The organism is Legionella sp. ST3F1, from assembly GCF_048553315.1.
Classification (GTDB): domain Bacteria; phylum Pseudomonadota; class Gammaproteobacteria; order Legionellales; family Legionellaceae; genus Tatlockia; species Tatlockia donaldsonii.
Genome location: NZ_JBLZIO010000008.1, coordinates 1 through 115,343, shown reverse-complemented (window position 1 = coordinate 115,343; position 115,343 = coordinate 1). Strand labels below are relative to the sequence as shown.

Genomic DNA, 115,343 nt, shown 5'->3' with positions numbered 1-115,343 from the left:
TTTGTCCTTTAAAAGAATGGCTAAGTGATGATTTAATGCAGGCGATTGCCAGAGAAAATAATTTATCTGAAACAGCTTTTTTTGTCCGAAATGGTGAGCGCTATCATATTCGCTGGTTTACACCGAACACGGAAGTATCTCTTTGCGGACATGCTACTTTAGCTAGTGCTTATGTGATTTTTAAAATGCTTGGTCATGAGAAAGATCAAATCCTATTCGATAGCCTAAGTGGAGAGTTATGTGTTAATCGACTGGGAGAACAGTTACAGCTTGATTTTCCTATTTTACCCTACACCCAGATTGAGCCATCAACAGAATTGCTTGCGGCAATGAATGTTTCTCCACAGGCTGTTTATAAAAGTACGTTTGATGTACTTTTAATTTTGAAGAACGAATCCGAGGTAGAAAAAGCGAGGCTTGATTTAAATGCGATAAGTCTTTTGCCTCATAGAGGTGTTATTTTGTCTGCGCCGTCTGCAAAAGCAGATGTTTATTCCCGTTGTTTTTACCCAGGTTGTGATGTGCCTGAAGATCCTGTTACAGGTTCAGCTCATTGTGTTATTGCTCCTTATTGGTGCGACTATTTTAAAAAAAATACAATTCATGCGTTGCAGGGCTTAAAGCGACAGGGGGAGTTGATCTGTGAAATTAAAGATAAAAGGGTTTTATTGTCAGGAGCGTGTTGTTTGTATTTACAGGGAGAGATATTTCTGGGGTAGTTGTGTTGGAATGGCTTATAATTAAAAAACAATCAATTGGACGAGTGATTTCATGAAAATCTTACTGGGCAGTTTGTTGTTATTTTTTATGGGGCTGGTTAATGCGGGGGAGGATTCTATGTCAGTTAACATTGATCCAAATCAAACTCAATTTACAATTACCTTGCCTGCCAATCCAACGACAGGATACCAATGGACGGTCAAAAAATACGATAAATCATTTTTACAATTGATAACCAGCCACTATATTTCTCCACAAACAAATCTTATGGGAGCTGGGGGGCAGATGCAATTTAAATTTGAATTGGTGAAAGGGGAAACGTATCCCAAAAACACTATTATGCAGTTTAAATATGCCAGGCCTTGGGAACCTGAGAGCGGCACGCTGAAAAATGTAACAGTTAATTTTCAGAAGGCTGATCTAAATAGGAATCACTAAAACTACCCCATTGTTATAAAACAATGGGGGTAGTTTGATATTTTATAGGCACTTTTAAATATCATGCCCGAAAATAACTGCAGATCTATGATCTGCTTGCCTCTTGCTATTTAAGCGATTTCAACTTCTTCAGCTTGTGGGCCTTTTTGTCCTTGTCCAGCTTTAAATAATACAGCAGCTCCTTCAGGAAGGGTTTTAAAACCACTACCTTGAATTGCGCTGAAGTGAACAAAGTAATCCTTGCCGTTGCTTTCGATAAAACCAAAGCCTTTGCTCTCGTTAAACCATTTTACTTTACCGCGAATTTTCTCTGACATGTTGCTATTCCTAGTTGTTCGAGCCTATATTGTACCATTATTCCATGATCTTGCTAGTAGTCAGATAAAATTGCTTTTATTCAGGAGGGCAGACTAAGCAAAATTTTGTTGTGGTAAGCTCCAGATATTTTGAAATTACTGTCTATCTTTACTTTTTTTCCTCCGGATTATGATAATAAAATTAATACCTTACTGATTTACTGGTTTTCAATGAAGTCGCTAATGGCCGGACGATAACTATCGTACCCGAAAAATTATTTTTCTTATCGGAGGATTCAACAAAATGATGGTTTAACCATTTGGCATCTTCAATAAACATGCGGATACAACCGTGGCTGGCTCGATAGCCCGGTATGTCGTCGGAGCCGTGCAAGGCGAAACCTTTATGGAAGAACATACAATAAGGCATTCTCGCGCCGCCGCGGCCAGCAGGGAATGCATTAGATTTGCAGTGTTCATTTTCCTTACTGAATACCCTAAAGATTCCAGTTAGCGTTCGACAAGAGTTATTGCTGTCAGAACATTTGTCACGCCCTGATGAAATGGGTCCCCATTTTATTAAGTGTCCTTGTCTATTGTACGCAGCCCACGCCAATTTTTCTTGATCAACAATAATTTGTGTGTCTTCAGAAGGAGGAATTTTTAACTCAAAGGGGGATATATCAAAGATAGTGGTAGTGGCAAGTGCGCGTGGAACAGCAATGATTTTCCCTGACCATAAACGATTATAGGTGCGATTTAAACGTTGTACTACGTCTCGTTGTACCGGATCCGGGAACAATTTTTCCCAACTTTGCCCGCTTTGTATTTTAATGCACTGGTATTGAGGGTAATTGCACAGACCAGTACCATAGTAAGTGGGTATAACTTCTGGAGCTGCTTTAGCTGCGCTGGAAAGGTTAGGTGATAGAGCTAGCAACAACAATAGGATACGTTTCATAAGGGAATCCTCCAACTATTTTATTCATTATAAAAACGAACAAAATAATTCCTTTATGATTATAAATTTAGCACTTATTCTTTATCTAGCATAGGCCTTAAGGCGGTCCAGATATTAGCCAGTATTTTGCTTTGCGCTTGTTGATTGGGGTGCAGCCCATCTTTTTGCATAAAAACCGGATTGCCAGCTACACCTTCTAAAAACATGGGTATTAGGGGGATCTTGTATTGTTTGGCTAAATCCCGATAAACCTGCTTAAATTTCTCCAGATAAACAGGTCCATAATTGGGAGGTAACAGGGTGGCAATGAGTAGAACTTTGGCATTTGCTTTCTGACTTATTTCAATGATTTGGGCGAGATTGGATTTCATTTGAGTCAAGGACAAGCCTCTTAAACCATCATTGGCTCCTAATTGTAGAAGTACGAAGGCAGGACGATAGGTCTGTAGAACCTGCGGTAATTTTGCTAAACCATTACTCGTCGTATCACCACTGGTGCTGATATTAACAATCTGATATGGATAATGATTATTTTTTAATTCCTTATTGAGCAGGTTAACCCAGCCTTTTTTTTCATCGATACCATAGCCAGCACTCAAACTGTCACCAAGCACAACAATCGTTTTTGCGTGGATTGGTGCTATGCTAAAAACTAATAGGAATATTGCCAGGATAGCGGATTTCATGAATAGTCAGGATGTTGTCATTAGCTTGGATAAGATCAATTTTATAGTAATGAGTGGCTCTAGTCAGCTGCATATTTTGAAAGATATTAGTTTAGCAATCCAAGCGGGATCTACTATCGCAATTACTGGGGCCTCTGGTTCAGGCAAAACCTCTTTATTGAATATTATGGCCGGTTTAGATGTTCCCACCTCCGGGCAGGTCTATTATGGTTCGCAAGAAATAACGAGATTGAGTGAAGATGAACGAGCTAAATTGCGGGCGAACTACGTCGGATTTATTTTTCAATCTTTTCAATTGCTTACTAATTTAACTGCGTTAGAAAATATTAGGTTGCCACTGGAAATTCACCATCGAAAAGATGGCTTATCTTTAGCGACGTACTGGCTTGATAAAGTGGGTTTAAGAGATCGAGGCGAACATTATCCTCTTCAGTTATCGGGTGGTGAGCAGCAGCGAGTTGCTATTGCCAGAGCGTTTGCTTCGGCTCCAGATGTGCTGTTTGCTGATGAGCCAACTGGTAATTTGGATAAAAAAACAGGGCAAACAATTATAGATCTGTTGTTTGATCTGAACAGGCAACATCAGACAACGCTGGTAATCGTTACGCATGATGAAAGTCTTGCAAAGCGCTGTCAGCTGCATTGGCCTCTTGATGATGGAAAATTGATATGCTGAAGACCCCCTTGACCGTACAATCTGTGTTACGGGATTGGCGAAGTGGTGAGTTGACTCTTTTGTCACTGGCTTTAGTTATTGCTGTGGCTTGTGTGAGTGCGCTAACTATTTTTGCCGGCATGGTGAACCAGCAATTAGTGCAACAGGCTTCACAAATGCTGGGCGCAGATTTGGTTGTTAGCAGTAGTGTGCCGATTTCTTCACAGTGGTTTATCAAGGCAAAAGAGCTGGGGTTAAAGCAAACCACTACGTTAACTTTCTTAAGTATGGTGGCTCATAACGAGAATCTGCAACTGGCTCAAATCAAGTCGATTGAAGCGCCTTATCCTTTGTTAGGGGAATTAAAAATTGCGAATACCGTATCTGGGCAGGCACGCAGCATTCATGAGATACCTGAAAACGGTACAGTTTGGTTAAGTCCCCGCTTATTGCCGTTATTAAATGTTGCGGTAGGTGGTACGTTAACGATTGGAGCCGCGGAGTTTACAGTGGCTGCGTTGTTGATAGAGGAACCTGGACAGACAGGGGATTGGTTTAACATTTCGCCAAGAATCATCATGAATCAAGTCGATATTCCTAAAACCAAGGTAGTTCAGCCGGGTAGTAATTTAGCTTATCGTTGGTTATTAACTGGCGAGAAAAACAACCTTGAACAGTTGAAATACTATTTAAAAGATAAGCTGACGGAACAGCAGGAATTAGCTGATGGAACCACAAATCTTTCTGTCACTCAAACGATTCAACGTACTTTGGATTATCTTAATTTAGGCACTTTGATGAGTCTGGTATTAGCCGGTGTGGCAATTAGTATGGCCAGTCTTCGATATAGCCAGCGTCATACGCAGCAGGTTGCAATCTTGCGCTGCTTTGGCGCCTCTCAACGCCAGATTATTGCTGTTTATTTAAGTAGTATTCTTTTTTTAGGATTTATCTCCTGCTTGTTGGGTGTTTTTCTGGGTTATGTTTTACAGCCTTTATTGAAGCAATGGCTAAGTGGCTTATTACCACAGTTTAAGGCGTCTTTAACCATCAAACCGGCTTTGCTAAGTATAACTACTGGCATGATCGTCTTATTGTGTTTTTCGTTGATGAATATTTTAAAACTGCGTCATGTGACAGCAGTCACTATTTTACGTAAAGAGAAATTGGCCTGGACCACTGAAACCTGGCTGGGTTATGGCCTGGCTTTTTTATTGCTTGCCGGACTCGCTTATTTTTATACGCAATCCTGGCGCCTCACAGTAAGTGTCCTATACGCCTGTCTTGGATTTATTGCGGTAGTTACAGGTAGTTTATGGCTCATTTTTAATTATTTGACCACGATTAAACATTATATCCATCTTAATTGGCGCTTTGGTTTTGCGAATATTGCGAGAAATCTTGCTAATAGTTCTTTGCAGGTTATTGGTATTGGCTTGGCTTTAACAGCAATCCTGAGTTTATATATTCTCCGGAATGATTTAATTCATAATTGGCAGCAGCAATTATCTGATACCGCGGCTAATTACTTTATCGTTAATATTGAACCTAACCAGGTTGAAGCACTAACTCAATTTTTAGCGAAGAAAAATATTAGGACTTCCAATCTCTATCCCATGGTTAGAGGGCGGGTGATCGCTATTAATGGTCAACCAGTGCAACGACTGTTTGGCGAAAAAATGAAAGAGATTAATGCGTTACAACGAGAAATTAACTTGTCATGGACTTCTGCATTACCCCCCGATAATAAAATTGTAGCGGGCAGTTGGTCAGTTGCTGATAAAGCGGAAAATTGGGTATCTATAGAACAGGGAGTGGCCAATCAATTGGGTTTAAAACTGCACGATGTTATGACTTTTCGAATTGGAATAACAACTATCTCTACCAAAGTCACTAGTATTCGTACGGTCGAGTGGGCTGCATTTACACCTAACTTTTTTATGTTATTCAGACCAGGTCTTCTTAACGATTTTCCACAAACATACATTGCCAGTATTTATCTAAAAAGCAGCCAGCAAAAAGTGTTAAATGCTCTCGTTACTCAATTCCCTAATGTGACTATCATCGACATTGCAAATATATTAAATAAAATTCATTCTATCTTCGATAATACTAGCAAGGCCATTAATTTTATGGCTTTTTTTGGCGCTTTAGCAGGTTTAATCATTGTGACCTTAGCTATGTTGTCTTTTAGCGGCTTAAAACAGCAAGAAACACAGATTCTTAAAGTTTTGGGTATAGGGCAGAGACAACTCATTTGGATCCAAAGTAGTGAATCGTTAATCATCGGTTTTTATGCGGGATTATTGGCTGTCACGACCGCAACACTTATCAATCAATACCTGGCGACCTTTATACTGGATATTGCTTTAACTAAGCGCTGGCATTTTTTCATTATCGTACCAATAATGACCGCTTTTTTAACTTTTTTAGTTAACAGTTTGGTGTTGTTGAGCCAATATCAAAAGCAACGATTAACGCGTTTGTATTAAGGCTTGTAAGGCATTACAAAATTGATCGATTTCTTCTTCATTGTTATAATAATGAACAGATGCACGTACTAAAGCGGGTAAATTCCTTGGAGCTAAATCTAAGCGAGCGTATTCTTGCAAGGAAATCGAAACATTAATTTTTTGCTTGCTTAATTCTTGTTGTATGACGGCGGGTGTTATTCCTTTACAGGTGAACGTAACGATGCCGCATTGATGTTGACCAAGATCGTGTAATGCAACTGAGGGTAGAGTGGCTAATTGCTGGCGTAATCGTGTTGCGAGATATTGGATCCTCTGCCAAATAACATCAATACCAAGTTCAAGAGCATACTCAATGGCCACGCCCAAACCGATTTTAGCAGCAATATTTTGCTCCCAGGTTTCAAAACGACGCGCATCAGTGCGCAATTGATAGTCATTATCGCTAATCCAGCGAGCGGCATGCAGATCAATAAAAGGCGGTTCGTATTGGGAAAGGACTGAATTACGAGCGTATAAAAAACCAGTTCCACGCGGGCCACGCAAGTATTTGCGACCAGTAGCACACAGAAAGTCACAACCAATTGCTTCGACATTGATTGGCATTTGACCAATTGATTGAGTTGTATCCACCAAATAGGGGATTCCTTCTTGCTTAGCAATTTTCCCCACTTCGATAATTGGATTAATAAGGCCACCTTGAGTTGGTACATGAGTAATGGCAATTAATTTAATTCGCTTATCAATTTTTTTCTGCAAATCCCCCAAGTCAAGTTGGCCATATTGGTCATTAGCAATGACTTCAATATCGACACCAACCCGTTTTGCCCTATGAAGGAATGCGAGGTAATTACTGGCATACTCACAACATGCGGTAAGAATGCGATCACCCTTTTTAAATTGAAAGCTGTAAAAAGCCATTTCCCATGCCCGGGTGGCATTATCGACAAAGGCGATTTCCTCCGGTTTGCAATGGATTAAACGGGCGGCATTAACATACATTTTTTCGGATTGGGACAAATGAAGTGCGGCTGCTTCATAACCACCAGTGGTCGCTTCTAAATCCAGATGTTCTTTCATAGCGGTTACTACTGCATTGGGAGGTAAAGCTGCTCCTGCATTATTGAAGTGTAGTACCAGTTGGCAACCTGGTGTATCAGCTCGTACTTGATTAATCGCTAAGTCACTCATATTCTTTTATCACGCTTGTTCCTCATGCGAGTAAAATATCATAGCTTTTATTTAAGTGCAGTTTAAAGCAACTTCCTCTATTCAAAATTGTATTCAACGACTTTCTAAATTGCTCCGAAAGAAGGTAAGTTTTTACTTGGGTAATTACGGTAACAGTCTTGTTTAATGAGGGGGGCGCGACGCTTCTCCTGTAGGGTAACTGGAATGAATAGGGTGGAAGAAAGGTCTGTTTTTTAGCGCCAGGAGCTTCCCTCGTTTTGATACCTGAGCAAATGGTGCTTCAAGTCAACTTATCATTCTGAGAGTCCATGAGATATATTTAAACTTTCTAACCTCTAGGTTAAGATGACGATCGTACAACTGCTATTAAAAAAGCGACCCATTTTGGAATATCTATGACTGTTACTGAATCATTAATTGCTTTTGTCCTCGCGGGCGGACTCCTCACTATTGCACCTGGACTGGATACCGCCTTGGTTTTGAGAACGTCTGCTGCTGAAGGGGCTAAAAAAGCAGGGTTTGCTGCAATTGGTGTCAATATTGGTTGTTTAACCTGGGGAGCGGCTGTTGCGTTTGGTTTGGGTGCACTTATTTCAGCTTCGCAACTGGCCTATGAACTACTCAAGTGGGTGGGAGCATTCTACCTTGCCTGGTTAGGTTTGCAGTTGCTGTTACGTCCGCGAACAGATTTTTCCGGTCTAACTGGTGTAGGGCAATCGGGGCAAAAAATAAGTGATTTGAGCTGGCTATGGAAAGGATTTTTAGGAAATCTTTTGAATCCGAAAGTGGGTATTTTTTATGTTTCTTTTCTACCTCAATTCATTCCACAGGATATGCCGATTGCTGGTTATACTTTTTTATTAGCGTTGATTCACTCACTACTTGGCATGCTTTGGTTTGCCTTGTTGATTTTAGCAAGTCAGCCACTGACTCGAGGACTAAAAAATCCTAAAGTTATTCAAACATTGGATCGTTTAACAGGTGGTCTTTTCATTGGTTTCGGTGTGAAAATTGCCTTGTCGAGCCGTTAATTCTGCAATGTTGGCAGTAGAAAAATTATTGGTTTATACAGGCAAGTTAGTTTTTGTTCAGTTATAATGGTTTTCCTTAAAAAATAAAGGTAAATAAAATGAGTCGTGTTTTTTCATGTCTTTTAATTGTATTTCTGACCTTTGGTTTAGTAGTTAATGAAGCTGCTGCCAAGCGGTTTGGTGGCGGGCGGAGTTTTGGGGTACAACGTTCCCACAGTAGTTTATATAATTCCCATTCTGCACAAACAACCAAATCATTCGGGCAACGTGCCCCTAATAATAAAAGTAAGTGGGGTGGGGTGCTAGGGGGCTTATTGGCGGGTGGATTATTAGCCAGCCTGTTTATGGGCAATGGCTTGGGCAGTGGCTTATTATCCTGGCTCATTGTTGGTTCAATTCTCTTCTTTCTCGTTGGGTTTTTGCGCCGCAAAATGCAGCCTGGTTTTCAATCGACTCAATCGAATGCGTTTAGGCAAGCGTCTCCTTTTAATCAAACAGCTGATGCTTTTAGGAACAATTTTCAAGCACGCGGTAGTTCGTCTGCCTATCCAGCAGGATTTGTGGAGGAATCCTTTTTACGTGATGCCAAAGTCAAGTTCATTCGCTTACAGGCTGCTTATGATCAACAAAATCTCGCTGATCTGACTGCTTTTACGGCGCCTGAAGTCTTCGCTGAAATCAAAATGCAACTTGAGGAACGTGGTACTGAACCCAATACCACAGACGTTATTAATCTGGATGCCCACTTGCTGGATGTTTCAAACCAGGTTGATTCAATAATGGCAAGTGTACGTTTTACCGGTACTATTAAGGAAAATGGTGAGCTAACACAGTTAGATGAAATTTGGCATTTCCGTAAATTCAACAATAATCCTGATTGGGTTGTTGGTGGTATACAACAAGAAGTACTGTAAACACTGACTGCTCCCGCAAACAAGTTGCGGGGGCAGCCTGTTGATCAATAAGTCTGAGTAAACACACGAATACGATGGCCATCTGGATCAAGGGCCACGAAATTCAGTCCGAAATCCATTGGAGTTGGTGGTTGTATTAGACATAAGTCCTGTTTTTTCCACTCATCATACAAAGTACGAACTTGCTCATCGTCGTTAACGGCAATAGCAAGTTCACTACTGCCACTTGCGGCTGTTACCGCTGGTTTTACATCATCTTTTGACCATAAGCCTAGTTTAACACCAGAGTTTAATACAAACATTGCGAAAGCGGGTGAAGATTCAACAGGTTGTTTATTGAGTAATTTTGTATAAAAGGCAGTACTGATACTGGGCTTGTTGACATAGAGTATTATAAAATTTGGATCCAACATAGGAGTCTCCCTGTTAAAAAGATAGTTTCCTAAAAAATTTAGGCCTTATTCCCGAAGTCATTCAGGTTTATTGATTTTAAGGGACACTACTGCCAAATTCTGTCAGTAGACTTCTTTCGAAATTCTACTGGATTTGGAGCATTGCTTCGTCGATACGATATTCGAATCCATATGTTTTGGCGTCTACACAGCGATTCCGCGCAGTTTCTTATTGTCGCTGCAGTAGTAAATCGTCTTTTATTTATTGAGTAGGAATATTCTCCAGGCATCGCCATTCTTTCAAAAGGGCTTGCCGGCGACGTTGATAGCGAATTGAAGTGAGGTTAAGACCGGTAATTCTATCGATGCGAAAATGACGAAATTGTTGCCTTAATTCACACCAGGCAATGACTATCCGTGTTTGTTCGAAAAATCCCATTGCAAAAGGCCAGATGGTACGTTCAGTTTCGTTTTCTTGGACATCTTTGTAGCGAATTACAAGTTTACGCTCATTACGTATAGCTTGCCTGATAAGCGCTTGTTCTTGATCCCCTCCCATAATGGCTTGTCCTGGGCCAATAAGCAGAGCAGAGGCATCAAGTTTGTTGCGTAAATCAACAGGTAATACGGCAGCAATTTTTGCGATGGCATCACGGGAAGCAGCTCCCAACCTGGAGTCGGCACGTTTTGCTACCCAGCGCGAGCCAAGAACGAGTGCTTCAATTTCTTCTTCAGAAAACATCAAAGGAGGAAGCATATAGCAAGGGTTTAGAAGATAGCCAAGCCCTGGTTCACCCTCTATTTGGGCTCCTTGCATCTGCAGTGTGGCAATATCACGATAGAGAGTACGAAGGCTGATGCCTAATTCTTCAGCAAGGGTTGCTCCCCGTATTGGATATCGATTACGTCTTAAAATTTGTAAGAGGGCAAGCAGGCGTTCAGTACGAGTCAATTTATAGTTTCCTAAATGGTTGTTAGAACAATGCTGTCATATTTTGGCAGCAATTATCATAGCACGGTAGATAAGGCGTAGAAGCGCTAACCCATAATTTATTGGTTCAGATGAATTTTTCAGGTGGACAACTTGGATAGTACATTTAGTTACTGTTACTTCGTCTCTATAGTAATGACTTCCCTCTGTGCTGGCTTTTGTAGATTAAAGTCACGCTATGTTAAAGTATCAGCCTTCATGAGTGAACAGGAGTATTGAAGGTGATGCAAAAGCTTTTTTCTTATGGGACCCTGCAATTGGAATCCGTTCAAATCGCTACTTTTTCCCGTTTATTAAAAGGGACTAAAGCTAGTTTGCAAGGTTATGTGCTCAAAGATCTGCAAATTACCGATCCTTATGTTATCGAAGTGAGTGGCCAGGCCGTGCATCAAATTCTGTTAGCAACACAAAATGAAGCTGATAGCGTAGAGGGAATGGTGTTTGACTTAACTGAGACTGAATTGCATAAAGCAGATGAATACGAAGTAGATGATTATGTTCGTGTGAAGATTCAATTAACTTCTGGTATAGAAGCGTGGGTTTATGCACATCGCTCGACTCTATAGGCTATTAATATCGAAGGGTTTACCCTTAGGGCCTGGAATTATTTAAATTTTTGGCTTAATTAAGTTAACCCAGTTTCCTGAATGGTAAGTACCTTGGTTCCCAAAATAGCTCTTGAATCAATTTTTCCAAATCAGCCTGCTGATTAATTTGGGCCAATCCTTCCTCTATTGCAGTTTGGGCAACAGCAACGGCGATGTGTTTAGCGACTGTCTGCGCATCATCAAGAGAGGGGAGGAGGGGTAGAAAACTGTCTTTTTTACTTGGCGCGTGTTCGCTTAAAATTTCTGCGGCTGCCCAAATCATGCCTTTGGATAATCTTGATGCCCTTACTGCTAAAATACCAAGGCCGATTCCTGGGAATACCAACGCATTATTACACTGAGCAATTTGTAATAAACGGTTTTGATATTCAATTGCAGGGAAGGCGGTGCCTGTGGCAATTAACGCTTTACCTTGGCTCCAGGTGAGAATATCAGAAGGCTGTGCCTCACATTTTTCATCCGGATTAGAAAGAGGAAAAATGATTGGTCTTTCGCACGTATTAGACATGATCTCGATGATATCTTGTGAAAATGAACCAGGTTGAGCTGAACAACCAATAAGAATTGTTGGTTTAATTTGACGGACTGTATCGGTAAGAGAAAGTTGTTGTTTGCCCTGAATTTCCCAAGAGGCTATTTCGGTTGACTGCCGTGCATAGGGTTTTTGTGCTTCAGTGAGCTCCAGATCACTGTCGATTAAAAGGCCTTGGCGATCAATTAGCCAAAAGCGTCTATACGCTTCCTCTACCTTTAAGCCACGCCTTACCATTGCATCAACAATTTGATCACTTATTCCTGTTCCGGCGGAGCCTGCACCAAAGACAACAATACGATGATCTTCTAGCTTAATGCCGCTAACGTCACAAGCAGCCAGTAAGGCTGCCAAGGTGACTGCTCCTGTACCTTGGATATCATCATTGAAGGTGCATAACTCATCTTGAAATTTATCTAAAATACGTCGGGCATTTCCACGACCAAAATCCTCCCAATGTAAAAAGGCGTGAGGGAAATGTTGGCGGATAGCATTCACAAAGGTAAGAATGAAAGCATCATATTGCTCTGTGTCAATACGAGGATGCTGACAACCTAAATAAAGAGGATCATTAAGTAATTCCTGATTATTTGTTCCTACATCTAGAAAAACAGGCAGTGTTCTGGTGGGATCTATTCCACCGCAAAGACTATAAACCATTAGTTTGGCAACTGGGATATCCATACCGCCAATGCCCTGATCGCCAATACCGAGTACACCTTCTCCATCGGTGACGACGATTAGATCAATTTCTGGATTAGAACGATTGTTGATAATGTCTTCGATCTGGTTTTTATCTGAATGGGCAATGTATAAACCTCGTGGTTGGCGATATTCATGACTGAAGCGTTTAACAGCAGTGCCAACAATCGGTGTATAAATCGTAGGTAGCATTTCCCCCAAATGACGGCTAATTAGCTTATAAAACAGTATCTGGTTTTTATCGTGTAAATTATTAAGATAAATGTTTTGTTGCAAACGTGAGGTATAGCTTGAGTATTGTAAGTAGGCGCGCTTTACTTGTTCATCAAGGGTTTCAACGCGATGCGGTAGTTTTCCTAACAACCCGAAGGCATGTCGTTCTTCCTGGGTAAAGGCGGTACTTTTGTTAAGTTGCGGTATAGTCAGTAAGGGTTTTCCGCAAATGGAAGTTTCGATAAACTGCTCGCCAGTCTGCTCGTCACGTACTATTTTGAAATCTAGCATGGTTGTTATTTTCAGATAAAATTTAGTGCGCATACAATAGCCAATCAAGGGCATTTATTCAATGCAACAATGCGATTTGCCCAAAACTATGATAAAATGTCGCGACTTTATTCATAATTCATCTAAAAATCTGGATGAATAGTGTAGCTGGATAGCTTACTTTTGAGTGCAGGGACGTGCTTACTTCACACATCGGTCATAATGGGGGTAGATCTTCATGGTGAGATGTAGTCTAACCATGAGAGGAAATACCAATGACTTTTGCAAATTTGCAATTAGCTGAACCTTTGCTGCGAGCAATCCGTGAACAAGGCTATGAAGCCCCTTCTCCTATTCAGGCACAAGCAATACCTGCCGTATTGCGTGGTGATGATTTATTAGCTTCAGCGCAAACCGGAACGGGAAAAACGGCTGGTTTTACTTTGCCTATTTTACATCGATTGGCCCAAAAAACACGGGCACGGAATAATTGCGCTCTGGTTTTGATACTTACCCCGACTCGAGAGTTAGCCGCGCAGGTTCATGAAAGTGTGATGCTCTATGGTAAATATGTAGGTTTACGTTCCGCCGTTGTTTTTGGCGGTGTTAAAATTAATCCTCAAATGATGAAATTGCGCTCCGGTGTTGAAATTCTGGTAGCGACTCCCGGACGTTTACTCGATCTTTATAAACAAAATGCTATTCGTTTCGAACAAATTGAAACCTTGGTTTTAGATGAAGCAGATCGAATGCTCGATATGGGCTTCATTCATGATATTAAGAAAATCCTTTCTTATTTGCCGCGTACACGCCAGAATTTATTATTTTCAGCAACCTTTTCTGATGAAATTCGCAAACTGGCTAAAGAGTTATTAATCAATCCGGTTGAAATTGATGTTGCCCCCCGTAACACTGCAGCTTCCAAGGTTGTACAGCTGGTGCATCCTGTAGATAAAGCTCGCAAAACTGCCTTACTCAGTCATCTAATTCGTGATAAAGAATGGCAACAAGCACTTGTTTTTTCTCGTACTAAACATGGTGCCAATAAGCTGGTAAAACTTTTGGCACAGGATAATATTAAAGCGTTGGCCATTCATGGAAATAAAAGCCAATCTCAACGTACGAATGCGTTGAATGAGTTTAAAGCAGGGAAAATACCTATTTTGGTGGCGACAGATATTGCCGCTAGAGGAATAGATATTGATCAATTACCTTTGGTCATTAACTTTGATTTACCCCAGGTTGCTGAGGATTATGTGCATCGTATTGGGCGTACTGGCCGAGCTGGGGCGTCAGGTCAGGCCATTTCATTAGTCTGTGCTGATGAATTCAAGCAGTTACATGATATTGAGAAACTAATTAAAAGACGTATTGAGAGGGTTGAGGTTGATGACTTTGAGCCTAACCATTCTTTACCAGCAACGCCTAATCCGGCGACTGCGGCAATTAAGAAGAAAATAGCTTACCAAGGCAAAGTAGCGAAATCTCAATCGGGGAAAAATGGGACTTTCACCCCTAAACATGGCAACACTGCTGCTCATAAATACAAAAGCAAATCGGTTGCAGCCTCCAAAACAAAGAGCAGGTAACGCCTCACGTTAGCATAGCGTTAGTTATTTACAAATGATAACATCGATAACTTTGTAGAAACATCAAGAGGTTGTAATGAGAAAATTGTGGGTTTTGGTTTGTGCAGCTTCCATCGGCTTGGCTGCTTGCTCAACCCGGGATGAACAGTATTATCGCTTGAATCCGCAAGCATTACAGCAGGCAATTAAAGATTGCCCCAATAAACAACCAGCGCAGATAAGCTGTGAGCAATTAGCTGCTATTAACAGCTCTGTTTATGAATTAGTTTACCAGATCCAAATTAACCCCCAGGAGTTTGGTAAGCAAATATTGTCTATACAGCAAGAGTTGGCAAAACAGCGTATTGTACTCAAGAAAAACCCTAAGCAGCCTGAACTAAGAAAAATGATTGAAGAGAATGAGCAGCGCTTGGCTGAACGCTTGGCAATTGTAAGATGGTTAGAGTCACCAGAGAGTTAATTAATGAGAATTTTAGTAAGTAATGATGACGGTGTGCATTCATCAGGAATTCGTGCTTTAGCTAATGAAATGTCAACTATCGGGGATGTTATCGTTGTAGCTCCCGAGAGAAATCGTAGTGGTGCAAGTAACTCGTTGACTTTGACCAGGCCTTTGCGTGTCAAACAATTGGACAATGGGCATTATAGCGTAGAAGGGACTCCGACTGATTGTGTGCATTTGGCTCTTACTGGTTTTCTAGATCCAAATGCTGACATCGTGGTTTCCGGTATTAATGAGGGTGCTAATCTCGGTGATGATATTCTTTATTCAGGGACTGTGGCTGCAGCAATGGAAGGGAGATATCTTGGTTTACCAGCCATCGCTTTTTCTATGGTCGGCGATAATATTCAGTACTATGATACTGGTGCAGCAATTGCTCGGCAATTGGTGTTAAAAATGCGGGCAAATATGTTGCCGTCTCAAACTATCCTCAACGTTAATATCCCGGATTTACCATTGGATAAAATTAAGGGAATAGAAGTGACTCGTCTGGGGACACGCCATGGTGCTGAACCCATTGTTAAAGAATATGATCCACGCGGCCGCCCCATTTATTGGGTTGGTCCTCCCGGGTTAGAGGCTGATGCAGGTCCAGGTACAGATTTTTATGCGATTAATCAAAATTGCGTATCTATTACACCGTTACATCTTGATATGACGCATTATAAGGTGTTTGAACAATTATCGGCGTTGATTGATGAGATTAGTTGGACTTCATGACTTGCAGTTTTTGTTGTTATGGTAACAAAAAGATTGGGAATATGAGCCAAAATTAGTATTACGAACAAAGCGCATTTCTCTGCGCTAATATTAATAGGGGCTTATGTTTTATAAAATGGTTATTCTGAGAAAATAAATATGTACAAATTGTGCGTATTCTTATCGGCGCTTCTTCTTACTGGTTGTGGATCAAGATCTGATTTAGCACCTGTGGTGGAGTTAAAGTGGCAACCGCAAAATCCGAATCAAACTACTCACAGAGTACTGCGTGGCGAAACGCTCTATGCAGTCGCTTTTCGCTATGACCAAGATTACCGGCAGCTTGCCGCATTAAACCATTTACATAGTCCTTATGCCTTGCGCGTAGGTCAAATTATTCGCTTACAGGGGGCTTCACGAACACCGGCAAGACATTATTATCATGCCAAAACCAAACCAGTGTATACGGCAAGAAATATCCCTTCAGCAAGGCCTGTTAGCCCTTCGTATCAAGCTTCTTGGGCAAGACCAGGTCGTTACCAATCCTGGTTGTGGCCCGTGAACGGCCGAGTTGCCACTCAATTTATTCCGCAACAAGGCAAAAAGGGCATAGATATTGCAGGAATGAAAGGAGAGAAAATTAGAGCTTCATCCGGTGGGGTTGTTGCTTATGCTGGAAGCGGACTTTCAGGTTATGGAAACTTGATTATTATTAAACATAATAACCAATTTCTAACGGCATACGGCAATAATTTACGTAATATGGTTCACGAAGGCCAACAAGTTAAAGCTGGCCAGGTTATTGCCGAAATGGGAGTTGTAGATAGACGGTTTTGGGGTGTGCATTTTGAAATCAGAAGGGCAGGAAAACCTGTTAATCCTTTGAATTATCTGCAAAAAGGTTAACAAGAAATTGGTTCTAATAACCATGCTTAGTGCGAAGATGGTGTTTTTTTCTTAAAAGATATAAACACGATAGGTGATATCATGCAAGCAGATGACGAATCAACAAAAGAAGAGGTAACTCCCGAAGAGGAATGGGATGAATCTCCTGATGACGCGTTGCTCTCTGATGATACGGGTATCGACGTTGAAAACGCCGAAGATATTGAAGAGCATTTACCTGATTTTAGTGATGAAGAAGCGTTTCCCAGCTTTCAGCGCGGTAGACATGCTGCCAAGGTTATGGATGCGACGCAAATTTATTTGGGTGAAATTGGTTTTTCTCCTTTACTTTCTGCGGAAGAAGAAGTTCATTATGCAAAGCTGGCTCTTAAAGGCGATGCAGCCGCTCGTAAAAAGATGATTGAATCTAATTTGCGCCTAGTGGTTAAAATAGCGCGTCGTTACCTGAATCGCGGTTTGCCGCTTCTTGATCTTATCGAGGAGGGAAATCTCGGTTTGATGAAATCAGTTGAGAAGTTTGATCCTGATAGGGGCTTTCGCTTCTCGACCTATGCTACCTGGTGGATTAGGCAAACTATCGAGCGTGCAATAATGAATCAAACTCGCACAATACGTTTACCAATTCATGTGGTTAAAGAACTTAATATTTATTTGCGTGCAGCACGCCAACTGACACAAAAACTTGATCATGAACCATCGGCAGAAGAGATTGCTGAAATGGTTGATAAACCGCTTGAGGATGTTGAAAAATTGCTTGGTTTAAATGATAAAGTTGCATCAGTGGACACGCCGATTGGTTACGATGAAAACAAATCGTTGCTTGATACTATTGCTGACGAAAATAGTATGAATCCGGCAGAGCTTTTAACCGATGAGAATTTACGTAACCATATTGAATCGTTATTAGATAAACTCACGGAAAACCAACAACAAGTGATTGCTAGACGTTTTGGTCTACGTGGTTTTGAAAAGGCAACACTTGAAGATGTCGGTAAGGAAATTGATTTAACTCGAGAGCGGGTCAGACAAATCCAGGTCGAGGCTTTAAAAACCTTGAGAGGGCTTTTAGAGCGCGTAGGTTTGACCCAGGAAGATTTATTTTAAGTCATGTAAAAAGGCGAGCCCAGAGCTAGGGGACATTGGTGGAGGCGGCTCCCAAGCCCTGCCAACAGGCTGTGTAATCTAATTGTCTGCTCGGGTGAGCCAACGCTTTTTTACTAATTAACCAGGGAGCTTTTGTTTCAAACATGAAGGCCAGGGTATTTTGATAACGCGTTGGAACTAGTTCTTCTTGAATAGTCTTTTGATAGGTCTCTGTATCAGGTCCATGTGCTGTCATGCAGTTATGAATACTTATACCGCCCGGTAGAAATCCTTCTGTTTTTGCATCGTACTCGCCGTGAATCAATCCCATGAATTCATTCATAACATTACGATGAAAATAAGGCGGCCTAAAAGTATGTTCTGCTACCATCCATCGCGGTGGGAATATAACAAAATCAAGATTTGCTACACCAACTATTTCGCTTTCTGAGGTTAAAACAGTAAAAATGGAAGGATCAGGGTGATCAAAACTAACGGTATTAATTGTGTTAAACAAAGATAAATCATAAATGTAGGGGGCATAGTTTCCATGCCAGGCAACTACATTGAGTGGAGAATGATTGCTTTTTGCCACCCAAAATTGTTGTTGATACTTACAAATTAAAGTGGTTTCGTCATTATAATTTTCATAAGAGGCTTGTGGATAAAGGAAATGACGTGGATTAGCAAGGCTGTTTGCCCCAAGAGGGCCCAATGGTGGTAAACCCAGTGGCGTGCCAGCATTTTCACAAAGATAGCCACAAGCCAGAGGGCATATGAGTTCAACCTTAAATTTTACTCCGCGCGGTATAACAGCTATTTTTCCAGGAGCAATCGCAAGACGTCCAAACTCTGTATAAAGTATTATCTCGCCTAAGTAAGGTACTAGAAGCATTTCGCCATCATAATTACTAAAATAGCGAGTCTGCATTGATTGACTGCATTGATAGAGGTAGGCATTAGTGGATTGATTACCGGCGATGTGAAATAAGCTATCAACGAAATCTCTATTATCAGTAGGGGCTTCAAACGGTGACCAGCGGAAAGGATTGGGTGCTTGTAGTTTCGCGTAATTGGCTGTTGCGGCATGCTCATAAGGTTGGTAATCCTCATGGACCACAGATGGAATGGTGCGATAAAGCCAACTGTGGGAATTAACATGCCTGGGTCTTGTAAAGGCGGTGCCGCTTAATTGTTCGGCATATAAACCAAATTGACAGTGTTGAGGGGAGTTCTGTTCTTTAGGTAAAGCGCCTGGTATAGCTTCGCTTTGATGGTGGTTACCAAATCCTGCCAAATACACCGTTTATCTCCCTCGTAAATTTAACGCCATTAGCATAGCTTGAAAGAGTGAAAAATGTCGAGACTGATTATCGGGTCTGTGGACATTTCTGTAATCCTGGCCGAAAAGCGTTGATTTCCTGTGCTTCGCTACTCAGTTCCCTCATGTAAATTATGCTGGGATGCTTGTAAATCAACGCTTCTCGACTCAGGCTAGCGAAATGTCAACAGAGCCTGGTCTAATCACCGTTCTTTTTAGGTTACTGACGATGTATAATCCATGTTATTTAATGTAAGCCCGTCTTAGAAATGACATTATTTTTCAGGATGAGCGGGTATTTGATTGAGGTATATTTATGGCTGGACATAGTAAATGGGCTAATATTAAGTTTCGCAAAGGCGCACAAGATGCCAAACGCGGAAAAATTTTCACCAAGCTTATTCGCGAAATTTCGGTTGCTGCACGTGCAGGTGGTGGTGATGAAACGGCTAATCCACGATTACGCGATGCTGTAACAAAAGCACTAAAAGCTAATATGAAGCGCGATACGATCGACAACGCTATTAAGCGTGGTGTAGGTGGTTTAGATGGTGATAATATGATTGAAATGCGCTATGAAGGGTATGGTCCCGGTGGTGTTGCAATCTTGGTGGATTGTTTATCTGACAATAAAAATCGTACTGTCTCTGAAGTAAGACATGCTTTTACCAAACATGGTGGTAATTTGGGAACCGATGGCTCAGTGGCTTATCTGTTTAATAAGCAAGGTGAGATTCTTCTGGCCGCTGGACAAGCGGAAGAAGATGCAATGGAAGTTGCTATAGAATCGGGTGCTGAAGACGTGGTAATCGAAGAAGGCCAGCTTGAAATAATTACTCCTGCAGATAAATATCACACTGTCTTAACCGCGATTCAACAATCAGGTTATGATGTTGAGCAGTCACATTTAACGATGCGGGCTCAAACAATGATTCCTTTGGATAAAGAATCAGCGGAGAGTTTACTCAAATTAATCGATATGTTAGAAGATTTGGACGATGTGCAGGAGGTTCATAGTAATGCTGAGTTTCCTGAATCACTTTTTGAAACTTCGGTCTGATGAGTATTATTTTAGGGATTGATCCTGGTTCACGTATTACTGGATATGGCATCATTCGAGAAGAAAAGCGCAAAATTTTTTATGTGGATAGCGGTTGCATTAGAACTTCAGATGGTGAATTGAGCCAAAAATTGTTGCAAATTTTTAATGGTATTTGCCAATTGATGGACGAGTATGCTCCTGATGAGGTTGCCATAGAGCAGGTTTTTATGCATCAAAATCCCAATTCAGCACTAAAATTGGGACATGCTAGAGGGGTAGCCATGGTTGCTGCTGCCTCCCATCGTGTTAGTGTGAGTGAGTATTCTGCTCGTGAGATTAAACAGGCGGTAGTAGGTTATGGTGCTGCCCAGAAAGAACAAGTAAAACATATGGTCGTAACTTTGCTCATGCTTAATAGCCCACCTCAGAATGATGCTGCTGATGCGTTAGCTACCGCAATTTGTCACAGCCACATGCGGCATGGGCTATCCGGTTTACAACGATCACGGCCGAGCACAAGGAGACGTTTGCGATGATAGGCTGGTTAAGTGGACAGGTTGTTGATAAACATCAACCCGGTAAATTGGTTGTTGATGTCAACGGAGTAGGATACGACGTAGAAACTTCCTTACAAACTTTTTTTCAACTTGAATCACAGCGCGGGTTGATAAATTTACATATTCATACAATCGTTCGAGAAGATGCTTTATTGCTTTTTGGTTTTTTGGATAAAGAGGAGCGAGCATTATTCAGGGCTTTAATTAAAGTGAATGGTGTGGGGCCTAAACTAGCCATGGCTATTCTTTCAAGTATTACGCCCGCTGAATTTATTCAATGTATTACCCAACAGAATACGGTAGTTCTTACTAAATTACCTGGTATTGGTAAAAAAACAGCCGAACGCCTGGTGATTGAAATGAAAGACAGTGTGAAACAGTTTAACAGCATGGATACTAACCAATTATCGCAGAAACTATCGATTAACCGTGAGCAGGATGAAGCAATCAGTGCATTGGAAGCATTGGGATATAAGCAACAAGAGGCTGTTAAAGCGATCAATAAAATTGATGATGGAAATAAAACCTGTGAGCAATTGATTCGTCAGGCGCTGCAGCTATTAGCAAGCCGATAACAGCTTGCTTTATTACTATGAATCGGTAGAATCTGCCCGCAGTCGATTACTTAGATAATCGATGAATATCTGGGCTGAGTTCCTGTTTTTAATTCAATCAAGATTATAAACATTCATTCATGCTTTGTCGTTTCAACACAATTGATTGTTATTTGATATAACTCCGGACGAGTTGTGGTAAGCCAATTTTTTATATTGGTTTTTAAAAACCGGAAATTAATAAATGAAAAATGCTTCTCTTTTTGGGAGTCTAATTGCTGGATTATCAAACACGGTAACCAGCAAAAAGGACGCATTAAAAAATTATGGTAAAAAGACTATTCATCCTACAGCCCAGGTTATTCAGTGCAAGAAACTAAGTTCTCTCTTACAAGAATTAGAACTTGATCAAGATTTAAGAGCAAAGATCATGGAAAAAGCCAAAAACTCCAAGGTAGGAGATGATTTTTCCCGGGCAATAAAGATTTTGTCTTGCTTAAAAGCACATGGTTTAAAGGGTTACAGTGCAAATGAGTTCCTAAAGGGAGGTCATTTTAAAATAAAAGATGGTGGCACTCTATATCGGGAGCTTGCCAAAATTGAGGGAGCTCAAGTCAGATTTTCATCTCATTTTGCAAGCACCAAGGTTGGTAAAGAGATGGGGATTAATTGCGGACGCATACTTCCTGAAGTGTTGTTTTTACAATCTACACAAGTGCAAGGTTCTAATTTTAGTCATTTTCAGGCTGAGGCATCCCCCTGGCGAATGGATAAGAGTAGACCTTGGGCTTTATTACCAAACCGCGAAACATTGCAAACATCTGAACATCTCACTGACTCTGCTTATTATTTTATTAACAAAAAAATTTCTGAATGGTTAAGTAAACCGGTACTAAATTTAGGGCCTTACGGATGGTCTATACATGATGATGCAAATCCTATCACAAGCTATGATTATGCAGGGCCAACTGATATGGAAGATCTTGGTGATCTTGATGAACTGGCCGATGCACTTACTCATCCTGTGGGTGATGTCCTTGATGAAATTGAGGATAATGAATTTAAGCCAACCATGAGCTAAAGAAATATTAGTTTAAGACGGTGATTTTTTGGTGGTGTAGAGTCGTTTTATGCATCAAGAGGTGGACATGGTTTCTAAAGATAAAATAGTGAGCTTAATTGCGGCAATAATTAAGAATCCTCATAAAATACAAAGTTCTGTGGTAAAAGAAAAAGTCTCGGCGTTCGTGAAGGAACTGTATTTTGAATGTACAAAGGGAAAGGCATTACCAATAAATATTTCTTTATCATTACATAATACAAATAGTTTAATACATTATGTATCGCAATTAATAACTTACAGAGCCGCTCTAGGTGAAGTTGGTGCACAACAAAAATTATTTAACGAAATATATGAGCAATTTATTGATCGAAGTGAATTTTTTAAGAAGGGTTTGCAAAAAGGGAATCCCTTTGTTTTACGTGCCTATTTAGTTCACATTCATCATTTAGCAAAAAAAGATGGGTTAAGCGAAAAACAAAAATTAGCGTTGGTTAGCTTACTTGAAAATAGTCAACACTACATTGAAGCGATGGATTCCACCTCTTGCGGCAGATTCAAATTGTTGATTGATGGTTATGCTAAATACCAAACGGCATTTTTACTTAACTCGCTCGCACCCAAGGATAAGACCGGAATATTGGTGGATAATGTAAGCAAACTGTACTTTTCTGCTCTAAAATCATTGGAAATGGTTAGTTTGGGCAGTGATAACTCTATCTCGTTGTATGCTGATGAAGAAATGTATCCAGAATTTCCTTTCGCTGATAGTAGCGAGTTGATTGATACGATCAGGAGTGAAATTCAAGAAATCCCGGTAAATACTCTTCGCTAAAAATCAATTTACACTAGAACAGGGTAGCGAGTTTGTTTTCAAATTAACCTTGTTGGGATGATGCTCCATTGGGAATGGGGAAGTAGACCCGCACGATTAAACCTGTACCTTCTGCAGGAGAGTCTAGTTCTACCCGTCCACCATGCAGGTCGGTGATTTGCCTTACAATAGCTAAGCCCAAACCACTACCAGGGCTTTTATTTCCCAAGACACGGAAGAAGCGCTCAAAGACCCGGTTTTGCAGCTCACTCGGTATTCCCGGGCCATTATCACGTACTTCCAGAACTAATTCCTGCTCTTTGCTATAAACGCGAACAGATACTTTACCATTTTCCTTACAATAACGAATAGCATTGTCAACTAAATTACGGATAAGAATGCTCAGCGCTGTAAGATTTCCTGCAAAAACAGGGGTTTGCTCGTCGTGTTCAAACTCAAGTTCTATTTGTTTCTCTACAGCACTTGGTGCCAACATCGCTAAAACTTCACGGGTTATCTTGACTAAATTGACCTCATCGATATCGTTGATATTGGTTGCTTCAGGAACCAGTTTACTCATAGTTAACAGCTGTTGAACAATATGAGTGCTACGGTTAACACTAGCAATTAGTTTTTGTAAGGCTAAATTCTTTTCATCCATATCACTGGTATTTAAAGCAACCTGAGCTTGCGCTTTAAGAGCAGCAAGCGGTGTGCGCAATTCGTGAGCTGCATCTGCAGCAAAGCGTTTTTCCCGCTCAAACCCTTCCTTGAGGCGATAAAATAATTTATTCAATTCATCAATAACCGGCTTAATCTCTTCGGGAACTTCTTGCAAGTCTACTGGTTCTAAGTGGGTAGGTGCGCGGTTTGCAACTTCTTGTGCTACACGATCAAGGCTGTCCAAACCACGACCGATAATAATCCAGATAAGCAGTCCTGATAAGGGGAAGGTGAGCAACATGATATATAGATCATCTTGTGCAATGCGATGGCCTAACTCATTACGAGTATCATAACGTTCTGCCAGAACAGTACGTACACCAGCTTTTTCGTTATAGGTAGTAAAGACACGCCATTTTTGATCACCTAGCATTTTATCGCTAAAACCATCAATTTCAGCAATTAATGGGATTTTGGGGGCTGTTGATGAGTGGAGCAAGAGTTTGCCTCCATTAGTCCATACTTGAAAATTAAATTTATCGAGATAATTTTTGGGGGGTAAATCATTTAAAAAACGTCGCTGATAATAATTATCGATTTTTTGAGGGATGATCTCTAGTGCATCTTGAATTTTAGTCAGTGGGCGTTGGTGTAAGTCATCACCTAATAAGGCTTGATAGGAGAGTGCTGACATCGCCATTAAGGTATCAAGATGCTCTTGAATATCTTTTTGATCGAGATAGTAGTTACCTATCGCAGTCAGAGTTGTAGTAATTGTGATGGCTAATAATAAATTAATTAGCAAAAACTTACGAATAGAAGATTTCACAATACTTAATTACTCTCGTTTTTCTCGACCATGTAACCAACGCCACGAATGGTTCGAATAAAATTAGCATTGAGTTTCTTACGCAAATTGTGGATGTGAACTTCAAGGGCGTTAGAATCCACATCTTCATCCCAACCATAAATACTCTGCATTAATTGTTCACGTGATAGTACCTGACCACTATTTTCGAGTAATTTTTGCAAGAGAGAAAATTCGCGGCGCGGAACATTGACAATAACATCATCAACATAAACAGAGTGCGCTGCTGGATCCAGGGTAATATTACGATATTGCAAGACCGCATCAGCACGTCCTTGGGAGCGTCGAACCAAGGCTCGAACTCGGGCACTTAATTCATTTAAATCAAAAGGTTTCGTCATATAATCATCGGCACCCGCATCAAGACCTTTTACTCTGTCTTCTACTGATTCTCGGGCTGTCAGGATAATAACAGGTGTTCTGTTATCATCATGACGAATAGCTTGAAGAAAGGCGAGTCCAGACAGCCTGGGTAAACCCAGATCCAGAATAATTAACTCGAAGGATTCAGACTTGACAGCAGCGCGAGCAGCTTCCCCATCTTTTAGCCAATCTACAATATAGCCAAATTGAGTTAAGCCGGCTTTAACTGCATCCCCAAGTAATTCATCGTCTTCAACAAGTAGCAATCTCATTGCCGCTCCTAATGTTAAGGCATGCCCTTAATGGGAATCGCCTGAGGGTTGTTGTTCTATTAAATGCCTGGTTAAGTAAATTGCTTGCAAAAAAACAAAAATCAGAGTGAATCCTGCGCCACCAAATAGTTTAAAGTTAACCCAAACATCTGTACTATAAAAGTAAGCAACATAGAGATTTAAGCCACCCATTACAACAAAAAACGCAGCCCACGCATAATTTAAACGATACCAGATTTTTTGTGGTAAGCTAATATTTCCATCCATCATTTTTTGAATAAGTGGTTTTTTGCCAATAAAGGAGGTGCCGAGAAACACTAAGGAGGTCAGCCAATAAATCCCAGTTGGTTTCCATTTTATAAACCATGGATTATGAAAAAATAAAGTCGCGCCACCTAAAATAAAAATAAGTGCCAGGCTGATTAAGTGCATTTTTTCATAACGCTGATGTTTCAGGCGGTAAAAAGCAACTTGAATAAGCGCCGCCCCCATCGCGATAGCAGTAGCATTATAAATTCCGAATAATTTATAACTAATAAAAAAAATCAAAATCGGGAAAAAATCAAAGAGTAATTTCATAGTGTTTTTGTTAATTTCCAACATTCCAATAAGTATAACACAGGATTTGTAACTCTCATGCACCTCTAAGTTTGTTGTATTTATTTGTAATTAACCTTCTCTGGATAGACAGGGCCTTAGCTTTGCAGATTGACACTCTCCTTTATCACGGCAAAAGTCGAAAAAGAGTTCTCAGTGTTGTACTTGCTGGAACTGACAGGCTATTCGAGTTCTTATTTCCCTGGGGTACTGATTCAGTAGATACAGTAAAAAGAATTAGCCAATCACCAGTTTTTGTCCGGGGCGCAGCAGTCTTTTGTTAATAGAGGGGTTTAATCTGGTTAAGACTGCAACTTTGGTGTTATTACGTTTCGCAATACTACTCAAATTATCGCCTGCTTTAACAATATAAACACCATATTTTACTGTGGTTTTCCACAGTGTTAATTGTGAGCCAGTTTTTAGTGGGGTTTTCCCTTTAATATGGTTCCAAAGCCGAATGTTAGCTGCTGAAACATTGTATTTTTTCTCTAATGATTGATAGGTATCGCCTGCTTGAACAATATGGAGAACTTTATAGCTTTGCGCAGTTGCTGGTTGATCAGTGATAGGGGTCACAGGTTTTTTAGCAGCAGCAACGGTTGTGTTTTTTGTACTCGGTATTAACACGTATTGTCCCAATTTTAATTTATCTGATTTTAGCTGATTAAGTTCTCGAATTAATTTGACAGTAGTGAAATATCTACGGGCAATAGAACCTAAATTATCACCTCCGGACACTTGGTGTCGCGTCCAGCTGACTCGTTTTTCTTCCGGCACATTGGCCAGATTACGATTAAAATGAGCTACTTTATCGGCTGGAATAAGAAGGTTGAACGGCTTGTAAGGTGCTGTGGTCCAACGGTTAAATCCTGGATTTAACTTAATTAAATCCTTGTAGGAAATACCCGCGAGCTTCGCTGCATGATTCAAATCAATTTGGCTACCTATATTAACTTCCTCAAAATAGGGAACATGAGGAATATCAGGCAGGGTTATATGGTAGCGCTGTGGGTATTTAATGATCTCAGCGAGGGCAAGCAAGCGTGGCACATAGGCTTTCGTTTCTTGTGGAACGGGTAAAGTCCAGAAGCTGATATTTCGCGAGTATTGGCGACTGTTTTTGATAGCGCGAGCAACGGTTCCTTCACCGGAATCGTAAGCGGCAATAGCAAGTATCCAATTGCCATTAAAATATTTATTGAGATAGGTCAGGTAATTGAGGGCTGCATCAGTTGAGGGACGAATACTACGGCGACCATCAAACCACCAATCCTGTTTAAGACCAAGATTATTCCCTGTGCCTGGCATTAATTGCCACAGACCTGCAGCTCCAGCTCCGGAGTAAGCAAAGGGATCATAAGCACTCTCAATCATGGGTAATAAAGCAATCTCACCAGGCATTCTTCTTTTTTTAATTTCAGTCACAATATGATAAATATAAGGTTCTGATCGAGCCAGTTTTTGCAGATAGCTTGGATGCGCAACCAGCCAACGTAATTGTGTTTGAACCTCAGGTTGCGTTACTTCATGGTTTAAGGCGAATTGACTACGCAATACATCCCAGACATTGGGTGCTGCATAAACAAGATTAGAAAACAGATAGGAACTGGTTAGTAAAAGGAAACACCTAAAAAGATTAATTGGTCTAAACTTCATTGGTCTAAACTTCAATGTGACAGCCTATTATGAATTAATGGCTGGACAGTGTACTAAATAAAATCCCGGCAAGAAACCCTTTTTGTTCTTACATCAACCTAAAAGGTTTAAATTAACTCTAATTGCTAAGAAAAGTTGTCTTTATCGGCTCTCAATTGTTTAAATACTGACATAGGATCCTTATTTTTATTGCCTTTTAGTGCCACATAATTTTGCATACTCTGCAGGTGAGTACGGAAAAAGGGGTTGATTTCTTTTTCGAGACCAATATTGGAAGGTAAAGAGCGCTGATTTTCTTTTGCCATTAAACGATGTGCATGTTGGCGAATAGCTAAATTGTCGGGTTCTACAGTCGCTGCAAAACGAAGATTGCGGCGTGTATATTCGTGAGCACAATAAATCTGTGTAATATCTGGTAAGGCTTTGAGTTTTTGCAGAGAAGCAAATAAATCCTCTATAGTCCCGTCAAATACTCGACCACAACCGGCGGAAAATAGGGTGTCACCGCAAAATAACAAACCAAATTCTGGCTCATACAGACTAATATGAGTTGCTGTATGGCCGGGCGTACTTAGGACTCGGAAATGATAGGGAGGGAGGGGCAGCACATCACCGTCTTGCAGGATGTGATTCACTTGGGGTATGCGAGAGTCTTTAGGGCCATAGATAGCGATTCCAGGATAGGTATTGATAAGCTCGTTAACACCGTCGGTATGATCATAGTGATGATGAGTTAACAAAATAGCCTTTAGTTGAAGTTCTTCTTGTTCCAGGAAGGCCAGGACTGGGTTAGCGTCACCAGGGTCGACACAAATAGCGGTTTGCTCTTCTTCATTAATTAATAGCCAGATGTAATTATCGTTAAAGGCGGGAATAGGTAGAATTTTCATTGCAAACTCCTTTTCGCTCTATGTTTAGTCTAGAGTAAATAACTCAACTTTCAACGATAAAAGAAGAAATACCCGGATTAAAAAATCCACGTAATTGCTGCAGGATAATTTTCATTTCTTCAGCGAGAACGTAAGGAGGATTAATAACCCATAAACCGCAACCTGTCATACCTGATTGGATAGCACTTGTTAAATAAAACTCAAGATGCAATGAGCTGTTTACTTCGATTGCCTTTAATCCTCGCAACAATTGTTCATGTAAGCGTTTGTCCACTATGGGATACCAAAGGCAAAAGACACCAGTAGAAAAACGACGATAAGCTGATTTTAGAGCCTGAGGTATTAGCTTATAATCTGTTTTAACCTCATAAGAGGGGTCAATAAAAATTAAGCCACGGCGCTCTGTCGGTGGGAGTGAAGCATGAAGGCTTGCTATCCCATCTTCATGGCTGAAAAATACCCGTTTACCGTAATGAGGCAAAGATTCTAAATGTTCGAATTCGCGAGGATGCAATTCGCAACAAAACAATCTATCTTGTGGACGTAAAAGATCAATAGCCAGACAAGGTGAGCCGGGATAGAAGCGTAATTCACCGGATTGATTAATCTTATTAATGGAGTGTAAATAAGGAGTGAACAGTGGCGATAATTGCTTTTTATGCTCCCACAATAAATGAACGCCCTGAAGATATTCACCCGTTTTAGCAGCCTGGTTGTCATGCAAATCATACATTCCTCGGCCAGAATGAGTTTCCAAATAAAAAATCGGTTTTTCTTTATCAATCATGTAATTGAGAAGGCGTGACAAGGTGAGATGTTTGACAACATCGGCAAAATTGCCTGCATGATATCCGTGTTGATAACTCAGCATAAAGGAACTTAACTAAAAGAAGATGCCGAAGTATAGCCTTATGTGATCGCTAATCCAATCCTGTGATGATTTTTTCAGTATTAGCTTTAGGTTTTCCAATAGTAGTCCAACGGTAGGAATCGTTACCTAATGGAGCCAATTTTATAGCCTAAGTCCTCTATTGGTAAAAATTACTCTAACTATTTTGCACTATACTTAGGGTGGAAAGAGGCGAAAATGGAGGCTGTTATGAGTTTGCCAAGAGAATATGATGATGAGAATCACTCTTTTACAGAATATTCTTATGATGAAGAAGAAGTGGAGCAATTAAGCCATAAAAAACGAGTGCGCAAAATGCTGGAAGAAAAGCTGGAGCGCAAACGTTTAAAAGAAGAGCTCGAAGAGGAATGGGATACAGACTTCGACTGGGATGATGTCGAACGTTGAGATCTATACTAACAATCCAATAGCCTAACTCAGAGGATTAAGTTGATTAGCTGCATTGACTGTGTTTTGTAATAACATGGCAATAGTCATAGGACCCACTCCGCCAGGGACAGGCGTTATCCAGGCGACTTTGTCTTTGGCCCGTTGAAAATCCACATCACCGCGGATTGTAGCATCAGCTAAGCGATGAATACCCACATCGATAATTACTTGCTGAGCATTCAACCAGTCCACATTGATGACATCAAGAACACCTGCCGCAACTACTATTAAATCAGCTATTTTTACATACTGTTCCAAATTTTGGGTAAAACGATGACAGATAGTCACAGTAGCACCAGCCAGAAGAAATTCCATTGCCATTGGACGACCTACGATATTCGATGCACCAATGACAACGGTATGTTTGCCGGAAAGAGGTATTTGGTAAAACTTCAGTAAATTAATAATGCCGTAGGGCGTACAAGGTCTTAGCAGGGGATTGCGTTGGGTAAGACGGCCAACGTTATAGGGGTGGAAGCCATCGACATCTTTTTCAGGATTAATGCACTCTATAATATTATTACTATCGATTCTTTCAGGTAAGGGCAATTGCACTAAAATACCATCGACTTCAGGCGATTGATTCAATTCTTCAATTAAATTAAGCAACGTTATTTCAGTAGTATTTTCTGGCAAATCATAGGCATACGAATTGATACCTACTTCCAGGCAGGCCTTGCGCTTATTGGCAACATAAATACTGGATGCAGGGTCATCTCCTACCAGGACTACCGCTAATCCAGGGGCACGTAAGCCTTTAGCTTGCCTGGCCTGCACGATCGATTTAATTTCACTTTTACATTGTGCAGCAACCAATTTGCCGTCTAATAGGGATGCGGTCATGTTATGCGATAAGAATAAATTTGCATGGCATTATGAAATAGCAAGGCCACTTATGCAATCATCCCAGGTTAATGCGATCGTGTTAATTAATTCGCTAAAAATAGAACAATAGCTGCAGGAAATGGCTATCAGCGTTGATTTTTAGTAGAGTTAATTAACACGCTCTGAGACTTACTCATACCCTAGACAAATGTGTTCTGGTGTTATACATTGGCCGTTTTCAGCGGGAAAAGCGAATGCGTATTGCCTTAGGGGTTGAATACGATGGTAGCCAGTATCATGGCTGGCAAGCGCAAACAGGCCTGCGCACGGTGCAATTGGTATTGGAGCAGGCTTTAGCTAAAGTGGCCGATCAAGAAATCGGTATTGTCTGTGCGGGTAGAACTGATACGGGTGTTCATGCTACCAATCAGATTATTCATTTTGATTGTGAAAAAGAGAGAACAATTCGTTCCTGGATTCATGGTGCAAACTCGTTTCTCCCCAAAGATGTATGTGTGAAGTGGGGACGAGAAATGCCTGAGGATTTTCATGCTCGTTATTCTGCTCTATCACGACGGTATCGGTACATCATCTATAATTCACCGATTCGCCCAGCGCTTATGCGTAGTAGTGTGACTTGGCAATATCGCCAACTGGATCACCGTGCGATGCAGGAAGCGGGTCAACATTTGATTGGTGAAAATGATTATACTTCTTTCCGTTCTGTAGAATGCCAATCCAAGACACCAATGCGCAATGTTCATCATTTACAGGTACAGCGCAATGGTGATTTGGTAATGATTGACATTACTGCAAATGCCTTTTTGCATCATATGGTGAGAAATATAGCGGGTGTTTTAATTGCTGTTGGCTCAGGAAAAAGACCAATTCCCTGGGTAAACGAAGTGCTACAGGCAAAAGATCGGCGCCTTGGCGCTGAAACGGCACCGCCTTATGGGTTATATCTGGTTGCGGTTACTTATCCCAAAGAATTCGGGGTAATCGAAGGAAATCCTGGACCTTTATTTCTGTGGGAGCGTTAATTGATTCGGGATAGGGTAAGAATTAAAATCTGCGGGATGACTCAGGAAAGGGATATAGCCCAGGCTATTGCTTTGGGTGTTGATGCCATTGGTTTAATTTTTTATTCTAAAAGTGCACGCTTTATTTCAATTGCGCAAGCAAAGAAGTTGTTAGCCAAGCATCCGGTTTTCGTTGATGTCGTTGCGGTATTGGTAAATCCTACCTTGGCGCAGGTTGATGAAATTATCAGCGAATTACCAATTCAATGGCTGCAGTTTCATGGTGAGGAATCGCCTGAGTTTTGTAGTCAATTCAAAAAACCGTATATTAAGGCTATCCAGGCAACATCTACACAGGCTATTCAGCATTTGGTTGCCCAACATGAGAATGCAGCCGCTATTCTTTTGGATACACCGTCGATACAACATGGTGGTACTGGCGAAGTATTTGATTGGGAGTTAATACCAAAAAATCTGCAGAAGCCGCTTATTTTAGCAGGAGGCCTCAATGCGGCTAATGTTGCGCAAGCTGTAAACTTGTATTCACCTTATGCAGTTGATGTTTGCAGCGGGGTTGAGATATCAGCGGGTGTCAAGGATCACGGCAAAATGAGCCAGTTTGTTAATGCATTATGGGGTAAAAAATGATTGAAAAAGAGCTTCCAGACAATCATGGCCATTTTGGGCCTTATGGCGGAAGGTTTGTAGCAGATACTCTAGTGCATGCTTTAGAACAATTACAAAAAGCGTATGAGCACTATCGATATGATGCTCAATTTTTAGCGGAATTAAGAGCTGAGTTAAAGGATTACGTGGGACGTCCGACACCGCTTTATCACGCCGAGCACCTCAGTTTAAAAATAGGTGGTGCACAAATTTATTTAAAGCGGGAAGATTTGAATCACACTGGTGCGCATAAGATTAACAATACGGTTGGACAAGCTTTGCTTGCCAAGCGGATGGGAAAAACTCGGATTATTGCCGAGACAGGTGCAGGCCAGCATGGAGTGGCGTCAGCAACAGTGGCTGCCAAACTTGGTCTTAGATGCGTTGTTTACATGGGCTCAGAGGATATTAAACGCCAGGCGAGTAATGTCTATAGAATGAAATTGTTGGGAGCCGAGGTTGTGCCGGTAACTGCCGGGTCAAAAACTTTGAAAGATGCTCTTAATGAAGCCATGCGTGATTGGGTCTCTAACATAGATGATACTTTTTATATTATTGGTACAGTAGCAGGTCCCCATCCTTATCCACAGATGGTAAGGGATTTCCAGGCAATAATCGGCGAAGAGGCGAGAGCGCAAATTATAGAAAAAACAGGTCAATTGCCTGATGCTTTGGTTGCTTGTGTTGGCGGGGGCTCTAATGCTATTGGCTTGTTTTATCCCTTCCTGGGCGATCAATCTGTAGCTATTTACGGAGTAGAAGCTGGAGGAAAAGGGCTTGAAACGGGCGAGCATGCTGCTTCTCTCATTGCGGGAAAACCAGGTGTTTTGCATGGCAATCGCACCTATTTACTTTGTGATGAACACGGTCAAATAAAAGACACTCATTCAATATCTGCTGGACTTGATTATCCCGGTGTAGGGCCAGAACATGCCTACCTTAAAGATAGTGGGCGGGCACAATATGTTGCAATTAATGATGATGAAGCTCTGGATGCTTTCCGCACATTAACCAGGGTAGAGGGTATCATTCCCGCTTTAGAATCTAGTCATGCAGTAGCTTATGCGATGAAGCTTGCAAAAACGATGTCTGCGCAACAGAGTATTGTGGTTAATTTATCTGGTCGTGGTGATAAGGATATGCATACAGTTGCCAGTATTGATGGTTTATCAGTGTAAGTCAGCATAAAATTGAAGGTAATCTATGAATCGAATTGACATAACATTAGAGCAATTGCGGGTTAGCGGCAAAAAAATGTTAAGCCCGTATATTACAGCCGGCGACCTTCACCCTGAGCTGACTGTCCCTTTGATGCATGAATTAGTAAAAGCCGGTGCTGACGTTCTTGAAATAGGTATTCCCTTTTCTGATCCTATGGCCGAAGGTCCTGTGATCCAAGCTGCTATGGAGCGCGCTTTGAGCTATGATATTAGCTGTGACGATGTATTGGCGATGGTCGAAAAATTCCGTGAACAGGATAAACAAACGCCAATCGTGTTGATGGGATACGTCAATCCTATCGAGCAATATGGTTACGAGCAATTTGCTCAGCGAGCTAAACAAGTTGGTGTTGATGGAACAATTCTTGTTGATTTACCGCCTGAAGAAAGCGCTGCAATTGCCCCTCTTTGGCAGGCTCAGAATTTACATAGTATTTATTTATGTTCACCAACGACTTCAAATGAGCGTATGGAAATGATTAATCGCTATGGTAGCGGTTATCTTTATTACGTTTCATTAAAAGGGGTTACAGGCTCAAGTAATTTTGATTTGCAATCTGTTCGGGAGCAGTACCAGCAACGCAAGTCACAGACCAGTCTACCCTTAATGGTGGGGTTTGGCATCAAAACGGCTGCAATGGCAGCAGGAGTTGCTCAATTTGCTGACGGCGTTATTGTGGGAGCAGCTTTGATCAGTCAACTGTTGAATGCCTATCAGTCAAACGATAATGTACCTGCTGCCGGTGCTTCTTTGATAAATGCAATGCGGCGCGCGATGGATAATAACGAGTAAGATGATTATGACCGAAAATAGTGAAAAAAGACCTCATTTTATTAGACAGTTGATTTCAGAAGAGCTAGCCAGTGGCAAGCATCAGGATGTTATAACTCGTTTTCCCCCAGAACCTAATGGTTATTTGCATATAGGACATGCCAAATCAATTTGTTTGAATTTTGGCCTGGCTGAAGAATTTGCGGGACGGTGCTATTTGCGTTTTGATGATACGAATCCTATTAAGGAAGAAGAGGAGTTTGTTAATGCAATTATCGATGATGTGAAGTGGTTAGGGTTTAAATGGTGTGAGATGACCCACTCTTCTGACTATTATCAGCAATTGTATGATTACGCAGTTGATTTAATCAAGCAAGGCAAGGCTTATGTTGATAGTTTAAGCATGGAAGAAATCCGAGCCTACCGTGGTACTTTACAAGAGCCTGGCCGTGAAAGTCCCTATCGAAATCGTTCAGTTGCTGAAAATCTTGATTTGTTTGCCCGGATGAAAGCCGGTGAATTTGCCGATGGGGCCCATGTATTACGTGCACGCATCGATATGCAAGCAGGTAATGTTAATATGCGTGATCCGGTTCTTTACCGGATAAGACATGCCCATCATCAGCGCACAGGGGATGAGTGGTGTATCTATCCGATGTATGACTATGCCCATCCACTATCAGATGCTTTGGAAAGAATAACTCATTCCTTATGTACATTGGAATTTCAGGATCACAGGCCACTTTATGATTGGTTCATAAATAATTTGCCAGTTCCGGCAAAACCAGTGCAGACTGAATTTGCCCGACTTAATTTATCGCATACAGTCACCAGTAAACGTAAACTCAGGGAGCTTGTTGAGAAAAAAATTGTTACTGGTTGGGATGACCCGCGTTTACCAACATTGCGTGGTATGCGCAAACGAGGCTATCCTGCGGCAGCGCTTAGGCAATTCTGTGAAATCATCGGTATTTCACGGAGTGATTCAGTCATTGATATGTCTTTGCTCGAAGAGTGTGTACGGGATGAATTAAATAAAACAGCAAAACGTGCCCTCTGTGTAGTTGAGCCACTAAAAGTGATCATTGAAAACTACCCAGAAGGCAAAGTGGAAAAATTAGAAGCGCCATTTCACCCCCAAGATCCACAAGCAGGAAATCGTATTCTGCCTTTTAGTAGAGAGATTTATATTGAACGGAGTGATTTTATGGAAGATCCTCCTAAAAAGTATTTCCGTCTATCTCCGGGAGCAGAAGTTCGTTTAAGACATGCCTATGTGATTCGCTGCACGGAAGTCGTTCATGATGAGCAGGGTAATATTAGCGAATTGCGATGCACTTATGATGAAGATACCTTGGGAAAAAATCCGTCCGATCGAAAAATAAAAGGAGTTATTCATTGGGTATCCTGTGAACAAGCTCATCCAGTCGCTATTTACCAGTTTGATCGCTTGTTTAATGACGCTAATCCTGCGCGGGAAGAGGATTTTCTGCAATTCCTCAATCATGATTCTTTACAGGTTCAACAGGCTTTTTGCGAACCTTCGTTAGCTAAGCAGTCTTTAGAAGAAGTTTTTCAGTTTGAGCGCTTGGGTTATTACAGCGTCAATCAATTGAATAATGACAAGGTTAGTGCGTTTCATCGCGTTGTAGGTCTAAAAGATACTTGGGGAAAAATGGGTTAAGGGGCAGGCATGTTAAATCTTTATAATTCACTTACACGAAAAAAAGAACCATTCAAACCCATGCAACCCGGTAAAATCGGGATGTATGTTTGTGGCATTACAGTTTATGACCGTTGCCATTTAGGCCATGCCCGTTCGATGGTTTGTTTTGATGTGATTGTTCGCTTCTTACGTTCTCAAGGCTATGAAGTGACTTATGTGCGTAATATTACTGATATTGATGACAAAATTATTGTCCGTGCTAATGAGCGCGGCGTATCGATTAATGACCTAACAAGTCAGTACATCAAAGCAATGCATGATGATGCATCCGCCTTAAATATTTTGCCCCCTGATATAGAACCGCGAGCTACAGGACATATTGATTCTATTATTAAATTAATCCAACGATTAATTGATACGGATCATGCCTATGTCAGTGACAATGGCGATGTTTGTTATCAGGTGGATTCTTTCAAAAATTATGGCAAATTATCCCACAAAGATTTGGAGGGTCTAATGGCCGGAGCTCGAATTGAGGTAGTCAAAGAAAAGCGCTCTCCTTTAGATTTCGTTTTGTGGAAAAAAGCAAAACCCGGTGAGCCGAGTTGGCCTTCGCCATGGGGAGATGGACGTCCAGGCTGGCACATTGAATGTTCAGCAATGGCAATGCATGAATTGGGTGAGCAATTTGATATTCACGGTGGTGGATTGGATTTGCAATTTCCTCATCATGAAAATGAAATTGCTCAGAGTGAGGCAGCAAGTGGTAAAAATTTTGCCAATTATTGGCTGCATGTCGGAATGTTGCAGGTGAATAATGAAAAAATGGCGAAATCAGTAGGTAATTTTTTTACTATTGAGGACATATTAGGACAGCATCATCCCGAAGTGATTCGTTATTTTTTGTTAAGTAGTCACTATCGCAGTTCATTAAATTACTCTGAAGAAAATTTGCAGAATGCTCGTAAAGCATTGACAAGACTTTATCAATCTTTAAAAGAGATTGAGTTAAGTGCCAATCATGAAATCGATAATGAATGGCTTGCTCAGTTTAACCAGGCCATGAATGACGATTTTAATACGCCAGTTGCTCTGGCAGTCTTGTTTCAGTTAAGTCATGAACTTAATAAGACTAATTCACCTCGCCTCGCTGCTACGTTAAAACATTTGGCTTCCCTGTTAGGGTTACTTCAAGCTGAGCCAGAATCTTTCTTGCAAGCGGGTCTGCAAGATGATGAGAAAGATATGATTGAAAATCTGATTAAGGAACGATTAGAAGCGCGTACCCAGCGTAACTGGGCGCGTGCTGATGAAATTAGAACCCTCTTGGCAAATAAAGGAATTGAATTGGAAGATGGGGCAAATGGCACAACGTGGAGAAAGCGAGGAGAATAGTCTACTAGTTTTAAAGATAAATCTTGAGGTGGCTAAGGTATTTTTGTTATTGCTGTTATACGAAGTTTGATAATTGCCACAAGTCTTGCGGGTTATTTCTAACTGCTACAAGTGATAACCCATCTTTCTGTATTAAAAAAGTAAATTTTAATCTATATAACTAGCCATTTTCTTTTGAATAGCAACTATCCCTTATTTAATACATTTTGTTTTTTAGGATTATATGTACCAATTTCATTTATTTAACCTTCCCCCCGAAAAAAATAAGTCAGAAGAAGAAAATATACAGTCTTCCTATTGGAATATAGGGTCCGCATTAGACGCGAATGATAGTAATTCTGTGGTGAGTGAAGACATGGACACTCTTTCTGATGTTAGTTTTAGTGATTCAGATGATTCTGATGTGAGCACAGAGTCTTGGGTAAATGAAATAATTTACGTTCGTGGCGAACAATTTATGTTAGCTAGCATTGATACCCATAGCCGAGAACTGGAGGATTTGTTCACGAAGCGTAGATTTTTTCTTTCTACGATTGGCGAACTTCATTACAACAAAATCGGTTGGCACGCAAATTCCTTAAAGACATCAGCCGAGTTGGCAGTTTGTGGGGGTAAATTATTTGCCTTGCTTATGGGAGAGGCACAGCCAATCTATTTTGTTGGGGGAAGAGCTAACAATGAAGATAACTGTTATCTAATAAGTACAAAAATTGACTTTATTGCCCAAGAGAAAGAAATTTTTGGTTTAAATAAACCTATTATTGATTTAATTACTTCTTTGATCATCAGTTATTTTTTAGGAGATTTTGATATCAGTAATATCGGGGTGGTTCAAGGCAAGACGAATGTGTTGCAGGTAGTTAGATTTGACCCTGAGTTTTGTTTTTCTTCTTATTTTATTGGAGAACATAATACTTATGAGATGATCGCGAGGGAATTAAGATTTATCTTCAATCTTGATTTGGGGCCTGTGCCTGAAGAAAGGGCAAACAAACTGCGCCAAATTCTTCAAAGACGAGAAAGTAATTTTTTCGCAAGGTGCTTTGCCCAACAATTACTGTGGGAACCTGGGTTTCTGGATATTCTCAGTTCACCGCGAAGAAAGGAAGAGATTTTTAAGGCTCTGGATAGAATTACAACGACATTATTCATGCAATATCGGTATATAATCGATACGACAATTAGTCATGAAAAAACAAGAGAAGCCCTAAAAAATACATTAACTCGGCGAAGGGAGATTTTTAGCCAAATCAGTGGAGAACTGAAACTTCATCCACAGGTTTTTGTGGCACAAGATATTGAAAAAATGCAAGAAAATGAGATGGATGGTGGTAGTTTTGGTTTTACCGTGGCATAACCAGGGTGAACATTAAAGCAGATTTTATACTTCTTATTTAATTATTGGTTTAAGCCGATCAAATAAAAACATGTTGCCTCTTATTTGGTAAATAATAATTTATGAACTACTTTTAAATTATGAAGCGCAAATAGGAGGGATAATGAGCGATCCACTCGGGGAATTAGAGAACTCATTAGCATATATGTTTGAACTTCAGACAAAAAAAACAGGGAAATGCATCCATCCTGACGTACAAAGATTAAAAAATGCTTTAGATAACTACAAAAAGGGCCCTTCGATTTCATTACAAGAGTTGGTTACGGCTGTAAAGCAAGCATTGCCCGTCATTGTAAATTATGGGGTCGAACTGTATGTCGTGAAAATGAAAATGAATGCTTTGGCAGAAGAAAAGGGCTCATCCATCAACTGGGATCTCCCCGTTACACAGTCTCGCTATAGACCACAATTTCAATTTGCAGCTTCTCTAAGGGTGCCTAATAATGATTTTATCACTTGGCTTTCTTCACGTGCAGATAAGGATTTTTCTGCGCTTGATAGTCATGCTCAGGTGGAAATTCTTATTGCGGAAAGGGGGGAAAGAGAGTTTACCACCAAATTAGCCGAGCACTTACGTAACGAACCTCACTTCTTACTTGATTTAATTATGACTTCACCGGAAATTTTTAATCCTCTAATGGAAACCCGCATAGGGTTTCAGTTGGAAAATCAGCAAATTGCAAAGGCTATTTGTCATCATTACTTGCTGGAGATGGGTGAACAGGACTCTTTTCAGCAGTTGGAGGAAAAACTGTTGTGGCTAGACAATCTTTTAGCGAAAACTGGACGCTCTATGGAAAAATTATTGGCAGATCCTTTGGCGAAGGCTGAATTGGATAAATCACCTGTTTATCAACTTTATATGAATACGGAGCAGGTAGAACAAGATTTCTCCCCAGACGGAATGCGCTTATCTTAAGACTAAAACGGGTCACTTTATAGTAGACTTCTTTCTAAAATTTGCTGCCATGAGAGCAGAGCGAAGGGCGAGGAGATTCGGCGCGCAGAGACGAACAGTGCAGGAGGATTCGAGCGCTGTATTGACGAAGTAATACTCCAATGCAGTAGCGTTTTGAAAGAAGTGTTTTAATGTTGGCTGGTTACACGTAAGATTTCTGCCAGTGAAGTGTCACCGGCCAGTACTCGTTTGAATCCATCTTCTCGTATCGTGGGGGTAGCCGGGCGAAGATAGTTATCAATAATTTGCAGACTTTCATTGCGATGAATCATTCCGCGTAAGACCTCATCGATAGTGATTAATTCATAAATACCTGTCCGGCCACGATAGCCTAATTGATTACAATGATCACAACCCAGTGGCTCGCAAACTTTTGAGGTATCAGTTCCCGCTTGAATGCCCATCAATTCCAGCTCATCATCTCTCAAATTGTGGGGGATTTTGCAATGTTGGCATAGTTTTCTGACTAAACGTTGAGCAATCAAACCCACAATACTTGATGATAATAAAAATGATTCAACACCCATATCATGCAAACGAGTCAAGGCTCCTAAGGCCGAGTTAGTATGCAAGGTAGAGAGAACTAAATGGCCGGTTAAACTTGCCTGAACAGCGATTTCAGCGGTTTCAAGATCACGGATTTCCCCAATCATGACGACATCAGGATCTTGGCGCAAGATGGCACGTAAGCCCTTAGCAAAGGTCATTTGTACCTTGGTATTCACCTGGGTTTGTCCTACACCGGGTAAATCATATTCAATCGGATCTTCAATGGTTAAGATATTGCGGCTTACCTGGTTCAGTTCCGTTAACATCGCATAGAGTGAAGTGGTTTTCCCGGAACCGGTAGGGCCGGTTACCAAGATAATGCCATGCGGTTGTGCGATCATCTTCCGCATGGCAGCCATAGTCGTTTTGGGCATCCCTAAAAGACTTAAATCCAATTGCGCCGTTTGCTTATCTAAAATCCGCAAAACGATGCGTTCACCGTGATTGGAAGGAAGAGTGGATACGCGAACATCAATATTATGGCCTCCAATACGCAGTGCAATACGACCATCCTGCGGAATGCGCTTTTCGGCAATGTCTAACTTTGCCATAACTTTAACCCTTGATATGACCAAGGGAGCAATGGCACGCTGAATTTCTAATACTTCATGCAGTACTCCATCGATGCGATTCCGTACCAGGACACGATTCTCATAGGTTTCAATGTGAATATCAGACGCTTTTTGTTTGATAGCCTGGGTAAATAGAGCGTTGAGTAAACGAATTATAGGGGCGTCATCCTGATTATCAAGCAGGTCTTCACTAATAGGCAATTGACCAGCAAGGAGTGAGAGGTCCATTTCCTCTTCCATTCCTTCCGCTGCATCAAGAATAGAGCCTTGCGATTGATATATATGAGCCAGCTGTTGTTGAAATTCAGACTCATTAACTTCTTTAAGGATCAGTTTGCTCCCTAAAAGTCGCTTAATTTCAGCCAGAATCTGTAAGGACGGAGTGGCTAAATGATAAACCAGAATGTTGCCTCCTTCTTCCTGAGTGGCGATAACGCCCTGATTTTTGGCAAAAAGATAGGGTAGTCGTTTGGGTTTGTCGTTATTTTCCATGACCACTACCCATTACTACGGTTTCTCTAGGTAAAGGAGCAAAGGGGCGCGGCAACGTTGCTGGCTGATTTAGAGGTGGCAATAATATTTGATCATCGGTTTCGTTATAGTCTTCTTTACGTAACCAGTCTAACTGATATTGGCGTATATTATTATACTTGTTACCAGAGATATGTACGGCATCATTTTCGCTTCTTAAAATAATTGGTTTGATGAAGACCATCAATACTCGTTTTTCACGGTTACGGATGTTGTGTTGGAAAAGGCGCCCCAGACCGGGTATATCCCCAATAATAGGAATACGGTTATCATCCTTCCCTAAACTGTCCTGGGTCAATCCCCCAAGAACAACAATGTCACCACTTTCCACATGCACTGAGGTGACGATACTGGAAATTTTAAAAGTAGGGTTATCAGTATTTGTCGTACTGGCTGGATCAAGGGTATCGTTACCCTGATCAATTTGTAATTGAATGCCACTCCCGCGAGTAATCTGTGGTCTGACATACAAATGCAAGGCAACGTTAACTCGATCAAAGGTCACATAAGGACTCGCTGTGGTAGTTCCCCCTGCGTTATTAGGATAAGTGGTGGTTGCCACTGACACCTGCTTACCTACCAGAATTTTAGCTTGCCTGTTATCCAATACGACAACAGATGGCGTTGATAGAATATTTGCCTTGCGTTGTTGTGCCAGTGCATAAATTTGTGCTTGAAAATCATCAATGGATGTTTTTGAATTGATAATGGCAAAACCTGGCCTAAAATCACTTGGTTTACCCGTCTGCTGGTCAGAGCCCCATTCTATACCCAGGTTATTGATATCACTTTCATCAACTTCCGCAACCAGGGCTTCAATTAATAGCTGGGCAGGACGAATATCCAGTTGACTGATAACTGATTTTAAAATCCGAATAAGGCTTGCCGGAGCATTGATAATTATAGAATTGGTATTGGGCTCTGCAATGATTTGCACGGTTGGTTTGGTTGTTCCTTCATTTTGGGTGCTTGCGCCGCTTGTATTAGGAGTCGCAGCTGGATTGCTACTACCGTAGGATGTTTGAGAGCTGGGAGCAGACATGCTGCTTTGATTGCCGCTGGAAGAGTTATTCACCAGATTTGAAGCGGGGTTAGTGCTATCAAGTTCTGGTCTGGTAATTGTCCCGATGGTAGTACCAACATTACCACTAAAATTAGCCTGCGCAATGCCTGCCAAGATAGGGACTAAATCTTCTGCGCGTAAATAATGCAGATATACGACCTGAGTATTACTATTGGTACCATTAGGGCTTTGTCGATCTAATTTGGCAATCAACAGGCGTAGTCGTATGCGTTCAGTTTTAGTACCACTGAGTAAAATGGCATTGGAACGATCGTCGGCTGCTAACATGGTTTGACTATGACCGCTGCCTGGTTGTGTTTTTACAATATCTTTTAAAGTATTGGCCACGTCCATGGCCAGTGCATGTCTTAAAGGCACGATGTCAATGCCATTAGAGGAGGAGCTATCTACCTGCTTGATAATATGGGATAGTTGTTTAATGTTGCTCGCCCGTCCGGATAAAATCAACATATTAGAGGGGGCATAGGCTGATACACTGCTCCACTGTGGCATTAGAGGGCGAAGCACAGGGACAAGCTGTTCAGCAGGAACGTAATGAACTGGTATAACCTCTACCATCATATCATCGCCACGTGGTGGATTACGCATTTGGCTCAGTAAATCCGGTGATTGAGTTTTGGCATCGATATTGGGGATAATTTTGATCACATCTCCGCTGGGTATGGCTGCATATCCAGAAACCTGCAAGATAGACAGAAATACCTGATATAATTCTTTATCAGACATGGGTGTGCTGGAAACAATCGATATTTTGCCTTGCACGCGAGGATCAATCACAAAATTCTTACCTGTAACCCGTGATACTTCAGCAATGACAGCACGAATATCTGCGTTTCGCAGATTCCATAGTTTTTGCTTTGTATTAAGCGCCGATTGAGGTTTTTCTTCCGGTTCAGTTTCTTCAATTTCGGCCGCTTCGCTTTTTTTAGCAGCGACTGGCGTTGCTGCGGGCAATAGGGGTTGTTGTTGAGGAAGGCTGTTAATTGTTGGCAGGGGTGTCTCTGCGAGTATTTGCTTTTGAATAGTTTGTACAAGATCATAATCGGTGAGTGGGCCAACTTTGACAAAGTACAATTTTTTGTCAGGTGATAAATCAATTGTAACGGGCTGCTTCGTTAAGGATGCAAGTTTAAATTTGAGCTGAAGCGCGTTATTTTCATGCGTGAAAGCGCCCACATCAAGCATATAGGCCGGGTTGCCTTCATAGGTAACTTTTCTAATATTGACGTCAGCGGCATGAGCAAGGGTTAAATAGCATAAAACCACCACGTAAAACGCAAATTTTCGCATCAAACAACCATAGAATAATTAGTATTCTCATCATAACTAAATTTAGAAAGATACAATAGCGTTTTCCGCAATTCTGCGGAGTAAATACAGGCTAATATCTAAGGGCTTGTCCTTGAAAATTATCTTTCTTTAATGACCTTTCCGTAAGGAAGAGTACTTCCAAAAAATTGTTTGTAAAAAATTATTTAAAATGCTCTAGTGATAGTCATTTTGTATTTAACAAAAACTGTGATTTTTAAGGAATAGGTAGATTGGACTATGAAAAACATGGCAAAACACGGGTGGTAGAGACAGCACCTCTTCAAGTACTAGAGACGGAAGCGCTTCAGAAGGTTTATTGATTTTGGAATTTAAATGGTGGCTATGGGTGGACTCGAACCACCGACCTCAGCATTATGAGTGCCGCGCTCTAACCGGCTGAGCTACATAGCCACAAGAGGCCGTGATTTTGTCGTTTAACGTGCTTTATGTCAAGACAAAAAATAATAATTTTTATTCGGTAGTTTTAATGAAGCGTAGTTACCCTGTTACGTGAAGGAGCGTCAGCTTTATTCGCCACCTGTGCAGACAGGAAGCTAGTGGCTTTAAGTGATTCTGATATAGTTTGTACAAATAATAATTCTTTAACCTTTTTGTCCGCAAATGATGACTTTCCCGTGAAGGTGAGGAGTTATCTTGCAAAGTAAGTCCGAGTTTAAAGAATAGTTTCCCGCTTTCACGGGAAAACCCTATTTTTATAGTCTTTATGACTAAAAACTACGAACACACCTGATCCGGAAATTGCCAGTTTTATTGGTGAAGGTTTGGCTGCCATTAATGAAGAGTTGAAGCCACGCAACGATGAGTGGGCTTGCAGACGCCTCAGTAGAACTCCAATAGATAGCTGTACCAAACCCTCCTATATTGCCGTTTGTTTTTAGATTGGAATACAGATTTTGTAATAGGGGGGCCCCTCCAGAACCGCAACCACTACCGTCACTTGAGCCATCATAGCCCATTTCACAAATAGCTGGCAGATACCAATCGGAGTAACCTTGGGTTGTTTTGTTTGAACAAGCCTGCGCGGCTGGATATTGCCCTGCGGGTGTCTCCAGCACGGTTGTGTTCGCCAAGCCATTTGAATTGCTATCGGCACCAGTGTCATTGGATACAGTTGCCCATTGTAAAGTTGCCTCGTCTGAAGTGGCTGCAACTTTACCTTTAATACTACTCGTATTTGGGGTGCTGTCATTTACAGAGAACAAGTAGCCTCCTTGATAGATACAACCATAACTCAATACCACCACGTTCGTTGAAATGCTATTTGCATTATTCGCAGTTATCTGGATTTCTCCCGCTATCGGTGCCGTACCATTAGAACATGGATTTGTACCATTAGAGGTGGCTGTGCTACCGGGAGTAATAGTAATAGTACAATCGTTTCCTGCTGTCAGAGTATTGCCGCAGGTCGTTATGCTTGTTGTACCTGTAGGCCAGGTAGGCGGAGTAATATTCAGATTCACTGCTGCAAAGCTCCCTGTGTTCCTTAGAGTAATCACGCGTGCTGTACCGGTTAAAGCCGCGTTGAGTACGGTGTTATTTACAGAGAGTGCCAGGTCCGTAATGCTGGTAGATAAAATGGTATTATTAATACAGTTAACATCAACATTGGTTACATCCATTCCCCCCATTGTTCCGCTGCCATTTGTTATCGTACAGGTTTGCGTAACGGGTTGAGTTAATATGCTGACGTTATAGCCAGCCCCTTGTGCCACTTGTGTGGAAAAGGTATACGAGCCATTGTTATTAATAAACAAATCATCTGTCCCGTTATTTTGTAGCACAACTGTACCCGATAAGCCGGATACAGTACCTCCCACATTAAAAGCATTGTCAGCACAATTGACTTGCACACTGGCGATGTCAGTCGTTCCCACCGAACCACTGCCATTTGTTACCGTGCAGGTTTGCGTGGCTGGTTGGGCTAATACAGTGACGTTATAACCAGCCCCTTGCGCCACTGGAGTTGAAAAGGTAAATGAACCACTATTATTAACAGGCAAATTATCTGTACCATTATTTTGAAGCACAACCGTGCCTGATAAGCCTGATAAAGTTCCTCCTACTGTATGTGTATTAGTGGAACAGTTGACTGTTATGTTGGTCACATCTGTCTTGTTAGTGATACCGCTACCATTACTTACTGTGCAAGTTTGAGTGGCCGGCTGAGTTTGAACTGTAACTAAATAAGGGCTTCCTGGGGGTAAACTATTGGAAAAGTAAAAGGTCCATCCGCATTCATGGTCAATACATCACCACCATTATTTTGTAAGACCAAAGTGCCTAGAAGACCGAAAACAGAGCCACCTATTGTCGAATATACAGTAGTTTCTCTGATAATATTCAGGCTTTCATGCTCACTTGGCTGATAACATAGAGATGAACTAAATTGTTCGCACACTATAGGGCCATGTTTAACATTCCCACTCAAGGCGCCGCCATCGATAGTTAACGTTAGGATACAGGATTCTTGATAGCCTAAAACAAATGGATTAGAGCAATTACCTGCTGTGGTAGCCTGAACAATACCAGGAATTGTTGTCATCACGAGTGTATGTGATTTTTGGGATTGATTCGTGACTTTGTATTTGACAGTTCCTGCGCCAGTAAGTGGTAAAATTACTGTGGTATCTGTTAAGGGTATGAACGTCCATAAGGGTTTTCCTGCGTAAGCTAGAGTAGTAATGAGGATAACGTATATCCCCATAAGCATTTTTTGTATTAAATGCTTTATCTTCATTTGATATCCTTTGGCCAAAAATTGATGTCCTTGCAAAAAGTCGATTCTAACTACTTGATATTTAATAATATAAATAAAAATAACCAACGATTATAGTTACATAATCGGGCTTTTAAGCCAATAATATTCCTTGATAGTCTGAACAGATTTTCTTTTTTTTGAGAGGGACATTACAAATTTGTAGTGTTATATTTTGTTTTCTTAATATTATGTTAATAAATAGTTGTTAAAGTTAGGTCTTATCTCAAATAGATCTTTATAGATATAGATAATGAGTAACTACCAAACTATTACAGCTCTGTTAGGAAAAAAGAACCAGGCGGTCGTGCAGGAAACTGTTGTTGCGCCTTTGGAAACTTTGCTGAACACGACAAATACCATGAGCGAGGCGAGACCCACAGCGTCTAATCAGGTAGCTAAACAGAAATTGGATGGTATGGCGGATATGTTGCGCGCTTGTTTGACACCTGACAATCCCATGCAACTCTTTAAACAAGGTTAACCTTGTAGGCCGTAACTGCTAAACAATCCCCCTGCAGGCATCGAGTATTACGGTACTCCCTCGATAACTCTATTTCAAAAAAATATCAAATATAAATATTTTTCTTTTTAGACCGGACCATTATCGTTTGCCTGGATAGCGGATTAGACAATAAATTTCTGCTGTAATCCACTTAAATTCACTAAGTTTGGTGATTCATTGAATGCTTAATCTGTTTTTTTATTTTACTTAATTGCTTGTTTTTAATCAATTACTGGGATTATTTCTAATTTTTTTCTCTCTATGCCCATCTGTTAATCAAACCATAAGGATAATTATTCTATAATTGAACTATAAATAAACACTTTGGTATTTAGCTATGGCAGATCCAATAACAGATATTGAAAGTCTCAAACAGTATATCGGACAATTATGTTACAGCAGATTGGGGAGTGATGATAAGGCGACTACAGAAATAGTGATTGCTGTTAATCGCGATACCTTCATGAATGCCAAGGAATTGGATAAGTTGTTAGAGGATGCCATTAAAATAGGCTTTGATGGCGATGAGACCGAAGTCGAAGACGAAGTCAGGGCAGAGAAGTTAAAAGCAATCGATGAGAGAATTGCAACGGTTGTGTCGCGTGTTGTGTCTGGCATTGAGCAACAGCGAGCTATTCCCAAGGATAAACGTTCTACGGCAGAACGTCTTGTTAATGACTATTTTTTTCCTGCCTTATACAAGGAAAGAACCGCTGCTGCGGTGTTGCATGATTCAATACTCGGAAAACTAGAAGACGATCCTAAAAATGCCGAATTGGTAGGCTATCAAAGTTTATTAGATGACCACATTTCTTATCTTGATGCGGTTGCTCATCTTCCGTTTGCTGCTGAGAAATTGGTTGGTGCACTGCAACAAAACAGCGGTAGAAATTATACCCCACGACAAAACGCACAAGTTATTAGTGCCTTATTAGATACTGTACAAAAAAGCCAGGAAGGTAGCTGGACCGCAGAAAAGCTGGTTCAAACAGTCAAAATAATAGCAAAAATGACTATCCCTGATTTGCCAGTCGATTCAGTTACTCTGGAAAGTATCCAGGATTTGTTGCCTGTAGTTAATGGTATTTTGGATCAAGGTAAAAAATTAGAAAAACAAAAAACGGAATTTTTCCTGGAAAAAGCAGAGGAAGCCGTAAAAGACGAAACTCCAGAACAGACGATGGCACGAGAAGCTCGGGAAAAGGCACGTATAGAACAGTCCAGTGCACGTAAAGCATTGTTCAGTGCAATGGGTGTTGAATTTCCTTCTTTAACTACTCTTTGTGTCAATTCGTTATACAAACCTATGCAGGAACTCACCCAGGCAGCAGGTAATGCGGGCGCTGCCTTAGGACAATTTTCGACCTGGGATGGCAACGATTGGGTACAATTTCTAAATGGAGTTGAAGAGGCTGGTGTTGCAATAGGAACTATTCCCAAGGAAATCAGAGATCGTCTACCAGGATTTGTTGATTATGTAAAATATGCAGGCGATGCTGTCGCTGTAGGCAGTGCCATAGTATCCGTTACTGGCGAGGTAGTAGGCGGGTTGACCACCGGTTTAGGGTCGCTTATTAAAAATAACTCGTCCGAGTCAGTTAGAAACACCGCTGATGCGATGCTGGATGCAACTGCTTCACTCTATCGCGCAGTGGGTCCTACAGCTGGAAAAGTGGCTTCCTGGGCATTATATCTACTGCCATCTCATTATACTCCCTATGTCGCTAAACAAACTCACACTTCTATGGTGAGTAGACTTTGGGGTGGACTGACTTCCCTGGTCTCTGCGCCTGTGAAGGAAAAATTTAGCGATGAGGGTGAGTTTTGGGCTCGTATACAGCCAAGTACCAGTCCTGGTGTTGCGGAAGATTTCTTTAATATTCACGCGTTAGTAAAAGCCAGTGGTTGCCCGGCATTGGAAAAAGAGTTCTTTGATGCTTATATGGCAAGGCCAGAGGTTCAGGTTAAATCGAGCTATGAGAGCTATGTGGCTTTTAAAGATGGGATTAATCCAGAAACGTTAAATACACGATTAGATACGCAACTCAAGTCATTTGCCGGTGCCAAAGACAGTGAAAAAGGCGATAAAGCAAATTATATGATCCAAAGAGTAAAAAAATTGGAGACTGAGATTAAGCGTTCTGAAAAGAGCATGGCTAATTTTAATGAATTAGCAGCGGCGATGGCCGTTAAATCAGACGATCCTAAAGTGCAAGCTTTCCAAAAATTCTATGTACGTCCTGCACTGGATAGGGCTGCATTGCATAACCAGCAAAAACAACTAATGCCGAAACTTGAAAAAGAGCTTGATAAGCTGTATGACCAGTCAAAAGGGTTAGATGAGCAGGCTAAGAAAGCCTTTTATGAAATCCCAAGCCATGTAAAATTAAGAGACATTTATAGCAAGCTAAAGGGTGGGCAACTTTTAAATTCTGCTGATGTGGTGGAGTTAGAAAAATATAAAGATGAAAACGATAGAAGCCTTAATCTTCTATGGATAGCGGAGCTAGCGGATTCTTTCCCTCCCCCAGAAGCTCCCAAGCCGCCTAAGGCCTTTACGCCTAAAGAGGAAGCACGCCAAAGCTATCAGGCTACATTGGAATCTGTCCACCCTATTTTCGGGAATATTTCTCAGAGCCTGGAAAAACAGTTAGCTGCCTGTAGAGGTCTGCGGGATTTGAGTCCGAATGATCCCCTCAAAAGCTTATGTGATGCAAAAATCAACTATCTAGAGGCCTTAAATAAAGCGGTCACCAAGCTCATGACAGATATTAAAAAGGATGATGATCTGGCAGAGGAAATAAGGAAATTAGCGGGTGGTGAAATTGATATGTCCGATGTGCTCAGTGCCCAGGCCTTATCGAAACAATTGATATCCCTTGCGTGGGAAACAGTCTTGCCAAAAAGTGGCATGCTATCCGCTTCTATGCCTGAAAAAATCCTGGCTTACGCAATGAGTAAGAATGAGCATCTAGATGGCATTGTGCAAGCGAAGGTTAAATACGAGAAAACGTTTAAAGATACACCACCTCCGCCAGAATTAATGACGCAATTGAGCAATCCTTTAACAAGCAATCAATTGGCTAATGAAGAAACCGTAAAAAGGGGAATTGGAGGCGCTTTAAATACGGTAACTGGTTTTATTCCAGGTATGGCTCAATACTACGCATTAAGTATGCCACTGGCTTATGTTATGCCCCAGGCTCTTATTGCGGATGTTGCGATAGGGGTGTTAGCTCGCCCAGAGGTACAAGAGAAACTTTTCCCTAAAGCGTTACAATCTGTTTTTTCCACAGTTGGTGGAGTAGTCGATTCTGCAAAGAATTATTTAACAGGTGTGGCCGCTGAGAAGCTGAAAAACGTTCTCTGTCCCTATTTAAATATCGAAGTGCAAAAAATTCTGGAACAAAAAGCCTTTGACTACATCTCTAAAGATCCCTCTAAGCGGTCAACGCTTAAAGCAAACGAGCGTGAGGCATTTTCAGGGTTTTACTTGCAATATCGGGCTATCAAAAAGAATAACCCTGCATTGGATAGAACTCAATGTGCTAAATATTTATTCAGTGAATCACTGAAAGGTAAACCTGAGTCAGAGCACGAAGACTTTCTTAAGAAAATAAGCGACGAGTTTGAGCGTGTTGATAACACGTTAAAAGCACAAATGCCACCTACTTCACAAGAAGCGGAATTGGAAAGAGAGTTGGAATTTTTAATGCAGAATGTTGATTTTAACTCCCCTGACGAAACTGCTCTGGTCGGCATGTGTGTTTATAACCGACTCATGATGATGCAAATGAATGCTTCAAAAGAAGTAACGGAAGAGCAAGCAAGACAATTACAACAAAAGGCAATGTCTACGCTAGGCTCTGTGCTAGAAAAGTTAGAAGAAGCAGATGCTATTAACCCTTCTACTCCTGAGCAACCGCGCACAAAAGCACGCGCTGCAGAACTTCAGGATGCAACCAAGGTGCTTGCGAAAGCCAAGTTTGAGGAATTAAGCAAGGAATTGACTGCAACCTCACAATTAATTGAGCTCAATATCAAGGACAGGAAAGAGCGATTAATACCGGAAAGCCGAGAAAACGAGCCCAAGCTTGCTGGAAGAACTGCCATAGCAGCTGAACTGGATAAATCGGTTAAAGTTGGCCCTTCAATGAGGATACTTAAAACGATTGGTAATCTGGCAACGCCAATCATTTTTTGGGCCTTTGTGGGTGTTGCTATTACTGCAGGAGGTGTTGGCCTGGGTGCGTTGACTGCTGTAGGCCTTGGTTCACCCATTGGCGCAGCAATCCTTGGGGCTATTGTAGTCGCAAAAGTAGCTTTCAACACAGTCCGGGAAGTCAGGGCTCGTGATAATGAATTTGAGGCTATTAAAGCAAGAACAGATATTTCACCTTTCCAAAAAACACTTTTAACAGGTTTGAATTATCTGAAGTGTTTCGGCATTGGCTTAGTAAAAGCAGTCGTTACAGATACTATCTATAACAAAGTATCCGGTATCTTTACTTCTGGCGTTAAACCGATTGTCGATACTGTGGCAGAAGCGCGTGATTTGGTTCGAAAACATCCAAAGGTAGAAACCGTGGTGGACGAAATGGAACTTCTGTCTACATTAAAGACAGACTTAGACACCTTTCATCAATTGGTTAAGGATCAAATTGCAGCTAAGGAAAAAGTTGGGTTTAGTGCTACTAAGCCTAATCCCAAAGACTACACGAGACAATCCTCTTATGACGCAGATGTCAAAGCTTATGAGGAAATGCAAGCGCGAGCCAATAAAATAAAGGAAATGGGTGAGCAAATTAAAGCACAATTGGAAACTGCCCAACAAGCGCTCGCAACATCCTCTGATGGTGATGTCAGATGGAAAGGAACGGTGAATCCTGTTAATGATGAGTTGGAGGGTTACAAGGCTGCATTTGGCAAGATCAATAAGGCAATGGAAGATGTAGAGCTCATTCATAGGGCAGAGGTTAGAATGCAACCTGAGAAAAGTGAGCATGAAGTAAAAGCCAAAAATTATGCGAAAGAAGCCAATAGACAACTAGAAGTAGTAAAACAAGTTGCGACGGGTATCCAGGTAGAGCGGGAAAAGTTTTCTACGGATGATCTGTTGAAAAATAATAAGAAAGAATTGAAAGAAATGGCTGTCAGAGTGCGTCAAACAATTCGCGAGTTGACTGCCGGTGCAGAAGTAGTGGAAGAGCAATATCGAAGCTCATACGAAGAAGCTGGCAAAGCTGGCGAGGTGGGGCATCTTTCTACTCTGACTGCAATTACAGGGCCTACGCTGACAGCCAGCAATCAAGCCAAGAAAGCGTGGGAATCTGCAAAAGAAGTAGTCACTGAGTCTCAACAATTTTTAAAGACTATAGAGACAGAACTAGCTCGAATTACTCACGAGACTGTTGTGGGTCATACTGCAAAAGTCCATGAACACTTGGAACAAGCCGCACAAGCTTCAAAAGAAGCATTGGGTGAGCGAGGAACATGGGGTGAGCAGAGACTTCTTGCAGAGATCCTTGAAGATCTGGAAGAGAGTGATGACAGAGAAGAGTTTATTAATGGCTTAGACTATGAGGACATACAGGATAGTGCTGATAGTTTGCGTGAGGCGCTTGCTGTGATGGAAAACGCCACGCGCCTGGCAGCACAAGCTTATCAAGAAGCCTTTCAAGCAATCAAAAAGGAAGAGTCTGGTGTCCAACCACAGAAGGCTACTGAGGCCGCTCTTGCTAAAGCTGAGGAGGCCTTGAAGAAGGCTCAAAAAGTAGAAAAGACTGCTCGAGGCGTGCTAAAAGGCATCGATGAAGTCTTAGCAGAGATTGGTTATGTCCAAAAAGCAGAAACTCAACTTGAAAAAGCAAACAGTTCTGTTGAGAGAATAGGGCGCGAGCAAAAGAAATTCGATGAGATGCGTAAAATAGACTATGAAGCCTTGGATCTCATGATTGAAGAAGTGGGCGATGAGGTGGAGAATTACCTGGGTGCAGCCACGCGCAAATTGGTAGCGCTCGATCAAACTGTCAGTGAATTGGCTAAAACGAATCCTGAAATGCAAGAGGAGAGCGAAGCAGTCAAGGAAGCCTTGCAGGAGGCTCAGGCATTAGAACGCGATGCACGAGAATTTTTAGCAACTTTACAAACAGTAAGAGCTCAAAAGGATATTGAGGCTATCTCTGTACATACTGCAAAAATGCAGGAACATCTGGAAAAAGTATCAGGCGCTGTAAAATACGTAGAGAGTTTGCGGGAAAGATTTACAGGATTTATGAATGGGCTGAAGACGGGTGAATATAAAGACGATGAGATAGACTTTGCCTTGGAAGATATTGCCGAGACCTTGACTAAAAAAATCAGGGGGATGGAAGAAGCCACGAGAGCCGCAGCTGAGCACTATGAGCAAGTATCTCAAGCAGTTAAAGCAGTCGAACAGTCTGGCGTCGAAATAGGAGAGCTTACGCTGCTCGCTTTTGATAAAGCTAAAGCAGCGTTAGAGAATGCACAAAAAGAAGAAATTAGGGCTCGGGCACTGTTAACAACCGTTGAACAAGAAATTACTCGAATTAAAGAAACGCCCACCGTGGCTGTTGTAGAGGAGTTTGACGAGGAGGATCAGGACGAATTTTTCTCATTCGAGGACGATGAGGATGAGGAATTTGTTGACGCTGTGGAAACCCATGATTTGGTGGGGAGTAAGAAGGTCGTTGGTGCTGAGGAAAACTCAACAAACGTGGAGGCTCAAAAACTAACTACTTTAAAGGATACCCAATCCATCCTTAAAGAGCATTTACGAGAACATCGAAAACAAGAAGATGAGGAGCAAAATACTCCAGCTTCTCCCGCAGCATAACTATAGAATGAGCTGGTGATTCTAGAATTAACCAGCTCTAATGCTATCAACTTTGATTGGGGAAGGTTGTCTTAATAGGTCAGTAAATAAGTTTCGAAATCTTTTTTAAACTCATTGCTGGCCTGATAGTGGAACAACGCGATATTGATATCACTCAGTAATTTAATATCTTTCCGATTAACGGCAACAGCAACCCCCAAACCTAAATACAAGGGCTCACCAACAAATTGGATTAATCCCGCTGAGTGAAGATGCCAGTGTTCCGCAATATGATGAGGCATCAAGGCGAAGTCTATTTTTTTTCGCAGCAGTGCCTGAACCAGCGTGTCATGTTGCTTAAACAAAATTATTTTTGCATTCAATGTTCCAAGCTGCTCAATCTGTTCTGCTAATGCCTTGTCAGCCATACCAATTTTTTTCTTGGAGAAGGTCGCTATTTCACTTGATTGTTGCCCAACTTTTCTTAGCGAGACAAAACGCACTTTACTGGCCAGATAGGGTGATGAAAAATTGACCTGATTAGCGCGAGAAACCGAAATAAGAATGGAGCTGGCTGCCACATTGGCCTCACCATGTTCTACGGCGTCTAGCAAGTGTCTGTCCAGAATAGGCACAAACTGGCAAGGGCGCTTTAACTCCTTGCAAACATATTGCATCATCGCGATATCAAAACCATGGAAATGTCCCTGGGCTTCCTGAAGGACAAAGGGCGGATCATAAACTGAAACTGCAATTTTTAATGGAGTCCCATATAGGGGCATACTCAGCAAGACAATCAGCACAGTCAGGTAGCGAATTGCTTTCATCAGGCTCATCCTGTTGCCATCATACTTTTGAGTTTATCACAAGATTCGCAAAAGAGATTAAGAAGGGAGGTTATTTCCTTGAGTTAAAGGCTAGAGAGCACCTTTTCATCAATGATCTCGGTTTGGCCTATCAAGCTATAATCAGCAAGAGTTCATGCATTAATTGAAAATTCAGAGCTTGTGCTTTGCTAGGACAATCACTTTGATTATCAGTCAACGCTGACTATCAGCAAAAGATAGGCCTGTATTTTCGACCTACCCACTGCAAATATGGCTTGCTGGTGAAGGCATTCAGGCGATAAGGTAAGATGACGCAACTATACTATAGCTGACGAGAGAGTCCTATACAGCCGCTATTATGGCTCAAACTGGATTACAGGGAAATTGAGTTATTCTGCACGAAAGTGAGAGAGGTTAAGGAGAAGGGTTTGAAGGTTGAGTTTGCACCCAACCTTCGGTTAGAAAGGCTAAATGATCAAGACGTAGAGCGCGCCTGGGCCGCGTAATACTTGAACAAGCAGTTGTTGTTTCTTTTGCTGGGCTATCGTTTGTAACGACCTAACATTGGTAGTTGGCTGTTTATTGGCGGCAATGATGATGTCGCCTGGTCTTAACCCTGCTCGCCATCCGGCACTATTTTCAGAAGCTCCAACCACTTGTATGCCCGTTACATGCCCGTGCAAAGGAGAATCTTGTTCAAAATTCTTAAGAGCGAGGCCATAAAGAAATGGATTACTAGCTTGTAACTTTTGTTCGTGCTTTTTAATGTCGGTGACAACGGCGCTTAAAGTCATTTCCTTACCGTCGCGTTTTACCGTTATTCTGGCTTCACTGCCGACACGTAGCAGTCCAATAGTCGTTTTTACCTGAGTAGCCTGGGTTATATTCGTATCATTAATTTTGATAATGATATCACCAGGTTTTAAACCTGCCTTTTCAGCAGGTGAGTTTTCATTAACCTGTGAAACAATGGCACCCTGGAAGTCTTCTGGGTAACCCATTGCCTGAGCCAGTTCAGGAGTAAGATGTTGTACGAAAATACCCATCAGTCCACGGTGAATTGAACCATATCGAATTAATTGTTGAGCGACATCTTTTGCCATATTGATAGGAATAGCAAAACCAATACCCACATTGCCGCCATAAGGAGAAATAATGGCGGTATTAATACCAATTAACTCGCCTTTAGCATTGACTAATGCACCTCCAGAGTTTCCAGGGTTAATCGCTGCATCAGTCTGAATAAAGTTTTCTACCCCTTCAATGTTCAGATCACTACGCTTGGTGGCACTGATAATACCAAAGGTCGCTGTTTGACTATTGCCAAAGCTGTTCAAACCAAAAGGATTACCGATAGCGACAACAAAATCTCCCACTTCTGCTTTGTCTGAATCACCGATTGGCAAACTTTTGAGGTTTTTGGCTTCGACTTTTAAAACCGCAATATCTGTGTCACTGTCACCACCAATCAATTTCGCTTTTAAACGTCGGCCGTCATGTAAGGTAACCGTAATTAATGTAGCATTTCGAATGACGTGATCATTGGTAATAATGACACCGTGTTTAGGGTCAACAACAACACCTGAGCCAATGCTCTGGAATTTGCGGGGTTTTTCCGGGACTAGCTGCCTGTCCTGAGGCTCATCGCCACCTTCTTCGTCAGACGCTGCGGGATTAATTTGAATAACGCCTTGTACAGCAACGTTGACAATAGCCGGCATTGCATTTTTCAATACGGGGGCAAGGCTCGCCATTGTTTTAGCTTCTTCAGCCGATGCGGTAAAAGCAAGCATAGATAAAAGCAGGGCTTTTACTAGCATACGAATTTTATTACTCATATTCTATTTATCCTGATGTGTTGCGTTAAACCAAATGAGTGTAGCCATTCTACCCGTTTGTTGCTCCCGGCGATAGGAATAGAACTCATTTTTTTGCTCAAATGTGCATTTTTTTGACTGATAAACAGCAAATACACCCATATTATACAGGATCTGCTCCGCCAAATGGGGCAAATTGACCTGCCATTTTTTCTTTTCATTCGGAAGAAACGAGTTTGTCGCAAACGGATAGCGATCTTGGTAAGCCTGTAAAACTTCATCGCCGACTTCATAACAAGACTGGCAGATGCCAGGTCCAATCCAGGCCAGTAACTGAGTTGGTTCACTAAGCATTTTAGTAATGGTATTTTCAACGATGCCATTGACTAAACCTCGCCAGCCTGCGTGGATAGCTGCAATTTCCGTCCCCTCTTGATTACAGAGGAGAATAGGCAGGCAGTCGGCAGTCATGATTGCCAGTGTATGGTGAGGACTACGGGTAATGGCTGCATCTGCAGTACGATTTTCTTCTTCTTCAACTAACACGCAAAGATTGCTATGGACCTGTTCTAGCCATTCCGGTTCGTTGGGTAACTCCAAATGTGCTTTTAGTGCTTGTCGATTAGAAGCAACAACCTGTTTGTCATCTCCGACGTGAAAACCCAGGTTATTCGCATCAAAGGGTGGTTTGCTGAATCCTGGCGTTCGCATTGTAGTGAGGGCCGATACATTCGCCGGTGCCGGCCAATTAGCATAAAGATTAGCCAAAATAATCATCCAAAAAATTGAGAAGTGTTTGAAAATCATCAGGTAAAGGCGCTTCAAATGTCAATTGTTCCTCACTCTCGGGGTGAAAAAATGACAACAAGGAGGCATGTAAGGCTTGCCGTTGAAACTGACATAAAAGTTGTCTTAACTCTGCTGATGCTTGTGCGGGGAAACGCATCCTGCCGCCATAAAGTTGATCACCTACAACGGGGTGATTAAGATGAGCCATATGAACGCGGATTTGATGGGTACGCCCCGTCATTAACTGGACATCGAGTAAAGTAAAATCCTGATAATGTTTGCGGATCGAGTAAAGTGTAATCGCTTCTCTACCTTGTGCACAGACCGCCATCTTTAAACGATTTCTGGGATGGCGGCCGTAAAAGGTAGCAATTTCACCGCCCGAAATTAAATGGCCTTGTACGAGGGTGATATAACGGCGTTGGATTTCACGTGCTTGCATTTGCCGGACGAGATGGGTATGTGCTGTCAGTGTTTTAGCTACCACTAATAATCCTGTTGTATCTTTATCCAGTCGATGAACTATACCTGCCCTGGATAAATGCTGTAGAGCAGGGGCATGATATAAGAGAGCATTCACCAGGGTATGTTCGCGGTTACCTGCTCCCGGATGGACGACTAATCCGGCCGGTTTATTGATTACCAATAATTGCTCATCTTCATAAATAATAGCTAGTGGAATAGCTTCTGGCTGATAGATGTCACTGCTTGTCTGGGTTTCAAAAGCAATCGACAGATTAATTTGTTCGCCACCCAATACTTTGTCTTTAGGTTTGCACTGACGTTGATTCAAGGTGATAGCCCCTTCTTTAAGCCAGGTGCTTAGCTGGGAGCGTGAATAAGTGGGAAAAAGCTGCGCGAGTACCACATCAAGGCGTTGCCCGTGGTATTCACGCGGGATAATAAGCTGTTCACTAATCGAATCAGGCATAATAGTTAACGATTTACTCGCCTTGCACCAGTCTGCCACGAAGTGAATTAGGCAATGCCTCACTAATGTGAACATTGGCAAATTGGCCTATCAATTCGTGAGGACCATCAAAGTTTACAACACGATTGCACTCAGTTCGGCCTGCCAATTGCTGTGAATCTTTCTTGGAAGTACCAGTAACTAAAATGCGCTGTGTATTGCCTACCAGCGCTTGGCTATAACGTGATGCCTGCATGAGAAGACGGTTTTGCAGGATTTGTAAACGCTGCTTTTTCACTTCCATAGGTGTTTCATCCGCTAAATTAGCGGCTGGTGTTCCTGGGCGTGGACTAAAGATAAAGCTAAATGAAGTATCAAAACCAATTTCATGAACCAGATCCATCGTATCCTGAAAATCTTTGTCTGTTTCGCCGGGGAACCCAACAATGATGTCAGTCGATAGACGAATATCCGGTCTGATTTTGCGCAATTTACGGATCTTTGATTTGAATTCCATTGCTGTATAGCCGCGCTTCATCATTGACAAAATCTTATCTGAGCCGCTTTGTATCGGTAAATGGAGATGGTTAGCCAGTTCCGGAACTTCAGCGTAGGCATTAATCAAATTATCGGAAAACGCCAAAGGATGAGACGTTGTAAAGCGGATACGGCCTATGCCATCAATAGCTGCCAGATAATGGATCAACAGGGCTAAATCAGCAATTTCACCGTTATTCATGGGGCCGCGATAATCATTAACATTTTGTCCTAAAAGATTAATCTCGCGTACACCTTGAGTTGCCAAATGGTAGCATTCGGCCAAAACATCATCAAAAGGACGGCTAATTTCTTCCCCTCGAGTATAAGGAACTACGCAATAGCTACAGTATTTGCTGCAGCCCTCCATAATTGACACAAAGGCAACAGGTCCTTCGGCGCGCGGGGCAGGCAAATGGTCAAATTTTTCAATTTCCGGAAAACTAATATCGACCACCGGTTTTTTGCTGCTTAAACGTTCATTAAGTAAAGTCGGCAGGCGATGAAGCGTTTGTGGTCCAAAAACCAAATCCACATAAGGGGCGCGCTTGATAATATCTGCACCTTCCTGGCTGGCAACACAACCGCCAACACCAATCACTACATGGGGATTTTTCTGTTTAAATTCACGCCATTGGCCTAATTGAGAAAATACCTTCTCTTGTGCCTTTTCACGAATGGAACAAGTATTTAAGAGAATAACATCAGCTTCTTCAACCGACTCAGTTTTCTCCAAGCCATGTGATTGCAGCAAAACCTCAGCCATTTTAGATGAATCGTATTCATTCATCTGGCAGCCATTTGTTTTAATAAAAAGTTTTTTTGCCATAATGCTCTACTTTAAAACAATACAAATCTTATCCCTGGACACTTTGACAGTGCGTTTCTTTAATGCGTGGTAAAATGACTAAAGAAACCAAAATGCCAAGCGGTAACAAGGCCAGCGCGATATGATAAGCCTCCAGGGGGTAAACGCGAACCTTATCAACAATTTTACCTTGCCACAACTGGTCAAGAATAAAGCCAATAATAGGTTGAGCTAGTGCAATACCAACCATATTCATCATGTTCATGAAACTGAGGCCTGTAGCGACATAACGTTTGCTACATAGCTCTTTTGCCACAGCAAAGGCGGGTAAAAAGCCTGCTGAGAAAACACCAAAGAGGAAAAGCGATAGTTGTACGGGCCAACCTGCTTGCACAGGAGCATAGATAAAAAACAAACTGGTTGCCAAGGCACCAATACTGCCAATGTACATAGGCGGTTTACGTAAGCCAATACGGTTGGAATAAATGCCCCATAGTGGACTTGCTATAGCCCAACCAATAAATACTAAAGAAATATAGTTGGCAGCAGTTGCTTTGGCAAGATTTAGCTTAAACATTAAAAAGGGTACGCCCCACAATCCACAAAATACTGGTGTGGCCATGTACATCAGACCGCCATAGGCTGCAACTAACCATAATTGGCGATTTTTCACGATTGTCAACAAGCTTGGCCACAAATGTTCTTCTTCAGTGTCATGATGCGTTGTTGGCTGAGGCAATTTGTGGGGTGAATCTTTGGCAATCAGAAGGATTAGCATGGCGAGAAAAAGACCCACTACACCCATAATAATCATACTTTGGCGCCAACCATAAGTGTCGATTAATAAAGCGAGAGGTGCTTCCCCACCTATAGCGCCCAACATACCAATGGTTACCATCATTCCAGTCAAAAGGGCAAACCGTTGTGGGGGAAACCAGTTGGCGGCCAACTTCATTGAACCCACTGCAGCAAAAGCAGAACCAAAACCTATCATCAAGCGTGCGATACAAGCCATAAAAAAGTTATCGGTCAAACCGAAGGCAATTGTACTGATTGCACAAATTGTTGTTGCGATAGTGAGTAATCGCTGGGGGCCAAAATAATCCATTAAAACACCGCCTGGCAGCTGCATCGCGGCGTAGGAGTAAAAATACACCCCCGATAAGATACCTAAAGTCTGACTGGTCACTGCAAAATCCCGCATGAGCTCTGAACTCATCACGCTAGGAGATACCTGCAATAAACATTCATAGAAATAGAAAATACAGCTTAAACCCCAAACAATCCAAGGCATCAGCGATTTTAGGGTGGAATGATTCGGCGTGGCAGGTTGTGTGCTGCTATAATCCATCGACTTTATTACTCCTGATATTATTAGCTTGTTAATGACTGGAATTTATACTAGGTAATATTTTTTTAGGGACAAAATAAAAAGCTTACCAGCTTGACTACTAATTGTCTATTCTGTACGCAGTAACCAGCATAAAAATTATAGGTTTTTAGAGTCAAAGGGAAATGATTGTAAAACAAAACGCTATATAAGCCTATGGGATAAGATAGGATTTTATTAATGCAAGAGTAAAAACTACAAAGAACAGGGAAGACAACATTATCTACCTGTCGGATTGGCAAATGGCTGAGAGGCGTTAATGATTAATTTAAAACCACTTTGCTTCTCACATGAGATATTATTCGATAAATCAGAGATGTTATGCGTAAATTGATTGGGTCTGACTTGATATGTGTTATCCTACCTATCATTTTTTATGGTATATGCCACGAACATTGAGAGTTTTGGTTGGTTTATGTCTTAATTGTTTGAATTATTTACTTATGGGGCAATAAGTCTATGCAAACGGGTGAAGTTTTTTATACCATCTTTTTGATTTTTGCGGGTGCAGCTATTTTTTCGACACTGGTGCTGTATACCAAGCAGTCATTGCTTGTTGCTTATATTCTCTTGGGTGCGGTTTTAGGCCCGTGGGGATTCAAACTTGTTTCAGACGTTAGCGTCGTGCAGCAGGTCGGGGATATAGGTATCGTATTTCTACTTTTTCTATTGGGCTTACATCTACAGCCTCAAAACCTAGTCCATATGCTAAGGAAAATAACCTGGATTGCCGTTATCAGTTCAGTGTTATTTGCTATTATTGCTTACTTGATTGGTCGTTGGTTTGGATTAAGCGTGACTGAGTCATGGATTTTGGGCGCCGCAATGATGTTCTCCAGTACCATTATTGGCCTCAAATTGTTGCCAACAACGATTTTACATCATCAGCACACTGGTGAAGTCATGATAAGCGTACTCCTTATGCAGGACGTTATTGCAATCATTGTATTAATCCTGATTAATGGTGCACAGCAGGGGGCCGGATTCTCTGTAGACGATCTGATTTTGGTGGGGGTTGCGCTACCCGCATTAACTTTACTTGCGTTTGCAGTGGAGCGTTATGTTTTAGTGAAACTGTTAGCGCGCTTTGATAGAACGCAAGAGTATGTTTTTCTTTTATCCATTGGCTGGTGCCTGGGTATGTCGTTTCTGGCGCAACGATTAGGCCTGTCCGAAGATATTGGTGCGTTTGTAGCAGGTGTTGCTTTGGCGTCAAGCCCCATTTCTTTATATATCGCCGAAAGCTTGAAGCCCTTGCGTGATTTTTTCCTCGTTATGTTTTTCTTTTCAATTGGTGCAACGTTTAATTTTGGTTTTGCTGCTCAGGTTGTTATACCAGCCTGTATTTTGTCGTTTTTAATGTTGCTGGTTAAGCCTCTTTTATTTAATGTATTACTTGTTAAAGCAGGAGAGAAAAAAACAGTGGCTAGAGAAGTTGGTTTGCGATTAGGGCAGGCAAGTGAGTTTTCTCTTTTAGTTGCCAGTATTGCCTTAAGCACAAAGCTGATTTCTGAAGTTGCATCGAATTTGATACAAGCCACAACTATTTTGACATTTATCGTTTCGTCCTATTTAGTAGTGTTAAAATACCCAACACCAATTGCCCTATCGGATAAAATGCGTAAGGATTAAAAATGAAATTACTGATCATTGTCCTTTGTTTACTGAGTGAACGTTTTCTAGTGCATTCACTATCACATAATCGGTTTTATTGGTTTTCCTCCTATTATAATGCCCTTAGTCAACGGTTACCAAAAGAGGGAGGCATGGCTCATCCAGGACTGCTTATTGCGGCTATCTTGTTGCCTATACTCTTTATTTGCTGGTTGGTACTCTTTATTTTTGGTCATCTATTCTACGGATTTATTGGATTGCTGCTTAACTTAGCTATTTTTTATTATTGTTTAGGCCCTGAGAATCCTTTTTATCCGGTAAGGCAGGAAAATGAAGGGGATGAGGAGGCTGTAGCGGGAAATTATTTCGTTAAAGCCAATAATGAATTGTTTGGGGTTGTTTTTTGGTATATTGTTGCCGGTCCTTTGGCCATTCTTGTTTATCGTTTGGTATCATTGTGTAAAGGGCAGGAGCAAACAGCGAAATTGGCTCAATGGCTAACTAATCTATTTGATTGGATACCGGCAAGAATTACTGTACTACTCTATTTATTAGTAGGTAATTTTCAGCGCGGATTTCGTTTTTATATCCAAATGTTTTTTTCTGCGCCGGAAAATAATGATTCTCTCTTAAGCCAGGGGGGATTACTTGCTGCTCATAACAGTGAAAATGAGTCTGTACAGCTTCCATATGCAGAAAGTTTGGTAGAGCATGCACTAATTGTCTTTTTGGTCTTTGTTGCCGTTTTCACCTTGGGAGCGTGGTTGTAACAGCGTGAAGATATAGATTTTTTTCTAAACTTGCTGCAGTGAGAGGAGAACGGTGCGCGCAGAAGCGGAGTGTACATAGTACATGAGGATTCGAGCACCGTATCGATGAAGTAATGCTCCAATGCAGTAAAATTTTAAGGAAGTCTAATGATTTTCATAAATTGAGATGGCTAACTATGATAAATTTTATTGTTCGGGCTGTATGGGGTTGTTGTTTTTTATTTTTGACTGCTTGTATGCACCAAACCCTTACTCCACAAGTACAGTGTGGGTTGGCAAAATGCAGTTTTGCCACTTGCCAAAAAAATTGTGAAAGTAGAGCGGTAGTATGTAACAAGACCTGTCGTAATAATTGCCAGCAATGTAATGCTTATGCGAAAGAAAAGACCGCGAAAAGTTATTATCGTTATCAACATGAGCGCTATGTAAAAGGTGAAATGCTTGCTCTTGAGTTGAATTCCTTCCGTGATCCACTACAATGCCGCAAAACAACCTGTAACTGCCGGGCAGATTATCAGGTTTGCATGCAGGCTTGCGGTGGAGTAATTCATAAACGTTTACAGGTTACACCAGCTTGTTGCTAAAAAGCTTAAAGATTGACGAGGAACACATTCATGTCATATGAAAACAGTAATGATATAGATCCAATTGAAACGCGTGAATGGCTGGATGCCTTGCAAGCAGTATTTGCCAATGATGGTAACGAACGGGCTGCATTTCTGCTCCAGGAGCTTATGAATAGAGCAAATGCCGAGGGAGTGAAGCTGAAAAGCTCTATTAATACTCCTTACCGTAATACGATAAAACCGCATGAAGAACAGCCGATGCCACCTGACGAAGGCATCGGCAAGCGAATTAATGCTCTTATTCGCTGGAATGCAGTAGCAATGGTTGTGCGAGCAGGTAAATATGCCGCAGAGCTCGGAGGGCATATTGCTTCTTATGCTTCTTCCTCGACCTTATATGAAACTGGATTTAATTATTTTTTCAAAGGTCCGGATAAAGTGAAAGGCGGGGATTTGCTTTATATACAGGGGCATTCTTCACCAGGGATTTATGCCCGTGCTTTTTTAGAAGGCCGTTTATCAGAACAACAATTAGATAAATTCCGTCAGGAAGTTGAAGTTGATGGCTTGTCTTCTTACCCGCATCCGTGGTTGATGGGGGATTTCTGGCAATTTCCTACAGTATCCATGGGGCTAGGTCCATTGCAAGCTATTTACCAGGCACGTTTTCTAAAATACCTGGAAAATCGAGGATTGATGCATGCTGAAGGACGTAAAGTTTGGGCATTCCTGGGTGATGGTGAAATGGATGAGCCAGAATCTGTTGGTGCTTTATCTATTGCGGCCCGTGAAAAACTGGACAATTTGATTTTTGTGGTGAATTGTAACTTACAGCGTTTAGATGGCCCTGTCCGCGGTAATGGCAAAATTATTCAAGAATTGGAAGGTTTATTCCGTGGTGCTGGCTGGAATGTTATTAAAGTGATCTGGGGTGGACGTTGGGATCCACTTTTTGCACGGGATGATACTGGTATTATGCAAAAACGCATGGAAGAATGCGTCGATGGTGATTATCAAAGCTATAAAGCAAATGATGGTGCCTATGTTCGTGAACATTTTTTTGGCCAATATCCAGAGCTGAAAAAACTGGTAGCCAATATGTCTGATGATGAAATCTGGCGTTTAAACCGTGGTGGCCATGATCCACAGAAAGTATTTGCCGCCTATGCACAAGCAGTCAAGCATAAGGGAAGCCCGACAGTAATATTGGCTAAAACCATCAAAGGTTATGGTATGGGGGCTGCTGGTGAAGGTCAAAACATTACCCATCAGCAAAAGAAAATGACTATTGAACAGCTAAGAGCCTTCAGAGATCGTTTTAGTATTCCTATCAGCGATGAGAAAATTGCTGAAATACCCTTTTATCGTCCTGCCGATGATAGTCCGGAAATTAAGTATTTACGCAAACAGCGTGAAGCCCTCGGAGGTTATTTACCTGCTCGTACCACGGATGTTGAACCGCTAAAAATCCCTGTGTTATCAGCTTTTTCTGCGATTACCGCTAGTACGGGTGAACGGGAAATTTCAACTACCATGGCTTTTGTACGCATTCTATCGGTTTTATTGAAGGATAAAGAATTGAGTGCGCGTATTGTGCCGATTGTTCCGGATGAGTGTCGGACTTTTGGTATGGAGGGTTTGTTCCGTCAAATCGGTATTTATTCTCCAGTTGGACAGCTTTATACTCCTGTGGATCATGAACAGGTGATGTACTACCGTGAAGCAAAAGATGGTCAGATCCTGGAGGAAGGCATTAATGAAGCAGGAGCCTTCTGTTCATGGATCGCTGCCGCAACATCATACAGTACCAACAAACTGGCGATGATACCTTTCTATATTTATTACTCAATGTTTGGTTTTCAACGCATTGGTGATTTGGCTTGGGCAGCAGGCGATATGCAGGCACGTGGATTTCTTTTGGGAGGAACCGCTGGACGTACCACATTGGCTGGAGAAGGTTTGCAACATCAGGATGGTCATAGTCATCTTATGGCGTCAACTATTCCCAATTGTGTGGCTTATGATCCAACTTATGCTTATGAGTTAGCTGTCATCATTCGTGATGGTTTATATCGGATGTATGAGAAACAGGAGAATGTGTTCTACTACATTACCGTAATGAATGAAAATTATACTCACCCTGAAATGCCAGCCGGTGTTGAAGAAGGTATTCTCAAAGGCATGTATTTGCTACAGGAGAGTGAGAAAAAGAGCAAAAAGCATGTGCAACTGCTGGGTAGTGGTACTATTCTGCGGGAAGTCATCAAAGCAGCACAAATGCTTCATGATGATTTTGCAGTGACTGCGGATATTTGGTCTGTCACAAGCTTCAATGAATTAAGACGAGATGGCCTGTCTGCAGAACGGCATAATCGCATGCATCCCAATGCTAAACCACAGCAGAGTTATGTCAGCCAGCAATTAGCTGATCGTAAAGGTCCTGTGATTGCTGCGACAGATTATATGCGCTTATATGCTGATCAGATAAGACCCTACATTGCAGCACCTTACATAGTACTGGGTACTGATGGATATGGACGCAGTGATACGCGAGAGCGTTTACGCCACTTCTTTGAAGTGGATGCTAAATTTGTTGTTTTAGCAGCTTTAGATGCTTTAGTGCAGCAGGGAGAAATGCCTAAATCAACAATTGTTGATGCAATGAAACGGTATGGCATTAATAGTGAAAAAGAGGATCCAGTGACTCACTAGGGGTCCCCTCAATTCTTCTCGGCATAGCCCCGACAATTCTACACTGTTTAGTGGGGTGGAATTAATATAGAAGGGCTATCCGGGGTAAATAGATGCCCAGTTTTAAAGGATGTTCTCGTAACATTAAATTTGGTCAAATAAATTTCAGTTTACCTGTTTGCTGAGGATAACTATGGCAGATGAGATTAAGATTAAGGTCCCTGATATTGGTGGCGCAACAGGTGTTGATGTCATTGAAGTAATGGTTAAACCAGGGGATGAAATAAGCATAGATACACCACTAATTACTTTGGAATCGGATAAGGCGAGTATGGAGATTCCTTCACCCCAGGCCGGTAAAATTGGCCACTTGCAGGTTAAGGTTGGTGATAAGGTTTCTGAAGGGGATGTCATTTTGACTTTGATTGGAGAACAGCTGAAAACAGAGGAAAAATCGTCTGTAGCCGCTCCCCCCACAGCCTTGGAAAAAGAAGAAATAATACCCAAAACAGAAGAGGCAAGCCTAAAATCGCAAACTACCTTGCAACGCCAGGAAGTTAGCGTACCTGATATTGGCGGCGCAACAGATGTTGATGTTATTGAAATTATGGTGAAGCCGGGTCAATCGGTTACCAAGGATCAATCACTTATTACCCTGGAAGGTGATAAGGCAACGATGGATATTCCTTCGCCTACAGCAGGAGTTATTGAGAGTATTGCAGTAAAAGTAGGGGATAAAGTATCACAGGGTACTTTGATTCTTGCGTTAAATGTAGAGCAGATCAGCAGTGAAAAAGAACAATCATCAGGCCAGCCAGGTGAGCCAGTCCCAGAAAAAACAGTGGCACAACCCGCTGCAGTTAGTTCTGAAAAGCCTGAGATAGCTCCTGGTTTAGTAGGTACTGAAAGGGCTGGCGCGGTTGTTTCTGCGGGGCCATCCGTTCGCCGTCTAGCCAGGGAGTTAGGAGTAAACCTTAATGAAATTAAGGGTAGTGGGCGAAAATCGAGAGTTATGAAGGAAGATGTGCAAGCCTATGTAAAAGCACGGTTGAGCGAAAAGCCATCTTCGGGCAGTTTTGCATTTCCTAGCGCGCCTGCGATTGATTTTTCCAAGTTTGGTGAAGTTGAAATTAAGCCTTTGAACAAGATTAAGCGCTTGACCGGAATTAATGTTCATCGCTCATGGGTTACTATCCCTCATGTGACGCAATTCGATGAAGCTGATATTACTGAGCTTGAGGCATTTAGGAAATCGGAAGCGGAAAATGCAAAGCAAAGTGGTTTCAAGTTAACGATGCTTGCTTTTGTGACTAAGGTAGTGAGTAAAGCACTCGCAGTATACCCACAATTTAATGCATCACTGGATGCGAGTGGTGAGAATTTAATTTATAAGCGTTATTGTCATATAGGGATTGCTGTTGAAACTCCGAATGGTTTGGTAGTTCCTGTTATAAAAGATGTTGATCACCTGACTGTCAGCGACATTGCTGCAGAAATGGCACGTTTAAGTGCAAAAGCACGAGATAAAGGATTGATGCCTGCAGATATGAGTGGTGGTTGTTTCACGATTTCAAGTTTGGGAGGGATAGGTGGTACGGCGTTTACACCGATTGTGAATAGTCCCGAGGTGGCGATTCTAGGACTTTCCCGCTCCAGCATGAAACCTGTTTACGACAGAGGAGAATTCAAACCGCGGTTGATGTTACCTTTATCATTATCTTATGATCACCGGGTTATTGATGGTGCAGAGGCTGCACGTTTTACTCGATTCCTCGCTGACTCACTCAGCGATATTCGACGGATTTTATTGTAATAACCCTAAAAAAATATATATAGAAAATAGATTTTAGAACAGTATGAGGCGTGAAATGACTGCAAATATTAAAGCTGATGTAGTGGTATTAGGTAGTGGTCCTGGAGGGTATACAGCAGCCTTCCGTGCTGCCGATCTAGGCAAAAAAGTTGTATTGGTTGAGCGTTTCGATAGCTTGGGCGGTGTTTGTTTAAATGTTGGTTGTATTCCTTCAAAAGCCTTGCTTCATATTGCTAAAGTCATTGATGAAAGCCATGAAATGGCAGATCAGGGAGTCAGTTTTGGTAAACCCAAGCTGGATAGTAAAAAAATTGTTGCTTGGAAAAATTCGGTTGTTGGCAAATTAACAGGTGGCCTGAAAGTATTAGCCAAGCAGCGCAAGGTAGATGTAGTAACTGGTGTTGCGAAATTTTCAGGTACCCACCAGGTCACTGTACAAGGGGAAAATGGTACTACTACGGTTGAATTTGAAAACGCTATTATTGCTGTAGGTAGTGAATCGGTCAATTTACCTTTCATTCCTGAAGATCCACGTATTTTCAGTTCAACAGGTGCTTTGGAATTAGCTGACATTAAAGGGAGTTTACTTGTCTTGGGTGGCGGTATTATTGGCTTGGAAATGGCTACTGTTTATTCCGCTCTGGGTGTTGAGGTGACAGTTGTTGAGTTTATGGATCAATTGATGCCTGGAGCTGACATTGATTTGGTCAATGTTTTACACAAGCGCATGGCGAAAAAAGGCGTTAAGATCCTGCTTAAAACGAAAGTTACCGCGATGGAAGCTAAAAAAGAGGGTATTTATGTTTCTATGGATGGAGAGCACGCTACTGATAAACCGTTGTGCTTCCAGCAAGTCCTGGTATCGGTAGGAAGAAAACCAAATGGTGGTACTATTGATGCTGAAAAAGCGGGTGTAAAAGTTGATGAACGTGGCTTTATTAAAGTTGATAAACAAATGCGAACTAATGTTCCTCATATTTTTGCAATTGGAGATGTGGTAGGGCAACCCATGTTAGCCCATAAGGCAATCCCAGAAGGGCGTGTTGCAGCTGAAGTGATTGGCGGTATGAAACATTATTTTGATCCCAAATGCATTGCTAGTGTTGCCTACACCGATCCAGAGGTTGCCTGGACTGGATTGACTGAAAAAGAAGCTAAGGAGAAAGGAATAAACTACGAGAAAGCAGTTTTCCCGTGGGTTGCCAGCGGACGTGCTTTGAGTATGGGGCGTGAAGAAGGAATGACCAAGTTGTTATTCTGTCCCGAAACTGATCGTATTCTGGGAGCTGGAATTGTAGGGGTAAATGCGGGTGACTTAATTGCTGAAACCTCTTTAGCAATTGAAATGGGTTGCGATGTCGAAGATATCGCTTTAACTATTCATCCTCATCCGACTCTTTCTGAGTCAATTGCCTTGTCTGCAGAAATTTTTGAAGGAACAATTACGGATCTTTATTTACCTAAGAAAAAGAAAAAGTAATTTGCATCTGAGATGCCATAGTCTGAGTTGATTATTTAGACTATGGCTAATTGCTTTGAGCGGAGCATACACGCTAGTATGTGAGTCGTGAAGCGCAGAAAATCAAGGCATAAGCGCCAAGATAGTAGATTCAACAACCCTTAAATACAATCTGATCTTTAGGACTACTATGAGACCTAAAATACGTCCAATGCAGCAGAATGACATTGATAGAGTGTATGAGATTGAGGTGATGTCACACCGAGCTCCGTGGAGCAGGGATATTTTAAGTGACTGTGTGCTAGTTGGTTATGATTGTCGAGTCATAGAGTCTAAAAAACGTATAGAAGGCTATGTAATCTGTCGTTATAGCTTTAATGTCTGCCATATTCTCAACTTATGTGTAGCTGTTTCTGCACAGAGAAAGGGCTATGGACGCTCGCTATTGAGAGCAGTGCTTTCTTCTTTGGTAAATACTAATTTCGATACTGTTATTCTTGAAGTGCGTCCCAGTAACGTGGCTGCACTTGCCTTATACGAGAAATTTGGTTTTCGTAAAGACGCAATTAAAGAAGCCTATTATCAAGATGAAAATGGTTATGAAGATGCTATCTTGCTTAAAAAATTGATTAGCAAAAAATAATTTGCAAAAAACGTAGTTTAGAGTTTGGTGAGGTAATGTTGGCCCTCACCCAGGTTAGAACTCAATTCATTCTTTCTAAAAACTCCTGCAAATGAGGTTTTTCTTTTTCACTTTGTAAGTAAGTACGCAGGTTATCTATAGCCTTGGTATAAGTTTCCTGATTATGTGTGCCCCGCATCAATTCAAAGCGGAGATAAACACAGTAAGTATTTAATACATCGGTTTCACAATAATCACGGATATTCTTTAAATTTCCAGCAAGGAATTGTTCCCATACTTTTGCTCCGCTCATGCCCATTTTACCAGGAAAGCCAAGCATACTAGCTATTTCATCCAGAGGCGCAAACGCTTTATTTTGATAAGCGGCTAGCACATCCATCAGATCCAGATGACGGTAGTGAAAGCGATTTAGATAGTTATTCCAGCGAAAATTTTGTTGATTTTCACCGGTTTCCCAATAAATTGGTGCGGAAATACCGTGCAATAAGGCACGATAATGGAGCACGGGTAAGTCAAAACCGCAGCCATTCCAACTAATCAGCGTCGGTGTGTATTTCTCAATACCCGCAAAAAATCGTTGAATCAAATCTTTTTCATCCGATTGTTCATCACCTAAGGACCAGACCTTTAGCTGTGAACCTTGATTAAGTACTAAAGAAATGGCAACTACCTTTTGGAGATAGTGCGGTAAAAAATCGTTGCCAGTCTTACAGCGACGTAAAGTAAAGAGGGCTGAGGCTGTATCCGCATCAGATAATCCTTCTAATTCATATAATTTTTGTCCTGCTTTAATATCAGGAATGGTTTCTATGTCAAATACCAGAATGCTCATGATGAAGAGTGCTCAGTAAAATAAAGAGGTTCATAGTTTTAGCTTAAAACTAACATAGCTGGGTCAATTTGGGAATGACAACGAAAGGAGAGCGCTGGCTTTTATATTGCCAAATTGACAGACGAAATTGCAAAAAAATTGTCAGTTTAAATAAAAATGTTTAATTTTATCTGCTTTTTTGCTACTAATACGCTCATTCATCCTAGCCCATACCAAATAAGAAAATGAATTTAAAACTGCTAACGCTTATTGCTTTTTCATTGTTACTGATATCCTGCGCTAGCCCACCCCCAAGAGACGTTAATAATATTTGCCATATTTTTAAACAATACCCCAGATGGTATTCGGATGCTCAGGATGTTGAGCGCCGATGGCGAATCCCTATTTCAGTCCAAATGGCAATTATTCATCAGGAATCCAAGTTTGATGCCAACGCAAAACCACCACGGACAAAATTGCTTTGGATTATACCCTGGAAAAGGCCATCCACAGCTTATGGCTATTCTCAGGCCCTGCATTCTACTTGGCGGCTATATAAAAGAGCGGGGGATGGGGGTAGGTATCTCGCCTCACGGGATGTTTTTGCCGATGCAGTTGATTTTATTGGTTGGTATGCTAATCAGGCTAATCGCCGTGCTGGAATACCCAGAAATGACGCGTACCCTTTATATCTGGCTTATCATGAAGGAATAGGTGGTTATCAATCTAGAACTTATTTAAAGAAACCTTGGTTGATTCAGGTCGCACGCAAAGTTAAAGCACGTTCATATTTATATCAAGCGCAATTAAGCCAATGTAAAGCTTCGTTAAATTCCAAACCTTGGTATAGATAGGAGGCACAAGTTTAGGTGGCTATAAAATATTGGTAAGAACAAGTAGTTAAGATTAGTAATGACATCCAAGTTTTGAAAAGGTAGGATGATCGCTAAATTCGAATAGGAGCTGATTAATGCGTTTAATGTTATTAGGGGGGCCGGGTGCGGGAAAGGGAACGCAGGCAATTAAGTTAATTAACTATTTTAAAATACCACAAATTTCGACTGGTGATATGCTTCGTTCGGCAATTGCTGCTGGGACGGAATTGGGGAAAAGTGCTAAAAAGGTAATGGATTCTGGAAAACTGGTTTCTGATGAAATTATTATTGGTTTGGTAAAAGAGCGCTTACAACAAGATGATTGCCGGTCTGGATTTCTATTCGATGGCTTTCCCCGTACTATTCCGCAGGCTGATGCCCTAAAGAGTGCGAAGATTAAGCTGGATCATGTTATTGAAATAGCAGTGCCTGACGAGGAAATTATCAATCGTATAAGTGGTAGACGTGTACATGTAGCTTCTGGTCGCGTTTATCATGTCAAATTTCAACCGCCTAAAACAGATAATGTTGATGATGTTACCGGAGAACCATTAATTCAGCGGGATGATGATAAAGAAGAGACGATTAAGCAGCGTCTCACTGTTTACCATCAACAAACAGAGCCTCTCATCAATTATTACCAGCAGTGGGCGAAAACAAATGATAGTCTGGCACCACAGTTTCATCGTGTGCAGGGCGTTGGCAGCATGGATAATATTTTTTCAGCCATTTTATCCTGTATTAATGCCAGGGAGATGCCATGTCAGTCAACACTATAAAGACAGACCAATTTGAAGGTTTGCTTGCGAATAATGAGATAGTTTTTATTGATTTTTGGGCGGAATGGTGTGCACCTTGCAAACACTTCGCAATGGTTTACGAGAAAGTTGCTGAGCAATATAAGACGATTAAATTTGTTAAGGTCAATATTGAGGAAGAAGCCGAGCTGGCTGAAATTTTTCAAATACGATCAATCCCCCATTTAATGGTTTTTAAGCAGGGCATTGCTATTTACTCAGAGGCAGGTAGTATGCCTGAATCAACACTTAAAGAACTGGTACAGCAGGCTATCAGTGTAGATGTCAGCGAAATCCGAGCCAAAATAGACAAAGGTGAAATTTAGTTATTAAGGCTAAGTCGTTGCTGACAATAATCTTCCAAGGCTTGTTTTTGTTCTAGCTCAAAATTCAAGCCCAGTTTAGTGCGGCGCCATAGGATGTCGTCGCTATCACAAGCCCATTCCTCGTTTCGCAAATAATCAACTTCAATCTGGTATAAATCATTGCCAAAATGAAGGCCCAGATCACTCATTTCTTTACATCCTGATAGCAATAATTCGGTGCGGGTGCCGTAACTCGTCAGGTAACGCTCCAGGATTGATTCGTCCAGCCAATAATATTTCTCCCGTGCATAAGTGGTATATTCTTTATAACTCCAGTTCTCAAAGATAGAACCTGGCAAGGGGATAGACTCTGTACGGGATATACCCAAGGCAGGGAAAAACTCATGTAAACTATTGACTGCTTCCAACGCCAATTGTCGGTAAGTTGTGATTTTTCCGCCATAAACCGTGAGGGCTGGAGCAGGTGAGTTTGTGCAATGATAGGTATAATCGCGACTTAATGCTTTAAGCTCTTCGCCTGATGCAGCCAGTAACGGTCTAACGCCACTCCAGCTGTTAATAATATCTTTTCGCTGCACCCGACATTTAAAATAGTTGTTAACAAGATTGCATAAATAATTAACTTCTTCTGTGGAAATGCAGACTTCATCTAAAGAGCCTTTAAAAGCAACATCTGTGGTTCCTATCATCGTGTAACCGTGATAAGGAACGATAAAGATAATGCGTTTGTCATCATTCTGAAGGAGATAGGCATGATTTCCTTCGTAGAGTTTATGAACAACTAAATGACTACCTTTGACAAGAGACATCTTAAATTTACTGGGAATACCTGATAATTTATTGAACGACTCCACCCAGGGACCAGTGGCATTAACAAGTACTTTGGCAGAGATAGTCTCTTCTTTGCCTGAGTTTTTTTTAGCAGTTAATAGCCATAGATTATTTTGTACGGTGGCATTGGTTACGGCTACCCTTGTTTGAATCGAGGCACCGTATTTTTTGGCTTGTAATGCATTGGCAATTGTCAGCCGAGCATCATCAGTCGCACAGTCATAAAATAAAAAGCCTTTGACAAAATAGTTAGCTAAAGGTGAAAAATAAGGTGAGTGGTGGTTCCGACGTATCAGTTTGCTGTGGGGCAATTTATTTTTACGCTCAAGATTATCATATAGAAATAAGCCCGTTCGTAGCAACCAGGAGGGCCGCATACCTTGTTGATACGGTAAAACAAAAGGAAGAGAATAAACGAGATGAGGAGCCAGGCTCAATAGAAGTTGCCGCTCATGCAAGGCTTTTTTAACCAAGGCGAAATCATAATACTCCAGATATCTTAGGCCTCCATGGATTAATTTAGAACTACTGGACGATGTTTTTGAAGCGAGATCTCCCTTTTCCAAAAGGATCACAGACAATCCGCGCATCGCTGCATCAGCGGCAATACCACAACCATTAATGCCACCGCCGATGATTGCCACGTCAAAAACCTGATCCATGTTTGGTCTCCGCAAAAAAGCGTATAGAATAGTTTTGGTTGCTGTTAATTGAGACTGATATTATCAGTTTTTTTATTTTCCTCCAGGGGTTGCTGACATGTCTACTATCTTGGCTGAAAAGTGTTGATTCTTGCGCTTCGCTGCTCATAAATCAATATTTTTTGAATCAATCTAGCGAAATGTCAACAGCCCCTAATGAAATAATGTTTTAATGGTGATTGAAAATCTAAATAGCATAATCAGGGAAGTAAACGCAATGAATTATCTTCTTGCCATTGATCAAGGAACTAGCAGTACTCGAGCCATGTTGTATAACAGTGCTGGTAAATTACTCACTTCGAGTCAATATTTATTGACCCAATTTTACCCGCAACCAGGCTGGGTGGAACATGATCCCGAGGAAATTTGGCAAAAAACATTAAAGGCTATGCAAGATGTTGTTTCTGAAGTAGATGCGCATCAAGTTATTGCTTGTGGGATTACTAACCAACGTGAAACAACGTTAATTTGGGATAAACAATCAGGCGAGTGTCTTGCACCTGCAATTGTTTGGCAAGATAGGCGGACCCAACTATTTTGCGACAGTTTGTTGGATTGCGGGGAGGCAATCCAACAAAAAACAGGGCTATTGCCTGATCCTTATTTTTCTGCAAGTAAATTAAATTGGCTAATAGCTAATGTACCTAAAGCAAGCGAGTTGGCTGCAAGAGGGCAATTGGCCTTCGGCACGATTGATAGTTTTCTTATCTGGCGTTTAACAAAAGGGAAAGCCCATTTAACAGATATAACCAACGCATCGCGAACCTTGTTATTTAATATTGTGGAGCAGCGCTGGGACGAGGATTTATTGAAACTTTTTGCAGTCCCGCCTGCCATTTTGCCAGAAGTGTGTTCCAGCGATGCTAATTTCGGCAACATAGAGCAAGATTATCTAGGTGCATCGATTCCTATTACCGGTGTAGTTGGAGATCAACAGGCTGCCCTGATTGGACAAAGAGGGTTTTCTCACGGGATGGTAAAAGCAACTTTTGGTACAGGCGGATTTCTACTTATGAATATTGGCCCGCAGCCCGTTTTGTCGAAACATCGGTTGTTAACAACAATAGCCTACCAGATTAAAGGACAAACTGTTTATGGTTTAGAAGGGAGTTTGTACCATGCAGGGACAACTGTTAAATGGTTACGTGATGAAATGAAATTAATTGCAGCCGCTGCTGATACAGAGTGGCTTGCAAAGAGCCTTAGCAGTAATGAAGGCGTTTATTTAATTCCTTCCTTCACCGGTCTTGGTGCCCCCCATTGGATAACGACTGCGGGTGCCGCCATTATTGGTTTGGCACGGACAACTAATCGTGCTCACTTTGCCCGTGCAGCGCTGGAGAGTGTTTGTTATCAAACCCGTGATGTTCTGGATTGTATGCGCGAAGATAGTCAGATAGCCTTATCGTTGTTGCGCGTTGATGGCGGGATGGCTGCTAATCAATGGTTCCTTCAATTTTTATCTTCACAATGCAATTTAACGGTGCAAAAACCTGATGATATAGAAACAACCGCTCAGGGAGCGGCTATATTAGCAGCAATAGGATGTGGTCTTGTGGATTCTTTAGAGGCCTTGGAGAAAAACTGGGTTTGTGAAAAAGAATTTGTGGCAGCGAAAGAGAGAGACAGTGTGGAGAACGATTATTGCGGGTGGCGGAGAGCTTTGCAGATGATCAAAGCAGGTTTGTAGCCTGTGAGGGCCAAAACCAACGGGCTTTAAAGAAGCCACGCATGCGTGGCTTCTTTAAAAGGTTTAGGGTTAAAACCCCGGGTTTCAACGACCGGTTTTCACCTGGCTGGATTAGTTGGTTAGCGAACATCTCGTTGTTTTTCGCCAGTATAAAGCTGTCTTGGGCGACCAATTTTGGATTTGGAGGCAACCATTTCCATCCAATGTGACATCCAGCCTACCGTTCTTGCTAAGGCAAAAATAACAGTGTACATGTTGGTAGGAATGCCAATGGCACTTAAGGTAATACCGGAATAAAAATCCACATTTGGATAAAGCTTTTTCTCTACAAAATAGTCATCTTCAAGGGCAATGCGCTCAAGTTCCATAGCAAGTTTAAACAAGGGCGCCTCATGGGCACCAACCGCATTCAATACTTCATGACAGGTTTTGCGCATCACTTTGGCTCGCGGATCATAACTTTTGTAAACACGATGTCCAAAACCCATCAAGCGGAAAGGATCATTCTTGTCTTTCGCGCGTTTTATATAATGGTTAATATGCTTAATATCACCAATTTCTTTGAGCATATTAAGGCAAGCTTCGTTGGCACCACCATGGGCGGGCCCCCACAAAGCACCTATTCCTGCTGAAATACAGGCAAAGGGATTCGCCCCCGTTGATCCGGCTAATCTCACTGTGGAAGTCGAAGCGTTTTGTTCGTGATCGGCGTGGAGTGTAAAAATAGTATCCATCGCATCAACGATGATGGGATTGGGTTTGATATCCTCAGACGGTACGCCGAACATCATATGCAGAAAATTTTCAGCATAAGACATTTTGTTTTGCGGGTACATGTAAGGTTGTCCAACTGAATATTTATAACTCATTGCAGCAAGGGTCGGCATTTTAGCAATTAAACGAATTGCAGAAATGTAACGATCCTGTTGATTATTTAAGTCCATTGAATCATGGTAAAACGCAGACAAGGCACCGACTATACCAACCATAATGGCCATAGGATGAGCATCGCGGCGAAAACCGTTTAAAAAATTATACATCTGCTGATGTACCATAGTATGGTTGTTAATCAGATTAATAAAATCCTGTTTTTCCTTTGCATCAGGCAATTCGCCATTGAGAAGAAGATAACTGACGTCGAGGAAGTCTTTTTTCTCGGCTAATTGTTCAATGGGGTAGCCTCTATAAAGTAAAATTCCTTTATCCCCATCAATATAGGTAATCTTAGATTCACAAGACGCGGTGGAGACAAAGCCCGGATCATAGGTAAACATGCTTTGCTCACCCAATTTATTGATATCAATTACTTCATTACCTAAAGTCGGACTATAGATTGGTAAGTCAATTGGCTCGTGACCGTCAATACTAAGCCTGGCAATTTTGTTTGTCATCGTGTCTCCTCGTTCATGGCTTGACAGCCTTCTCGCTTACTAAGTGCGCAGACTATATAAAAATGCCTTTCTCCAGTCAATTTATAGAAGCTGTCAAATTTATCTTTCCACTAATGAATAAGTATGATCCAGATTGAAGGTTTTTAACAGAAATAAAATGCTAAAAATAAAATGAAACCATAACGGCCAATGGCTGAGTCATGTTGAAAATATTAAATTAGCTTGGCTGTGGGTAGGTAGATTGAAATGCTTGATATGATTCAATTAAAGCCTGCTCTGTGGTATCCTTCCAGCTTATTTTCATTTCAATCATTGCATGAGGACGCGTCCAAACCATGGTTTATCTTGCCAAAGAAGTTATACCCGTCAATATTGAAGACGAATTAAAGCAGTCCTATCTGGATTATGCTATGAGTGTTATCGTTGGCCGCGCTTTGCCCGATGTCCGTGATGGCCTGAAGCCTGTTCATCGTCGTGTGCTTTTTGCGATGAGTGAATTAGGTAATGATTGGAATAAGCCTTATAAAAAATCAGCGCGTGTGGTAGGGGATGTCATCGGTAAATACCATCCGCATGGTGATACAGCAGTCTACGATACCATTGTAAGGATGGCGCAGCCGTTTTCTATGCGTTATATGTTGATTGACGGGCAAGGTAACTTTGGTTCCGTCGATGGTGATTTCGCAGCGGCTATGCGATATACCGAAGTCAGAATGTCAAAAGTTGCCCACGCTTTATTGGCTGATCTGGACAAGGAAACCGTCGATTTTAGTCCAAACTACGATGAAACAGAATTTGCTCCTGTCGTTTTACCATCACGAGTTCCTAACCTGCTGGTGAATGGTTCCTCTGGTATTGCTGTAGGTATGGCGACCAATATTCCACCGCATAACCTGACCGAAGTTATTAATGCCTGTGTTGCTTTGGTAGAAGATCCTGATTTGACGCTGGATGACATAATGAACTATGTACCCGGCCCTGATTTTCCAACAGCGGCAATTATTAATGGTAAAGCGGGTATTCTGCAGGCATACCGCACCGGGCGCGGCCGGATTTATATTCGCGCGCGCACAGAAATAGAGACAGATAGTCATTCTGGTCGACAAGCCATCATTATTACTGAATTACCTTATCAGGTTAATAAAGCCCGTTTAGTAGAAAAAATCGCTGAATTAGTGCGTGAAAAGCGTATCGAAGGGATTTCTGGTTTGCGGGATGAGTCTGATAAACAAGGCATGAGAGTTGTTATTGAGCTCAAACGGGGTGAAGTAGCTGAAGTAATTTTGAATAATTTGTACGCTCATACCCAGATGCAGAATGTATTTGGCATTAATATGGTCGCTTTGGTTGACGGTCAGCCGCGTACACTCAATCTAAAAGAAATTCTTGAGTATTTTATCAAGCATCGCCGTGAAGTGGTGACTCGCCGTACGATTTTTGAATTGAAGAAAGCTCGTAATCGCGCTCATTTATTAGAAGGTTTGGGAATTGCACTGGCTAATATTGATGAGATGATTGAACTCATTAAGAAATCACCAACCCCTCAAGACGCAAAAGAGGCTTTATTGGCGCGTTTTTGGCAACCAGGTTTGGTTAAGGCTATGCTGGAAAATGCAGGAAGCGATGCTTGCCGACCAGATGATTTATCCAGTGATTATGGTTTAGCTGCAGAAGGTTATCGGTTATCAGAACATCAAGCCCAGGCAATTCTTGAGTTAAGGCTGCACCGTTTAACGGCTCTTGAGCAAGATAAAATCATCAATGAATTTAAAGAGTTGTTAAATGTAATTAAAGAGTTGTTAGATATTCTTGCTTCTCCTGAGCGGCTGATGCAAGTGATTCGAGATGAATTGCTGGAAGTCAAAGCCCAGTTTGGTGACGAGCGTCGTACAGAAATTACCGCATCGCAAGAAGATTTAACTATTGAAGATTTAATTACTGAAGAAGATGTGGTGGTTACCCTCTCTCACCAGGGCTATGTGAAATATCAACCGATTTCTGCTTATCAAGCCCAGCGTCGTGGTGGTAAGGGTAAATCAGCTACCAATGTCAAAGATGAAGATTTTATCGAGCGTCTCATTATCGCCAGTACTCATGATACTTTGCTATGTTTTTCAAATCACGGGAAACTATATTGGCTGAAAGCTTATCAATTGCCTTTGGCAAGCCGCATTTCACGCGGTAAACCGATTATTAATATTCTTCCGTTGGCAGCCGATGAAGCTATCAACGCTATGTTGCCAGTGCGTGAGTATCAAGAGGGTTACTTTGTCTTCATGGCGACCAAGCATGGTACTGTGAAAAAGGTACCCCTTGAAGCGTTTAGTCGACCACGCTCTACGGGAATTATTGCAGTAGATCTGGATGATGAAGATCGCTTGGTCGGTGTAGATATTACCGATGGCAGTAAAGATATTATGCTGTTTACCGATGCTGGGAAGGTGATTCGTTTTGATGAGAACCTTGTTAGACCTATGGGTAGAACCGCACGTGGTGTGCGTGGTATTCGGTTGGGAGAAAATCAATCCGTTATTTCCCTGGTCGTTGCTCAATCGGAAGGTACGATATTAACTGCTACTGAGAATGGCTATGGTAAACGCACGAATATTGAAGAATATCGTGTGTCCGGCCGTGGCGGTCAAGGCGTAATTTCAATCCAAGTCAATGAACGTAATGGTAGAGTAGTCCGTGCTCTGCAAGTCTCCGAGGGGGATGAAGCGATGTTAATCACTGATAAGGGTACCTTAGTTCGCTTTAAAGTGGGTGAACTATCGATCATTGGTCGAAATACTCAAGGTGTACGCCTTATTAATGTCAGTTCAGGTGAGCAGGTTGTGGGTATGCAACGGATAGTAGACATTGGAGAAGACGATACTGAAGAGATGTCAGATTCCGATGAAGAGAATGATGTAGAAGAAACTAATGATGAGTAGGGGCTATAATTTTGGTGCTGGCCCCTCGATGTTGCCTGAATCAATTTTAAGAGAAACACAGGAAGAACTTCTAAATTGGCAAAATCTGGATATGTCGGTCCTGGAGATTGGACACCGCACACCAGAGTTCATGGCCTTGATGGAGCAGACGGAGCAAGCATTCAGGGAGCTTTTAAACGTCCCTGCCAATTATCATGTGCTTTTTTTAGGTGGGGCGGCACGTACGCAATTTAGTATGGTTCCCATGAATTTGCTTGCAGCCGGTGAACAGTCAGGTTATTTAATCACCGGTCTTTGGTCCTCACTGGCTTACCAGGAAGCAGTAAAAATTAAACAGGCTTATTGTGTTGCCAGTGATGAAGAGAATGGTTTTATAAAGATTCCATCACCGGAAAAATGGCAGATTAAAGAAAATACAAAATACCTCTATTTTACGCCCAATGAAACAGTTAATGGTGTTCGCTTTGCCAAAATACCAGCTATTTCAGGAGTCCCTCTTATTGCGGATATGACTTCATGTTTACTGAGCGAGCCTATTACTGTGAGCGATTATGGGCTGATTTTTGCCGGGGCGCAGAAAAATATTGCAAATGCCGGTTTAACACTGGTCATTATCAGTGACGAGCTACTAAACTCTTTGCCCGATAATAGTATTCCGACAATGCTTGATTACCGGACTCATAGCTCAACGCATTCACTTTACGCAACACCACCTACTTTTAATTGCTATCTGGCGGGAAAAATGGCTCAATGGGCCAAAGCCCAAGGCGGTGTTGAGGCGTTGTATGAAATAAATTGTGCAAAAGCCTCTAGATTATATGATTACATTGATTCTTCAGGATTTTACCATTGTAAAGTATCCGAGGAGGCACGTTCTTTAGTAAATATTTGTTTTTCGCTTTCTGATGCGAACCTTGAAGAGTTGTTTTTGGCCGTAGCCAAAACACGGGGTCTATATGCTTTAAAAGGCCATCGCACAGTGGGAGGATTAAGAGCAAGCATATACAACGCCATGCCTATGGAAGGTGTAGAATATCTAATCAAATTTATGCGAGATTTTGCTAAGGAACATAATTAATGAACCTGATAGATTATGTAAGCAGCCCTATAAAGTCGGTGCAAGGTGATGTGACAGTTCCTGGTGATAAATCCATTTCTCATCGTTCAATTATTTTGGGTGCCATTGCCAAGGGTACGACTACTATTAGCGGCTTTTTAGATGGAGAAGATTGCTTGGCAACCTTAAAGGCCTTTCAGTCTATGGGTGTTGCCATTGAAGGGCCTGTAGCACAACGGGTTGTGATTCATGGTGTAGGTAAATATGGATTGCAAAAGCCCAAAGGTGTTGTTGATTGTGGTAATTCAGGAACATCTATGCGCTTACTTGCAGGTCTACTTGCAGCGCAGCCTTTTGACAGTGAATTGAGTGGTGATGCAAGCCTGCAAAAAAGACCAATGGAGCGGGTAAGTAGACCATTAATGCAAATGGGAGCTGAAATAATAACAAAGGAAGGGCGACCTCCGTTGCTTATTCGCGGTGGCCATGTTTTACACGGTATTACTTATGAAATGCCAGAAGCAAGCGCACAGGTTAAATCGTGTCTATTACTCGCAGGCCTTTATGCCCAGGGTGAAACAAAAGTAATTGAGCCGGGGTTTACTCGTGATCATACCGAAAGGATGCTGACAACCTTTTCTTATCCCATTCAAAAAGCGGAAAACACGATTATAATTAATTCGGACAGTGAATGTATTGGTACCGACATTATTATTCCGGGTGATATTTCTTCTGCTGCTTTTTTTATCGTCGCAGCAACAATTGTTCCGGGTTCAGAACTAGTTATACGAAATGTCGGCATTAATCCTACCCGAACAGGGATTATCCAGATTTTAACGGCAATGGGCGCAGATATAAGCTTGAATCACAAACGCCTTTGTGGTGAAGAGCTCGTTGCTGATCTCTATGTGAAGTATGCCCAGCTTGAAGGTATTGATATTCCTTCTGACTTAGTGCCAATTGCTATTGATGAATTTCCTGTAATCTTTATTGCAGCAGCCTGTGCGAAAGGGCAGACCTTGCTACATGGAGCACGTGAATTGCGTTGTAAGGAAAGCGATAGAATCGGGGCAATGGTTGAAGGCTTGCAACATTTGGGAATTGAAGCGCAGGCGTTCGAAGATGGTTTATATATTAATGGTGGAGTGCTGCAAGGCGGAGAGGTCGATAGTTTTCATGATCATCGCATTGCTATGGCCTTTGCTATTGCCGGAGCTGTTGCTAAAGCGCCAGTTACCATAAAAAATTGTGCCAATGTTGCAACGTCATTTCCAACATTTGTAAAAACGGCCAACAAAATAAAATTGGCTATCAAGGAAATACATGATGATGTTAGATAAAAACGTACCAGTGATTACTATTGATGGTCCTAGTGGCACCGGTAAGGGAACCATTTGCCACATGTTAGCAAACCATCTTGGTTGGCATGTACTGGACAGTGGATGTATTTACAGGGTTCTCGCTTATGCAACTAGAAAGAAAAGCATTGATTTTAATAACATTGCGCAAATTGTCGAGCTGGCATATTCACTTGATTTGCGTTTTGAAACGGATCCTCAACAACGAACTCGCGTATTGCTTGAGGGGCATGATGTTTTTGATGAAATAAGAACTGAGCTCTGTGGACAGGATGCCTCTAAAATTGCCGTAGTACCTGAGATCAGAAAGGCTCTGCTTGCTCGCCAGCGTGCTTTCGCCTTGCCTCCAGGGTTAGTAACGGATGGTCGAGATATGGGCACTGTGGTTTTTCCTGATTCAATATTAAAGATCTATTTATATGCCTCAGCAGAAGAAAGAGCCTCGCGTCGCTATTTTCAGTTGAAAGAAAAAGGAATTGATGCTAGCCTCGCCGAAGTTGTTGATGAGTTGGCTAAACGTGATGCAAGAGATACTGCTCGTACGCACGCGCCATTAAAGCCCGCAGAGGATGCGGTAATGATTGATACAACTGGTTTGACGATTGTACAAGTGTTCGATAATGTATTAAAATTGGTCGATGAACGCCTGTTTCTTCGTTAAATTGTGTTTCATAGGGGGGAAGATGAGTGGACCTCATGCTTCTATTTTTTTACTAAAGAGTTTATTAACATGTCTGAAAGTTTCAAAGAATTATTTGAGCAAAGTATCGTTGGCGCACAGTTTTATCCTGGAGCAATAATCACCGCAAGAGTCATAGGTATCGATGATGATTACGTCACCTTGAACGCGGGTTTAAAATCAGAAGGGATTGTTGCTGTTGAAGAATTTAAAGACAAAAATGGTGAGTTAGAAGTCCATTTGGGCGACACTGTTGAAGTTGCTTTGGATTCTGTAGAAGATGGCTATGGCGAGACATTGCTATCAAGAGAAAAAGCGAAGCGTCAAGAAGCATGGCGCAAATTATCTAAATGCCATGAAAATAATGACACGGTAACCGGTTTGATTTCTGGGAAAGTCAAAGGCGGCTTCACGGTTGAAATCGGCTCTATTCGTGCATTTTTGCCAGGTTCTTTGGTTGACGTCAGACCAGTTCGTGATCCCTCTTACCTCGAAGGCAAAGAGCTTGAATTCAAGGTTATTAAAATGGATCTGAAGAGAAACAACATTGTTGTTTCACGTCGCGCTGTCGTAGAAGAAGAAAGCAGTGCTGATAGACAGGCTTTACTTGAATCCTTACATGATGGTCAAATCCTTAATGGTATTGTTAAAAATCTTACCGATTATGGTGCGTTTATCGATTTAGGTGGTATTGACGGTTTACTCCATATTACCGATATTTCTTGGAAGCGCGTAAAACATCCAAGCGAACTGTTGACTGTTGGTCAGGACGTTAAAGTGAAGGTCTTGAGTTTTGACAGTGAGCGTAATCGAGTTTCCTTAGGTATGAAACAACTGGGTAATGATCCTTGGGTTGATTTGGTTGAACGTTATCCTGTCGGTAAAAAGCTGCATGGTAAAGTGACTAATATCACGGATTACGGTTGCTTTGTTGAGATAGAAGAAGGTGTTGAAGGTTTGGTTCATATGTCTGAGATGGATTGGACTAACAAGAACGTACATCCAAGCAAAGTAGTTTCTATGGGTGATATGGTCGATGTTATGGTTCTTGAAATTGATGAAGAGCGCCGTCGTATATCTCTGGGTATGAAACAGTGTGTTGGTAATCCATGGCACCAGTTTTCACAAACTCATAGCAAAGGACAAAAAGTTCACGGAAAAATCCGTTCAATTACTGACTTTGGAATTTTCATTGGTCTGGATGGTGAGATTGATGGCTTGGTCCATCTGTCTGATATCTCCTGGAACGTTCCAGGCGAAGAGGCTGTTAAGCAGTTTAAGAAAGGTCAGGAATTAGAGGCAGTCATTCTGGCTATCGATGCAGAGCGTGAACGTATTTCCTTAGGTTTGAAGCAACTTGAAGGTGATGCTTTCAGCAGTTATGTTGAAGAATATGCTAAAGGCGCTGTTGTAAAAGGAAAAGTTTCTGCAGTTGATGCTAAAACAGTCACAGTTGATCTTGCTCCTGATGTTATCGGAACAATTCGTGTCAATGAATTATCAGAAGACAAGGTTGATGATGCAACCACTCTCTTTAAAGAAGGTGATGAAATCGAGGCAAAAATTATCAATGTTGATAAGAAAAATCGCACGATAGCCTTGTCTGTTAAAGCGAAGGATGCTCAAGATCAAGCTGAAGCAATCAAAAAATACTCACGCAGTGGGGAAGTTGCTTCAACGACCTTAGGTGACTTGCTGAAAGAAAAAATGGCAAATAAAGAGGGTGAATAAACCTCTTTGCCTAAATAAAAAAGCGTAGTTTAACTACGCTTTTTTTTTTGTTAAGCGGGTAATTCTCGTCAATTAACACTTTTCAAAAGCCTAATTGCGAATTAACGATCGGGATTAATAACAAACCCTTTCCAAACATGCTGTGGAGAGAAAAGTGCGAGGGGAGATGAGCGCAGAATCGGAGTGGATACACGAGTATAGGTGGATTCGAGCACTAGACTTCTTCAGAAACTTGAAGGGATCGAATAAACTACTCATGAGTAGGGATATGAATCAATTTAATTTGCAGCTATTTTAAGGATTAATATAATGCGCCTGCTAATGATGATATTTTATTTAGTATTAATTTTATTAGGTGTAAGTTTTGCTGCACTGAACGCTTCTTCAGTACAGGTTAATTTTTATTTTAAAGTTCTAACGATGCCCATATCCGTATTAATGACGGTGATGCTGGGTGTTGGGGCTATTCTGGGCTTCCTGCTTTTTCTATGTCGTTATTGGCGTCTTAAGGTTGAATACTTAAAAATAAAGAGCCAGTTGAAGTTGACTGAAAAGGAAATAAAAAACTTACGGGCAATTCCTTTGCAGGATCAACATTAAGATGATTGACCCTGGCCAGCTCTGAATTTATTATCAGTGAGCGAATTTAAATTGCTAATTTATATTAGGTGCTGTTTACATTTTTGTTGAAATTGTTTTCTTCGCTGTTCCACGGAGAGGTCTCATTAACAAATCAGATAGATCGTCAGTGTAATAGCCCTAATCAAACTGAACGAGTTGAAGTAATGGAGAGCTTTAATGATTAATTTATGGCCATTATTGTTACCTGCTGCAGCCTGGTCTGGTTGGTGGGTTGCTAGCCGTAATTACTCTGGTAAAGAAAAGCGTTTTGATAACCGACTCTCGCGTGAATACGTAGTGGGACTAAACTACTTATTAAATGAACAGCCAGATAAAGCAGTTGATGTATTTATCAAACTGCTGGAGGTTGATAGTGAAACAGTAGAGACTCATTTGGCGTTGGGAAGTCTCTTTCGCCGTCGTGGCGAAGTAGATCGAGCCATTAGAATACATCAGAATCTGATTGCCAGGCCGCAATTAAGTTTGGTAGAGCGCAAAGAAGCATTAATGGCTTTAGGTCAGGATTACATGAGTGCGGGTGTATTTGACAGAGCTGAACGCATTTTCTTAGAGGTGGTAGAGTTGGGGGGTAGCCGCGAAACCTCCAGTCTACAGGGCTTACTTGCTATCTATCAGCAAGAAAAAGCGTGGGAAAAAGCGCTGGATGTCATAAAAAAATTAGAGCTTTCCCTAGGGCAGAGTATGCACATGCAAGCCGCGCACTATTATTGCGAAATTGCTAATCAGGCATTAAAGAGCAATTCTGTTGATAAAGCTCAAAACGCAATTAAGCAAGCTCTCGTTGTTGATAAAATGTCAGCGCGCGCCAGCCTTATGCAAGCATCGTTGGATATGCAAAATGCTCGTTATAAACAGGCTATTCGCTCCTTAAAGCGAGTTCCACAACAAGATCCAGAGTTTCTTAGCGAAATCATTGAGCCGTTAGTGATTTGCCACCGCGAACTGGATGCGATGAGCGAATGTGTAGAGTATTTACAACAGACGTTAGTCGAGCATCCCCGTGCATCCACCATTTTCGTTATTGCGGAGTTTTTGCGCCGCGAAAAAAATATGGATGCTGCCATTGATTTTGTATCGGATAAGCTTAGTACTCATCCTTCTATTAGAGGTTTAAACCGCTTAATTTGCTGGCACTTGGAAACTGCTCACGGTAAAGTGCGGGATAAATTACAAATGTTGTATGACATTACGAGTAAATTTTTAGATAACAAGCCTATCTATCGCTGTGGACACTGTGGTTTTGGTGGTAAACATTTGCATTGGCATTGCCCAAGTTGTAAACAGTGGGGTAGAATGAAGCCAGTCCATGGTTTGGAAGGGGATTAGAGCCGACTGTAAATTTGGGCAAATTGCTGTTGAGCCTAATCAGTTCCCTAACTCAATTTGAGAGAATTATGCAATTCATCGATCTTAAAAAACAATATAAATTAATTGAAACAGATATCCTGCGAGGCATCCAAACTGTTTTAGAGCATGGTCAATATATTATGGGACCTGAAATCGCCAAACTCGAACGACAATTGGCGGAGTTTGTAAATGTTAAGCATGCCATTGTTAATTCAAGCGGTACAGATGCCTTGCTGATGGCTTTGTTAGCCTTGGAGCTGGAGCCAGGTGATGAAGTTATTACCAGTCCTTTCAGTTTTTTTGCTACAGGTGAAGTGATTGCTCTTGTCGGCGCCAAGCCTGTTTTTGTTGATATCGATCCAACAACGTACAATATTGACGCAACAAAAATCAAAGAGGCTATTACTGACAAAACAAAAGCAATCATGCCAGTGAGTTTATATGGCCAATGTGCTGATATGACGACAATCAATGAGGTTGCAAAGCAATTCGGCTTACCAGTTATTGAAGATGCCGCCCAGAGTTTTGGGGCTACCTACCAAGGTGCATACTCCTGTGCCTTATCGACAATTGGATGTACCAGTTTTTTCCCATCTAAACCGCTGGGTGGTTATGGTGATTCTGGAGCCTGCTTTACAGATGATGATATTCTTGCCGAACGATTGATAGAAATCCGTAATCATGGGCAAAATACAAGATACTGCCATAAACGAATTGGCATTAATGGCCGAATGGATACCCTACAAGCAGCTATCCTGATTGAAAAAATGAAATTATTCCCTGATGAAATTGCCATGCGTCAACGGGTTGCACAACGTTATGAACAATTGCTTGCTGATGTAGTTAAAACACCCTCTGTCATGGAGGGCAATACCAGTGTTTATGCTCAATATACAATCGAAGTTCCTCACCGCGATGATTTTCAGAAGCAAATGCAGGCTTTAGGTATTCCTACAGCAGTGCATTATCCGGTTGCCATGCATCAACAGCAGGCTCTCAGCGCTTTGGGCTACAAAATTGGTGATTTTCCCCATGCTGAAAAAGCAAGTAAACATGTAGTCAGTTTGCCAATGCACCCATACTTAAGCATGGAAGACCAGCAAAAAATTGCTCATGCAGTTAAAACTTGTCTGGTAAGCGAGTTGGCAGGGGTATAATGGCTTTGAAATTGATTGTAGCGCTGGATTTTGCAAATCGACAAGATGCGTTTGCCTTGGTTGAGCAATTAGAGCCGAGCCAATGCGCACTCAAGGTTGGTAGTGAAATGTTTACTCTTTTTGGTCCTGATTTTGTTCGTGATTTGGTAAAAAAAGGGTTTAAAATTTTTCTGGATTTGAAATTTCATGATATTCCCAATACCGTAGCCCGGGCTTGTCAAGCTTGTGCTGAGCTTGGAGTTTGGATGATTAATGTTCATGCTTCAGGCGGTTTGGCAATGATGCAGACAGCAGTAAAGGCTTTAGAGCCTTATGGTGATAATCGTCCCTTACTCATTGCGGTGACTATTTTAACCAGTATGGCCACAGAGAATTTACCAGAGATTGGTATAGAGCCGTCTGTTGATACCCAGGTCAAACGCTTGGCTAAACTTGCATTGCAAGCGGGACTTGACGGCGTTGTTTGTTCTGCCTTTGAAGTTCCAATGATTAAAAATACCTGCGGCCAATCTTTTTTGACCATTACGCCTGGTATTCGCTTGCCAGGAGATAAACTAAATGATCAGTCGCGTGTGATGACACCGGTGCAAGCGGTTGAAAATGGAAGTGATTTTTTGGTGCTTGGTCGTTCAATTACTAAGGCGCCTAAGCCGGCGAATGTAGTGCACGAACTGCTTGCGACAATCCCTTTATAAGTGATTAGTAGTGTAATACGCGAATTAGGTGAGCTCTTCAGCACCTTACCTGCCGCGACTTGTTATTGCGAGATTGACACAAAATTAAAATGAGAAAATACGGCTGCTTCAGAATCCGTTCGGCCTGAGGAATCGCGCAGCGCTGCCTCGAAGCCTCGATGCTTAGCCTTCGAGATGTGGCTTATGGCACTCCTCAGGTCGAACAGAGACGCTGACTCCTTATTGTCCAAATTTTTGGGAAGATCTCTCAGGACTTGTTTGCTGCATTCAAAAAATGGTCAAATTAAAGCTGATCTTCGGTGAGAGAACTATGTCAGATGCATTAAACCATTATTACCTGCAAAATATGGGGATAGACCGCTGGGTGGCGCGTCAAATCCGTTCTTCCTGCCCGCAGCAATTAGCTGAGTTGGCAAAGGAGGTTGCCTCCTGTATACGTTGCCCTTTGCATAAAACCCGTAGTAAAACCGTATTCTCGCGTGGTAATCCCAATGCTAAATTAATGATCATTGGAGAGGCACCTGGGTTTTATGAGGATAAGCAAGGACTACCTTTTGTAGGTAAAGCTGGCAGCTTGCTTAATCAGATGTTGCAAAGTATTGGCATGAAGGAGGAGGATGTTTATATAGCCAATGTTTTAAAATGCAGGCCTCCTGATAATCGAGATCCCGCGGCGGAGGAAATTATTCAATGTAGTTCCTACCTTGCCCAGCAGATTGATTTTATCAAGCCTGGATTGATTCTGGCACTGGGGCGCTTCGCTGGTCAATTTTTAGCAAATGAAGCATTACCACTGAATCGGTTACGTCACCAGGTATACCATTATAAAGATACTCCTTTTTTGGTAAGTTATCATCCGGCCTATTTATTACGAAATCCAATAGATAAGAAAAAGGCTTATGCTGACTTGAGAGCCGTGAAACATTTTTTAATGGAAAATTGTGCCTAAACGTCATGGCTTAACTTTAATTGAATTATTAATAAGCATGGCTCTCCTTGTGTTCTTGTGTTTCCTCTGTGTACCTTGGGGTGCCATGCTTTACCAAAGAAACCAATTACAGGTTAGAGAAAAAGAGATTATTACCGCATTGTATTATGCGAGGAATACTGCCCTTTTGCGGGGAGTCAGACTGGCTTTGACTCCTTTACCTGACTCGAACGATTGGTCGCAGGGAATGATTCTTTTTGTTGATAATAAAAATCACCAATTCCATACAGGCTGTGAACTATTACACCAATGGCATTGGCCGCAATCCAGTATCACACTTGGTTGGCATGGGTTTCACTCAAAAGATTACCTCTTATTCAGTTCTGAATTAAAGCGTATGGTTACCAGTGGGCACTTCCTTCTCCAAAACCCACAATCTGGACCGATAAAACTGGTCGTGAATCGATTTGGGCGTGTATTGCGGCAACAAATCTATAATTGAGTACAGCTTATTTTATCGTAAGAGAAGTGAATTTATAGACCATCTTTCCGTAACACACTGTTTCCAAAAAAAAATAATTTTTTAGCTAGTATCACTTAGTCTACTTCAGAAAGATTAATAATTAATCACTATGGTTTTTATTTTCTTAATACTTACTTAATCTTAATCAGCTATAGTAACAATAGTTTAAAATTGTTTAATTAAAAGGCATTGAACTCGGATTTTGGTAAAAGGCTTGGAGCATAAAAAAGTTTGCCAGACTGTGCGGGAGTTTTTTATGAATAAAGCAGAATTAAGAACTAGGCTGAGTGCACTGATTGACGCTATTGATAATTTACAGCGCAATTATAAAGCTTGTAAGCAAGCAGGCGTTCCAGCAAATCTTAGTGAAATAATTAAGATTGATGAACTAACTGTTTTAAAACAAAAATTTCAGCACCTTTTAAGCCAGAATCCTATAGATTCATTAGAGCAAGTCTCTGGTGAGGTAGAGAGAGCATTGCTGGCAGATCAAGAAAAAATAGTTGGCTCAGAAGAAAGTGCTTATAGAAAGTTTGTTGCTGCGCTTAAGGCACAAACACAGGCCCCCACCTATCCGGCAACCTGGAAAAATGATAATCAATTAAGACAAGCCCAAGAGGAATTTGAGCAGTTTGCAGTAGATGGCTGGATGGACAATGGCTATAACACGATTTTACAAAACATAGAATTTAATGCTGCGGATAAAACAGCAAGTGAAGAGTTTGCACAAATATTCCCGAACTATATCAAGGCTCGAAGCAAGATAGCCGCAAGAATAGAACAAATTAAAGAGGCTTATCAACCGATTCTTAACTATAGAAAGGCAGTTGACGCTCAGAAGAAGCAATATCTTGACCCAATTAACACGTTGCTTAATGCCTTAAAGCATGAACATGGTGTTGATATTGACAATACACCACCTTATGTAGGTCTGACAAGAGAAGCAAGTACTGCAGATGCAGCATTAGGGCGTTTATTAACTGTTCCAACCGGTAGGGATTTGGTTAAGACATACAAGGAATTCGCTCTTCCCAAAAAAGCATGTACCGAAGAATTAGCTAAATTATCACAAGTAAAAGAACATCTTGAGATCTTAGTTCAAGCCAAGGTTAATGAAAAGAAAAGAAGTGAAGAGCTTGATTCACTGAAAGCCAAGAGACCAGCTCGCAAGTTTCAAACGGTTGATGATGGCCTTCGAATTATCAAGGAAAATCATAAAAAATATTTAGAAGAAAATATGCTGACCCAACTTGACAGTTTGTCAAAGGGTAAAATCAAGGGCGAAAAAGTTAAGCAGATTAGGACTTATGCTGAAGCTCTAGTTCAGTACGGACAAAAGAAAACAACCACAGATTATCTGACGGGTGCAATTGCTCAATTATCTACTCTTGCCAAACTGGGTGGTGGTGCTTTAGCTGCTCTACTCGGTGTGGGTGTTGGCGGGGCAACATTTTTGACTTCAAAAAGCGGTTTTCTTACCGGTATGATCAATCCTTTTGCGGGAGTGCAAAATGTGCTGACTGGTGCAGCCAGTGCTGGATTGGGTGCTGGGGTTGGCCTTATTACTTATAACCTTTGGAAAAAATCTTATCAGGGTGAGGCAGCACCTGATTTTGAGACCTTCCAGGCAGAAATGCGTAAGGCTGGTCTTGGTGAAAAATACGACGCTTTGGCAGGTAACATAGTCAAACTATTTCATTTACGAGAAGGCTTACTGCTTGGTTTGGAGAATAGTCTTACTCATACCAGCATGCGAGCAGAGTTTGCAAAAACACTACCTGAAGGTTCCAAAATTGATGATGAAGCTTTAAATATAGCTATCGAAGTCTATTTTCTACAACAACTGAATGAAGCGTTTAATGAAGCTTTTAAAGACATTTATAAGATTAAAGAACAAGAAATACAGCAAGAACTGAACCAATACAGAATAGTTAGCTGGTTCAAGAGTTGCTTTGAGGATCCTGCAAAGAGACAAGAGTTTACCCAGCAGTTACAAATTGAATTCATGACTCAGAGTATGCTCTTTTTGCAACATCAAATGAATGAGCCTGGCTTCTTAGCTGCTTATCCAGCGTTTACAGCAACAGTGGGTGGTTTAATTGCTGCTACTGTGGTTTTAGGTGTCGCTGCGGCGGTTGTTGGGGGGCCTATTACTTTAGGTATTTTAAGTATTGCGTTAGTTGCTGCTGCTGTGACTGCCGTTGCAAGCTATTTCGCAGTAACTAGAATTGACAGTTTGTACTATAAGCGTGATGCAAAAAATCGTCAGTCCATTGAAGAAACCATTGATATCGTTGACCACGAAATAGAACGATTGCAACAAGTTATCCAAAAAGTAAAAGAAACGACTCAAGAAGATCTTGCACAATTAGGGAGCTATCAAGAGGAGTCTTTCCTGGAGTCTGTGAGAACTATTGTAGGAAACTTGCCTGGTTTAGCAGCAAAACCTAATTATGCTGCGGTTGGCTCAAGTGACTCTTGGTTCAGAGAACAAGCGTCTCGCTATCGTCACTCCAAACAAAGCGAAATTGATTTGGCAGAGAATCATCGTCGAATCATTGGTAAAGCAGTGGAGCAGACTGAGTTAATGCAAGATAGCTTGCTTGGTAGCGGAGAGGAGCTAAGAGGTTTTATTAGTGATACAACTGCCTATTTAAATGATGAGAAAAATCAGGGTTTTATCAAAAAATTTGAATTGCAAGCAAAAATCAGACAGCAAGTTCTGGAAATTGTTGCCATTGTTCCTGTAACAATGGGAGCATTACCCCCCTATTTGGTTGATTTTTATACCGGGCAATTGGGTGGTTCTGTACAAGACTTGGAACTCGCCAGAAAGTTAGCCCCTGTCGTTAAGAAGGATGTCAGACAAAATGATGAAAGCCATCCTCTTAAAGTGGTATTAAAAGCAGCTTATGAATTTAATGAGGAATTGATTGCTAAAGGTAATCCACGCATCTTAACTGGTGATGCAACCTATCGAGCTATTCTTGGTTTAAAGGTGGATAGTGAGGAAGATCGGATTGAAAACAAAATCAATGGCGCGAATGTTCAAGATTATCTAGATAGTTCTTATGAATTCCTCTTATCGCTTTTAAAGCATAATGAAAAAGCAACCCTCGAGACGCCTTATCAGTTGAGCGAAGCATTTATCGTCTACAGGACTTTATTAATCAAGCAATTGGCAAGTTTAGCTGATCCCAATAACCAGCATGTTAAAAAGGGAGTACGCTCAGCTGTTGAAAAATTTGTGAAAGAAAAACTACATCTTGATCCACAAGTGGTCTTTAATAATGCGTTAAACCAAGCTCTATTTGTTGACGCCAGCGGTGATAAACAAATGACAAATCCACTTGGTATACCTTGCTCTGTAGCTGCTGTTACCGATGTGACGAAAGCTATTATGACCGACTTGGCTTATGATTCTGTTCAGGCTTATAATCCTCGTGCTGCTCTTACTCCAAGTCTGCTTATCAGAGACGAAGCGGAAGAGTTTTTAACGAGGACTGCTAATCGTGGAACGATGTTTGCCTATGCAAATGCTGAGGAGGTATTGCGGGCGCAAGGAACGAAGGAGTTCGCAAAAGAAATAGAGACGACTATTGCCAGAACCCGCGAGTTTATTGATGAAATAGCGCAAAGCCCCACTTTAGTGGAGTCTGGTGCTCGAGATATTTATATTCGTGGCGTGCTTGATCACATTGCTAAGATACAAGGGCAAATAGCTATAGCGATTAGTAGTGGAAAGGGCTCCAAAGACGCGCTCGAAACCGTAAAAGCCGACTTAGACGCTTTCGCAAACGAATTGAGGAATCCTCAAGCTAAAAAAGTAGAGAAAACACCAGTTGTTTCTGTTTCAGCGACTAAAGTTAAAGATAAAGAAACTCTTTTGGATGACTTTATAAAAGATGTTGAAAAACTCATTAGCGATTTAAGGGGACAGGTTCGAAACTTGTCAAGAGAAAGAGTAAATGGTCTTTTTGATCCGTCGGCACTAAATGCTGTAAAAAATAAGATTCATGCGGCTGTTCTTCTTGAAAATGCCTTAAAGGCAGCACAACATAGTCGTATTGATATGGATTTTTTAGTTAATGAAGCGTATACAGGTCATGTAGTAGGAGACCTCCAAGAGGTCATAGATAAAAATTTGGAGAGTATGGGGTACAAAAATCTGCAAGCTATGTTTGCTGATTTACCTACAGCCCTTGTGAAAGAACCATAATTTTAGCCGTAGTAATAATTTAAATTCTGAGCGGCGGTTTAATACCGCCGTTTTTTCTTGCTCAATAAGCTATTACATTCTTCCTTGTCACTAATGTTATAATCCATCAAATAGTTAGGCTGAACCCATTTATTGATTAAGAATGTTAATTAAAGCTGATAATTTATTAAATACCCTAAGTACCCCCCCTGCAGAGATAGAGTGCTGGCTTAAACACCAATTGTCGTTGACTGCTAAACTGAGAAGCGACGCCGGTGAGGCGCGACTCGAAGTACTTAAGCAACATTGGGTGAGGCCAAACTGGTGGGACAAATTTACGTTGGGCTTACAAACCAGCCTGGTCATGCATCGTGACATAATCATGCTGGCAGAGCAAAATCCTTGCTGGTTTGCCCGTACTATAATCCCCGAATTGTCGTATCAAACGACTCCTGCATTTTTTGCAAGATTACAATATGAATCCTTAGGTGACCTTGTTTTCAGTGAAGCTGAGGTACGTCGAGAGCAAATGATTCACTACGCAATTAACCAACAATCCCTGGAGTATTATTGGTTACAACCTTATCTTGGTAGTCAAAAGACAGAGCTTTGGTCGCGTTTATCCGTTTTTACTATTGCTGAAAAATCCCCTTTTTATCTTTTGGAAGTATTATTACCTGGCTTATTAAGGAGCATCAATTGAAAGGGAGTTACCTAAGATTAATGCGCTTCCATAAGCCGGTGGGCATTTTGTTGTTATGGTTGCCTACAGCCTGGGCTTTATGGATAGCCAATCAGGGCCATCCTTCGTTAGAACTGATTGTTTTGTTTTTATGCGGTACTGTGCTAATGCGTGCAGCTGGTTGTGTTATTAATGACATTGCCGATCGCCACATCGATTTGCATGTTGAACGTACACAAAGGAGGCCTCTGACCTCTGGCGAAGTCAGTTTGATAGAGGCCTTTGTACTGTTATTTATTTTATTGTTTGCCGCACTAATGATACTGTTGCAACTGCCAAAGCAGTGCTTTTATTATGCTTTATTTGCTGTTTTTATTACGTTTTTATACCCATTTTGTAAACGTTTTATTCAAGGACCGCAATTAGTATTGGGAGTCGCTTTTTCTATGGGGATTCCGATGGCTTATGCTGCATCAGGAAAAGTGCCTGATAGCATGATGTTTTATTTATTAATTATTAATTTTATGTGGATTGTTGCCTATGACAGCCAGTATGCGATGGTGGATCGTGAAGATGATTTGCGTATAGGAGTAAAATCAACTGCTATTTTGTTTGCTGATTACGATCGCATTATTATTGGCATTTTGCAGATAGTGTTTCATGGTTTGTGGTTATTTTTAGCTATCCGTTTAAATAATTTCTGGCCCTTTTTTTATTGTTGGTTGCTTGCTGCTTTTTTGTTGGGTTACCAACAAAAGTTAATTGCCAAACGCCAGTCTGCTCAATGCTTGCAGGCTTTTTCCTCCAATAATTGGTATGGTGTTCTGATGTGGTTGGCTATTATTTTGAATTATTACTGTTAGAGGTTGTGTGGCAGTAAAGAAAAGAGCTATTCATGCGGAGTATGTGACCTTGAATTTTGGTTGAGCAGTACATCCAGAAGGCCGCTGGCACCGATACGAAACCAGGATTTGTTTAAATTATGGGCGAGCACATGGCGAGCCAGTGCCATATACGTGAAGGCTTGCTCAGGCTGTTTTATACCTCCTGAGACTTTTAAACCGCAGGACGCTTTACTCTCTTTAATTGCTTTTAACATGGCAAAAGCAGCAGAAGGGGTTGCCCCCTGAGCAATTTTACCGGTTGAGGTTTTCAGGAAATCACAACCATTGTTAATGATCTCAGTACTGAGATCATAGATAAATTCCATTGACGGTAACGCTCCTGTTTCCAAAATGACTTTAAAGAGGATATTTTCCTGTTGGCATAGTTGGTAGACTTGCTGGCACTGGGTTAAGGCAGAAGAGGTTTTTTTTGCCAAATAATCCTGGTAGGGAAATACATAATCAACTTCATCGACTTTAGTGTTAATGATCGTTTTTTCGATTGCTGCTAAAACTTCTTTGTGAGGTTGACTTCCTGTGGGAAAGTTGGCTACGGTGGCTAATTTAACTGTCGTTATATGACGGATTATTTCCAGTTGTTCTGGCAATACACAGACCGCGGCAACTTGATGTAAATTCGCTTTTTTACCTAAAGAGTAAAGCTCTTCATAGCCAGCCGTTTCATCCAGAAGGGTTAAATCAAGGAGAGGAATTACCTCTGAATTGGCAATAGGTTGCTGACGCAAGATTTCATTTAACTCACCTAGCGTCAGTAAAAATTCTGTTTCGAGACTCACGCCAGCTCCGCAATAAACTGTTTCACAAGTCTATTTAATTTTTCTGCTGCTTTAGAAGCCATTAATACAACGGCTTCATGACTATGACTTGTGCGTGAAAGGCCGGTGGCATAATTGGTAATGGTAGCAATGACGGCTACTTTCATACCACAATGATTGGCAACCAATACTTCAGGCACAGTCGACATGCCCACGGCATCCGCTCCCATAATACGAAAAGCCCTAATTTCAGCCGCAGTTTCATAATTTGGACCTAAGACAGAAAGATAAACGCCTTGGTTTAAAGCAATATTTTCTTTATGGGCAATTTGTAACAATTTATCACGCATACCTTGATCATAGGCATTGTCCAGAGGGAAAAAGCGAGAGCCGAATTCATCGTCATTAGGTCCAACCAAAGGATTTCCAGGTTGCATGTTAATGTGATCAGTAATCAGCATCAGTTCACCAGGCCCGACGTCTTCACGTAGAGAGCCTGATGCATTGGTTGCCATAAAATGGCTGCAACCAAGTAAGCGTAAGGTTCGTACATAAGTTTTAACAGTATCGTGATGATCGCCTTCATAGCTATGAGCACGTCCCTGCAAACAAACCACACCAATACCAGATAAGTAACCCACTACTAAATTGCCGCCATGCCCATGCACAGTTATTTTGGGGAATCCAGGTAATTCGTCGTAACTGATTGTTACAGCATCATCTAATTGCTCAGCGAAACTACCTAAACCTGAGCCCAGCACGATGCCTATCGTTGGTTTAAAGCTAGGTACTTGTTGTTTAATTTTTTCTGCCGCTAAATGGGCTGAAGTAAGGTTCGATTTCGTCATATTTGTTCCAGATTAAGGCTTAAATTTGAAAGCTTCAGGCAGTAATTCCCCGATGGACATTGATTTTATTACTGTTTCACTATTGCAAAGATGAATCAAGGCATCGGGAGTTGAAAACTCAGCTATCCGCTGGCGGCATGCTCCGCATGGTGGACATAGGGTATTTTGATTATTTAGTACAACGATTGATTTGATTTTTTGTATACCTGCAGCCACCATTTGGCAAATGGCTGATGATTCAGCGCAAATGGATAGCCCATAAGAAGCATTTTCAACATTAACACCAGAGAAAAACCGATCATCCTCACTGCATAAGCAAGAAGCTACTTTAAAGTTGGAGTAGGGCGCATAAGCCCGACCCAAGACTTGCTTTGCGTGCTCAATCATCGATTTTGTTAGCTCGCTCATGTATTAATTACTCCTGAAACAGCCTGCAAACTATACTCATTATCCTTTGACCTGACAAGTCGTGAGCTTATTATTGCGATTATAAGTGATCTATTCGTAATTTTCTTGTTATATTTTGGTCAGTATAGTTAAAATAAAGATATCTAGATTCATATTTATTCAATATCTATTCATATTATATTGGCGCTGCTTTCAATCATTGCTTAAAACAAACAACAAGAGTTTGGGGTTGAAGAGACATCCATAGACTGGCTGTGACTAGCAGAGATCTTCACAGGAAGCTTGGTTGCTAAAACAGGAGGGAAGTGTGCGACCTCGTGAGATGGGCGTGGCTGCGCTTGAGGTGACTGGTCACTTAGGAGATTAAACGGGTTTATCATTTTGATATAACTCATATCTATCCCATCAGAGGCCTGTTTATGGTAGATATAATCTGCCAGAAAATAAATTGCCAATGCTCCCAGGCCAACACCAGCAACAGAGGAAAAAGTCAGTATTAACACTGCCTCTGCTGGGAAAACAATAACAAGGGTAGTGTCTAATGCGGTAAGAAAAGATAAGGCCGTCGTAGTGATTGCATAGCGCAAGTAGGCCGTTTGTAGGCTGACTGAATAATCTTTTTCAGAAATAGGTAGACTCTGTTTTTTATGATACTCACTAATACACCAGATACTGTTACTAGAAGCAAAAAGCCAGGTGGCCGGGATAATGGCTAAAGGCATGCTGAGCGCAGCCACGCAACTGATTATTGCTGCTATACCCAGGATGACAGCAATGATGTGTTGGTTTTTAAATTCAGTAAATCCATACCAAGATTGCGCTTTACGTGGATAATCAGGATACAATCGGCTTGCAAGAAACCAGAGACAATAGGCAATAGCGTATAAAAAAAGTGAAGCAAGATTTGACAGAGTTGCCAGCACAATAAAAGGGGTATGATGTAGTTTTGATACCGCAAATCCGGCAAAGAAAAAGGCAGTGCTGGCTTTATTAAGTTTTTCGGCATGGCTCACTGCTAGGCCCCTCTATCCTTTGAGAATTTGATACAAAAATTCTTTAAGCGGTTTATTTCAGAACTGGGTCTTTGATTGGTAATTTTAAGCAGAAAAAACTAACCCCTTCTATCCGATGCAAATTATATCCAATCATATAGCGCCAGTGAAGAGGATTAACCAATCGTGGTACTTAAAATCGTGCTGGATAGCGTCATTGGTTATAATGGATTGTTATTGGAAAAAATCTAAGCAGGTAATTGGTTTTCTAAAAGTGGTAAGCTAATTCTTACCAGTAGTCCGCCTTCCTTGCGATTCATTGCCTGTATATTACCATGATGCAATTTAATGGCTTGTTGCGCAATTGCTAAACCAAGGCCATAGCCGCCTGTTTTCTTTTCTCTCGATGTGTCAACTCGGTAGAATGGATTAAAAATACGCTCTAATTGTTCTTCTGGAACACCGGGACCATTATCTTCAATGTTGATATGGATTTCCGAGTTGGTTTCATTGCGTTGTAATGAAACCATGACCTTCGGCTCAGGTGCTGCATAACGAAGTGCATTCCGTATGATATTTTCAATAGCCCGATGAATTAATCGCTCATCCAGAAAGAGCTTATACTCTTGTGATTTGCGTAGTATCACGCCTGATTGGGTATTTCTAAGCTCGAAATTAGCATCTTCAATAATCTGGTTGAGTAAATCAGATAAATTGACAACCGTTCTATTTAACTGGCTTGAGGATTTATCCAGTCTTGCAAACTCCAGAATTTCTCCTATGAGTGTATTTAACCGCAAACACTCAACTTCCATACGGTTGAATTCAACTTCAGCCAACTGAGATGCTTTTTTCCTTCCCAATTCGATGGCGATTTGTAAACGGGCTAACGGCGAGCGTAATTCATGAGAAATATCTTGTAATAAACGCTCTTTGGAATTAACAATGGTTTCCAATTGTTCGGCCATACTATCGAATTCACCACTTAATTCAGCAATTTCATCACGGTAATGGCCTTTGAAGCGGCCAACACGTGTGTTTAATTTGCCTGTCGCTATTGATTGCGCTGCCATTCTTAAGGACTGTAAAGGTTGAGTTAGGTAAATGGATAAAAGATAGCAAATAAGGCCGCTAATAAAAATTGCGATGGTTAAGCGTATCGTCAGGCCAGCCCATGGAATTTCCACAAAATGAGCCAGTGGTTTGGTACTAACTGCTACCAGCCGGTAAGCCCTTCCTGATGTAGAAAGAATCTCGTGGCTGACTATAATATCACCGAATTTGAGTAGTCCATCATCCAATTGTTCGTCTACCAAATTGGCCGAAATATGTTTAACTATTTCTGGTGGGGTTGCACTACCAATAATCTCGCCTGTACTGCTAATTAAGTACAAGGTCATATGTCTGGATACACCAGTTCTATTGAGCCATTTTTTCAAAGCTAAATGTTGGCCTGACTCAAAGGTGGCTACTGCTGCATTGGCGTAACTATCCATAAAGACTCGTTCGCGGGCTGGTATTGATGATTTCTGAGCAATTTCACTCGTTACCCAGGCAGTGGTAATAATGATTAAAATGGTTGCTAACCAAAATGAAAGGAAGATTTTCCAATACAGTCTAAGCATTAAACATATACCCAAAGCCACGAACGGTTTTAACAAACGGTTCTCCAGCTTGATTATCACCTAGTTTATTGCGTAAGTTACTAATGTGAACGTCAATACTGCGATCATAGGCAGTATATTTTCTACCTAATGCATATTCTGTTAGTTCTTCTTTTGAGAAAGCCTGCCCTGGTGATTTAATTAACATTTCCAAAATATTAAATTCGGCGTTAGTTAAGTCCATGGGCTCGCCATTGTGAGTCGCTAGCCGTTTTGAGCAATCAACAAGAATCCCTTGATGTTCAATAATGGGTCTTTGCGTGGGGATTTTTTGGGTTCGTCGCAGAATGGCGCGTAATCTTGCGACCAGTTCACGAGGGTTGCAGGGCTTGGGTAAATAATCATCAGCACCAATTTCAAGTCCAACAATACGATCAATATCATCGCCACGCGCAGTTAACATCAAAACTGGCGTTTGCAAATGCTCCCGTATCGCTTTTAACACTTCAAAACCGTTTAATTTGGGGAGCATGACATCTAAAATGATTGCATCAAATGCCTGGTTCAGTGCTTTTTTTACGGCACTTTCGCCATCATGAACACAGACAACATGGAAACCTTCCGGCTCTAAATACTGGACTAACAAATCGGTAAGTTCCGTATCGTCATCTACAATCAAGATGTTGTTATTCATTACTTAGTTGTCCTTGACATTATGTCTTTGTTGCTGCTTACGTTTATCAAAACAGGCAAGTAGCTTAATACGTCTGGAGTCTGCATTAATAACTTTAAATTCAAACTCATTAATTGTAATCGCTTCACCTCGTTTAGGTAAATAGCCAAAAGTACTCATGACAATACCACCAATGGTATCGTAGTTTTCATCGCTAAAATTAGCTTCTAGCTGCTCATTAAACTCTTCAATGGGGGTATGTGCTTTAACAATATAATAAGCATCCCCATGTGCTTTGATATAAGCCTCTTCATCGATATCAAATTCGTCTTCAATATCGCCAATTATTTGTTCAATAATATCTTCAATCGTGACAAAGCCGTTTACAGCACCATATTCATCAACAACAATTGCCATATGATTCCGATTATTACGAAATTCGCTAAGTAATAAATCCAGTCGCTTGCTTTCTGGTACAAAAGTGGTGAAGCGGATAATATCGTGTAAATCGAAGTCGGTTGTTCGCTCAGCCTGATAACGAAGTAAATCTTTTGCATGCAGGATACCAATAATTTCGTCTTTATTGTCTCCGGTAACTGGAAAGCGAGAGTGGCCAGAGCTGGTAACGGTATCAATGATATCTTTCAATTCATCGTCTTGGGAAATGCAAGTCATTTGGTTTTTAGGCAGCATAATATCGCGTACTCGCATTTGCGCAAATTGAATAACGCCCTCTATCATGCTTAAGGTTTCTGAATCGATTAGTGAGCGAGCGTGAGCATCACGCAGCAAACTAATTAACTCCTCTTTATTTTGTGGCTCAACTTGTAAAAATTGCCTTAAGCGCATAAACCATGAACCAGTATCATCCTCTTTACTCAATGTGGCTACCCTCTATGTGATAAGGATTAGAAAAACCAAGTTTGGCAAGCAATTTAATTTCGGTGGCTTGCATGACTTCAGCATCACTCTCTTGAATATGGTCATAACCTAATAAATGCAAGACCCCGTGAATGATAATATGTGCCCAATGCTCTGCCAGGGGTTTATCTTGCTCAATACTTTCTGCCCGTAAAACCGATGGGCAGATAATGACATCGCCAAGCAAGGGATATTCAAGCTCAACGCCAGCTGGAATAGCACTAGGGAAAGCAAGTACATTGGTCGCTTTGTTCTGTTGTCTGTAAGCATGATTTAGTTGGGTCATTTCTTTATCATCAACTAGACGCACAGTTAATTCAGCTGTTTGCAGGTGGTCAATAAGTGGTAATTCGGCCCAGGAAATAAGCTTTTCGTCACTAACTGGAATCGGGTCATCGCAAGCATTTTGTAAGTCAATGTGGTATGCCATTATTTTTTATCCTTGGTAATTTTATCATAGCAATCAACAATGCGAGAAACTAAAGGATGTCGCACCACTTCACGGCTAGTGAAAGTGTGTATACTAATTTCAGGGACATCTGCCAAGAGTTTAATTGCATGAGGCAGTCCTGAATCGGTTCCTTTAGGTAAATCTATCTGAGTCATGTCGCCTGTAATGACTGCTTTAGAACCAAAGCCCATACGTGTTAGAAACATTTTCATTTGTAGAATGGTGGTGTTTTGGGCTTCATCAAGAATAATAAAGGCTTCATTGAGCGTTCTACCACGCATAAAGGCCAGAGGAAGGATTTCAATAATATCGGTTTGGATAAGTTTCTGTGTTTCTTTAAAACCGATCATTTCATAAAGTGCATCATAAATAGGACGAAGATAGGGTAGGACTTTCTCAACAAGATCACCAGGCAAAAAACCCAGTTTTTCACCGGCCTCCACAGCAGGCCTAACAAAAACAAGACGCTGCACTTCACCTTTCTCAAAGCATTCTATTGCTTTGGAGACGGCTAGATAAGTTTTACCAGTACCGGCAGGACCCACGGCAAAAATAATGTCATGGGTATTGATGCTTTGAAGATAATCAGCTTGTTTATTATTTCGTGGTTGTATGGTCTTACGATTTAGTTTTATCGAATGGGTCATCATGGTTTGCGGTGCCTTATGGTTTAATAGGGAGTTTATTAATTCAACAGGTATTGGTTGATTAGTTAGTTGATGCAGCTGTTTAATAAGCTGTTTCACCTGATGCAGGCTGGGAGTTGAATGTCCATATAAAACGCATCCATCATGACCGATTTTTATGGTCACATTAAAATGTTTTTCCAATAGGTTGATATTTTCATGCAATACGCCACACAAATTTGCCAGTTGCTGTGAACTTAAATGAGGAAATATAACTTTTTCGCTTTGTAGTGTACTACTCAATGCTGTATTAAAGGTTTGTTCTGCATATGTTAAGAATAGTGCATAAACTGGTTAGTTCGCAAGCTGCTTTGAATTTCAAGACATTTTTTAACCAGCTGATTCGATGATTACCAAGTCATACGTCTCTGTGCTGTAGGTTCAGTCGTTGGCTCCAAAATACTTTTGACCACATTAATGATATTATTTTTGTTAATTGGGCTTTTATCTAAATGCGGAAGTGCTCTGCCAAAAACTTCTTCCATGGTTTCTATCATAGCTTTGTCATCAGTCCATAACGCTATGGGGGCATCTATCTCTGTCTTAACGATTGCCTCCGCGACTTGAGGGCCATTGATGGCCTTACTTCCTAAATTGCCATCGAGAATAATTAAATTAAAATGGAGATTGGCCTTGTTATTAAAAAACTTAACCGCTTCTTCACCACTTCCAATCACTTTCACAAGGGCATTCTTGACATTGCTTTCTAATATCTTCTTCATAATCGATTGATTAACTGGATTATCTTCAACTAAAATAATAACCATAAAACCCTTGTAGTCTTGGATTAAGTTGATCCCACTATAATTGGAGCCAACATAAATAACAATTTTTTCTTTTCATCAGGTATACTATATAAATAATTTGTTTTTTAATTAACCTAAATCCCCATTATCCAACCAGCTATGATTGATTTACATTGTCACAGTAATTTTTCTGACGGAATGCTTACTCCCGCTGCACTAGTAAAAAAAGCCGTTGAAGCTAACATCACAATGCTGGCTTTGACTGATCACGATACGATGTCTGGTTTGGGTGAGTTGCATAGGGCAGCACGCAATTTGTCTCTTACCATTATTAATGGTATTGAGCTTAGCGTTCGTTGGAAAAAATATGATATTCACGTTGTGGGCTTAAATATTTCCCCTGATGACGACAACATTTTAAAGCTGATAAGACAGCAAAACGAAAGTCGTATTGGACGAGCTTTGCAAATAGCTGAGCAAATGAAAGTTTGTGGGATTGATGATGCCTATATAAAAGCCTGTAAACTTGCCGGTCATGAACGAATTGGTAGACCGCATTTCGCACAATTATTTGTTGACGAAGGGTTAGTCCCTGATAGGCAAACTGCGTTCAAACGCTATCTTGGCAGAGGGAAACCGGCGTATGTAGCAACCCCCTGGCTTAGTCTGACTCAGGCTGTGGAAGGAATTATACAAGCCAAGGGGCAGGCGGTACTGGCTCATCCCCTAAAATATTCCTTAACACGTACACGGCTGCAAGAATTGATTATAGCTTTTAAAATGGCCGGTGGCACTGGACTTGAGATTGTGTCAGGGGAAATGACAGTAACACAAATACAAGAAATGCTTGGGCTGTGTTTACGTTTTCAGCTGTGTGCCTCAACAGGTTCAGATTATCATGGTGATACTTTATCGCGTATTTCTCTTGGAAGACAGCAACAACTACCGGTAAACTGTACACCTATATGGCAACAATGGAATCTTTAACAGGGGCGTTTATGAGTCAGTTTTTTGCAATTCATCCTGATAATCCACAGTCGCGCTTATTGAGACAAGCGGCGTCCATCATTGAAGAGGGGGGGATCCTGGTTTATCCCACTGATTCAGGATATGCTCTGGGCTGTAAATTAGGCAATAAGGCAGCTCTGGAGCGAATTAGACGTTTGCGCCAGTTAGATAAAAATCATAACATGACATTGGTCTGCCGAGATTTGTCGCAATTAGGTACTTATGCAAAAGTTTCAAATTCAATTTTTCGTTTGCTTAAAGCATTTACACCAGGTTCTTATACGTTCATTTTGAATGCAACTCATGAAGTTCCAAGGTTGATGTTACACCCCAAACGCAAGACCTTAGGCTTACGGGTCCCTGAAAATAACATTACCTTATCGTTACTTGAGTGCCTTGAAACACCTCTAATGAGTACGACCTTGATATTGCCTGGAGCCACAGCTCCTCTAGGTGAGCCAGAGGCGATTAAAGATTTGCTTGGTAATCAGACTGATTTAATCATCGATGGCGGTAATTGTGGATACCAACCAACTACCGTAGTTGATTTAACAGGTGATTACCCGGTTGTATTGCGTGAAGGAAGAGGTGATCCAGAGCCTTTTAGATAATTAGCCTTAAATTTATTCCATTTGGGTATTTTAATTTGAGGATACATTTAATAGTTTTGTTAAATAGTTAAGGATTTAGATGTCAGCTTTATTCAGTCCTAATAAACGAGTCGTATCGGGAATGCGTGCCAGTGGCCGCTTGCATTTGGGGCATTATCATGGTGTCCTGAAGAATTGGCTTAAGTTACAACATCAATATGACTGTTATTTCTTTGTGGCCGATTGGCATGGTTTAACGACACGTTACGACGAACCTGGTTTTATAGAAACTATTTTATGGGACATGGTGGTCGATTGGTTAGCTTGTGGCCTTAATCCAAGTTTATCGAAAATTTTTATCCAGTCTTGGGTACCTGAGCACGCTGAGTTACATCTTTTATTATCAATGATCACTCCTTTGGGATGGCTTGAGCGTGTGCCAACCTACAAAGATCAGCAAGCTAAACTACATGATAAAGATTTAGCAACTTATGGCTTTCTGGGATATCCCCTTTTGCAAAGTGCAGATGTTTTACTCTATAAAGCGGATTATGTTCCCGTCGGTGAAGACCAGGTTGCTCATATTGAATTAACACGCGAAATCGCCCGCCGGTTTAATTTTATCTATGGTCGTGAACCTAATTTTGAAGCGTTAGCGCATGAAGCTATAAAAAAAATGGGTAAAAAAAATGGCAAGCTCTACAGTCAATTGCGGAAAGAATTCCAACAAGACGGTTGTCATGAGTCTTTAAACACGGCAAAAGCTTTGTTAGCGAATCAGCATAATCTCTCGATCGGGGATAAGGAACGGTTGCTTGGGTATTTGGATGGTTCTGGAAAGATAATCTTACCTGAGCCGCAACCTTTATTAACGGAAACCTCAAAAATGCCTGGTATAGATGGGCAGAAAATGTCGAAATCTTACAATAACACTATTAGTTTACGCGAAGAGCCAGAGCAGGTTGAGAAGAAAATTTTAACCATGCCAACCGATCCTGCCCGTGTTAAACGTACTGATCCCGGCGAGCCGGAAAAGTGCCCGGTTTGGCAATTTCATAAAATATATTCCTCCGAGACGGTAAAAGATTGGGTGCAAACTGGCTGTCGTTCGGCTGGTATAGGTTGTATTGATTGTAAACGGCCGGTAATTGATTCTGTCAGGCAAGAATTACAACCCATTCAAGCAGCCATCAGAGAGTATGAGTCGGATTTGGGGTCAGTAAAGAGGATTGTTGCTGAAGGTAGTGAAGCAGCTCGAGAAGAAGCAACTAAAGCGTTAGAAGATGTTCGTGAAGTCATGGGGTTGGACTATTGATGGAGGCGGATTTGTCGGCAGAATCTTCTTCTGTACTTGCCATTGTAGCGGGTAAACCTGTTATTGAGGCACCGGCAGATTTGTTTATTCCCCCAGATGCGTTGGAAGTATTGTTGGAGTCATTTTCTGGACCGCTGGATTTGCTATTATATCTGATACGGCGGGAGAATATTGATATTTTAGATATTCCGATTGCTCATATTACCCAACAGTACATGCAGTATATCCAGCTTATGGAAGCACACCGCTTGGAATTGGCGGCAGATTATTTAGTAATGGCAGCAATGCTTGCAGAAATAAAATCACGTTTATTGTTGCCACCAACGCTCAACGAAAACGAGGAAAGTGAAGAAGATCCGCGACTTGTGTTGGTTAGAAAACTCCAGGCCTATGAGCAGTTTAAAAATGCAGCGTTGCAATTAGATACCTTGGCTCGTTGTGAGCGTGACGTTTTTCGTTTTTCGATTAGTTCGGAACTGATTGAGCGAACAATAATCCATCCTGATGTAGAGCTTGCAGCTTTAACAGCGGCCATGCGAGATTTAATGAAACGACAAAACCACCTGAGCCATCACCAAATAGTGCGTGAGCCTTTGTCTGTCAGGGAGCGAATGGGGATTGTATTGGAGAGACTACAGCAGGAAGGAGTGGTATCCTTTACGCACTTGTTTAACCAGAAAGAAGGACGAATGGGGCTGGCGGTAACACTTCTGGCTATTTTGGAGTTGGCACGCCAATCGTTATTGCTGATTAGTCAGGCCAGTGCTTATGCACCCATTTATATACAGGCTGCTCATCATGAGTGAAAATGAACTTAAACTGGTGGTAGAAGCGCTCTTGATGAATGCGGGTAATCCTTTGACTATAGAACAGTTACAAGCGGTTTTTGAAGACTGGGAAAAACCCAGTCGAGAGCAGTTAAATACCGTTTTAACGGAGTTGGCTGATGACTACCAAAAAACCGCGATAGAGTTAAAATGTTTGGCGAGTGGGTATTGTCTACAAACCAAGGTAAAGTACAGTACTTGGGTCAGCCGTTTATATGCTGAAAAACCAGCTAAATATTCACGGGCTTTACTGGAAACTCTGGCGATTATTGCTTATAGACAGCCAGTAACCCGTGCTGATATTGAAGATATTCGTGGTGTTGCTGTTAGTAGTCCGATTCTAAAAACATTGCTGGAACGGGAGTGGATTAGAGTAGCCGGACATCGTGATGTGCCAGGCAAACCAGCAGTCTATGTTACGACGAAGAATTTTCTCGATTACTTTAATTTAGCCAGCCTGAATGAATTACCGGCTTTACAGGAAATCAATGTCCCTTTAGTGATAGCGCCTGTTGAAGCCTTAGACGAAGAGTGTATTTAATAATGAGTGAACGTTTACAAAAAATATTAAGTCAAGCAGGTATTGGCTCGCGAAGAGAGATGGAGCGTTGGATTGAGCAAGGATTGATCCATGTCAATGGCGTGGTGGCTAAATTAGGTGATGTGGCCAACGCAGACGATAAAATCAGTGTGAAGGGAAAGGTCATTGCTAATCCTCTCAAATCACAATCCAAAACAAGAATACTTATTTATCACAAACCTGTTGGAGAAATTTCCAGCAAGCATGATCCTAAACATGAGAAAACGGTTTTTGATCGTTTACCCTATTTAAAGCAAGGGCGTTGGGTTCAGGTTGGTCGTTTAGATATTAATACTTCCGGTCTGCTGATTTTTACTAATGACGGTGAGCTGGCCAATCGTTTAATGCATCCAAAATTTGGATTGGAAAGAGAATATGCGGTGCGTGTGCATGGTCAAGTCAGCGCTGAAGCTATTAATGCCATGTTAAAAGGCGTTGATTTAGAAGATGGTGTTGCTCAATTTAAACGAATTGAGTTTAGGGGAGGAGAAGGGACTAATAGTTGGTACCATGTTGTTTTAACAGAGGGACGCAATAGAGAAGTACGGCGTTTATGGCAATCGCAAGGTGTTGAAGTTAGCCGTTTGATACGTATCCGTTATGGGCATTTAACAATGCCACGTTCACTCGCACGGGGTAATTTTATGGAATTATCAAAACAGGATGTTGAAAGGTTTTTGGCCGCTTTGTAAGTTATCCATTGATTTTCAAGACAGCCTGTTTTTTCATTCCAATTTTGTGGAAATAATGAAGTAGTTAAGAGATTAGAGTCATGAGTAAAAGACGCCAACGATTACCTGCAGAGGTACAAACCGCTGATATAGAAAAATTCAGTCATGATGGCCGAGGTATCGCGAGAATTAACGGTAAAACAACGTTCATCCAAGGCGCTCTTCCCGGAGAACGAGTTACTTTTCAATATACGCGAGTTAAACGTGATTTTGATGAAGGAAAAATTGTTGAACTCGTTGCAGCCTCAACTCTACGTGCTGAACCGCGTTGCGCACACTATTCCTTATGTGGTGGTTGTTCCCTGCAGCATCTGGATGAGCGGGCTCAAATTCATGAAAAGGAAGTCTTATTGCTTGATTTACTACGCCGTATTGGTCATTGTGAGCCAGAGATGATTCTGCCTCCTCTTGTTAGTCAAAGTTGGCACTATCGCAACAAGGCTCGCTTAAGCGTACGCTATGTAGAAAAAAAAGGTTCTACTTTAGTAGGGTTTAGGGAGAAAAATAATCCCCGTTATATTACCGAAATTAACCAATGTCCGGTGATGAATGCAAAAATTGACGCACAAATAGTGAATTTACGTGCGCTTATTGATTCTCTCGATGATCCAAATAGTATTGCGCAGATCGAAGTGGCTGCTGGTGATGAGGAGGTAGCACTCATTTTTCGTAACCTGTCGCCTTTGAGCACTGCTGACGAGGAAAAAATTCGTCAATTTGGGGAAAACACGGATTTCCGTATTTTTTTACAACCCGGTGGACCTGACAGTGTAATGCTTTTCTATCCGCAGGGAGGTAATGAGTTTTTAACCTATACTTTACCTAAAGAAGACATCCACTTTCAATTTCATGCGACTGATTTTACCCAAGTCAATGCGGGTCTAAATCAACGGATGGTTGCGCAAGCGCTGAAACTCATGGCGTTGGCGCCAGAGGATGTAGTGTTGGATTTGTTTTGTGGTTTAGGTAATTTTTCGTTACCGCTTGCTAGGCATTGTGCAAAAGTTGTAGGTGTAGAAGGAAGCGATACCATGGTCTCCCGAGCTCAGATGAACGCTAAAGCGAATGGTTTGGCTAACACTGAGTTTTTTTGTGCTAATTTGGAAGACACTGAAGCCTTGACGTCTTTGTTACCCTATGGGTTTACTAAAATTTTGCTAGATCCACCACGCTCTGGTGCTTTAGAAATTGTAAAGCAAATTGATAAATTTAAGCCGCAACGAATTGTTTATGTGTCTTGCAATCCTGCCACTTTGGCGAGAGATGCTGATATTTTAGTGAATCAAAAAGGATATCGATTACATTCAGCTGGCGTTATGGATATGTTTCCACATACAGCACATGTGGAGTCCATCGCTTTATTTGAGAAAGGATAAGCAACAATGGTTAAAGTTAAAGAAGATACTCCCTGGACAACAGATAGTGGTATTGATGTCGAACAATGGCTACATCAGTTAGCAAGTAAAGGGTATTTTCAGGACTTGGAACTCATTCGTAATGCTTGTACTTTAAGCCAACTGGCCGGGCAGGATCATGCTACTGAAATTGGAGTATCCTGTTTGCAGCAAGGTTTGGCAATGGCTGATGTATTGGCTGATCTGGAGGTTGATCAGGAGACACTGACAGCAGCTATTATCTTTGAGAGTGTTCATTATGCAGAATTATCGCTGGATGATGTGGAAGAGCAGCTCGGTTCATCAATTGCCAAATTAGTTAAAGGTATTGAGAAAATGAGTGCCATGCATAATTTGCAGGCTCTTAATAAATATCCACAAAATAAGCATCAAATTGATAATGTTCGCAAAATGTTATTAGCGATGGTTGATGATGTACGTGTTGTATTGATTAAGTTGGCGGAGCGTCTTTGTGTGCTAAGAGCTTCTGGCCAACTTCCTGAGGCAATGCGCCATCAAATTGCCACCGAGGCAATGGAAATTTATGCGCCTTTAGCAAATCGTTTGGGGATAGGGGCGATTAAATGGGAAATGGAAGATCTTGCCTTTCGCTACCTGCATCCAGATGATTACAAATCAATTGCAAAAGGGTTAAAAGCCAAACGCCTTGAAAGGGACAAATATGTTGATTTTATTGTTGAGGAATTGAATAAGCAGATTAAGGCTACTGGTGCGCATCATTTTGCTGTGTATGGTCGTTCAAAACACATTCATAGTATTTACCGCAAAATGAAGCGAAAAAATGTTTCTTTAGATGAAATTTATGATGCAACAGCAGTAAGAGTTTTGGTAGAAAGCAAGGAGCAATGCTACGAAGTACTGGGCATGGTGCATACATTATGGAAACAAGTTCCAGTGGAATTTGATGACTATATAATCAATCCAAAACCTAATGGTTATCAATCGCTGCATACTGCTGTAGAAGGGCCAGAAGGCCGTGTTTTTGAGGTACAAATTCGTACTTTTCAAATGCATGATCTGGCTGAAATGGGTGTGGCTGCACATTGGAAATACAAAGAGGGGGCTGTTCAACAAAAAGAAAGCCACGAACGCAAAATTGAATGGCTACGCGATGTGTTGGCCTGGCATAAAGAAATGGCAACTTCGAGTGGTGTGTCGGAAGCAATTGAGACTGAATTTCTTGAAGATAGAGTTTATGTCTTTACTCCCGATGGGGATGTATTGGATTTACCCCAGGGTGTTACACCGTTGGATTTTGCCTACCATGTGCATAGTCAGATTGGACACCGTTGCCGCGGTGCTAAAGTGAATGGCTCTATAGTTCCTCTGACCTATGAGTTAAAAACAGGTGACAAAGTAGAGGTATTAACAGGTAAAGATGAGCGCCCATCAAGAGACTGGATTAATCCCCATCTGAATTATTTGAAGACATCCCGTGCTAAAGCAAAAGTTCTGCATTGGTTTAGAATGCAGGATTACGATAGAAATAAAGCTGAAGGGCATGAAATTCTTGATAAAGAATTAAAAACGCTGGGGATAAAAACAGATCGGTTGCATGACATCGTCTCTTCATTTAATTTCAAACGGCTGGATGATTTGTTAGCAGCGCTTGGCCGTGGTGATATTAAGTTAGGTCAAATTCTAAGTAAATTGTCCCCTACAGAAGTTGAAGAACCAAGCATTCAAACTATTGTTAAACCATTAGCCAAACCGGAGGTTAGGGGTAGTGATTTACGTATAGAAGGTGTTGGAAATCTTCTCACCCATATGGCACGTTGTTGTCAACCTGTACCAGGGGATGAGGTGGTAGGATACATTACGCTTGGGCGTGGTGTGTCTGTACATCGGCAGGATTGTCCGAATATCATTCATGCAGGGGTGAAACAGCGGCAACGCTTTTTACAGGTAAGCTGGGGCAGTTCAACTCGCGATCATTATGTGGTTGATATTTTGATTAAAGCGTTTGATCGTTCTGGCCTGTTAAAAGATGTCACGTCACTCTTGTCAAACGAAAAAGCCCATGTCTATGCGCTGCAGACTCAAAGCAATAAACAGGATAATACGGCTTTTATCACTTTAACTGTGGAAATCGATGGTTTGAATAGCCTGTCAAGGTTATTGAATAAACTGGAACAAATCCCTAATGTACTTGAAGCAAGACGTCAGGTATAAGCAGCGTTCTTCTTAAAAGACAGTCTTTTTACTGGATTCACCTTAGTTGGCGTATTTATTGCACAGTAATGACCTAAGTTGTACTTCACTCACTTTAATAGGTCATGGTTATGAGAAAGGGTTCAGTCTTACTCGCAGCCAGTGTTTTATTACTTAGTAGCGCCAATCTTGCTGTGGCAACAGTAGATAAGAATGACCGAGAAATTAAGGAGCTCATCCATTTTCTCATTTCGCCGCCAATGTTGGCACTTAGTAAAGATTCTCTTTCTGTTCCTTTAAGTTTTTATGTAGGAGATCTTGAAGATATCACAAGGTATTTTGGTGATTATATCTGTGCGCCTCTTAATACCTGTACAGTAGTGGATACACTCTATGAAGGGCCATTTGCGATTTTAGGCCGTGGCCTCCCCCCTGAACAAGGTACGGAACTGGAATGGTTTCAGGCACAAACTCAGATTGAACGCACAAACATCAAATATGGTACAGCCATTTATGATGCGGCAACCTGGCAGATTGCTTTAGCGCTTGCTGCAAAATACCATTATTTGGCTTGGGATACTGCAAAAACGTTTATTGCTAATCAATTACAGTCTATCTTAAATCCGGGCAATCGTGCTATTAATCCTCTATTTCAATATGGTTATCAACAATCCATTACTGATCCAACCTTGGCGTTTACTTTTCGTTTGATTACAACGGATTTTTATAATAGAGATCCCTTTTTCCAAAGTAGATATCAGAATTTTATTAGTTGGGATTATGAACCCGATAAATTGGCTAAACTTGATCCTGCCCACTCTTCACCTGATTTTTTTAAATATGTGACTACTTGGTCTGACTGGCAGCCACTAACAGGGGATAATGCCTGGGCACAGATAATCGGCCCACTGCAAGCAGACTATTTACTTTATAACGGTAGTATTCCTATCACTTCAAAAGCATTGAGTAATGCAATGAATAGTCTCTATGCTTTTTCTGCAATGCAGACGGCTATAGGCGCTTTTTATTATGCCCCAGGCGGAACGGTAGGCGCTCAAGGTCTCATTCCCGAAGGTGAAATTTCAGTAGAAGACAATTTTTCTGTGTTGGCCGGATTACAGATTTTAAAGCGCATTTTGCAAAATACGGAACAAACCTCAGAAGTGATCTTAGCCAGGCAACGTATTGATGTAATGCTATATGGGGGGAAAACGGTTAATGGCTATGACACGCTGGGTTTACTGGTTTTTTTGTATAACGGTGCTTTTGATGTAAAGAAAGGTTTATTTTTTACCCATGGTACAGCAATTACACCCTCTGCAATTGATGATTGGCAACCTGATACTACTGATGAAGGAAGTTTCATGTCTGTGAATGTTAATCTTTGGGGGATTTCGGCGCTGGGAGTGGAAACCGTCGATCGGTGGTTTGGCCCTAATACAGCCCGAAAAATATGGCGCATTGTACGTAATCAGGGGGGGTATTTTAATAATGGTCAATTATGGGGTGTGGGTTTTACCATGGATAATAATATCGGTCCAATCCCCGAAAACATAATGTCAACGGAGGGTACTGCCAGCGCGATTAATGCCCTGAATTCTTTGATTGATTACTATTCTGGTAAAGGTGTTGATATTTCAGAGTTAGAAGAGGATTTGGAGAGTATGGAGGCAAATATTCTGCATTTACGCAATGATTTGTATTTGGATTCGCAATTTTTCGATGCCACCCCAAAAGAATCCTTTGTAGTGGTCCCCCCTGATATAGGTCAAGCTTATCTGTATGCCAGTAGGCGTTTTCCCTTACCCTGGGATTGGAA

At 41.4% G+C, this 115,343-nt stretch carries 100 protein-coding genes and 1 tRNA gene (1 of these 101 running past the window's edge); 62 read left to right on the top strand and 39 right to left on the bottom strand.

Going from position 1 to position 115,343, the window contains the following annotated elements; genetic code table 11:
- Both ACN4Z1_RS07615 and ACN4Z1_RS07610 read left to right on the top strand, forming a co-directional pair.
- Window positions 1-719 carry the 3' portion of a PhzF family phenazine biosynthesis protein gene (locus ACN4Z1_RS07615; RefSeq protein WP_419387995.1) on the top strand. 70 nt of this gene lie to the left of the window's left edge, so the window shows 719 of its 789 coding nt (coding positions 71-789); the start codon falls outside the window, past its left edge; its stop codon occupies window positions 717-719.
- A 52-nt stretch (window positions 720-771) separates the two neighbouring features.
- Window positions 772-1,158, top strand: coding sequence for a protease inhibitor I42 family protein (locus tag ACN4Z1_RS07610; protein WP_228363851.1), 387 nt, complete (start codon window positions 772-774; stop codon window positions 1,156-1,158).
- A 110-nt stretch (window positions 1,159-1,268) separates the two neighbouring features.
- Here ACN4Z1_RS07610 and ACN4Z1_RS07605 read toward each other — a convergent pair whose 3' ends face one another.
- The 3 genes from ACN4Z1_RS07605 to ACN4Z1_RS07595 all read right to left on the bottom strand — a co-directional run bounded on the left by ACN4Z1_RS07605 (window position 1,269) and on the right by ACN4Z1_RS07595 (window position 3,101).
- A complete protein-coding gene (locus tag ACN4Z1_RS07605) occupies window positions 1,269-1,475 on the bottom strand; it encodes a cold-shock protein (protein WP_019217163.1) in 207 nt (68 codons plus the stop codon).
- 181 nt (window positions 1,476-1,656) lie between these two features.
- Window positions 1,657-2,415, bottom strand: coding sequence for a L,D-transpeptidase (locus tag ACN4Z1_RS07600; RefSeq protein WP_419387994.1), 759 nt, complete (start codon window positions 2,413-2,415; stop codon window positions 1,657-1,659).
- Between the two features lie 74 nt (window positions 2,416-2,489).
- The gene (locus ACN4Z1_RS07595) at window positions 2,490-3,101 is read right to left on the bottom strand and encodes an arylesterase (protein WP_228363853.1); all 612 of its coding nucleotides are present in this window, start codon (window positions 3,099-3,101) and stop codon (window positions 2,490-2,492) included.
- Here ACN4Z1_RS07595 and ACN4Z1_RS07590 point away from each other — a divergent pair.
- Both ACN4Z1_RS07590 and ACN4Z1_RS07585 read left to right on the top strand, forming a co-directional pair.
- Window positions 3,100-3,777, top strand: coding sequence for an ABC transporter ATP-binding protein (locus ACN4Z1_RS07590; protein ID WP_228363854.1), 678 nt, complete (start codon window positions 3,100-3,102; stop codon window positions 3,775-3,777). The two genes, ACN4Z1_RS07595 and ACN4Z1_RS07590, sit on opposite strands and share 2 nt — an antisense overlap.
- Window positions 3,771-6,248: an ABC transporter permease gene (locus ACN4Z1_RS07585; protein WP_228363855.1), complete on the top strand. Its 2,478-nt coding sequence runs from the start codon at window positions 3,771-3,773 to the stop codon at window positions 6,246-6,248. Before ACN4Z1_RS07590 ends, ACN4Z1_RS07585 begins: the two co-directional genes overlap by 7 nt.
- On the opposite strand, the gene ACN4Z1_RS07580 is transcribed toward ACN4Z1_RS07585, so the two are convergent.
- Window positions 6,231-7,418: an aminotransferase class V-fold PLP-dependent enzyme gene (locus ACN4Z1_RS07580; RefSeq protein WP_419387993.1), complete on the bottom strand. Its 1,188-nt coding sequence runs from the start codon at window positions 7,416-7,418 to the stop codon at window positions 6,231-6,233. The two genes, ACN4Z1_RS07585 and ACN4Z1_RS07580, sit on opposite strands and share 18 nt — an antisense overlap.
- A gap of 395 nt (window positions 7,419-7,813) precedes the next feature.
- Between ACN4Z1_RS07580 and ACN4Z1_RS07575 the strand changes: the two genes are divergently transcribed.
- Both ACN4Z1_RS07575 and ACN4Z1_RS07570 read left to right on the top strand, forming a co-directional pair.
- Complete coding sequence (locus ACN4Z1_RS07575) at window positions 7,814-8,449, top strand: LysE family translocator (protein WP_419387992.1); 636 nt, start codon at window positions 7,814-7,816, stop codon at window positions 8,447-8,449.
- 98 nt (window positions 8,450-8,547) lie between these two features.
- Entirely contained in the window at window positions 8,548-9,363 is an 816-nt protein-coding gene (locus tag ACN4Z1_RS07570) for a Tim44 domain-containing protein (protein ID WP_228363858.1), read from the top strand.
- Window positions 9,364-9,407: 44 nt separating this feature from the next.
- Here the strand turns inward: ACN4Z1_RS07570 and ACN4Z1_RS07565 are convergent, their stop codons facing one another.
- Both ACN4Z1_RS07565 and ACN4Z1_RS07560 read right to left on the bottom strand, forming a co-directional pair.
- Window positions 9,408-9,776, bottom strand: a complete 369-nt coding sequence (locus tag ACN4Z1_RS07565; protein ID WP_228363859.1) for a VOC family protein — start codon at window positions 9,774-9,776, stop codon at window positions 9,408-9,410.
- A gap of 241 nt (window positions 9,777-10,017) precedes the next feature.
- Window positions 10,018-10,707 (bottom strand): helix-turn-helix transcriptional regulator, encoded by a 690-nt coding sequence (locus ACN4Z1_RS07560; RefSeq protein WP_228363860.1) that lies wholly within the window; start codon window positions 10,705-10,707, stop codon window positions 10,018-10,020.
- A gap of 263 nt (window positions 10,708-10,970) precedes the next feature.
- On the opposite strand from ACN4Z1_RS07560, the gene ACN4Z1_RS07555 reads away from it, so the two are divergent.
- The gene (locus tag ACN4Z1_RS07555) at window positions 10,971-11,312 is read left to right on the top strand and encodes a gamma-glutamylcyclotransferase family protein (RefSeq protein WP_228364092.1); all 342 of its coding nucleotides are present in this window, start codon (window positions 10,971-10,973) and stop codon (window positions 11,310-11,312) included.
- A gap of 64 nt (window positions 11,313-11,376) precedes the next feature.
- Here ACN4Z1_RS07555 and ACN4Z1_RS07550 read toward each other — a convergent pair whose 3' ends face one another.
- Entirely contained in the window at window positions 11,377-13,092 is a 1,716-nt protein-coding gene (locus ACN4Z1_RS07550; RefSeq protein ID WP_228364093.1) for an NAD-dependent malic enzyme, read from the bottom strand.
- Between the two features lie 254 nt (window positions 13,093-13,346).
- Between ACN4Z1_RS07550 and ACN4Z1_RS07545 the strand changes: the two genes are divergently transcribed.
- From ACN4Z1_RS07545 to rpoS, 5 genes are all read left to right on the top strand, one after another.
- Window positions 13,347-14,660: a DEAD/DEAH box helicase gene (locus tag ACN4Z1_RS07545; RefSeq protein ID WP_228363861.1), complete on the top strand. Its 1,314-nt coding sequence runs from the start codon at window positions 13,347-13,349 to the stop codon at window positions 14,658-14,660.
- 76 nt (window positions 14,661-14,736) lie between these two features.
- Window positions 14,737-15,120, top strand: coding sequence for a hypothetical protein (locus tag ACN4Z1_RS07540; protein ID WP_228363862.1), 384 nt, complete (start codon window positions 14,737-14,739; stop codon window positions 15,118-15,120).
- A 3-nt stretch (window positions 15,121-15,123) separates the two neighbouring features.
- Window positions 15,124-15,882 (top strand): 5'/3'-nucleotidase SurE, encoded by a 759-nt coding sequence (surE, locus tag ACN4Z1_RS07535; RefSeq protein WP_115221455.1) that lies wholly within the window; start codon window positions 15,124-15,126, stop codon window positions 15,880-15,882.
- A 138-nt stretch (window positions 15,883-16,020) separates the two neighbouring features.
- Window positions 16,021-16,767 carry a peptidoglycan DD-metalloendopeptidase family protein gene (locus ACN4Z1_RS07530; RefSeq protein WP_228363863.1) on the top strand — a complete coding sequence of 249 codons (747 nt, stop codon included), beginning with the start codon at window positions 16,021-16,023 and terminating at the stop codon, window positions 16,765-16,767.
- Window positions 16,768-16,848: 81 nt separating this feature from the next.
- On the top strand, window positions 16,849-17,871 hold the full coding sequence (gene rpoS, locus ACN4Z1_RS07525; protein WP_115221454.1) for an RNA polymerase sigma factor RpoS: 1,023 nt from the start codon (window positions 16,849-16,851) through the stop codon (window positions 17,869-17,871).
- Between the two features lie 25 nt (window positions 17,872-17,896).
- Here rpoS and hmgA read toward each other — a convergent pair whose 3' ends face one another.
- Complete coding sequence (gene hmgA / locus ACN4Z1_RS07520) at window positions 17,897-19,153, bottom strand: homogentisate 1,2-dioxygenase (protein WP_228363864.1); 1,257 nt, start codon at window positions 19,151-19,153, stop codon at window positions 17,897-17,899.
- A 334-nt stretch (window positions 19,154-19,487) separates the two neighbouring features.
- Between hmgA and ACN4Z1_RS07515 the strand changes: the two genes are divergently transcribed.
- The 5 genes from ACN4Z1_RS07515 (at window position 19,488) to ACN4Z1_RS07495 (ending at window position 23,219) form a co-directional block, all read left to right on the top strand.
- The gene (locus ACN4Z1_RS07515) at window positions 19,488-20,231 is read left to right on the top strand and encodes a YebC/PmpR family DNA-binding transcriptional regulator (RefSeq protein WP_115221452.1); all 744 of its coding nucleotides are present in this window, start codon (window positions 19,488-19,490) and stop codon (window positions 20,229-20,231) included.
- Complete coding sequence (gene ruvC, locus ACN4Z1_RS07510; protein WP_228363865.1) at window positions 20,231-20,749, top strand: crossover junction endodeoxyribonuclease RuvC; 519 nt, start codon at window positions 20,231-20,233, stop codon at window positions 20,747-20,749. Before ACN4Z1_RS07515 ends, ruvC begins: the two co-directional genes overlap by 1 nt.
- Window positions 20,746-21,345, top strand: a complete 600-nt coding sequence (gene ruvA, locus ACN4Z1_RS07505; protein ID WP_228363866.1) for a Holliday junction branch migration protein RuvA — start codon at window positions 20,746-20,748, stop codon at window positions 21,343-21,345. Before ruvC ends, ruvA begins: the two co-directional genes overlap by 4 nt.
- A 223-nt stretch (window positions 21,346-21,568) precedes the next feature.
- A complete protein-coding gene (locus tag ACN4Z1_RS07500) occupies window positions 21,569-22,405 on the top strand; it encodes a hypothetical protein (protein ID WP_228363867.1) in 837 nt (278 codons plus the stop codon).
- A gap of 67 nt (window positions 22,406-22,472) precedes the next feature.
- Window positions 22,473-23,219, top strand: coding sequence for a hypothetical protein (locus ACN4Z1_RS07495; RefSeq protein ID WP_419386009.1), 747 nt, complete (start codon window positions 22,473-22,475; stop codon window positions 23,217-23,219).
- A 43-nt stretch (window positions 23,220-23,262) separates the two neighbouring features.
- Here the strand turns inward: ACN4Z1_RS07495 and ACN4Z1_RS07490 are convergent, their stop codons facing one another.
- The 6 genes from ACN4Z1_RS07490 to ACN4Z1_RS07465 all read right to left on the bottom strand — a co-directional run bounded on the left by ACN4Z1_RS07490 (window position 23,263) and on the right by ACN4Z1_RS07465 (window position 29,381).
- Window positions 23,263-24,690, bottom strand: a complete 1,428-nt coding sequence (locus ACN4Z1_RS07490; RefSeq protein WP_115221447.1) for an ATP-binding protein — start codon at window positions 24,688-24,690, stop codon at window positions 23,263-23,265.
- Window positions 24,691-24,695: 5 nt separating this feature from the next.
- Window positions 24,696-25,364 carry a response regulator gene (locus tag ACN4Z1_RS07485; protein ID WP_115175030.1) on the bottom strand — a complete coding sequence of 223 codons (669 nt, stop codon included), beginning with the start codon at window positions 25,362-25,364 and terminating at the stop codon, window positions 24,696-24,698.
- Between the two features lie 27 nt (window positions 25,365-25,391).
- Window positions 25,392-25,943: a septation protein A gene (locus ACN4Z1_RS07480; RefSeq protein WP_115222711.1), complete on the bottom strand. Its 552-nt coding sequence runs from the start codon at window positions 25,941-25,943 to the stop codon at window positions 25,392-25,394.
- Window positions 25,944-26,198: 255 nt separating this feature from the next.
- Entirely contained in the window at window positions 26,199-27,620 is a 1,422-nt protein-coding gene (locus ACN4Z1_RS07475; protein ID WP_228363869.1) for a lytic transglycosylase, read from the bottom strand.
- Window positions 27,621-27,745: 125 nt separating this feature from the next.
- Window positions 27,746-28,510, bottom strand: coding sequence for a hydroxyacylglutathione hydrolase (gene gloB / locus ACN4Z1_RS07470; protein ID WP_228363870.1), 765 nt, complete (start codon window positions 28,508-28,510; stop codon window positions 27,746-27,748).
- A gap of 43 nt (window positions 28,511-28,553) precedes the next feature.
- Window positions 28,554-29,381 carry a 23S rRNA (adenine(2030)-N(6))-methyltransferase RlmJ gene (locus ACN4Z1_RS07465; protein ID WP_419386011.1) on the bottom strand — a complete coding sequence of 276 codons (828 nt, stop codon included), beginning with the start codon at window positions 29,379-29,381 and terminating at the stop codon, window positions 28,554-28,556.
- Window positions 29,382-29,609: 228 nt separating this feature from the next.
- Here ACN4Z1_RS07465 and ACN4Z1_RS07460 point away from each other — a divergent pair, with 228 nt between their 5' ends.
- Window positions 29,610-29,807, top strand: coding sequence for a PA3496 family putative envelope integrity protein (locus ACN4Z1_RS07460; RefSeq protein WP_115222710.1), 198 nt, complete (start codon window positions 29,610-29,612; stop codon window positions 29,805-29,807).
- A 24-nt stretch (window positions 29,808-29,831) separates the two neighbouring features.
- On the opposite strand, the gene folD is transcribed toward ACN4Z1_RS07460, so the two are convergent.
- The gene (gene folD, locus ACN4Z1_RS07455; protein ID WP_228363872.1) at window positions 29,832-30,692 is read right to left on the bottom strand and encodes a bifunctional methylenetetrahydrofolate dehydrogenase/methenyltetrahydrofolate cyclohydrolase FolD; all 861 of its coding nucleotides are present in this window, start codon (window positions 30,690-30,692) and stop codon (window positions 29,832-29,834) included.
- A 236-nt stretch (window positions 30,693-30,928) separates the two neighbouring features.
- On the opposite strand from folD, the gene truA reads away from it, so the two are divergent.
- The 8 genes from truA (at window position 30,929) to ACN4Z1_RS07415 (ending at window position 39,730) form a co-directional block, all read left to right on the top strand.
- Window positions 30,929-31,717 carry a tRNA pseudouridine(38-40) synthase TruA gene (gene truA, locus ACN4Z1_RS07450; protein WP_058447979.1) on the top strand — a complete coding sequence of 263 codons (789 nt, stop codon included), beginning with the start codon at window positions 30,929-30,931 and terminating at the stop codon, window positions 31,715-31,717.
- Complete coding sequence (locus tag ACN4Z1_RS07445) at window positions 31,718-32,344, top strand: phosphoribosylanthranilate isomerase (RefSeq protein ID WP_419387991.1); 627 nt, start codon at window positions 31,718-31,720, stop codon at window positions 32,342-32,344.
- A complete protein-coding gene (trpB, locus tag ACN4Z1_RS07440; protein WP_228363874.1) occupies window positions 32,341-33,540 on the top strand; it encodes a tryptophan synthase subunit beta in 1,200 nt (399 codons plus the stop codon). Before ACN4Z1_RS07445 ends, trpB begins: the two co-directional genes overlap by 4 nt.
- Before the next feature lie 25 nt (window positions 33,541-33,565).
- Window positions 33,566-34,375 (top strand): tryptophan synthase subunit alpha, encoded by an 810-nt coding sequence (gene trpA / locus ACN4Z1_RS07435; RefSeq protein WP_228363875.1) that lies wholly within the window; start codon window positions 33,566-33,568, stop codon window positions 34,373-34,375.
- A gap of 7 nt (window positions 34,376-34,382) precedes the next feature.
- The gene (locus ACN4Z1_RS07430) at window positions 34,383-36,038 is read left to right on the top strand and encodes a glutamine--tRNA ligase/YqeY domain fusion protein (protein WP_228363876.1); all 1,656 of its coding nucleotides are present in this window, start codon (window positions 34,383-34,385) and stop codon (window positions 36,036-36,038) included.
- Window positions 36,039-36,047: 9 nt separating this feature from the next.
- The gene (cysS, locus tag ACN4Z1_RS07425; RefSeq protein ID WP_228363877.1) at window positions 36,048-37,415 is read left to right on the top strand and encodes a cysteine--tRNA ligase; all 1,368 of its coding nucleotides are present in this window, start codon (window positions 36,048-36,050) and stop codon (window positions 37,413-37,415) included.
- A gap of 223 nt (window positions 37,416-37,638) precedes the next feature.
- The gene (locus ACN4Z1_RS07420) at window positions 37,639-38,772 is read left to right on the top strand and encodes a hypothetical protein (protein WP_228363878.1); all 1,134 of its coding nucleotides are present in this window, start codon (window positions 37,639-37,641) and stop codon (window positions 38,770-38,772) included.
- 142 nt (window positions 38,773-38,914) lie between these two features.
- Window positions 38,915-39,730: a hypothetical protein gene (locus tag ACN4Z1_RS07415; RefSeq protein ID WP_228363879.1), complete on the top strand. Its 816-nt coding sequence runs from the start codon at window positions 38,915-38,917 to the stop codon at window positions 39,728-39,730.
- A 167-nt stretch (window positions 39,731-39,897) separates the two neighbouring features.
- On the opposite strand, the gene lspE is transcribed toward ACN4Z1_RS07415, so the two are convergent.
- The 5 genes from lspE to ACN4Z1_RS07390 all read right to left on the bottom strand — a co-directional run bounded on the left by lspE (window position 39,898) and on the right by ACN4Z1_RS07390 (window position 46,574).
- Window positions 39,898-41,382: a GspE family T2SS ATPase variant LspE gene (lspE, locus tag ACN4Z1_RS07410; protein WP_228363880.1), complete on the bottom strand. Its 1,485-nt coding sequence runs from the start codon at window positions 41,380-41,382 to the stop codon at window positions 39,898-39,900.
- The gene (gene lspD, locus ACN4Z1_RS07405; RefSeq protein ID WP_228363881.1) at window positions 41,372-43,795 is read right to left on the bottom strand and encodes a GspD family T2SS secretin variant LspD; all 2,424 of its coding nucleotides are present in this window, start codon (window positions 43,793-43,795) and stop codon (window positions 41,372-41,374) included. The genes lspE and lspD overlap by 11 nt, the downstream gene beginning before the upstream one ends.
- A gap of 355 nt (window positions 43,796-44,150) precedes the next feature.
- A tRNA-Met gene (locus tag ACN4Z1_RS07400) sits at window positions 44,151-44,227 on the bottom strand.
- A gap of 317 nt (window positions 44,228-44,544) precedes the next feature.
- Window positions 44,545-45,942, bottom strand: a complete 1,398-nt coding sequence (locus ACN4Z1_RS07395) for a DUF1566 domain-containing protein (protein ID WP_419387990.1) — start codon at window positions 45,940-45,942, stop codon at window positions 44,545-44,547.
- Between the two features lie 74 nt (window positions 45,943-46,016).
- Entirely contained in the window at window positions 46,017-46,574 is a 558-nt protein-coding gene (locus ACN4Z1_RS07390) for a hypothetical protein (protein ID WP_419387989.1), read from the bottom strand.
- A 271-nt stretch (window positions 46,575-46,845) separates the two neighbouring features.
- Here ACN4Z1_RS07390 and ACN4Z1_RS07385 point away from each other — a divergent pair, with 271 nt between their 5' ends.
- A complete protein-coding gene (locus ACN4Z1_RS07385) occupies window positions 46,846-47,076 on the top strand; it encodes a hypothetical protein (RefSeq protein ID WP_228363883.1) in 231 nt (76 codons plus the stop codon).
- A gap of 358 nt (window positions 47,077-47,434) precedes the next feature.
- On the top strand, window positions 47,435-53,953 hold the full coding sequence (locus tag ACN4Z1_RS07380) for a hypothetical protein (protein WP_228363884.1): 6,519 nt from the start codon (window positions 47,435-47,437) through the stop codon (window positions 53,951-53,953).
- Window positions 53,954-54,024: 71 nt separating this feature from the next.
- Here ACN4Z1_RS07380 and ACN4Z1_RS07375 read toward each other — a convergent pair whose 3' ends face one another.
- The 6 genes from ACN4Z1_RS07375 to ACN4Z1_RS07350 form a co-directional block, all read right to left on the bottom strand.
- Window positions 54,025-54,759: a transporter substrate-binding domain-containing protein gene (locus ACN4Z1_RS07375; RefSeq protein WP_228363885.1), complete on the bottom strand. Its 735-nt coding sequence runs from the start codon at window positions 54,757-54,759 to the stop codon at window positions 54,025-54,027.
- Between the two features lie 467 nt (window positions 54,760-55,226).
- Window positions 55,227-56,552, bottom strand: a complete 1,326-nt coding sequence (locus ACN4Z1_RS07370; protein WP_370634586.1) for a Do family serine endopeptidase — start codon at window positions 56,550-56,552, stop codon at window positions 55,227-55,229.
- 48 nt (window positions 56,553-56,600) lie between these two features.
- Window positions 56,601-57,344 (bottom strand): peptidoglycan editing factor PgeF, encoded by a 744-nt coding sequence (pgeF, locus tag ACN4Z1_RS07365; protein WP_228363886.1) that lies wholly within the window; start codon window positions 57,342-57,344, stop codon window positions 56,601-56,603.
- Window positions 57,337-58,296, bottom strand: coding sequence for a 23S rRNA pseudouridine(1911/1915/1917) synthase RluD (gene rluD, locus ACN4Z1_RS07360; protein ID WP_228363887.1), 960 nt, complete (start codon window positions 58,294-58,296; stop codon window positions 57,337-57,339). Before rluD ends, pgeF begins: the two co-directional genes overlap by 8 nt.
- Before the next feature lie 13 nt (window positions 58,297-58,309).
- On the bottom strand, window positions 58,310-59,641 hold the full coding sequence (gene miaB, locus ACN4Z1_RS07355) for a tRNA (N6-isopentenyl adenosine(37)-C2)-methylthiotransferase MiaB (RefSeq protein WP_115221427.1): 1,332 nt from the start codon (window positions 59,639-59,641) through the stop codon (window positions 58,310-58,312).
- Between the two features lie 28 nt (window positions 59,642-59,669).
- Window positions 59,670-60,971 carry an MFS transporter gene (locus tag ACN4Z1_RS07350; protein WP_228363888.1) on the bottom strand — a complete coding sequence of 434 codons (1,302 nt, stop codon included), beginning with the start codon at window positions 60,969-60,971 and terminating at the stop codon, window positions 59,670-59,672.
- Between the two features lie 498 nt (window positions 60,972-61,469).
- Between ACN4Z1_RS07350 and ACN4Z1_RS07345 the strand changes: the two genes are divergently transcribed.
- The 7 genes from ACN4Z1_RS07345 (at window position 61,470) to rimI (ending at window position 70,566) form a co-directional block, all read left to right on the top strand.
- Window positions 61,470-62,642, top strand: a complete 1,173-nt coding sequence (locus ACN4Z1_RS07345; RefSeq protein WP_115221425.1) for a cation:proton antiporter — start codon at window positions 61,470-61,472, stop codon at window positions 62,640-62,642.
- 2 nt (window positions 62,643-62,644) lie between these two features.
- Complete coding sequence (locus ACN4Z1_RS07340; protein WP_228363889.1) at window positions 62,645-63,394, top strand: hypothetical protein; 750 nt, start codon at window positions 62,645-62,647, stop codon at window positions 63,392-63,394.
- A 176-nt stretch (window positions 63,395-63,570) separates the two neighbouring features.
- A complete protein-coding gene (locus tag ACN4Z1_RS07335) occupies window positions 63,571-63,978 on the top strand; it encodes an acyltransferase (RefSeq protein ID WP_115221423.1) in 408 nt (135 codons plus the stop codon).
- 30 nt (window positions 63,979-64,008) lie between these two features.
- Window positions 64,009-66,672 (top strand): pyruvate dehydrogenase (acetyl-transferring), homodimeric type, encoded by a 2,664-nt coding sequence (gene aceE / locus ACN4Z1_RS07330; RefSeq protein WP_228363890.1) that lies wholly within the window; start codon window positions 64,009-64,011, stop codon window positions 66,670-66,672.
- 172 nt (window positions 66,673-66,844) lie between these two features.
- Entirely contained in the window at window positions 66,845-68,464 is a 1,620-nt protein-coding gene (aceF, locus tag ACN4Z1_RS07325) for a dihydrolipoyllysine-residue acetyltransferase (RefSeq protein ID WP_228363891.1), read from the top strand.
- Window positions 68,465-68,519: 55 nt separating this feature from the next.
- Entirely contained in the window at window positions 68,520-69,944 is a 1,425-nt protein-coding gene (gene lpdA, locus ACN4Z1_RS07320) for a dihydrolipoyl dehydrogenase (protein ID WP_228363892.1), read from the top strand.
- A gap of 169 nt (window positions 69,945-70,113) precedes the next feature.
- Window positions 70,114-70,566, top strand: a complete 453-nt coding sequence (gene rimI, locus ACN4Z1_RS07315; protein WP_115221419.1) for a ribosomal protein S18-alanine N-acetyltransferase — start codon at window positions 70,114-70,116, stop codon at window positions 70,564-70,566.
- A 61-nt stretch (window positions 70,567-70,627) separates the two neighbouring features.
- Here rimI and ACN4Z1_RS07310 read toward each other — a convergent pair whose 3' ends face one another.
- Entirely contained in the window at window positions 70,628-71,398 is a 771-nt protein-coding gene (locus ACN4Z1_RS07310; protein WP_115221418.1) for a 3'-5' exonuclease, read from the bottom strand.
- A 224-nt stretch (window positions 71,399-71,622) separates the two neighbouring features.
- Between ACN4Z1_RS07310 and ACN4Z1_RS07305 the strand changes: the two genes are divergently transcribed.
- The 3 genes from ACN4Z1_RS07305 to trxA all read left to right on the top strand — a co-directional run bounded on the left by ACN4Z1_RS07305 (window position 71,623) and on the right by trxA (window position 73,375).
- Window positions 71,623-72,231, top strand: coding sequence for a hypothetical protein (locus tag ACN4Z1_RS07305; RefSeq protein ID WP_115221417.1), 609 nt, complete (start codon window positions 71,623-71,625; stop codon window positions 72,229-72,231).
- A 116-nt stretch (window positions 72,232-72,347) separates the two neighbouring features.
- On the top strand, window positions 72,348-73,031 hold the full coding sequence (adk, locus tag ACN4Z1_RS07300) for an adenylate kinase (RefSeq protein WP_228363893.1): 684 nt from the start codon (window positions 72,348-72,350) through the stop codon (window positions 73,029-73,031).
- Window positions 73,013-73,375, top strand: coding sequence for a thioredoxin (gene trxA / locus ACN4Z1_RS07295; RefSeq protein ID WP_228363894.1), 363 nt, complete (start codon window positions 73,013-73,015; stop codon window positions 73,373-73,375). Before adk ends, trxA begins: the two co-directional genes overlap by 19 nt.
- Here the strand turns inward: trxA and glpD are convergent.
- Window positions 73,372-74,868 carry a glycerol-3-phosphate dehydrogenase gene (glpD, locus tag ACN4Z1_RS07290; RefSeq protein WP_228363895.1) on the bottom strand — a complete coding sequence of 499 codons (1,497 nt, stop codon included), beginning with the start codon at window positions 74,866-74,868 and terminating at the stop codon, window positions 73,372-73,374. The genes trxA and glpD overlap by 4 nt on opposite strands.
- A 256-nt stretch (window positions 74,869-75,124) precedes the next feature.
- On the opposite strand from glpD, the gene glpK reads away from it, so the two are divergent.
- Window positions 75,125-76,597, top strand: a complete 1,473-nt coding sequence (gene glpK, locus ACN4Z1_RS07285; RefSeq protein ID WP_228363896.1) for a glycerol kinase GlpK — start codon at window positions 75,125-75,127, stop codon at window positions 76,595-76,597.
- 119 nt (window positions 76,598-76,716) lie between these two features.
- Here glpK and gltA read toward each other — a convergent pair whose 3' ends face one another.
- The gene (gltA, locus tag ACN4Z1_RS07280) at window positions 76,717-77,988 is read right to left on the bottom strand and encodes a citrate synthase (protein WP_115221412.1); all 1,272 of its coding nucleotides are present in this window, start codon (window positions 77,986-77,988) and stop codon (window positions 76,717-76,719) included.
- A 335-nt stretch (window positions 77,989-78,323) separates the two neighbouring features.
- Between gltA and gyrA the strand changes: the two genes are divergently transcribed.
- From gyrA to ubiA, 14 genes are all read left to right on the top strand, one after another.
- Window positions 78,324-80,921 (top strand): DNA gyrase subunit A, encoded by a 2,598-nt coding sequence (gyrA, locus tag ACN4Z1_RS07275; RefSeq protein ID WP_228363897.1) that lies wholly within the window; start codon window positions 78,324-78,326, stop codon window positions 80,919-80,921.
- A complete protein-coding gene (serC, locus tag ACN4Z1_RS07270; RefSeq protein ID WP_228363898.1) occupies window positions 80,911-81,999 on the top strand; it encodes a 3-phosphoserine/phosphohydroxythreonine transaminase in 1,089 nt (362 codons plus the stop codon). The genes gyrA and serC overlap by 11 nt, the downstream gene beginning before the upstream one ends.
- Window positions 82,000-82,007: 8 nt before the next feature.
- On the top strand, window positions 82,008-83,318 hold the full coding sequence (gene aroA, locus ACN4Z1_RS07265; RefSeq protein WP_370634587.1) for a 3-phosphoshikimate 1-carboxyvinyltransferase: 1,311 nt from the start codon (window positions 82,008-82,010) through the stop codon (window positions 83,316-83,318).
- A complete protein-coding gene (gene cmk, locus ACN4Z1_RS07260) occupies window positions 83,305-83,997 on the top strand; it encodes a (d)CMP kinase (protein WP_181879454.1) in 693 nt (230 codons plus the stop codon). The genes aroA and cmk overlap by 14 nt, the downstream gene beginning before the upstream one ends.
- A 69-nt stretch (window positions 83,998-84,066) precedes the next feature.
- Complete coding sequence (rpsA, locus tag ACN4Z1_RS07255) at window positions 84,067-85,746, top strand: 30S ribosomal protein S1 (RefSeq protein ID WP_228363899.1); 1,680 nt, start codon at window positions 84,067-84,069, stop codon at window positions 85,744-85,746.
- 309 nt (window positions 85,747-86,055) lie between these two features.
- Window positions 86,056-86,346, top strand: a complete 291-nt coding sequence (locus ACN4Z1_RS07250; RefSeq protein ID WP_115221408.1) for a lipopolysaccharide assembly protein LapA domain-containing protein — start codon at window positions 86,056-86,058, stop codon at window positions 86,344-86,346.
- Between the two features lie 198 nt (window positions 86,347-86,544).
- Window positions 86,545-87,714, top strand: coding sequence for a lipopolysaccharide assembly protein LapB (lapB, locus tag ACN4Z1_RS07245; RefSeq protein ID WP_228363901.1), 1,170 nt, complete (start codon window positions 86,545-86,547; stop codon window positions 87,712-87,714).
- A 68-nt stretch (window positions 87,715-87,782) separates the two neighbouring features.
- A complete protein-coding gene (locus tag ACN4Z1_RS07240; RefSeq protein WP_115221406.1) occupies window positions 87,783-88,892 on the top strand; it encodes a DegT/DnrJ/EryC1/StrS family aminotransferase in 1,110 nt (369 codons plus the stop codon).
- Complete coding sequence (pyrF, locus tag ACN4Z1_RS07235; protein WP_228363902.1) at window positions 88,892-89,587, top strand: orotidine-5'-phosphate decarboxylase; 696 nt, start codon at window positions 88,892-88,894, stop codon at window positions 89,585-89,587. Before ACN4Z1_RS07240 ends, pyrF begins: the two co-directional genes overlap by 1 nt.
- A gap of 310 nt (window positions 89,588-89,897) precedes the next feature.
- Window positions 89,898-90,536 carry a uracil-DNA glycosylase gene (locus ACN4Z1_RS07230; RefSeq protein ID WP_228363903.1) on the top strand — a complete coding sequence of 213 codons (639 nt, stop codon included), beginning with the start codon at window positions 89,898-89,900 and terminating at the stop codon, window positions 90,534-90,536.
- Window positions 90,529-91,017, top strand: coding sequence for a GspH/FimT family pseudopilin (locus ACN4Z1_RS07225; RefSeq protein ID WP_228363904.1), 489 nt, complete (start codon window positions 90,529-90,531; stop codon window positions 91,015-91,017). Before ACN4Z1_RS07230 ends, ACN4Z1_RS07225 begins: the two co-directional genes overlap by 8 nt.
- A 277-nt stretch (window positions 91,018-91,294) precedes the next feature.
- Window positions 91,295-95,257 (top strand): hypothetical protein, encoded by a 3,963-nt coding sequence (locus tag ACN4Z1_RS07220; RefSeq protein ID WP_228363905.1) that lies wholly within the window; start codon window positions 91,295-91,297, stop codon window positions 95,255-95,257.
- A 142-nt stretch (window positions 95,258-95,399) separates the two neighbouring features.
- Window positions 95,400-95,939 (top strand): chorismate--pyruvate lyase family protein, encoded by a 540-nt coding sequence (locus ACN4Z1_RS07215; protein WP_228363906.1) that lies wholly within the window; start codon window positions 95,400-95,402, stop codon window positions 95,937-95,939.
- A 20-nt stretch (window positions 95,940-95,959) separates the two neighbouring features.
- A complete protein-coding gene (gene ubiA / locus ACN4Z1_RS07210; RefSeq protein ID WP_228364095.1) occupies window positions 95,960-96,781 on the top strand; it encodes a 4-hydroxybenzoate octaprenyltransferase in 822 nt (273 codons plus the stop codon).
- 26 nt (window positions 96,782-96,807) lie between these two features.
- Here the strand turns inward: ubiA and deoC are convergent, their stop codons facing one another.
- The 10 genes from deoC to ACN4Z1_RS07160 all read right to left on the bottom strand — a co-directional run bounded on the left by deoC (window position 96,808) and on the right by ACN4Z1_RS07160 (window position 104,928).
- Window positions 96,808-97,599, bottom strand: a complete 792-nt coding sequence (gene deoC / locus ACN4Z1_RS07205; protein WP_228363907.1) for a deoxyribose-phosphate aldolase — start codon at window positions 97,597-97,599, stop codon at window positions 96,808-96,810.
- Complete coding sequence (locus tag ACN4Z1_RS07200; protein ID WP_115221399.1) at window positions 97,596-98,426, bottom strand: purine-nucleoside phosphorylase; 831 nt, start codon at window positions 98,424-98,426, stop codon at window positions 97,596-97,598. Before ACN4Z1_RS07200 ends, deoC begins: the two co-directional genes overlap by 4 nt.
- Before the next feature lie 12 nt (window positions 98,427-98,438).
- Window positions 98,439-98,834, bottom strand: coding sequence for a cytidine deaminase (gene cdd, locus ACN4Z1_RS07195; protein WP_228363908.1), 396 nt, complete (start codon window positions 98,832-98,834; stop codon window positions 98,439-98,441).
- Between the two features lie 203 nt (window positions 98,835-99,037).
- Window positions 99,038-99,847, bottom strand: a complete 810-nt coding sequence (locus tag ACN4Z1_RS07190; RefSeq protein WP_228363909.1) for a hypothetical protein — start codon at window positions 99,845-99,847, stop codon at window positions 99,038-99,040.
- Between the two features lie 227 nt (window positions 99,848-100,074).
- On the bottom strand, window positions 100,075-101,451 hold the full coding sequence (gene cpxA, locus ACN4Z1_RS07185) for a two-component system sensor histidine kinase CpxA (RefSeq protein ID WP_228363910.1): 1,377 nt from the start codon (window positions 101,449-101,451) through the stop codon (window positions 100,075-100,077).
- A complete protein-coding gene (cpxR, locus tag ACN4Z1_RS07180) occupies window positions 101,444-102,124 on the bottom strand; it encodes a two-component system response regulator CpxR (RefSeq protein WP_115221395.1) in 681 nt (226 codons plus the stop codon). The genes cpxA and cpxR overlap by 8 nt, the downstream gene beginning before the upstream one ends.
- Before the next feature lie 3 nt (window positions 102,125-102,127).
- Window positions 102,128-102,952 carry an HlyC/CorC family transporter gene (locus ACN4Z1_RS07175; protein WP_370634588.1) on the bottom strand — a complete coding sequence of 275 codons (825 nt, stop codon included), beginning with the start codon at window positions 102,950-102,952 and terminating at the stop codon, window positions 102,128-102,130.
- Window positions 102,953-102,977: 25 nt separating this feature from the next.
- The gene (gene ybeY / locus ACN4Z1_RS07170; RefSeq protein WP_115221393.1) at window positions 102,978-103,454 is read right to left on the bottom strand and encodes an rRNA maturation RNase YbeY; all 477 of its coding nucleotides are present in this window, start codon (window positions 103,452-103,454) and stop codon (window positions 102,978-102,980) included.
- Entirely contained in the window at window positions 103,454-104,404 is a 951-nt protein-coding gene (locus ACN4Z1_RS07165; RefSeq protein WP_228363911.1) for a PhoH family protein, read from the bottom strand. Before ACN4Z1_RS07165 ends, ybeY begins: the two co-directional genes overlap by 1 nt.
- Window positions 104,405-104,511: 107 nt before the next feature.
- Window positions 104,512-104,928 carry a response regulator gene (locus ACN4Z1_RS07160; protein ID WP_228363912.1) on the bottom strand — a complete coding sequence of 139 codons (417 nt, stop codon included), beginning with the start codon at window positions 104,926-104,928 and terminating at the stop codon, window positions 104,512-104,514.
- A gap of 138 nt (window positions 104,929-105,066) precedes the next feature.
- Here ACN4Z1_RS07160 and ACN4Z1_RS07155 point away from each other — a divergent pair, with 138 nt between their 5' ends.
- The 9 genes from ACN4Z1_RS07155 to ACN4Z1_RS07115 form a co-directional block, all read left to right on the top strand.
- The gene (locus tag ACN4Z1_RS07155) at window positions 105,067-105,894 is read left to right on the top strand and encodes a PHP domain-containing protein (RefSeq protein ID WP_228363913.1); all 828 of its coding nucleotides are present in this window, start codon (window positions 105,067-105,069) and stop codon (window positions 105,892-105,894) included.
- An 11-nt stretch (window positions 105,895-105,905) separates the two neighbouring features.
- The gene (locus ACN4Z1_RS07150) at window positions 105,906-106,526 is read left to right on the top strand and encodes an L-threonylcarbamoyladenylate synthase (protein WP_058448048.1); all 621 of its coding nucleotides are present in this window, start codon (window positions 105,906-105,908) and stop codon (window positions 106,524-106,526) included.
- A gap of 79 nt (window positions 106,527-106,605) precedes the next feature.
- Window positions 106,606-107,820 carry a tryptophan--tRNA ligase gene (locus ACN4Z1_RS07145; protein WP_115221390.1) on the top strand — a complete coding sequence of 405 codons (1,215 nt, stop codon included), beginning with the start codon at window positions 106,606-106,608 and terminating at the stop codon, window positions 107,818-107,820.
- Window positions 107,820-108,626, top strand: coding sequence for a segregation and condensation protein A (locus ACN4Z1_RS07140; RefSeq protein WP_115221389.1), 807 nt, complete (start codon window positions 107,820-107,822; stop codon window positions 108,624-108,626). The genes ACN4Z1_RS07145 and ACN4Z1_RS07140 overlap by 1 nt, the downstream gene beginning before the upstream one ends.
- Complete coding sequence (gene scpB, locus ACN4Z1_RS07135; RefSeq protein WP_228363914.1) at window positions 108,619-109,188, top strand: SMC-Scp complex subunit ScpB; 570 nt, start codon at window positions 108,619-108,621, stop codon at window positions 109,186-109,188. Before ACN4Z1_RS07140 ends, scpB begins: the two co-directional genes overlap by 8 nt.
- On the top strand, window positions 109,188-109,919 hold the full coding sequence (rluB, locus tag ACN4Z1_RS07130; protein WP_115222704.1) for a 23S rRNA pseudouridine(2605) synthase RluB: 732 nt from the start codon (window positions 109,188-109,190) through the stop codon (window positions 109,917-109,919). Before scpB ends, rluB begins: the two co-directional genes overlap by 1 nt.
- Before the next feature lie 80 nt (window positions 109,920-109,999).
- Window positions 110,000-111,334 carry a 23S rRNA (uracil(1939)-C(5))-methyltransferase RlmD gene (rlmD, locus tag ACN4Z1_RS07125; RefSeq protein WP_228363915.1) on the top strand — a complete coding sequence of 445 codons (1,335 nt, stop codon included), beginning with the start codon at window positions 110,000-110,002 and terminating at the stop codon, window positions 111,332-111,334.
- 6 nt (window positions 111,335-111,340) lie between these two features.
- A complete protein-coding gene (relA, locus tag ACN4Z1_RS07120) occupies window positions 111,341-113,545 on the top strand; it encodes a GTP diphosphokinase (protein WP_228363916.1) in 2,205 nt (734 codons plus the stop codon).
- 110 nt (window positions 113,546-113,655) lie between these two features.
- The coding region (locus ACN4Z1_RS07115) for a hypothetical protein (RefSeq protein WP_419413442.1) at window positions 113,656-115,343 on the top strand (1,688 nt) is incomplete at its 3' end.

Coding starts and splice junctions, on each gene's coding strand:
- ACN4Z1_RS07565 (WP_228363859.1), bottom strand. CDS start 9,776: ATGTTGGATCCAAATTTTATAATACTCTATGTCAACAAGCCCAGTATC.
- lapB (WP_228363901.1), top strand. CDS start 86,545: ATGATTAATTTATGGCCATTATTGTTACCTGCTGCAGCCTGGTCTGGT.
- ACN4Z1_RS07335 (WP_115221423.1), top strand. CDS start 63,571: ATGATAAATTTTATTGTTCGGGCTGTATGGGGTTGTTGTTTTTTATTT.
- ACN4Z1_RS07430 (WP_228363876.1), top strand. CDS start 34,383: ATGACCGAAAATAGTGAAAAAAGACCTCATTTTATTAGACAGTTGATT.
- ACN4Z1_RS07240 (WP_115221406.1), top strand. CDS start 87,783: ATGCAATTCATCGATCTTAAAAAACAATATAAATTAATTGAAACAGAT.
- cysS (WP_228363877.1), top strand. CDS start 36,048: ATGTTAAATCTTTATAATTCACTTACACGAAAAAAAGAACCATTCAAA.
- ACN4Z1_RS07140 (WP_115221389.1), top strand. CDS start 107,820: ATGGAGGCGGATTTGTCGGCAGAATCTTCTTCTGTACTTGCCATTGTA.
- ACN4Z1_RS07310 (WP_115221418.1), bottom strand. CDS start 71,398: ATGAGCATTCTGGTATTTGACATAGAAACCATTCCTGATATTAAAGCA.
- ACN4Z1_RS07230 (WP_228363903.1), top strand. CDS start 89,898: ATGTCAGATGCATTAAACCATTATTACCTGCAAAATATGGGGATAGAC.
- ACN4Z1_RS07390 (WP_419387989.1), bottom strand. CDS start 46,574: ATGAAGATAAAGCATTTAATACAAAAAATGCTTATGGGGATATACGTT.
- ACN4Z1_RS07375 (WP_228363885.1), bottom strand. CDS start 54,759: ATGAAAGCAATTCGCTACCTGACTGTGCTGATTGTCTTGCTGAGTATG.
- aceE (WP_228363890.1), top strand. CDS start 64,009: ATGTCATATGAAAACAGTAATGATATAGATCCAATTGAAACGCGTGAA.
- glpK (WP_228363896.1), top strand. CDS start 75,125: ATGAATTATCTTCTTGCCATTGATCAAGGAACTAGCAGTACTCGAGCC.
- ACN4Z1_RS07495 (WP_419386009.1), top strand. CDS start 22,473: ATGGTTTCTAAAGATAAAATAGTGAGCTTAATTGCGGCAATAATTAAG.
- trxA (WP_228363894.1), top strand. CDS start 73,013: ATGTCAGTCAACACTATAAAGACAGACCAATTTGAAGGTTTGCTTGCG.
- ACN4Z1_RS07485 (WP_115175030.1), bottom strand. CDS start 25,364: ATGAGATTGCTACTTGTTGAAGACGATGAATTACTTGGGGATGCAGTT.
- adk (WP_228363893.1), top strand. CDS start 72,348: ATGCGTTTAATGTTATTAGGGGGGCCGGGTGCGGGAAAGGGAACGCAG.
- ruvC (WP_228363865.1), top strand. CDS start 20,231: ATGAGTATTATTTTAGGGATTGATCCTGGTTCACGTATTACTGGATAT.
- ACN4Z1_RS07250 (WP_115221408.1), top strand. CDS start 86,056: ATGCGCCTGCTAATGATGATATTTTATTTAGTATTAATTTTATTAGGT.
- trpA (WP_228363875.1), top strand. CDS start 33,566: ATGAATCGAATTGACATAACATTAGAGCAATTGCGGGTTAGCGGCAAA.
- ACN4Z1_RS07475 (WP_228363869.1), bottom strand. CDS start 27,620: ATGAAGTTTAGACCAATTAATCTTTTTAGGTGTTTCCTTTTACTAACC.
- gltA (WP_115221412.1), bottom strand. CDS start 77,988: ATGACAAACAAAATTGCCAGGCTTAGTATTGACGGTCACGAGCCAATT.
- ACN4Z1_RS07530 (WP_228363863.1), top strand. CDS start 16,021: ATGTACAAATTGTGCGTATTCTTATCGGCGCTTCTTCTTACTGGTTGT.
- rluD (WP_228363887.1), bottom strand. CDS start 58,296: ATGCCTGATTCGATTAGTGAACAGCTTATTATCCCGCGTGAATACCAC.
- ruvA (WP_228363866.1), top strand. CDS start 20,746: ATGATAGGCTGGTTAAGTGGACAGGTTGTTGATAAACATCAACCCGGT.
- ACN4Z1_RS07220 (WP_228363905.1), top strand. CDS start 91,295: ATGAATAAAGCAGAATTAAGAACTAGGCTGAGTGCACTGATTGACGCT.
- ACN4Z1_RS07340 (WP_228363889.1), top strand. CDS start 62,645: ATGAAATTACTGATCATTGTCCTTTGTTTACTGAGTGAACGTTTTCTA.
- ACN4Z1_RS07550 (WP_228364093.1), bottom strand. CDS start 13,092: ATGCTAGATTTCAAAATAGTACGTGACGAGCAGACTGGCGAGCAGTTT.
- ACN4Z1_RS07155 (WP_228363913.1), top strand. CDS start 105,067: ATGATTGATTTACATTGTCACAGTAATTTTTCTGACGGAATGCTTACT.
- ACN4Z1_RS07460 (WP_115222710.1), top strand. CDS start 29,610: ATGAGTTTGCCAAGAGAATATGATGATGAGAATCACTCTTTTACAGAA.
- ybeY (WP_115221393.1), bottom strand. CDS start 103,454: ATGGCATACCACATTGACTTACAAAATGCTTGCGATGACCCGATTCCA.
- miaB (WP_115221427.1), bottom strand. CDS start 59,641: ATGGCAAAAAAACTTTTTATTAAAACAAATGGCTGCCAGATGAATGAA.
- ACN4Z1_RS07540 (WP_228363862.1), top strand. CDS start 14,737: ATGAGAAAATTGTGGGTTTTGGTTTGTGCAGCTTCCATCGGCTTGGCT.
- rlmD (WP_228363915.1), top strand. CDS start 110,000: ATGAGTAAAAGACGCCAACGATTACCTGCAGAGGTACAAACCGCTGAT.
- cdd (WP_228363908.1), bottom strand. CDS start 98,834: ATGAGCGAGCTAACAAAATCGATGATTGAGCACGCAAAGCAAGTCTTG.
- cmk (WP_181879454.1), top strand. CDS start 83,305: ATGATGTTAGATAAAAACGTACCAGTGATTACTATTGATGGTCCTAGT.
- truA (WP_058447979.1), top strand. CDS start 30,929: ATGCGTATTGCCTTAGGGGTTGAATACGATGGTAGCCAGTATCATGGC.
- lspD (WP_228363881.1), bottom strand. CDS start 43,795: ATGCGAAAATTTGCGTTTTACGTGGTGGTTTTATGCTATTTAACCCTT.
- ubiA (WP_228364095.1), top strand. CDS start 95,960: ATGCGCTTCCATAAGCCGGTGGGCATTTTGTTGTTATGGTTGCCTACA.
- glpD (WP_228363895.1), bottom strand. CDS start 74,868: ATGGATCAGGTTTTTGACGTGGCAATCATCGGCGGTGGCATTAATGGT.
- aceF (WP_228363891.1), top strand. CDS start 66,845: ATGGCAGATGAGATTAAGATTAAGGTCCCTGATATTGGTGGCGCAACA.
- ACN4Z1_RS07480 (WP_115222711.1), bottom strand. CDS start 25,943: ATGAAATTACTCTTTGATTTTTTCCCGATTTTGATTTTTTTTATTAGT.
- ACN4Z1_RS07610 (WP_228363851.1), top strand. CDS start 772: ATGAAAATCTTACTGGGCAGTTTGTTGTTATTTTTTATGGGGCTGGTT.
- ACN4Z1_RS07590 (WP_228363854.1), top strand. CDS start 3,100: ATGAATAGTCAGGATGTTGTCATTAGCTTGGATAAGATCAATTTTATA.
- ACN4Z1_RS07200 (WP_115221399.1), bottom strand. CDS start 98,426: ATGACGAAATCGAACCTTACTTCAGCCCATTTAGCGGCAGAAAAAATT.
- rpoS (WP_115221454.1), top strand. CDS start 16,849: ATGCAAGCAGATGACGAATCAACAAAAGAAGAGGTAACTCCCGAAGAG.
- scpB (WP_228363914.1), top strand. CDS start 108,619: ATGAGTGAAAATGAACTTAAACTGGTGGTAGAAGCGCTCTTGATGAAT.
- ACN4Z1_RS07350 (WP_228363888.1), bottom strand. CDS start 60,971: ATGGATTATAGCAGCACACAACCTGCCACGCCGAATCATTCCACCCTA.
- ACN4Z1_RS07465 (WP_419386011.1), bottom strand. CDS start 29,381: ATGCTGAGTTATCAACACGGATATCATGCAGGCAATTTTGCCGATGTT.
- ACN4Z1_RS07415 (WP_228363879.1), top strand. CDS start 38,915: ATGAGCGATCCACTCGGGGAATTAGAGAACTCATTAGCATATATGTTT.
- gyrA (WP_228363897.1), top strand. CDS start 78,324: ATGGTTTATCTTGCCAAAGAAGTTATACCCGTCAATATTGAAGACGAA.
- lspE (WP_228363880.1), bottom strand. CDS start 41,382: ATGGAAAATAACGACAAACCCAAACGACTACCCTATCTTTTTGCCAAA.
- pyrF (WP_228363902.1), top strand. CDS start 88,892: ATGGCTTTGAAATTGATTGTAGCGCTGGATTTTGCAAATCGACAAGAT.
- lpdA (WP_228363892.1), top strand. CDS start 68,520: ATGACTGCAAATATTAAAGCTGATGTAGTGGTATTAGGTAGTGGTCCT.
- ACN4Z1_RS07500 (WP_228363867.1), top strand. CDS start 21,569: ATGAAAAATGCTTCTCTTTTTGGGAGTCTAATTGCTGGATTATCAAAC.
- ACN4Z1_RS07595 (WP_228363853.1), bottom strand. CDS start 3,101: ATGAAATCCGCTATCCTGGCAATATTCCTATTAGTTTTTAGCATAGCA.
- ACN4Z1_RS07150 (WP_058448048.1), top strand. CDS start 105,906: ATGAGTCAGTTTTTTGCAATTCATCCTGATAATCCACAGTCGCGCTTA.
- rpsA (WP_228363899.1), top strand. CDS start 84,067: ATGTCTGAAAGTTTCAAAGAATTATTTGAGCAAAGTATCGTTGGCGCA.
- serC (WP_228363898.1), top strand. CDS start 80,911: ATGATGAGTAGGGGCTATAATTTTGGTGCTGGCCCCTCGATGTTGCCT.
- ACN4Z1_RS07555 (WP_228364092.1), top strand. CDS start 10,971: ATGCAAAAGCTTTTTTCTTATGGGACCCTGCAATTGGAATCCGTTCAA.
- ACN4Z1_RS07545 (WP_228363861.1), top strand. CDS start 13,347: ATGACTTTTGCAAATTTGCAATTAGCTGAACCTTTGCTGCGAGCAATC.
- ACN4Z1_RS07215 (WP_228363906.1), top strand. CDS start 95,400: ATGTTAATTAAAGCTGATAATTTATTAAATACCCTAAGTACCCCCCCT.
- ACN4Z1_RS07345 (WP_115221425.1), top strand. CDS start 61,470: ATGCAAACGGGTGAAGTTTTTTATACCATCTTTTTGATTTTTGCGGGT.
- ACN4Z1_RS07515 (WP_115221452.1), top strand. CDS start 19,488: ATGGCTGGACATAGTAAATGGGCTAATATTAAGTTTCGCAAAGGCGCA.
- gloB (WP_228363870.1), bottom strand. CDS start 28,510: ATGAAAATTCTACCTATTCCCGCCTTTAACGATAATTACATCTGGCTA.
- ACN4Z1_RS07605 (WP_019217163.1), bottom strand. CDS start 1,475: ATGTCAGAGAAAATTCGCGGTAAAGTAAAATGGTTTAACGAGAGCAAA.
- ACN4Z1_RS07570 (WP_228363858.1), top strand. CDS start 8,548: ATGAGTCGTGTTTTTTCATGTCTTTTAATTGTATTTCTGACCTTTGGT.
- rimI (WP_115221419.1), top strand. CDS start 70,114: ATGAGACCTAAAATACGTCCAATGCAGCAGAATGACATTGATAGAGTG.
- ACN4Z1_RS07385 (WP_228363883.1), top strand. CDS start 46,846: ATGAGTAACTACCAAACTATTACAGCTCTGTTAGGAAAAAAGAACCAG.
- ACN4Z1_RS07420 (WP_228363878.1), top strand. CDS start 37,639: ATGTACCAATTTCATTTATTTAACCTTCCCCCCGAAAAAAATAAGTCA.
- ACN4Z1_RS07370 (WP_370634586.1), bottom strand. CDS start 56,552: ATGCTTGCTTTTACCGCATCGGCTGAAGAAGCTAAAACAATGGCGAGC.
- ACN4Z1_RS07305 (WP_115221417.1), top strand. CDS start 71,623: ATGAATTTAAAACTGCTAACGCTTATTGCTTTTTCATTGTTACTGATA.
- trpB (WP_228363874.1), top strand. CDS start 32,341: ATGATTGAAAAAGAGCTTCCAGACAATCATGGCCATTTTGGGCCTTAT.
- ACN4Z1_RS07380 (WP_228363884.1), top strand. CDS start 47,435: ATGGCAGATCCAATAACAGATATTGAAAGTCTCAAACAGTATATCGGA.
- folD (WP_228363872.1), bottom strand. CDS start 30,692: ATGACCGCATCCCTATTAGACGGCAAATTGGTTGCTGCACAATGTAAA.
- ACN4Z1_RS07175 (WP_370634588.1), bottom strand. CDS start 102,952: ATGCGCTTAAGGCAATTTTTACAAGTTGAGCCACAAAATAAAGAGGAG.
- ACN4Z1_RS07585 (WP_228363855.1), top strand. CDS start 3,771: ATGCTGAAGACCCCCTTGACCGTACAATCTGTGTTACGGGATTGGCGA.
- ACN4Z1_RS07580 (WP_419387993.1), bottom strand. CDS start 7,418: ATGAGTGACTTAGCGATTAATCAAGTACGAGCTGATACACCAGGTTGC.
- relA (WP_228363916.1), top strand. CDS start 111,341: ATGGTTAAAGTTAAAGAAGATACTCCCTGGACAACAGATAGTGGTATT.
- ACN4Z1_RS07600 (WP_419387994.1), bottom strand. CDS start 2,415: ATGAAACGTATCCTATTGTTGTTGCTAGCTCTATCACCTAACCTTTCC.
- ACN4Z1_RS07145 (WP_115221390.1), top strand. CDS start 106,606: ATGTCAGCTTTATTCAGTCCTAATAAACGAGTCGTATCGGGAATGCGT.
- cpxR (WP_115221395.1), bottom strand. CDS start 102,124: ATGAATAACAACATCTTGATTGTAGATGACGATACGGAACTTACCGAT.
- surE (WP_115221455.1), top strand. CDS start 15,124: ATGAGAATTTTAGTAAGTAATGATGACGGTGTGCATTCATCAGGAATT.
- ACN4Z1_RS07575 (WP_419387992.1), top strand. CDS start 7,814: ATGACTGTTACTGAATCATTAATTGCTTTTGTCCTCGCGGGCGGACTC.
- cpxA (WP_228363910.1), bottom strand. CDS start 101,451: ATGCTTAGACTGTATTGGAAAATCTTCCTTTCATTTTGGTTAGCAACC.
- ACN4Z1_RS07160 (WP_228363912.1), bottom strand. CDS start 104,928: ATGGTTATTATTTTAGTTGAAGATAATCCAGTTAATCAATCGATTATG.